At 66.3% G+C, this 113,933-nt stretch carries 103 protein-coding genes and 2 pseudogenes (2 of these 105 cut by a window edge); 65 read left to right on the forward strand and 40 right to left on the reverse strand.

Going from position 1 to position 113,933, the window contains the following annotated elements:
• Together blaPEN-bcc and DID96_RS09870 are read left to right on the forward strand one after the other, a co-directional pair.
• Positions 1-608, forward strand: the 3' portion of a protein-coding gene (gene blaPEN-bcc, locus DID96_RS09865) for a PEN family class A beta-lactamase, Bcc-type (protein WP_124599171.1). 304 nt of this gene lie to the left of the window's left edge; the window shows 608 of its 912 coding nt (coding positions 305-912); its start codon lies beyond the left edge, outside the window; its stop codon occupies positions 606-608.
• A 148-nt stretch (positions 609-756) separates the two neighbouring features.
• Positions 757-1,005, forward strand: coding sequence for a hypothetical protein (locus DID96_RS09870; RefSeq protein ID WP_124599172.1), 249 nt, complete (start codon positions 757-759; stop codon positions 1,003-1,005).
• A gap of 333 nt (positions 1,006-1,338) precedes the next feature.
• On the opposite strand, the gene DID96_RS09875 is transcribed toward DID96_RS09870, so the two are convergent.
• Both DID96_RS09875 and DID96_RS09880 read right to left on the reverse strand, forming a co-directional pair.
• On the reverse strand, positions 1,339-2,709 hold the full coding sequence (locus DID96_RS09875) for a cell wall metabolism sensor histidine kinase WalK (protein ID WP_124599173.1): 1,371 nt from the start codon (positions 2,707-2,709) through the stop codon (positions 1,339-1,341).
• Positions 2,706-3,371, reverse strand: coding sequence for a response regulator (locus DID96_RS09880; protein WP_124599174.1), 666 nt, complete (start codon positions 3,369-3,371; stop codon positions 2,706-2,708). Before DID96_RS09880 ends, DID96_RS09875 begins: the two co-directional genes overlap by 4 nt.
• Positions 3,372-3,531: 160 nt before the next feature.
• Here DID96_RS09880 and DID96_RS09885 point away from each other — a divergent pair, with 160 nt between their 5' ends.
• The 3 genes from DID96_RS09885 to DID96_RS09895 all read left to right on the forward strand — a co-directional run bounded on the left by DID96_RS09885 (position 3,532) and on the right by DID96_RS09895 (position 5,966).
• Positions 3,532-4,392: a MurR/RpiR family transcriptional regulator gene (locus tag DID96_RS09885; protein ID WP_124599175.1), complete on the forward strand. Its 861-nt coding sequence runs from the start codon at positions 3,532-3,534 to the stop codon at positions 4,390-4,392.
• Positions 4,393-4,506: 114 nt separating this feature from the next.
• Positions 4,507-5,367, forward strand: a complete 861-nt coding sequence (locus DID96_RS09890) for an isocitrate lyase/phosphoenolpyruvate mutase family protein (RefSeq protein WP_124599176.1) — start codon at positions 4,507-4,509, stop codon at positions 5,365-5,367.
• A gap of 332 nt (positions 5,368-5,699) precedes the next feature.
• Positions 5,700-5,966, forward strand: a complete 267-nt coding sequence (locus DID96_RS09895; protein WP_124599177.1) for a YodC family protein — start codon at positions 5,700-5,702, stop codon at positions 5,964-5,966.
• 107 nt (positions 5,967-6,073) lie between these two features.
• Here DID96_RS09895 and DID96_RS09900 read toward each other — a convergent pair whose 3' ends face one another.
• A complete protein-coding gene (locus DID96_RS09900; RefSeq protein WP_124599178.1) occupies positions 6,074-6,400 on the reverse strand; it encodes a superinfection immunity protein in 327 nt (108 codons plus the stop codon).
• A gap of 90 nt (positions 6,401-6,490) precedes the next feature.
• A complete protein-coding gene (locus DID96_RS09905; RefSeq protein WP_124599179.1) occupies positions 6,491-6,910 on the reverse strand; it encodes a rhodanese-like domain-containing protein in 420 nt (139 codons plus the stop codon).
• Positions 6,911-7,042: 132 nt separating this feature from the next.
• Here DID96_RS09905 and ftrA point away from each other — a divergent pair, with 132 nt between their 5' ends.
• Positions 7,043-8,017, forward strand: coding sequence for a transcriptional regulator FtrA (gene ftrA / locus DID96_RS09910; RefSeq protein ID WP_124599180.1), 975 nt, complete (start codon positions 7,043-7,045; stop codon positions 8,015-8,017).
• Between the two features lie 114 nt (positions 8,018-8,131).
• On the opposite strand, the gene DID96_RS09915 is transcribed toward ftrA, so the two are convergent.
• Entirely contained in the window at positions 8,132-10,471 is a 2,340-nt protein-coding gene (locus tag DID96_RS09915; RefSeq protein WP_124599181.1) for an Orn/Lys/Arg decarboxylase N-terminal domain-containing protein, read from the reverse strand.
• Positions 10,468-12,006, reverse strand: coding sequence for an arginine/agmatine antiporter (gene adiC / locus DID96_RS09920; protein WP_124599182.1), 1,539 nt, complete (start codon positions 12,004-12,006; stop codon positions 10,468-10,470). Before adiC ends, DID96_RS09915 begins: the two co-directional genes overlap by 4 nt.
• Positions 12,007-12,451: 445 nt before the next feature.
• Here adiC and DID96_RS09925 point away from each other — a divergent pair, with 445 nt between their 5' ends.
• From DID96_RS09925 to DID96_RS09935, 3 genes are all read left to right on the forward strand, one after another.
• Positions 12,452-13,522 (forward strand): nitronate monooxygenase family protein, encoded by a 1,071-nt coding sequence (locus DID96_RS09925; RefSeq protein ID WP_124599183.1) that lies wholly within the window; start codon positions 12,452-12,454, stop codon positions 13,520-13,522.
• A gap of 79 nt (positions 13,523-13,601) precedes the next feature.
• On the forward strand, positions 13,602-15,056 hold the full coding sequence (locus DID96_RS09930) for a M20 family metallopeptidase (protein WP_124599184.1): 1,455 nt from the start codon (positions 13,602-13,604) through the stop codon (positions 15,054-15,056).
• 191 nt (positions 15,057-15,247) lie between these two features.
• A complete protein-coding gene (locus DID96_RS09935; protein ID WP_124599185.1) occupies positions 15,248-15,826 on the forward strand; it encodes an NnrU family protein in 579 nt (192 codons plus the stop codon).
• 41 nt (positions 15,827-15,867) lie between these two features.
• On the opposite strand, the gene DID96_RS09940 is transcribed toward DID96_RS09935, so the two are convergent.
• From DID96_RS09940 to DID96_RS09965, 6 genes are all read right to left on the reverse strand, one after another.
• Entirely contained in the window at positions 15,868-16,605 is a 738-nt protein-coding gene (locus DID96_RS09940; protein ID WP_124599186.1) for a sulfite exporter TauE/SafE family protein, read from the reverse strand.
• Positions 16,606-16,726: 121 nt separating this feature from the next.
• Entirely contained in the window at positions 16,727-17,347 is a 621-nt protein-coding gene (locus DID96_RS09945; RefSeq protein ID WP_124599187.1) for a DUF488 family protein, read from the reverse strand.
• Positions 17,344-17,571 carry a DUF2945 domain-containing protein gene (locus DID96_RS09950; RefSeq protein WP_124599188.1) on the reverse strand — a complete coding sequence of 76 codons (228 nt, stop codon included), beginning with the start codon at positions 17,569-17,571 and terminating at the stop codon, positions 17,344-17,346. Before DID96_RS09950 ends, DID96_RS09945 begins: the two co-directional genes overlap by 4 nt.
• Positions 17,572-17,602: 31 nt before the next feature.
• Positions 17,603-19,132 (reverse strand): FAD-dependent oxidoreductase, encoded by a 1,530-nt coding sequence (locus DID96_RS09955; RefSeq protein ID WP_124599189.1) that lies wholly within the window; start codon positions 19,130-19,132, stop codon positions 17,603-17,605.
• 178 nt (positions 19,133-19,310) lie between these two features.
• Positions 19,311-21,452, reverse strand: coding sequence for a hypothetical protein (locus tag DID96_RS09960; RefSeq protein WP_260463835.1), 2,142 nt, complete (start codon positions 21,450-21,452; stop codon positions 19,311-19,313).
• Between the two features lie 73 nt (positions 21,453-21,525).
• Positions 21,526-21,780, reverse strand: a complete 255-nt coding sequence (locus DID96_RS09965) for a hypothetical protein (RefSeq protein WP_260463836.1) — start codon at positions 21,778-21,780, stop codon at positions 21,526-21,528.
• 1,062 nt (positions 21,781-22,842) lie between these two features.
• On the opposite strand from DID96_RS09965, the gene DID96_RS09970 reads away from it, so the two are divergent.
• From DID96_RS09970 to DID96_RS10095, 26 genes and pseudogenes are all read left to right on the forward strand, one after another.
• Positions 22,843-23,544, forward strand: coding sequence for an energy transducer TonB (locus tag DID96_RS09970; RefSeq protein WP_124599190.1), 702 nt, complete (start codon positions 22,843-22,845; stop codon positions 23,542-23,544).
• A gap of 88 nt (positions 23,545-23,632) precedes the next feature.
• Positions 23,633-24,553 carry a MotA/TolQ/ExbB proton channel family protein gene (locus DID96_RS09975; RefSeq protein WP_124599191.1) on the forward strand — a complete coding sequence of 307 codons (921 nt, stop codon included), beginning with the start codon at positions 23,633-23,635 and terminating at the stop codon, positions 24,551-24,553.
• 19 nt (positions 24,554-24,572) lie between these two features.
• A complete protein-coding gene (locus DID96_RS09980; RefSeq protein ID WP_124599192.1) occupies positions 24,573-24,995 on the forward strand; it encodes a biopolymer transporter ExbD in 423 nt (140 codons plus the stop codon).
• Positions 24,996-25,004: 9 nt separating this feature from the next.
• On the forward strand, positions 25,005-25,433 hold the full coding sequence (locus DID96_RS09985) for a biopolymer transporter ExbD (RefSeq protein WP_124599193.1): 429 nt from the start codon (positions 25,005-25,007) through the stop codon (positions 25,431-25,433).
• 14 nt (positions 25,434-25,447) lie between these two features.
• Positions 25,448-26,638 carry a tetratricopeptide repeat protein gene (locus tag DID96_RS09990; protein WP_124599194.1) on the forward strand — a complete coding sequence of 397 codons (1,191 nt, stop codon included), beginning with the start codon at positions 25,448-25,450 and terminating at the stop codon, positions 26,636-26,638.
• Positions 26,639-26,644: 6 nt separating this feature from the next.
• Positions 26,645-27,220 carry a helix-turn-helix domain-containing protein gene (locus DID96_RS09995; RefSeq protein WP_124599195.1) on the forward strand — a complete coding sequence of 192 codons (576 nt, stop codon included), beginning with the start codon at positions 26,645-26,647 and terminating at the stop codon, positions 27,218-27,220.
• A gap of 265 nt (positions 27,221-27,485) precedes the next feature.
• Positions 27,486-30,284 carry a TonB-dependent receptor gene (locus DID96_RS10000; protein ID WP_124599196.1) on the forward strand — a complete coding sequence of 933 codons (2,799 nt, stop codon included), beginning with the start codon at positions 27,486-27,488 and terminating at the stop codon, positions 30,282-30,284.
• A gap of 168 nt (positions 30,285-30,452) precedes the next feature.
• Positions 30,453-32,393, forward strand: a complete 1,941-nt coding sequence (locus DID96_RS10005; RefSeq protein ID WP_260463837.1) for an extracellular solute-binding protein — start codon at positions 30,453-30,455, stop codon at positions 32,391-32,393.
• 12 nt (positions 32,394-32,405) lie between these two features.
• A complete protein-coding gene (locus DID96_RS10010; protein ID WP_124599197.1) occupies positions 32,406-33,458 on the forward strand; it encodes a microcin C ABC transporter permease YejB in 1,053 nt (350 codons plus the stop codon).
• The gene (locus DID96_RS10015; protein WP_124599198.1) at positions 33,412-34,524 is read left to right on the forward strand and encodes an ABC transporter permease; all 1,113 of its coding nucleotides are present in this window, start codon (positions 33,412-33,414) and stop codon (positions 34,522-34,524) included. The genes DID96_RS10010 and DID96_RS10015 overlap by 47 nt, the downstream gene beginning before the upstream one ends.
• Positions 34,524-36,140 carry an ABC transporter ATP-binding protein gene (locus DID96_RS10020; RefSeq protein ID WP_124599199.1) on the forward strand — a complete coding sequence of 539 codons (1,617 nt, stop codon included), beginning with the start codon at positions 34,524-34,526 and terminating at the stop codon, positions 36,138-36,140. The genes DID96_RS10015 and DID96_RS10020 overlap by 1 nt, the downstream gene beginning before the upstream one ends.
• Positions 36,141-36,147: 7 nt before the next feature.
• Positions 36,148-39,396, forward strand: a complete 3,249-nt coding sequence (locus DID96_RS10025; RefSeq protein WP_124599200.1) for a multidrug efflux RND transporter permease subunit — start codon at positions 36,148-36,150, stop codon at positions 39,394-39,396.
• A gap of 211 nt (positions 39,397-39,607) precedes the next feature.
• Positions 39,608-40,153, forward strand: coding sequence for a GNAT family N-acetyltransferase (locus DID96_RS10030; protein WP_124599201.1), 546 nt, complete (start codon positions 39,608-39,610; stop codon positions 40,151-40,153).
• A 4-nt stretch (positions 40,154-40,157) separates the two neighbouring features.
• Positions 40,158-41,696, forward strand: a complete 1,539-nt coding sequence (locus DID96_RS10035) for an MFS transporter (RefSeq protein WP_124599202.1) — start codon at positions 40,158-40,160, stop codon at positions 41,694-41,696.
• 169 nt (positions 41,697-41,865) lie between these two features.
• Complete coding sequence (locus tag DID96_RS10040; protein ID WP_124599203.1) at positions 41,866-42,807, forward strand: ABC transporter substrate-binding protein; 942 nt, start codon at positions 41,866-41,868, stop codon at positions 42,805-42,807.
• Positions 42,808-42,925: 118 nt separating this feature from the next.
• Positions 42,926-45,421: a TonB-dependent siderophore receptor gene (locus DID96_RS10045; RefSeq protein WP_124599204.1), complete on the forward strand. Its 2,496-nt coding sequence runs from the start codon at positions 42,926-42,928 to the stop codon at positions 45,419-45,421.
• A 150-nt stretch (positions 45,422-45,571) separates the two neighbouring features.
• On the forward strand, positions 45,572-46,573 hold the full coding sequence (locus DID96_RS10050; protein ID WP_124599205.1) for an LLM class flavin-dependent oxidoreductase: 1,002 nt from the start codon (positions 45,572-45,574) through the stop codon (positions 46,571-46,573).
• Positions 46,574-46,596: 23 nt separating this feature from the next.
• Positions 46,597-48,390: an amino acid ABC transporter permease/ATP-binding protein gene (locus DID96_RS39380; RefSeq protein ID WP_124599206.1), complete on the forward strand. Its 1,794-nt coding sequence runs from the start codon at positions 46,597-46,599 to the stop codon at positions 48,388-48,390.
• A 90-nt stretch (positions 48,391-48,480) separates the two neighbouring features.
• The gene (locus tag DID96_RS10060; protein ID WP_124599207.1) at positions 48,481-49,521 is read left to right on the forward strand and encodes an LLM class flavin-dependent oxidoreductase; all 1,041 of its coding nucleotides are present in this window, start codon (positions 48,481-48,483) and stop codon (positions 49,519-49,521) included.
• Positions 49,522-49,620: 99 nt separating this feature from the next.
• Positions 49,621-49,965, forward strand: coding sequence for a DUF3088 domain-containing protein (locus DID96_RS10065; protein ID WP_124599208.1), 345 nt, complete (start codon positions 49,621-49,623; stop codon positions 49,963-49,965).
• Between the two features lie 36 nt (positions 49,966-50,001).
• Positions 50,002-50,739 (forward strand): energy transducer TonB, encoded by a 738-nt coding sequence (locus tag DID96_RS10070; RefSeq protein WP_124599209.1) that lies wholly within the window; start codon positions 50,002-50,004, stop codon positions 50,737-50,739.
• 67 nt (positions 50,740-50,806) lie between these two features.
• Positions 50,807-51,748: a MotA/TolQ/ExbB proton channel family protein gene (locus tag DID96_RS10075; RefSeq protein WP_124599210.1), complete on the forward strand. Its 942-nt coding sequence runs from the start codon at positions 50,807-50,809 to the stop codon at positions 51,746-51,748.
• Between the two features lie 12 nt (positions 51,749-51,760).
• Entirely contained in the window at positions 51,761-52,183 is a 423-nt protein-coding gene (locus DID96_RS10080) for a biopolymer transporter ExbD (RefSeq protein WP_124599211.1), read from the forward strand.
• An 11-nt stretch (positions 52,184-52,194) separates the two neighbouring features.
• Entirely contained in the window at positions 52,195-52,626 is a 432-nt protein-coding gene (locus DID96_RS10085; protein WP_124599212.1) for a biopolymer transporter ExbD, read from the forward strand.
• A gap of 20 nt (positions 52,627-52,646) precedes the next feature.
• Positions 52,647-52,778, forward strand: a pseudogene (locus tag DID96_RS10090) (DOPA 4,5-dioxygenase family protein); the annotation flags it as partial.
• Between the two features lie 81 nt (positions 52,779-52,859).
• Positions 52,860-54,203, forward strand: a pseudogene (locus tag DID96_RS10095) (LLM class flavin-dependent oxidoreductase).
• A 31-nt stretch (positions 54,204-54,234) separates the two neighbouring features.
• Here DID96_RS10095 and asd read toward each other — a convergent pair.
• Positions 54,235-55,074: an archaetidylserine decarboxylase gene (asd, locus tag DID96_RS10100; RefSeq protein WP_124599295.1), complete on the reverse strand. Its 840-nt coding sequence runs from the start codon at positions 55,072-55,074 to the stop codon at positions 54,235-54,237.
• A 210-nt stretch (positions 55,075-55,284) separates the two neighbouring features.
• Here asd and DID96_RS10105 point away from each other — a divergent pair, with 210 nt between their 5' ends.
• The 3 genes from DID96_RS10105 to DID96_RS10115 all read left to right on the forward strand — a co-directional run bounded on the left by DID96_RS10105 (position 55,285) and on the right by DID96_RS10115 (position 58,652).
• Complete coding sequence (locus DID96_RS10105) at positions 55,285-56,574, forward strand: FAD-binding oxidoreductase (RefSeq protein ID WP_124599213.1); 1,290 nt, start codon at positions 55,285-55,287, stop codon at positions 56,572-56,574.
• Positions 56,575-56,600: 26 nt separating this feature from the next.
• Positions 56,601-57,158 carry a helix-turn-helix domain-containing protein gene (locus DID96_RS10110; protein ID WP_124599214.1) on the forward strand — a complete coding sequence of 186 codons (558 nt, stop codon included), beginning with the start codon at positions 56,601-56,603 and terminating at the stop codon, positions 57,156-57,158.
• A 147-nt stretch (positions 57,159-57,305) separates the two neighbouring features.
• Complete coding sequence (locus DID96_RS10115; RefSeq protein ID WP_124599215.1) at positions 57,306-58,652, forward strand: glutamine synthetase family protein; 1,347 nt, start codon at positions 57,306-57,308, stop codon at positions 58,650-58,652.
• Positions 58,653-58,669: 17 nt separating this feature from the next.
• Here the strand turns inward: DID96_RS10115 and DID96_RS10120 are convergent, their stop codons facing one another.
• Positions 58,670-59,263: a TetR/AcrR family transcriptional regulator gene (locus DID96_RS10120; protein WP_124599216.1), complete on the reverse strand. Its 594-nt coding sequence runs from the start codon at positions 59,261-59,263 to the stop codon at positions 58,670-58,672.
• Positions 59,264-59,616: 353 nt separating this feature from the next.
• On the opposite strand from DID96_RS10120, the gene DID96_RS10125 reads away from it, so the two are divergent.
• Genes DID96_RS10125 through DID96_RS10140 form a run of 4 tightly spaced genes read left to right on the forward strand, consistent with a single transcriptional unit; the run spans position 59,617 to position 63,778 of the window.
• Positions 59,617-60,444: a hypothetical protein gene (locus DID96_RS10125; protein ID WP_124599217.1), complete on the forward strand. Its 828-nt coding sequence runs from the start codon at positions 59,617-59,619 to the stop codon at positions 60,442-60,444.
• A gap of 33 nt (positions 60,445-60,477) precedes the next feature.
• A complete protein-coding gene (locus tag DID96_RS10130) occupies positions 60,478-61,248 on the forward strand; it encodes a Tat pathway signal protein (protein ID WP_124599218.1) in 771 nt (256 codons plus the stop codon).
• Positions 61,249-61,292: 44 nt separating this feature from the next.
• Positions 61,293-62,519, forward strand: a complete 1,227-nt coding sequence (locus tag DID96_RS10135) for an alkaline phosphatase family protein (RefSeq protein WP_124599219.1) — start codon at positions 61,293-61,295, stop codon at positions 62,517-62,519.
• Between the two features lie 11 nt (positions 62,520-62,530).
• Positions 62,531-63,778 (forward strand): cytochrome-c peroxidase, encoded by a 1,248-nt coding sequence (locus tag DID96_RS10140; protein ID WP_124599220.1) that lies wholly within the window; start codon positions 62,531-62,533, stop codon positions 63,776-63,778.
• Positions 63,779-63,839: 61 nt separating this feature from the next.
• Here the strand turns inward: DID96_RS10140 and DID96_RS10145 are convergent, their stop codons facing one another.
• Positions 63,840-64,229: a lysozyme inhibitor LprI family protein gene (locus tag DID96_RS10145; RefSeq protein ID WP_124599221.1), complete on the reverse strand. Its 390-nt coding sequence runs from the start codon at positions 64,227-64,229 to the stop codon at positions 63,840-63,842.
• Positions 64,230-64,278: 49 nt separating this feature from the next.
• A complete protein-coding gene (locus DID96_RS10150; protein ID WP_124599222.1) occupies positions 64,279-65,061 on the reverse strand; it encodes an N-acetylmuramoyl-L-alanine amidase in 783 nt (260 codons plus the stop codon).
• Between the two features lie 320 nt (positions 65,062-65,381).
• Here DID96_RS10150 and DID96_RS10155 point away from each other — a divergent pair, with 320 nt between their 5' ends.
• Both DID96_RS10155 and DID96_RS10160 read left to right on the forward strand, forming a co-directional pair.
• Positions 65,382-66,422 carry a bifunctional nicotinamide-nucleotide adenylyltransferase/Nudix hydroxylase gene (locus tag DID96_RS10155; RefSeq protein ID WP_124599223.1) on the forward strand — a complete coding sequence of 347 codons (1,041 nt, stop codon included), beginning with the start codon at positions 65,382-65,384 and terminating at the stop codon, positions 66,420-66,422.
• A 72-nt stretch (positions 66,423-66,494) separates the two neighbouring features.
• A complete protein-coding gene (locus DID96_RS10160; protein WP_124599224.1) occupies positions 66,495-67,931 on the forward strand; it encodes a nicotinate phosphoribosyltransferase in 1,437 nt (478 codons plus the stop codon).
• On the opposite strand, the gene DID96_RS10165 is transcribed toward DID96_RS10160, so the two are convergent.
• Entirely contained in the window at positions 67,926-69,401 is a 1,476-nt protein-coding gene (locus DID96_RS10165) for a PLP-dependent aminotransferase family protein (protein WP_124599225.1), read from the reverse strand. The two genes, DID96_RS10160 and DID96_RS10165, sit on opposite strands and share 6 nt — an antisense overlap.
• Before the next feature lie 125 nt (positions 69,402-69,526).
• Between DID96_RS10165 and DID96_RS10170 the strand changes: the two genes are divergently transcribed.
• On the forward strand, positions 69,527-70,414 hold the full coding sequence (locus DID96_RS10170) for a DMT family transporter (RefSeq protein WP_124599226.1): 888 nt from the start codon (positions 69,527-69,529) through the stop codon (positions 70,412-70,414).
• A gap of 99 nt (positions 70,415-70,513) precedes the next feature.
• Here the strand turns inward: DID96_RS10170 and DID96_RS10175 are convergent, their stop codons facing one another.
• The 5 genes from DID96_RS10175 to DID96_RS10195 all read right to left on the reverse strand — a co-directional run bounded on the left by DID96_RS10175 (position 70,514) and on the right by DID96_RS10195 (position 74,548).
• Positions 70,514-70,858, reverse strand: a complete 345-nt coding sequence (locus DID96_RS10175) for a DUF3088 domain-containing protein (protein ID WP_124599227.1) — start codon at positions 70,856-70,858, stop codon at positions 70,514-70,516.
• A 97-nt stretch (positions 70,859-70,955) separates the two neighbouring features.
• Entirely contained in the window at positions 70,956-72,137 is a 1,182-nt protein-coding gene (metC, locus tag DID96_RS10180; protein ID WP_124599228.1) for a cystathionine beta-lyase, read from the reverse strand.
• 101 nt (positions 72,138-72,238) lie between these two features.
• Complete coding sequence (locus DID96_RS10185) at positions 72,239-72,964, reverse strand: amino acid ABC transporter ATP-binding protein (RefSeq protein ID WP_124599229.1); 726 nt, start codon at positions 72,962-72,964, stop codon at positions 72,239-72,241.
• A gap of 41 nt (positions 72,965-73,005) precedes the next feature.
• Positions 73,006-73,665, reverse strand: coding sequence for an amino acid ABC transporter permease (locus tag DID96_RS10190; RefSeq protein ID WP_124599230.1), 660 nt, complete (start codon positions 73,663-73,665; stop codon positions 73,006-73,008).
• Between the two features lie 82 nt (positions 73,666-73,747).
• Positions 73,748-74,548, reverse strand: coding sequence for a transporter substrate-binding domain-containing protein (locus tag DID96_RS10195; RefSeq protein ID WP_124599231.1), 801 nt, complete (start codon positions 74,546-74,548; stop codon positions 73,748-73,750).
• On the opposite strand from DID96_RS10195, the gene DID96_RS10200 reads away from it, so the two are divergent.
• The gene (locus tag DID96_RS10200; protein WP_124599232.1) at positions 74,547-74,897 is read left to right on the forward strand and encodes a hypothetical protein; all 351 of its coding nucleotides are present in this window, start codon (positions 74,547-74,549) and stop codon (positions 74,895-74,897) included. The genes DID96_RS10195 and DID96_RS10200 overlap by 2 nt on opposite strands.
• A 180-nt stretch (positions 74,898-75,077) precedes the next feature.
• On the opposite strand, the gene DID96_RS10205 is transcribed toward DID96_RS10200, so the two are convergent.
• Both DID96_RS10205 and DID96_RS10210 read right to left on the reverse strand, forming a co-directional pair.
• The gene (locus tag DID96_RS10205) at positions 75,078-75,569 is read right to left on the reverse strand and encodes a hypothetical protein (RefSeq protein WP_409333768.1); all 492 of its coding nucleotides are present in this window, start codon (positions 75,567-75,569) and stop codon (positions 75,078-75,080) included.
• A 131-nt stretch (positions 75,570-75,700) separates the two neighbouring features.
• Complete coding sequence (locus DID96_RS10210; protein WP_409333769.1) at positions 75,701-75,925, reverse strand: VOC family protein; 225 nt, start codon at positions 75,923-75,925, stop codon at positions 75,701-75,703.
• A 5-nt stretch (positions 75,926-75,930) separates the two neighbouring features.
• Here DID96_RS10210 and DID96_RS10215 point away from each other — a divergent pair, with 5 nt between their 5' ends.
• Positions 75,931-76,302 (forward strand): YafY family protein, encoded by a 372-nt coding sequence (locus tag DID96_RS10215; RefSeq protein WP_124599233.1) that lies wholly within the window; start codon positions 75,931-75,933, stop codon positions 76,300-76,302.
• A 268-nt stretch (positions 76,303-76,570) separates the two neighbouring features.
• Here DID96_RS10215 and lysA read toward each other — a convergent pair whose 3' ends face one another.
• Complete coding sequence (lysA, locus tag DID96_RS10225) at positions 76,571-77,824, reverse strand: diaminopimelate decarboxylase (protein ID WP_124599234.1); 1,254 nt, start codon at positions 77,822-77,824, stop codon at positions 76,571-76,573.
• Positions 77,825-77,927: 103 nt separating this feature from the next.
• Between lysA and DID96_RS10230 the strand changes: the two genes are divergently transcribed.
• Together DID96_RS10230 and DID96_RS10235 are read left to right on the forward strand one after the other, a co-directional pair.
• Positions 77,928-78,848, forward strand: a complete 921-nt coding sequence (locus DID96_RS10230) for a LysR family transcriptional regulator (protein ID WP_124599235.1) — start codon at positions 77,928-77,930, stop codon at positions 78,846-78,848.
• Positions 78,849-78,916: 68 nt separating this feature from the next.
• Positions 78,917-79,516 (forward strand): GNAT family N-acetyltransferase, encoded by a 600-nt coding sequence (locus DID96_RS10235; RefSeq protein ID WP_124599236.1) that lies wholly within the window; start codon positions 78,917-78,919, stop codon positions 79,514-79,516.
• A 111-nt stretch (positions 79,517-79,627) separates the two neighbouring features.
• Here the strand turns inward: DID96_RS10235 and DID96_RS10240 are convergent, their stop codons facing one another.
• Complete coding sequence (locus DID96_RS10240) at positions 79,628-80,200, reverse strand: DUF4142 domain-containing protein (protein WP_124599237.1); 573 nt, start codon at positions 80,198-80,200, stop codon at positions 79,628-79,630.
• A gap of 335 nt (positions 80,201-80,535) precedes the next feature.
• The gene (locus tag DID96_RS10245) at positions 80,536-81,159 is read right to left on the reverse strand and encodes an HAD hydrolase-like protein (RefSeq protein WP_124599238.1); all 624 of its coding nucleotides are present in this window, start codon (positions 81,157-81,159) and stop codon (positions 80,536-80,538) included.
• A 190-nt stretch (positions 81,160-81,349) separates the two neighbouring features.
• Between DID96_RS10245 and DID96_RS10250 the strand changes: the two genes are divergently transcribed.
• Positions 81,350-82,282 carry a LysR family transcriptional regulator gene (locus tag DID96_RS10250; RefSeq protein WP_124599239.1) on the forward strand — a complete coding sequence of 311 codons (933 nt, stop codon included), beginning with the start codon at positions 81,350-81,352 and terminating at the stop codon, positions 82,280-82,282.
• Positions 82,279-83,598, forward strand: a complete 1,320-nt coding sequence (gene dctA / locus DID96_RS10255; protein WP_124599240.1) for a C4-dicarboxylate transporter DctA — start codon at positions 82,279-82,281, stop codon at positions 83,596-83,598. Before DID96_RS10250 ends, dctA begins: the two co-directional genes overlap by 4 nt.
• Before the next feature lie 90 nt (positions 83,599-83,688).
• On the opposite strand, the gene DID96_RS10260 is transcribed toward dctA, so the two are convergent.
• Positions 83,689-84,480 (reverse strand): substrate-binding domain-containing protein, encoded by a 792-nt coding sequence (locus DID96_RS10260; protein WP_124599241.1) that lies wholly within the window; start codon positions 84,478-84,480, stop codon positions 83,689-83,691.
• 70 nt (positions 84,481-84,550) lie between these two features.
• A complete protein-coding gene (locus tag DID96_RS10265) occupies positions 84,551-85,840 on the reverse strand; it encodes an MFS transporter (protein WP_124599242.1) in 1,290 nt (429 codons plus the stop codon).
• A 113-nt stretch (positions 85,841-85,953) separates the two neighbouring features.
• Between DID96_RS10265 and DID96_RS10270 the strand changes: the two genes are divergently transcribed.
• The 3 genes from DID96_RS10270 to DID96_RS10280 all read left to right on the forward strand — a co-directional run bounded on the left by DID96_RS10270 (position 85,954) and on the right by DID96_RS10280 (position 87,653).
• On the forward strand, positions 85,954-86,949 hold the full coding sequence (locus DID96_RS10270) for a Fic family protein (protein WP_260463839.1): 996 nt from the start codon (positions 85,954-85,956) through the stop codon (positions 86,947-86,949).
• A complete protein-coding gene (locus tag DID96_RS10275) occupies positions 86,922-87,365 on the forward strand; it encodes a GNAT family N-acetyltransferase (RefSeq protein WP_124599243.1) in 444 nt (147 codons plus the stop codon). The genes DID96_RS10270 and DID96_RS10275 overlap by 28 nt, the downstream gene beginning before the upstream one ends.
• Positions 87,366-87,434: 69 nt before the next feature.
• Positions 87,435-87,653: a DUF1653 domain-containing protein gene (locus tag DID96_RS10280; protein WP_124599244.1), complete on the forward strand. Its 219-nt coding sequence runs from the start codon at positions 87,435-87,437 to the stop codon at positions 87,651-87,653.
• 64 nt (positions 87,654-87,717) lie between these two features.
• Here DID96_RS10280 and atpC read toward each other — a convergent pair whose 3' ends face one another.
• The gene (atpC, locus tag DID96_RS10285) at positions 87,718-88,182 is read right to left on the reverse strand and encodes an ATP synthase F1 subunit epsilon (RefSeq protein WP_124599245.1); all 465 of its coding nucleotides are present in this window, start codon (positions 88,180-88,182) and stop codon (positions 87,718-87,720) included.
• A gap of 11 nt (positions 88,183-88,193) precedes the next feature.
• A complete protein-coding gene (gene atpG / locus DID96_RS10290) occupies positions 88,194-89,063 on the reverse strand; it encodes an ATP synthase F1 subunit gamma (RefSeq protein WP_124599246.1) in 870 nt (289 codons plus the stop codon).
• Positions 89,064-89,621: 558 nt separating this feature from the next.
• Between atpG and DID96_RS10295 the strand changes: the two genes are divergently transcribed.
• Positions 89,622-90,710, forward strand: coding sequence for an alpha/beta fold hydrolase (locus tag DID96_RS10295; protein WP_409333770.1), 1,089 nt, complete (start codon positions 89,622-89,624; stop codon positions 90,708-90,710).
• 41 nt (positions 90,711-90,751) lie between these two features.
• Here the strand turns inward: DID96_RS10295 and DID96_RS10300 are convergent, their stop codons facing one another.
• Together DID96_RS10300 and DID96_RS10305 are read right to left on the reverse strand one after the other, a co-directional pair.
• A complete protein-coding gene (locus DID96_RS10300; protein WP_124599248.1) occupies positions 90,752-91,963 on the reverse strand; it encodes a winged helix-turn-helix domain-containing protein in 1,212 nt (403 codons plus the stop codon).
• A gap of 360 nt (positions 91,964-92,323) precedes the next feature.
• Positions 92,324-93,709 (reverse strand): MFS transporter, encoded by a 1,386-nt coding sequence (locus DID96_RS10305; protein ID WP_124599249.1) that lies wholly within the window; start codon positions 93,707-93,709, stop codon positions 92,324-92,326.
• Between the two features lie 323 nt (positions 93,710-94,032).
• On the opposite strand from DID96_RS10305, the gene treA reads away from it, so the two are divergent.
• Positions 94,033-95,799, forward strand: a complete 1,767-nt coding sequence (gene treA / locus DID96_RS10310; protein ID WP_124599250.1) for an alpha,alpha-trehalase TreA — start codon at positions 94,033-94,035, stop codon at positions 95,797-95,799.
• A gap of 106 nt (positions 95,800-95,905) precedes the next feature.
• Here the strand turns inward: treA and DID96_RS10315 are convergent, their stop codons facing one another.
• Positions 95,906-97,402: a carbohydrate porin gene (locus DID96_RS10315; RefSeq protein WP_124599251.1), complete on the reverse strand. Its 1,497-nt coding sequence runs from the start codon at positions 97,400-97,402 to the stop codon at positions 95,906-95,908.
• 112 nt (positions 97,403-97,514) lie between these two features.
• Complete coding sequence (locus DID96_RS10320) at positions 97,515-97,784, reverse strand: hypothetical protein (RefSeq protein WP_124599252.1); 270 nt, start codon at positions 97,782-97,784, stop codon at positions 97,515-97,517.
• Positions 97,785-98,842: 1,058 nt separating this feature from the next.
• Here DID96_RS10320 and DID96_RS38250 point away from each other — a divergent pair.
• Both DID96_RS38250 and DID96_RS10325 read left to right on the forward strand, forming a co-directional pair.
• A complete protein-coding gene (locus DID96_RS38250; protein ID WP_185732213.1) occupies positions 98,843-98,980 on the forward strand; it encodes a hypothetical protein in 138 nt (45 codons plus the stop codon).
• 108 nt (positions 98,981-99,088) lie between these two features.
• The gene (locus DID96_RS10325; RefSeq protein WP_124599253.1) at positions 99,089-100,735 is read left to right on the forward strand and encodes an NRAMP family divalent metal transporter; all 1,647 of its coding nucleotides are present in this window, start codon (positions 99,089-99,091) and stop codon (positions 100,733-100,735) included.
• Positions 100,736-100,858: 123 nt separating this feature from the next.
• On the opposite strand, the gene DID96_RS10330 is transcribed toward DID96_RS10325, so the two are convergent.
• Positions 100,859-101,782 carry a LuxR family transcriptional regulator gene (locus tag DID96_RS10330; protein ID WP_124599254.1) on the reverse strand — a complete coding sequence of 308 codons (924 nt, stop codon included), beginning with the start codon at positions 101,780-101,782 and terminating at the stop codon, positions 100,859-100,861.
• A gap of 288 nt (positions 101,783-102,070) precedes the next feature.
• Here DID96_RS10330 and DID96_RS10335 point away from each other — a divergent pair, with 288 nt between their 5' ends.
• Both DID96_RS10335 and asnB read left to right on the forward strand, forming a co-directional pair.
• Complete coding sequence (locus DID96_RS10335; RefSeq protein WP_124599255.1) at positions 102,071-102,898, forward strand: autoinducer binding domain-containing protein; 828 nt, start codon at positions 102,071-102,073, stop codon at positions 102,896-102,898.
• A gap of 275 nt (positions 102,899-103,173) precedes the next feature.
• Positions 103,174-105,186 (forward strand): asparagine synthase (glutamine-hydrolyzing), encoded by a 2,013-nt coding sequence (asnB, locus tag DID96_RS10340; RefSeq protein WP_124599297.1) that lies wholly within the window; start codon positions 103,174-103,176, stop codon positions 105,184-105,186.
• 46 nt (positions 105,187-105,232) lie between these two features.
• Here asnB and DID96_RS10345 read toward each other — a convergent pair whose 3' ends face one another.
• A complete protein-coding gene (locus DID96_RS10345; RefSeq protein WP_124599256.1) occupies positions 105,233-105,631 on the reverse strand; it encodes a winged helix-turn-helix domain-containing protein in 399 nt (132 codons plus the stop codon).
• A 414-nt stretch (positions 105,632-106,045) separates the two neighbouring features.
• On the opposite strand from DID96_RS10345, the gene DID96_RS10350 reads away from it, so the two are divergent.
• Positions 106,046-107,248: a Fic family protein gene (locus tag DID96_RS10350; RefSeq protein ID WP_124599257.1), complete on the forward strand. Its 1,203-nt coding sequence runs from the start codon at positions 106,046-106,048 to the stop codon at positions 107,246-107,248.
• A 144-nt stretch (positions 107,249-107,392) separates the two neighbouring features.
• On the opposite strand, the gene DID96_RS10355 is transcribed toward DID96_RS10350, so the two are convergent.
• Positions 107,393-109,600 (reverse strand): xanthine dehydrogenase family protein molybdopterin-binding subunit, encoded by a 2,208-nt coding sequence (locus DID96_RS10355; RefSeq protein ID WP_124599258.1) that lies wholly within the window; start codon positions 109,598-109,600, stop codon positions 107,393-107,395.
• A 2-nt stretch (positions 109,601-109,602) separates the two neighbouring features.
• Complete coding sequence (locus DID96_RS10360; protein ID WP_124599259.1) at positions 109,603-110,064, reverse strand: (2Fe-2S)-binding protein; 462 nt, start codon at positions 110,062-110,064, stop codon at positions 109,603-109,605.
• Positions 110,065-110,248: 184 nt separating this feature from the next.
• On the opposite strand from DID96_RS10360, the gene DID96_RS10365 reads away from it, so the two are divergent.
• The 4 genes from DID96_RS10365 (at position 110,249) to DID96_RS10380 (ending at position 113,485) form a co-directional block, all read left to right on the forward strand.
• Positions 110,249-111,172, forward strand: a complete 924-nt coding sequence (locus DID96_RS10365) for an AraC family transcriptional regulator (RefSeq protein ID WP_124599260.1) — start codon at positions 110,249-110,251, stop codon at positions 111,170-111,172.
• Positions 111,173-111,394: 222 nt separating this feature from the next.
• Positions 111,395-111,901: a hypothetical protein gene (locus DID96_RS10370; RefSeq protein ID WP_124599261.1), complete on the forward strand. Its 507-nt coding sequence runs from the start codon at positions 111,395-111,397 to the stop codon at positions 111,899-111,901.
• A gap of 112 nt (positions 111,902-112,013) precedes the next feature.
• A complete protein-coding gene (locus DID96_RS10375) occupies positions 112,014-113,153 on the forward strand; it encodes a patatin-like phospholipase family protein (RefSeq protein WP_124599262.1) in 1,140 nt (379 codons plus the stop codon).
• An 80-nt stretch (positions 113,154-113,233) separates the two neighbouring features.
• A complete protein-coding gene (locus DID96_RS10380; RefSeq protein WP_124599298.1) occupies positions 113,234-113,485 on the forward strand; it encodes a hypothetical protein in 252 nt (83 codons plus the stop codon).
• A gap of 227 nt (positions 113,486-113,712) precedes the next feature.
• Here the strand turns inward: DID96_RS10380 and DID96_RS10385 are convergent, their stop codons facing one another.
• Positions 113,713-113,933, reverse strand: partial view of an NrsF family protein gene (locus DID96_RS10385; protein WP_124599263.1) — the 3' end only. The gene runs 439 nt beyond the window's last position; 221 of the gene's 660 nt are visible here — the last part of the coding sequence; the start codon falls outside the window, past its right edge; the stop codon is at positions 113,713-113,715.

Raw genomic sequence — 113,933 nt, forward strand, 5'->3', positions numbered from 1 at the left:
CGGCGTTGCTGCAGCAGCGCGTCGCGTATCGGCAGGCCGATCTCGTCCGCTATTCGCCGGTGACGGAGCGGCACGTCGGCGCGGGGATGACGGTTGCGGAGCTGTGCGCGGCCGCGGTCCAGTACAGCGACAACTCGGCCGCGAACCTGCTGCTGAAGCTGATCGGCGGGCCGGCCGCGCTGACCGCGTTCGCGCGCTCGATCGGCGACGATGCGTTCCGCCTCGATCGTTGGGAAACCGAGCTGAACACCGCGCTGCCCGGCGACCCGCGCGACACGACGACGCCGGCCGCGATGTCGGCAAGCCTGCGCGTGCTCGCGCTCGGCGACGCGTTGCCCGCGTCGCAGCGTGCGCAGCTCGCCGACTGGTTGCGCGGCAACCGCACCGGGGACAAACGGATTCGCGCGGGCGTGCCGGCAGGATGGCAGGTCGGCGACAAGACCGGGACCGGCGACTACGGGACGACCAACGACGCCGGCGTGCTGTGGCCGCCCGCACGCGGGCCGGTCGTGCTGACGGTGTACTACACGCAGGCGCAGGCCGACGCGAAGGCGAAGGACGACGTGATCGCGTCGGCGACCCGCATCGCGATCGCTGCGCTCGGTTGAGCGACGCATGACGCGACGCGCGCAGCGGGTGGCGGGAGGGCGCAGCATCGCGTGCGTTGCATCGGGCAACGCCGTGCCGCAAACCTGATGCGCGCGACGAAACGTTGTGCGTTCAACCACTTACGTCGCGCATGCTCAGGATATCCACATGCTTGCCAACAAAATCTGTGGAAAAGAGGCGGGTGGTTTCCTGAGCACGCGACGCGCGACGTGGATCGGCGGCGGGCGACACCCGATCGGCATGCTGCATGCCTCATTCGCGACGACGCAAGGAAAGTCTTTCCGATCAAGTGCTTGGTGGCGCTATGCGCAGGCTATCCACATGCTTGCCAACAAAAACTGTGGACAAGCCTGGACGGATGCGCGCGTGGATCGGGCCGATCCATACGCCGTTTGACTCATTCGTGACGGCACGAGGAAAGCCTTTGCGATCAAATGCTTGGTGGCGCTATGCGCAGGCTGTCCACAAGCTTGCCAACAAAATCTGTGGGTAAGTGGCGATGCATCGCCGAGCGAGCAGGCGAAAAGCGGCGACGGGCGCATCGCCAACGCAGCGCGGCTCGGGAGGCGTCGCGGCTGCGCGTGCCGGAGTGGAATCTCGTGCGGCAACTGCATCACGCATGCCAAAGCCCGTCGGATCAAGGACTTGGCGCGATGATGCTCAGGATATCCACAAGCTTGCCAACAAAATCTGTGGACAAATGCCTGACCGCGCCTGACCGCGCCTGGCTTACACCGCTGCATCGAAGCGCAGCGTCACGGTGAGGCCGTGGCCGCCTTCGGTCGTGCCGAGTGTTACCGTCGCGCGATGCTGTTCGGCGATCCGCTTGACGATCGACAGGCCGAGCCCGCTGCCCGACGACGTCGCCGTTTGCGCACCGGCGCCACGGTAGAACCGTTCCCACACGTTCACGCGCTCCGCTTCCGGAATGCCGGGGCCGGTGTCCGCGACCTCCAGCACCGCGGTCCCGCCTTCGACGCGCGCGCTCACGTCGACGCGCGCGCCGTCGCCGGCATAGCGGATCGCGTTGTCGACGAGATTGTTCAGCAGCACGCGCAGCGTGTCGGCGTTGCCGGCCACGTTGACGGGCGTCGTGACGATTGCGCCGAGATCGACGCGATGCGCATCGGCGACGCGCGCACGGTCCGCGACCACCGAGCGGCACAGCGCCGCGAGATCGACCGGCGCGAGCGCGGCCGTCTGCGCGTCGGGCTCGAGGCGCGCGAGCGTCAGCAACTGCTCGGCGAGGTGGCCGAGCCGCGTCGTGCCGGCGTGGATCTGCGCGAGGATGCGCTCGCGTTCGTCGGGCGTCGCCGCGCGCCGCAGCAGCTGCGACTGGATCGACAGGCCCATGATCGGCGTGCGCAGCTCATGCGCGGCATCGGCGATGAAGTGCCGCTGCAGCGTAAACGAGCGGTCGAGCCGCGCGAGCAGGTCGTTGATTGCTTCGGCGAGCGGCCGCACTTCGTTCGGCATCGACGCGACGTCGACCGGTTCGAGATTGTTCGCATTGCGGCGCTTCAGGCCGGCGGCGATCCCGGCGAGCGGCCGCAGCCCCGCGCCGATCCCGAACCACAGGCCGATCGCGAGCACGGGCAGCATCGAGAACACCGGCCACAGCAGATGCACGGCGATGCCGGCGATCGCTTCCCAGCGCGCGCGGCGCGCCTGCGCGAGACGGATCGTCGTGCCGCCGCTGTGGGTCACGTAGGTGCGCCACGGCGTGCCGTCGACGTCGACGCTCGCGATGCCGGCCTGCGCCGGTGGCGGCAGGGCCGAATCGCGGTCGGTCGAGTAGACGAGCTTGCCTTTGCGCCAGACCTGCAGCAATACTGCATCGGGATCGTCGACCTTGAAGCCGTGCTCGCCCGCCGCATGGCTCTTGAACGACAGCTCGCCGTTCGGGCCGACGACGATCTGCTTCGACATGCTGCGCATCTGGTCGTCGAGCAGATCGTCGAGTTCGCGCAGCGCGCCCCAGTAGGTGCCCGCGCTCGCGAGCAGCCCGATCACGCACGCGGCCGGCATCAGCCACAGCAGCAGCCGGCGCCGCAGCGACACGCCGCGCCAGCGCGAGACCGCGCGCTGCAGGCCCGTCATGCGCCGTCACCGATCCGGTAGCCGACGCCGCGCACCGTGCGGATCATGTCGTGGCCGAGCTTCTTGCGCAGGTTGTGGATATGCACCTGCACCGCGTTGCTCTCGACTTCCTCGCCCCAGCTGTAGAGTCGTTCCTCGAACTGCTCGCGGGAGATCACCGCGCCCGGCTCGCGCATCAGTTCGTGCAGCAGCACGAACTCTTTCGGCGACAACGGCACTTCGTCGTCGTTGAGCCAGACCTGGTGCTTGACGGGATCGAGCCGCAGCGGGCCGATCGCGAGCGTCGTCTGCGCGCGGCCCGCATGACGGCGGTTGACCGCGCGGATGCGGGCGAGCAGTTCCTCGAGCGCGAACGGCTTCACGAGGTAGTCGTCCGCGCCGCTGTCGAGGCCGGCGATACGGTCGGACAGGCCGTCGCGCGCGGTGATCACGATCGCCGGCAGGTTCTCGTCGCGGCGGCGCAGCGCGGCGAGCACCGACAGCCCGTCGCGGTTCGGCAGCCCGAGATCGAGCAGCAGCAGGCCGTAGCCGGTCGCCGTGCGCAGCGCGAGCGACGCGGCCTCGCCGTCCGTGACCCAGTCGACCGCGAAGCCTTCCTGTTTCAGACCCTGTTCGAGCCCGCTGCCGATCAGCGGATCGTCCTCGACGAGCAGTACGCGCATGTGTTCGTGTTTCTCCGTGGAGGCGCCGTTCGGGCGCCCGGTCCACCTATGATAAGCGCGTGTGTCTTAGCGGGAGCTTAAGTGCCGTCCGACGTGCTGCGCTGACCGGCGCGCGCGGGGCCGGTGATACCATGAGCGACCGGTTTCCGTTCCCATCAAGATGGCCGCCAATTTCGACGAACTCGCGTCCCGGATCCGGACGCAATTTTCCGAGCTGAGCCCGCAATTCCAGGCGGGCGCGGCGTTCCTGCTCGATCATCCCGACGAAGTCGCGGTGTCGTCGATGCGCAAGGTCGCACAGCGCGCGCAGGTCCAGCCCGCATCGCTCGTGCGGCTCGCACAGTTGCTGGGGTTTCCCGGCTGGAACGAACTGCGCGACCTGTGCGTCGCGCGCGTGCGCACGCGTCCCGAGCCGCTCACGCAACGCGCGCGCTCGCTCGTGCGGCCAGATGCGAAGGCGACGCTCGCGCACGACCTGCTCGCCGCGCAGCAGCACAATCTTGCCGCGACCGCCGCGCACACCGCGCAGGCGCTTGCCGAAGCCGCGAAACTGATCCGCAAGGCCTCGCACGTGCACGTCGCGGGGTTCCGCTCGTGCTATCCGGTCGCGTTCGGGCTCGTGTACGGCTACCGGCTGTTCCGGCCGACCGTGTCGCTGCTGACGGGCGTCGCCGGATCGCTCGAAATGGAGCTGCGCACGATCGCGAAGCACAGCGCGACCGTGATCGTCAGCTTCGCACCCTATTCGGCCGAGGCGACGCGCGTCGCGCAGGCCGCGAAGGCGCAGGGTAGCCGGATCGTCGCGATCACCGACAGCGCGGTGTCGCCGATCGCGCTGCATGCCGATGCGCAACTGATCTTCACGCACGACAGCCCGTCGTTCTTCCCGTCGCTCGTGGCCGCGCATGCGCTTGCGGAGGCGCTCGTCGCGCAGCTGCTCGCACTCGAAGGCAGCGATGCGATCACCGCGCTCGAACGCGCGGAAGCCGAGCTGCACGCGAAAGGCGCGTACGTGGTTTGACGAGGCCGGGTGGCTGGCCGGCGCGACGCGGTGCATCGATATTTCGGCACACACTGAAACGTCGTTGCGCCGTATCCGCGTATGCTTGGGCTTCCCATTCCGACGGAGCCAATAATGACCCATTCCGACCTTCAGGCCAGCCACGCACACGCGTTCCGCGCACTGCACGCACAACCGATCGCATTCATCCTGCCCAACCCGTGGGACGCGGGTTCGGCGCGGCTGCTCGCGATGGCCGGCTTCCGCGCGCTGGCGACGACGAGCGCCGGCTTCGCGTATTCGCGCGGCCGTCCGGACAACGCGATCGACCGCGACACGATGCTCGAGCATATTGCCGATCTCGTCGCGGCGGGCGGCCTGCCGGTGAGCGCCGATCTCGAGAACGGATTCGGCGATGCGCCTGAGACGGTCGCCGAAACGATCCGGCTCGCGGCCGAGGCCGGCGCGGTCGGCGGCTCGATCGAGGACGCGACGGGCCGGCCCGATGCGCCGATCTATCCGCACGATGCGGCGGTCGAGCGCGTGGCGGCGGCCGTCGACGCGGCACGCGCGCTGCCGTTCCCGTTCACGCTGACCGCGCGTTGCGAAAACTATCTGCACGGCCGCCGCGATCTCGACGACACGATCGCGCGCCTCGTCGCGTATCGCGCCGCGGGCGCCGACGTGCTGTACGCGCCAGGCTTGACCGATCCCCGCGAGATCGAGGCGGTCACGCGCGCGGTCGACGCGCCGGTCAACGTGCTGATGGGGCTGCAGGGCGGGACGCTCAGCCTCGATGCGCTCGCGGCGCTCGGGGTGAAGCGCGTGAGCGTCGGCGCCGCGCTGGCGCGGGCCGCGCTCGGCGCGTTCCTGCGCGGCGCGACGGAAATGGCGCGCGACGGCACGTTCTCGTTCGCCGAAGCGGCGGTGCCGGGGCGCCTGCTCGACCAATGGTTCGCCGCGGAGAACAATCCGCCCGTGTCGTTCGGTAATTGACGCGGAATGCGGGTGGGATCGATTCCAGCCTGATAATCGATTGACTTGAATCAATGCAGGTTGCTTTCGATTAAATAACGGCTGAATTGGCGGGATGCGTGACACGTTCATGGCATCCCGCTTTTTTATTGCGGATTTCTCAGGGCTTCATGTCGATTCCCTTGATGGATCCTGACAGAATGCCTTTCTGTCGGGCGTTTCCCGCATTTTTTCAGAAGCTTTCCACGCTTGGGAGTTGCCGGTTTATTTTGTGATTGATAATCTTCGATCCGTCTGAAAAATGCCGACACGCGGAATGTCGGGAAAATCAATATAAAAGTTCTGAGAGAGCCATGACGATCCGAGATTTGCTCCGTACCCGGTTTCGTGTCGGCGATGTCGTCACGTTGAAAACCGGCGGGCCGCGCATGACGGTCACCTACGCCGGGCCGGTCGTCTTCGATGAAGCGGACTGGCTGATCTGCCAATGGTTCGACGACAGCGGCCACTTCCGCCAGGAAATGTTCCATCACGAAACGGTCGTGCCGGAGCCGCGCGCGATCTCGGCCGGGCGTGCGCGCATGCGCATGCTGGCGCAGCGCTTCCGGTCGGCGGCATGACGGGCGGCATCGCGCCCGTCGGGTGTTGCCGCGCGTCGATCAACGTCAGGATGCCAAAGTTCGATGCGGCAGCACGTTGACGAACGCGTTGAAAAAGGGGAGGGGGATCAGCGGCAGCCTTGCTTCTGCGCCCACTGCTCCTGGGCGGCAACGCGGCGCTGCACGCGTTCGACGAGACCGGCGGAGAAGGTCCGCATGCTGATGCCGCGGCGCTTCGCGAGGATGTCCTGCGCGACGTCGGCTTGCGGATTCGGCTGGCAGGCCCAGTACAGCGTCATCAGCCAGCCGATGCCCGTCCACGCGAACAGTGCGTTGAACAGCGCGATCGTCAGCTTGTCCTGACGGCGGCGCCGGTCGGCGACGATGGCGGGCAGAAAGTAGAGCGCGATCGCGGCGACTGAACCGGCGACTTGAATCAGGACTTCGGTCTGCATGTTGCTGCTCCATCCGGACTGCAATGTGACCGATTGTCGCGCGATTTGCGTTTTCGTGCTGACAATTGATTGTTGCGCTTTTGATGACGATCAGCGCGCCGTGGTCGCGTCGCCGCCCGCATCGTTGCTCAATGCGAAACCCTCGTCGCGCCAGCCGGTGACGCCGCCGATCATCAGCTTGACCGGCCGCCCGAGCCGGGCGAGGCGGATCGCGGCGCGGGCGGCGCCGTTGCAGTGCGGGCCCGCGCAGTAGACGACGAACAGCGTGTCGGCCGGGTCGTCGGCGAGCTTGCCCGCGACGATCTTGCGGTGCGGCAGGTTGCGTGCGCCGGGCACGTGGCCGGCGGCGAACAGGTCGGGGCCGCGGACGTCGAGCAGCACGAAATCGGGCGTGCCCGACGCGAGCGCGTCGTGGACGTCCCAGCAGTCGGTCTCGAAGCGCAGCGACGCTTCGAAATGCGCGAGGGCGGCGGGGCTGCCGGCGGCTTGGACGTCGGTGACATAGGACATGCGCAGGTTCTCCTGAAGGGGTGCAAAGCACGATGACTGATGCGATGAAGAGCGATGAAGACGGGGCCAGTATCGCGGTTCGCCGCGCCGCGCGGCAGTGGCGTGATCGACAAGTTCCGGTAACATCGCGCCATGCATGATCATCTCGTCGTCGCGCTCGCCTACGATCGCCTCTGCACTTTCGAATTCGGCTGCGTGGTCGAACTGTTCGCGCTCGACCGCCCCGAACTGGGCGTCGACTGGTATCGCTTCGCGGTCTGCGCGAGCGAGCCGGGCCCCGTGCGCGCGGCGGGCGGCATCACGGTTGCCGTGCCGTACCGGCTCGCGATGCTCGATCGCGCGGATACGATCGTGATTCCCGGCTGGCGCGATCCGGACGAACTGCCGCCCGAGCCGCTGCTGAAGAAGCTGCGGGCCGCGCACCGGCGCGGCGCGCGGCTGTGCTCGGTCTGCTCGGGCGTGTTCGTGCTCGCGGCGGCGGGCGTGCTGGACGGCCTCACCGTCACGACCCACTGGCGCTACGCGGATCGCCTGCAGGCGCGCTATCCGGCGCTGCGCGTGAATCCGGACGCGCTGTACGTCGACGAAGGGCAGATCATCACGTCGGCCGGCTCGGCGGCCGGGCTCGACATGCTGTTGCACATCGTGCGCCGCGATCACGGCGGTGCGATCGCAAACCGCGTCGCGCAGCGCCTCGTGCTGCCGCCGCATCGCGACGGCGGGCAGGCGCAGTTTGTGCCGCGCCCGGTCGCACCGGGCGGCAGCGACCGGCTCGCGAAGCTGATCGACTGGATGCGCGCGCACGCGGCCGAGCCGCACACGCTCGTGTCGCTCGCCGCACAGGCGGCGATGAGCCCGCGCACGCTGCAGCGGCAGTTCGCGGATGCGACGGGCCTGTCGCCGGTCGCGTGGCTGATCCGCGAACGCGTGAACGTCGCGAAGGACATGCTCGAGGCCAATCCGTCGCTGCCGCTCGCGCAGGTTGCGGCGCGCGCGGGGTTCGGATCGGAGGAGTCGCTGCGCCGGCATTTCCGGCGGATCGCGGCGACGAGTCCGGCCGCGTACCGGAAGGGGATGGATCGGGGCGTAAGATCGGCGGGCGCGTAAGCGCGCATCGGGGCGCGTGATCGCGCAACCATCGCGCAACCTCGCGCATCCGGTCAGCCGCAGTATCGCGACGCCCCGTCGCAAGAACGCAGGGGCGTCGCTCGTCATGCGCAATCAGCGCGTGTTGGTATCGCTGGCCTTCTTCTTGATGCACGCGATCCGGTACACACCATCCTCGACCTCGACGCCGTGCGTATCGTGCGTGAAGCCCGGGAAGCGCAGGTCGTACTGCTCGAGCGCCTTCAGGTAGCCGAGCAGCGGCCCGTCGGACGGCCCCGCGTTCTCGCCCGGCATCAACAGCGGAATGCCCGGCGGATACGGCACGACGCCCGTCGCGACGGTGCGGCCTTCCATCTCCGCCAGCTCGAGCATCTCGATGTCGTTCTGCACGAGATGCTCGAACGCCTCCGCCGGGCTGTAGTCGGGCTTCGGCAGCGTCGAGAAGCCGCGCGACATCATCTCGGTCGTCTTCAGGTCGCTCATCGCGTTGAACATCAGGTCGCACAGGTCACGCAGGCCGAGCTTGCCGTAGCGGTCCGGGTAGCGTGCGACGAGATCGGGCAACACCTGTTCGAGCGGCGCATTCGCGTCGTAGTCGCGCTTGAAGTCGAGCAGCGTGTTGACGAGCGTGCCCCACTTGCCCTTCGTCACGCCGAGCGAGAACAGGAACAGGATCGTGAAGTCGGTCGTCTTCTCGACGACGATCCCGTGGCGATCGAGATAGGCGGTCACGACCGACGCCGGGATGCCGACCGGCATCAGCCCGCCGTTCGGCGATACGCCCGGCGTGACGATCGATACCTTGATCGGGTCGAGCATGCAGTAGTCGTCCTCGATCTCGCCGAAGCCGTGCCACGCGTCGCCCGGATGCAGCACCCAGCACGACGGGTCGGTTACGAGCAGCGTCTCGTCCGCTTCATGGAAACGCACGCGCCGGCCCGTCTTGCGGTCGACCACCGTGTCCGGCTGCCAGCCGTCGAAGAACCAGTCGTTGTTTTCCTCGCATTCGGCATGCAGGCGGCCGAGCATCTGCCGGAACGCGACCGCCTCGCGGATCGCGTCGGTCGTCAGCGCGTCGCCGCCGGGGCCGTCCATCATCGCGGCGCTCACGTCGTTCGACGCGATGATCGCGTAGTTCGGCGACGTCGACGCATGCATCATGTACGCCTCGTTGAAGCGCGCATGCTCGATCGGATTGCGGCCGTCGCGGATGTGGATGAACGATGCCTGCGACAGCGCGGCGAGCAGCTTGTGCGTCGATTGCGTCGCGAACACGGTCGGCTTGCTCGCATCGTGCTGCGCGGGGTCGCCATGCATCGCGTGGCGGTCGCGGTAGATCGGGTTGAAGCGCGCGTAGCCGTACCACGCCTCGTCGAAATGCAAGCGGTCGACGCTCTGGCCGAGCAGCGCCTCGACGCGCGCGACGTTGTAGCAGAGGCCGTCGTACGTCGAGTTCGTGATCAGCGCATGCACGGGCGTCGGGTCGATGCCGTCGCGGCCCTTCACGAGCGGGTTGTGCTCGATCGACAGCCGCACCGCGGCGGCCGTCAGGCGCTCGGGCATGATCGGCCCGATGATCCCGTAATGGTTGCGCGACGGCACGAGGTAGGTCGGGATCGCGCCCGACATCGTCATCGCGTGCTCGGCCGACTTGTGGCAGTTGCGATCGCACAGCGCGACCTGGTTGCGCGTGACGCTCGCCATCAGGATCACGCGGTTCGACATCGACGAGCCGTTCGTCACGTGATACGTGCGGTGCGCGCCAAACACGCGCGCCGCATAGCGCTCGCTTTCGCCGATCGGGCCCGAGTGATCGAGCAGCGAGCCGAGCTCGCCGACCGAGATCGACAGGTCGGAGCGGAACAGCGCCTCGCCGAAGAATTCGAAATACGCGCGGCCGACCGGCGACTTCAGGAACGCGGTGCCGCCCGTGTGGCCCGGCGTGTGCCACGAATATTCGTAGACGCGCGAGAACTTCGCGAGCGCGCGGAACATCGGCGGCAGCACGGTTTCGCGGTAGCGCTCGATCGCGGCGACGATCCGGCCGCCGATGAATGCCGTCGTATCTTCGAGCATCCAGATGAAGTCGTCGGCCTTGCGCATCGCGTCGACCGGCACCGCGGCCGCGCTCGCGCGGCTCGCGAGCAGGAACACGGGCACGGTCGCATTGCGCGCGCGCATCGCGTCGAGCACCGATTGCGCGGCCGCGTGCGTTGCGTCGCCGGCGAGTTCCCAGTTCAGCAGCAGGCACTGGATCGCCGGATCGGCATTGACGACCGCGCGCGCATCGTCGGCGGACGTCGCGATCACGACGTCGACGAGCCGCTCGCGCAGTTCGTCGGCGAGCGCCGTCGCGGCGCGTCCGGTCGCGGTGCGTTCGTCGATGTCGTGCTGCACGAGCAGCGCCTTCATGCCGAGACGGCGGAACGCCTGTTGGGTCAAGGAAGCGGTCATCTGTTATTCCCCGGTTGCTGGGTGGCTTGGGCGCCCGCCGTGGCGATCGGCGAGCGGGCGTGGAGTATGTCGACCTCGTGGCGGCCCACGGAGATCCAGAACGTCGCGACGAGCGCCGCGATGGTGACGGCGAGCGCGAGATAGCGCACCCAGCGCGGCGAGCGGCCGCCCGGATGCACGTGGGTTTCCTCGATCTCGCGCTGGCGGTTGATCGACAGCTCGTAGAACACGATCGTCGCGACGACGAAGATCAGCGACCAGCGCGTCTGCTGGCCGTCGGACCCGACCATCGCCCACAGCGCATAGACGGCGCCGATCAGGCCGACGATCGTATAGAACGTGAACTGGTGCGACGGCATCTTGCCGTAGCCGAGCACCTTGATCGCGATGCACGAATAGATGTACGGCAGCAGCGTCATGATCACGGCGATCGACGCGATCTTGCCGAACTGCTCGCTCGCGCTCGGCGACATCGTCGCGAGCACCTGCACGGACATGATCGTCGCGACGATCGCGAGCCCGGCCGACGGCACGTTCTTCGAATTGACGCGCGCGAACACGCCGGCGAACAGGCCGTCGTCGGCGGCGGCCTTCGCGGTCTGGCCGACGAGCAGCGTCCAGCCGGCGAGCGAGCCGAGGCAGCCGAGCGCCGCGCAGATCGCCACCGCGTTCGCGGCGGTGTTGCCGAGCGCAAGGCGCGCGGCATCCGCGAACGGTGCGCTCGATGCAAGCAGCGCCTTGTTCGGGATCATCCCCATGATCGCGGTCGAGCTGAGCACGTAGCAGACCGCCGCGAGCACGACGCCGCCGACGGTCGCGATCGGCACGTTGCGCGACGGGTTCTCGACGACGCCGGCCGACACCGATGCGCTCTCGACGCCGATGAACGCCCACAGCGTGAAGTTCAGCGTCGCGCCGATCGCGCCGAAGCTGCTCGTGCCGGACACGTTCCAGCCCGCGAAGTAGACGTCCTTGCTGAACCAGAACCAGCCGAACACGGCCATCCCGAGGATCGGCACCAGCGCGAAGATCGTCGTGACCGACTGCACGCGGCCGACGACGTTCGGCCCGAGGATGTTCGCGTACGTGAACAGCCAGATCACGAAGATCTGCGCGAGCGCGAACACGAGCGGATCCTTCAGCATCGGGAAGAAGTGCGTCAGGTAGCCGAGGCCCGCGACCGCGAGGCCGACGTTGCCGAGCACGTTCGCGAGCCAGTAGATCAGGTTGGTCTGGTAGCCCATGTACGGGCCGAACGACTTGCGCGCATACGCGTACGGGCCGCCCGCGGCGGGATCGATCGCGGCGAGCTTCGCGAACACGAGCGCGAGCGACACCGCGCCGACAACCGTGATCAGCCAGCCGAAGATCGCGATGCCGCCGGTCGCGGCGAGGTTCGCGGGCAGCATGAAGACGCCGGAGCCCATCATGTTGCCGGCGACCATCAGCGTGGCGGGGATCACGCCGATCTTCGGCGCGGACGACGCGGCCGCTGGCGCGGCGGCGGCTTTGGAGGACGAGCTGGCATCGGACATGCGAGGCTCCTTGAGCGTACGTGATGCGATTGAGGTGGCGAGGCCTGTCGCCGGACGACGATTCCTGAATGGATCGCCGATTTATTGGTCGTCTGAATGTTATCTCTCAATTGGAATTTGATTAGGGTAAACGCCGCCATTTAATAGCTTGAGTTTTGATGGAAATCATTGAATTGGATGAATCGGCGTGAGCGGATGGCGTGCGGCGGGCTTTGGCGCGGCGCGGGCTGGCCGACGGGCGGGCGTTTTGCGGCGAGGCAAACCCCGGGTGACGATGGCCGGTTCGGTGTGAGTGAAATGAATGGCTGATTATTGCCGAACTGGTTAATTCATTTAATGAATGGGGCGACTCCGAAATCATGTATCGGATTTGTCGGTTATTATCGAACACCGAAAGGGCACCGCCGGCGCCCGCAATCTTGCTGTTTTTTACGAGGTGATGCCGATGACGACGCTGCCTTCCCGCCTGCCGCTGATCCAGGCCCCGATGGTCGGTTCCCTGAGCCCGCTCGCGATTGCCGTCTGCGAAGCGGGCGGCCTCGGCTCGCTCGCGTGCGCGGCGCTCGGCCCGCAGCAGGTGCGTGACGAGATCGCGGCGATCCGCGCACGCACGCAGGCGCCGTTCAACGTTAACTTCTTCTGCCACACGCCGCCCGCGCCCGATGCCGCGGCGGACGCGCGCTGGCGCGCGGCGCTCGCCGGCTACTACGCGGAGGCCGGGCTCGATCCGTCGGACGTGCGGGGCGGCCCGGGCCGCGCACCGTTCGACGATGCGATGTGCGCGGTCGTCGAGGACCTGCGGCCGGCGGTCGTGAGCTTCCACTTCGGCTTGCCGGACGACGCGCTGCTCGAACGCGTACGGCGCACGGGGGCGCGCGTCGTGTCGTCCGCGACCACGGTCGAGGAGGCGCGCTGGCTCGACGCGCGCGGCATTGACGCGATCGTCGCGCAAGGCGGCGAGGCCGGCGGCCATCGCGGCATGTTCCTGACCGACGACATCCATGCGCAGCCGGGGCTGTTCGCGCTGCTGCCGCAGATCGTCGACGCGGTGCGCGCGCCGGTGATCGCGGCGGGCGCGATCGCCGACGGCCGTGGCATCGCGGCCGCATTCGCGCTCGGCGCGCGCGCGGTGCAGATCGGCACCGGCTACCTGCTGACACCGCAAGCCGGCCGCTCGCCGCAGCATCGCGCGGCGGTGCGCGCCGCACGCGACGACGGCACGCGCGTGACCAACCTGTATACGGGCCGCCCCGCGCGCGGCCTGATGACGCGCTTCATGCGCGAGCAAGGGCCGATGAGCGCGCTCGCCCCCGCGTTTCCACTTGCGACGGCCGCGGTCGATCCGCTGCGCGGCGCGTTCGAGCGGCAGGGCCGCGACGATTTCTCGTTGCTGTGGTCGGGCGAGGCCGCGGCGCTCGCGCGCGAGGAGGACGCAGGGGCGCTGACGCGCCGCCTGTGGGACGACGCGCTGGCCTGCGCGGCGGGGCTGCGCGCGGCGTTTCCGCAAACCGTCTGAGCGGCCGCGGAAAGCGGCGCCGGCAGGGTGTCAACGGCGTATCATCTCGGTTTTCATCAGCCCGATCCAGGCACCCGCCATGACCTCCGTCGACACTACCCCCGTCCTCGACCATGACAAGCTCGTTACCTTCGTCGAGCGCAAGTGGAACGATGAAATCCTCCATGCACTGACCGACTACATCGCGATTCCCGCGAAGAGCCCCGCGTTCGACCCTGACTGGGCGGCGCGCGGCTACCTCGAGCGGGTCGTCACCGACGCCGCGCAATGGGCCGAGCGCCAGCCCGTCAAGGGCCTGAAGCTCGAGATCGTGCGACTGCCGGGCCGCACGCCGGTGATCTTCTTCGAGACGCCCGCGACGCGCTCGGGCAGCACCGACACGATCCTGCTGTACGGCCACCTCGACAAGCAGCCCGAATTCGACGGCTGGCGCGCGGACCTCGGCCCGTGGACGCCAAAGCTCGAGAACGGCAAGCTGTACGGCCGCGGCGGCGCGGACGACGGCTATGCGATCTACGCGAGCCTCGCCGCGCTCGGCGCGCTCGACGAGCAGGGCGTCGAACGGCCGCGCTGTGTCGGCCTGATCGAGACCTGCGAGGAGTCGGGCAGCTACGACCTGCTGCCGTATGTCGATGCGCTGCGCGAGCGGCTCGGCCAGGTGTCGCTCGTCGTGTGCCTCGATTCGGGCGCAGGCAACTACGACCAGATGTGGCTGACGACGTCGCTGCGCGGGCTCGTGTCCGGCGACCTGCAGGTCGAGGTGCTCGAAGAGGGCGTGCATTCGGGCGTGTTCGGCGGCATCGCGCCGTCGAGCTTCCGCGTGATGCGCCAGCTGTTCGAACGGCTCGAGGACGCGAACAACGGCAACCTGCTGCCCGGCGCGTTCCATTGCGAGATTCCGGCGAGCCGCCTGCGCGAAGCGGAGGCGACCGCCGCGATTCTCGGCGACATGGTGTGGAAGGGGCTGCCGTGGGCGTGCGGCGCGGACGGCAAGCCGGTGCTGCCGACCACGACCGATCCGCGCGAGGCGCTGCTGAACTCGACGTGGCGGCCATCGCTGTCGGTCACGGGCGCGGCCGGCATGCCGCCGCTCGCGGACGCGGGCAACGTGCTGCGTCCGCGCACCGCGTTCAAGCTGTCGCTGCGCCTGCCGCCGCTCGTCGATGCTGCGCAGGCCGTGCAGCAGTTGAAGGAGCTGCTCGAAGTCGATCCGCCGTACAACGCGAAGGTCACGTTCAAGCCCGACGCGGGCGCGGCGACCGGCTGGGCGGCGCCCGATGTCGCGCCGTGGCTCGCGTCGTCGCTCGACGCTGCGTCGCGCCGCCACTTCGGCGCGGACTGCGCATACATGGGCCTCGGCGGCACGATCCCGCTGATGAACGTGCTGCAGGCAGGCTTCCCGGCCGCGCAGTTCATGGTGTGCGGCGTGCTCGGGCCGAAGTCGAACGCGCACGGGCCGAACGAATTCCTGCACGTGCCGTATGCGAAGAAGCTGACCGCGGCCGTTGCCGACGTGATCGCGTCCGCACGCTGAACGCCGACGCCGGCCGCGCCGAGACGCGCCGGTGAGTGAACCGTCGATGCCCCGTACCGAACCGCTGCGCGTGCGTGCCGAGCCGCCGCGCGCGCTTCACAATGGCCGGTCGGGCGTTTATGATCGGCGCGGACGGTGCACGGAACGCCGCGCGGCACGCATCCCCACTCATATCCAGACGGAGACAGCCTATGCTCGTCCTGATTCTCGGTTTAGTGATCTTTCTCGGTGTGCATTCGATTCGTATCTTCGCGGACGACTGGCGGTCCGCACAGATCGCCCGGCTCGGCGAAAATCGCTGGAAAGGGGTTTATTCGATCTCGTCGATCGTCGGGTTCGTGCTGATCATCTGGGGTTACGGACTCTCGCGCGCCGGTGCAACCATGTTGTGGGTGTCGCCGGCCGGCGTGCGGCACCTGACGGGGATGCTGACCGCGATCGCCTTCGTGCTGATCGCGGCGTCGTACGTGCCGGCCAACCGCATCAAGCCGCTCGTCGGCCATCCGATGCTGGCCGGCGTGATGGTGTGGGCGATCGCACACCTGCTCGCGAACGGCATGCTGCACGCGGTCGTGCTGTTCGGCGCGTTCTTCGTGTGGTCGCTCGTCGATTTCGTCGCGTCGCGTGCGCGCGATCGCCGCAACGGCGTGCGCTATCCGGCTGGCCGGACGCCGGCCGACGTCGTGACGGTCGTGGCCGGCCTCGTCGTGTGGGCGGTCTTCGCGCTATTCCTGCACGGCTGGCTGATCGGCGTGCGGCCGCTGGCCTGAGCGCAACGGGTCGAACGCGCGCGACAACGCTGGAGCGCGCATTAAAGCGGCCTGACGAACAGGCCGACGGTCAGCGCGGCGCCGATGCACACGATCGCGATCCGCAGGATGCGTTCGTTCACACGGTGCAGCGCCCACGAGCCGCACAGGCCGCCGACGACCGCGCCGCCGCCGAGCGCGAGCGCGGCGGGCCAATGCAGGTGCGGCGAGGTCAGGAACAGCACAACTGCCGACGCGTTCATCACGCCCGCGAGCGCGTTCTTCGTCGATGCCGCGTGGCGCGGCGACAGGCCCGCCATCGTCAGCGCGGCCATCATCAGGAAGCCGATTCCCCCGCCGAAGTAGCCGCCATAGATCGCGATCGCGAACTGCGCGACGCCGGTCGTGACGGGGCCCAGATGGACCGTCTCTTCGCTTGGCTTGCGCAAGAAGCTGCCCCATGCGAACACGACCGTCGCGAACAGCACGAGCCACGGCACGAGCTGCGAGAAGATCGACGATGGGGTCTTCAGCAACAGCAGGCCGCCGAGCGCGCCGCCGACGATGCTGATCAGGAACAGCGTGCGAAACGGCAGCGTGCCGGCGCCGCGCACCATATGGCGGCTCGCCCAGCCGGTCGTGACCTGGGCGGGAAACAGCGCGACCGTCGACGTGATGTTGGCGGACAGCGGCGACATGCCGGACACGATCAGCGCGGGCAGCGTGACGAACGAGCCGCCGCCTGCGAGGGAGTTTTGCAGGCCGGCCCAGAGGCCGGCGAGGATGACGAGCGTGAGCATCGATGCGGGAGCGGAAGGTTGGCCGGGCCGGGGCGCCGCTGCGATGCAGAGCGGGCAGCGCGCCGGCAGCCGCGGCGGACGCAAGATGGTAATGCAGGATCGCGGACGCCGGAAGTCGTAATCAATCGGGCGCGTGGGAGGACGGGGCCGGGTGGTCGGGGTGGTCCGGGTGGTCCGGGTGGTCCGATGCATCGGCTTCGGCGTTGGCCTCACCGCGCGGATACACGATCGTTCCGTCGGGCTGAACGACGGCGCCCGGGGTGAGGCGCGCGGGTTCGAGGCGGTTCAGCCCCATGATATGGAAGACCGTCTCGCCGCGCGCGATCAGGTAATCGGTGACGATGCGCCGATGACAGCGCCACCACACAGCTTCCGCGCACATCACCGCACAGCGCTGCCGATGCCCTTGCGCGATCAGATGGTCGAGGCCCGCGCGAAATTCCGCGGACAGCGCATAGTCCGCATAGCGATGGAAGCTGTCGTTCGTCCAGAAGCCGTTGACGTCGTCGGGCACGCTTCGGGCCTTGCCGCGCAGGCCGCCGAGCGCAGCGACGTGTTCGTAGCCGATGTCGAACGCGGCCAGTGCGACCGGCAGCGTCGTTTCGTTGAACTGCGGATTGGTTCGCGATCTCGGCATCTTCCTGACATCCGCGAGCATGCCGATGTCCGCATCGTTCAGCAGGCCGATGAAATCGTCGAGCGTGCGGTCGGAATGACCGATCGTGAAGAACGGCAGCTTCACGCTTCACCCTCGCCGGAAACGAGTGCGAGTACGCGGCCCCGATGCGCGGCGACGTGATCGGTCTTGTCGCTGCGGATCTCGTACTGCGGATCGTCCGGCGACGCATGATGCCGATAGCCCTTGTAATCGAAGTCCTGCGTATGGATCGCGATGATCGTGCCCGTCACGTGCCCGGCTTCGGAATTCCACCGGACCCGGTCCCCCAGCTTGAACTTCGTCGTCATCGTGAGGATCCTCCTGTCGTGCTGCATCGTGTCAAGCCGGCGTCGCCTGCTCGAACGCGGCCTCCGCTCGCAGGCTCGCGAGGTCGCGACCGACGGTCGCAACGGCGAGCTGCTTGCCGTCGCGCCAGTAAGTGACCATGCAGTCGTGCGCGGCCGGATCGCCGTCGACGTCGATGCGATCCCAGCGTTCCGCATGGCCGACATAGTTGATCGCCACATCGTAGTGCTGACTCCAGAAGAACGGGACCTCCGCGAAGCGCTGCTGCTGGCCGAGGATGTTCTGCGCGGCCGCCGCGCCCTGGCGCTCGGCAACCACCCAGTGTTCGACGCGGATGCGCTCGCCGGTTCTCGGGTCCGGCCAGCGTGCGATGTCGCCCGCCGCATAGATGCCCGCCGCGCTCGTCTGCAGGAATGCGTCGACCGTCACGCCGCGATCGATCGCGAGGCCGGCATCCTGCGCGAGCGCGACGTCCGGGCGCACGCCGATCCCGGTCACGACCATCGCGGCGGGCAGCACGACGCCGGTCGACAAGGTCACGCGATCCGCTTCGATCGCGGCGACCGTCGCACCCAGATGGAACGCGACGCCGTGCGCTTCATGCAGCGCCCTGACCATGTCGCCGAGCGCTGCACCGAGGATCCGCTCCATCGGACGCGCTTCGGGCGCGACCACATGCACGTCGAGCCCGCGGGTTCGCAACGCGGCCGCGACCTCGAGCCCGATGAAGCTCGCGCCCACGACGACGCACTGGCGTGCGGTGCCGGCACGCGCGATCAACGCGTCGCTGTCGGCCAGCGTGCGCAGCACGGCGACATGCGGCAGCGTCGCGCCGGGCACCGTGAGCCGCACCGGTTCGGCGCCGGTGGCGAGCAACAGCGCGCCGTATGCGAGCTGGCTGCCGTCGGACAACGTGACGGTCTTCCCGGCGGGATCGAGCCGGGTCGCACGAACGTCGCAGCGGACGTCGACGCCGTGATCCGCGTAGAAAGCGGGAGGATGAAGCGGCAGCCAGTCGGCCTGCGCGGTGCCGGCGAGATAGTCTTTCGACAGGTTCGGCCGGTCATAGGGCAATGCGCGATCGGCGCTCAGCAGCGTAATGGGGCCCTGATATCCATGCCGCCGCAACGAGTCCGCCGCCGCGTTGCCGGCTGCACCGCCGCCGACGATCACCACCGATTCGGGGTGCGGCGCGGCCGATGGGGCCGGCGCCTTCGCGGCGGGCAGCGCTTCACGCACGAATACCTTGCCGTCCTGTTCGTCGACGCGCCAGCATTTCAGATCGGTCAGCGCCGGCGCGCCGAGCACCTCGCCGGTACGCACGCTGAAGCACGCGTGATGCCACGGGCAGCGGATCGTGTCGCCGACCAGCAGGCCGTCGGCAAGCGGCGCGCCGTAATGCGTGCAGGTTGCGCCGACCGCATGGAACGTGCCAGCGCGGCGCACGAGCAGGACCGCTTCGTCGCCGACATGGCCGCCCACCATGCCGTCTTCGGGTATATCGGCCGACGCTACGCCCTGGGCGAGATCGGGGTCGACGAGTGACGGAGCATGGTTGGTCATGGCGCTCTCCTCGCTGGCGGGAACAGCGACATTATCGGCCTCGATTTCGTCGAGGGAAAGGTACAGTCGGCGCATCGCCCGGTCACAGTGAAACGCCCGCCTTGCGGCGGGCGTCCGTGATGTCCATGCTGCAGCGCGATCCCGGTCGATTCCGGGCGCGCGCTCGCAGGCGGGCAGGCTACTGCCAGGCAGGCGCCGGCGTGATCTGCGTCGTATAGGCCGTCGCCGGCAGCAACGTGAGGCGGGAGATGCTCTGGCCGCCGTAGGTCTCGGTCGAAGTTCCGAACTTGACGCCCGTCACCGGCACGACGACCGACTGCCCGTCGGTACGCGATGCGCTGACAACGATCGACTTGCCGGGTGTGAATGTCGCCGCGACGTTCGACGTGTCGTACACCATCCGCTGGTTCGCAAGCGTGCCGATCGTCGACAGGTACGGGCTCTGGATCGGCAGGTTCCTGTAGTACGTGTTGTACTTCGTGAACGTCGCGTTCAGCAGGTCGCCGAGCAGCGTGCTCGTGCCGCTGTACGCGCGCAGGTTCGACTGGTGGAACATCATCGGCCGGTTGTCGTACGTGAGCAGGTACACGACGAGCTGGTCGGACACCTTGTCGATCACCTGCGCGTAGGTCAGGTCATAGCCCCAGCGGGTCGGGTCGATCCCGTTCGCGCCGTAGAAGTAGTTGTATTCGGCCACCCATTCCGACGGCTGCGACACGTTGTAGAACAGCGCGGTCGCATAGCGCGGCACTTCGAAGATGCGCTGGTTCACGCAGTTGGTCTTGCCTGCGTTGAACGCCGGCAGCGGCCACGCGACGCCGTTGTTGTTCGTCGGGCAGCCGGACGTGCCGGCGGGCGGCGTCGGCTTCGAGCTGTCGGACACGAGCACCTGCGTGCCGAACGATGCGAGCGCGCCCAGTGTCGTCGCGTTGTACAGCCCCGAGATTTCCGGGGTCACGAGCGTGCTCGTGCTGAAGGTCCTGAACCGGAACCGGTTCGCGACCTTCAGGTTGTTCTGCATTTCGGTCGTGACTTGCGCGGCGGTCGTCGTGTACGGCGGATCCAGCAGCTCGTGGTCGTACGTGTGGCTGATCCATTTGAAGTTGTACTGCAGCAATCCGGTCTGCTGCGACAGCGAATCGGTGCCGCTCGGCGGGTAGAGGCCCTGGCCGTCGTACCCCTTGCTGTAGCCTTCGCCGTTGAACGCCAGCGTCAGCTTGACCGCGGACGCGTTCGCCGTCGACAGGTTCACCTGCGACTGCCACGCGACGATGTTGTCGAAGTCCGCGCCGGTGGTCCGGTATTCGCACGCGGTGAGGCCGGTCGCCGGGTTCGTCGAGCCGACCGGGCTGCCGAGCGGGCATTCGCCGGGCGGGCTCGTGCTGGTCGTCGCGCCGGTCCTGACGTCGTACCACAGGCCTGTGGCGTCGGATTGCGCGTACGGGTAGATCTCGTCGGGGATGCCATTGTCGTCCACTTGCGGATCGATGTACACGTGACGGCTGCCGAGGAACAGGCCGCGCGTCAGCCAGTTCGCAATCCCGTAGGACAGCGTGATCGAGTGCATCAGGTACTGGTTGTTGTCGAACATCAGCGACATCGTCTCGCGCGATGCGCTGTCGCCCGTGAGCGGCGTCGTGTTCGCGAACAGGCAGGTCGCGCCGATCGAGTACGTCGTGTTGCCTGGGGCCGTGGCCTGCACGATCGGCGTGACGGTCGTGCCGGTCGGCAGCGGGCTCGCCGGCGACGCGAAATACGTCCACGCGTTCGAGATCGTGAGCGGGTTGAGCGTGGACGTGCCCGCGTTCATGTACGGGAACAGCGCTTGCCCGGTCGACGTCAGCAGCGACGAAAGCGGTGTCGCGGTCGTGTTCTGGTAGTTCACGTATTGCAGGCAGCCGCTGTCGCTCGGCCACGTGTAGAAGCTCGCGAGCCGCACGTTGTACTTGAACTGGTAGCGCGCGAGCGTTTGCGCCAGCGCGCCGCCGGCGAACGGGTTCATGTAGCGGTAGTCGCTGATCGGCAGGATGACGGCCTGGTACAGCGCGTGGTCGCCGTTTTCGAGCGGCGGCAGCGTCGGGTTGCTGGTGTCGTACGAGTAGATCGCGTAAGGGATGCCCACGCGATCGAGGATCGACTGGGCGGCTGCCAGCTCGGGCGTGCTGCCCGCCTGCTGGCTCGTGAGGATCAGGATCTTCAGGTCGATCTGCGCATCGCCCGGCACCGCATGGCTGACGCCGGCCGCCGCGAAGAGTCCCGACGCGACGACGCAGCGCGCCAGAAGCCCGAACTGGCGGGATAGTGTTCGCAAAGCACTCATGTCAAACCTCACGCAACGTGTCCGAAATTTCGGACGAGTCCCCCGGTATTCGGAAAAGGTGTGGCATACGAATTTATTGGTTCGTTATCCGATTTTTCATCGTCGGCTTGTTGACGGTGTCGTCCGGATGCGGGCCCGATGGCGGGTAGTGCGGCTTGCCCCAGGCTTCGTTGCCCGACGGCAGCGAGCCGTGACCGTGCGGCAGGAATTTTCCGCTCGCGAACACGGGCGGCGACACGATCGCGCTGACGGCGATCAGCGCCGAGCACATCCCGCAGAGCAGGGCGCCCGACCGGCGTGACGATGGTCTGGATCCGAGGGTTTGCATGGTGCCCTCCCGACGCGGCTGGCGTCATTCGGTGCGTTACAGAAATGAATCAAGCGACGACATCGACGGCCCGACGTAACGGGCCGGGCCGCCGTGAACGCCAGGGCAACTGTGCGTTCCTGATCAGGAACGCAAACAATGTGCCACTGAGCACAAGCATCTAATTTCCATGAAGTAATTTTGCGTAATGAAGGCGGGCGTGCAGGAAATGTTTCAGTGATGATCGATCGGGCCGGACCGCTGCCGACGCGCGTTTCGTCGTTGTGCCGAAGAAGTGTTGGGGGGAGCGTTCATACGGAAAACATTGCCATCCAGGGTTGTTCCACGGCAGCGGAATCCGGAGTCTTTAAATTTCGGAGTGCGTTTGATGAAAGCGGATTTGTCATCGTCGACGCGAAATGAATGGTGATCGAAACGGACAGCCTGTCGTGCGACACAGGCGGTCGGGATACCCGGGTGGCCAGCACGGCATGATCGAGTGGAACCGCCGCAGATCGCTGGCGCCGGACCGACGCACTCCCGGCCTGCGCATGTGCCGGAATTAGCTAATTTGGTGCAATGCACGATATATGTGCGCATTTTTAATAACCAAACTAATAATGTGCAAAAGCATACAAATAAATTACTCTAACCATCCTTTTTAATTAAAAATCGATTACTGATTCATTAATAGAATAAATCCTCCAAACTTTGTGTAGGGGCATCAAATAAAGTTTGACGCGTAAATTTTTTCCCTGATATCTTCTGCACCCAGATTCACGGCACGGCTGACATCACCCCGTAACGATCGACGCAGCTTCGTCGGAAAGCGCAATGCGCCAGACGACGAATGCGTGATCGAACGGAATTGCCGGCGCCGAACCTGCTGTCAGACGTGTGCATGGCGAGAAGCTTCTGCATTACCGGATAAATCGAAGTCAGGACGTGATTCATTTGCAAAGGACTGCAAATGAAAATGTAATCCTGACTCCGGGTTTACACGGCGCCGGATAAAAACCGGGCGCCGTGGCGAGGTGAAACCGTGAAACCGGGCGAATCCCGTCTGGGGGAATGAGGGTGGGTATGAAAGTCGAACAAGGTCTGGTCACGTCGAACAGCGGGCTGGCTACGCTGGGGCGCCCGCGGGAATTCGGCAAGAAGCAGCAGAATCCGGTCCGCCGATTCGGCGGCATCGCGGCCGTGCTGCTGCTGCATGTCGTGCTGATCTACGCATTGCTCAACGGCCTGGCGACGAAAGTCGTGCAGGTGATCCAGCATCCGATCGAAACCCGCATCATCGAACCGGTGAAGCCGCCGCCCCCGCCGCCGATGCCGGTCGTCAAGCTGCCGCCGCCCAAGTTCGCGCCGCCGCCGCCGCCGTTCGTCCCGCCGCCGGAAGTGGCGGTGCAGGCGCCGCCGCAGGCCACCATCACGCACCAGTCGGCGCCGGTGCCGTCCGCGCCGGCCGTGCAGGCGCCGGTGGCGGCGCCGCCCGCGCCGGCGGCAAAGCCGGTAAGCCACGACGTTGGCGTGGTCTGCCCGAATTCGGACACGATGCGCGCGGCGATGCAATACCCGAAGGAAGCACAGGAAAACAACATCACGGGTGACGTGACGATCGAGTTCGTCGTGGATGCGGAAGGGAACATCACGAACGAACGGGTCGCGCAGTCGGCGGACCCGGTGCTGGACCGTGCCGCGTACAACACCGTGAAGCGCTTCAAGTGCGTCGCGCAAGGGCAATCGGTAAGGGTGCAGGTGCCGTTCTCGTTCAATCTGAATTGAAGCAGGAGCCGGCCTGGCGAGACAGCCAGGCCGGAGCGGTTCGGGTCGATTCTTTTTGGTTAGGTAAACGAAATAATTGGAGTCGGGTATGACGAAGCGTTCTCTGGCCGCCATGGCGGCAAGCGTGTTGATCTCCGTTACTGCGGTGGACGGGCTCGTCGCACCGCAACTGGCGCTCGCGCAGGCGAGTGACGTGACGGCGTCGGCCGGTACGACGGCACAGGCGGCACCGGTGGCACCGGTGGCCGCGCCGGCGGCGCAGCCGTCCCCACCGCCCGCACCGGCGACGACGGAAGCAGTCGAGAACCCGTACGGCTTGGGCGCGCTGTGGAAAAACGGCGATTTCGTCGCGCGCTTCGTGCTGATCCTGCTGGTGATCATGTCGATGGGCAGCTGGTACATCATGGTCACGAAGTTCCTCGAGCAGCTCCGCGCGAACCGCCGCGCGAAGCTGGCGGATGCGCAGCTGTGGACGGCCCCGTCGCTGTCGGACGGCGCCAAGCTGCTGGACGACGCGTCGCCGTTCCGCTTCATCGCGGAGACGGCGATCGAGGCCGGCGAGCATCACGACGAGGCGCTGCTGGAGGCCGTGGATCGCAATACCTGGATCGACGTGTCGGTCGAGCGCGCGATCACGAACGTGTCGAACCGGATGCAGGACGGGCTGGCATTCCTCGCAACAGTCGGCTCGACCGCGCCGTTCGTCGGCCTGTTCGGCACCGTGTGGGGGATCTATCACGCACTGACGGCGATCGGCATCGCCGGACAGGCGTCGATCGACAAGGTTGCCGGCCCGGTGGGCGAGGCGCTGATCATGACGGCGATCGGTCTGGCCGTGGCCGTGCCGGCCGTGCTGGGCTACAACTTCCTGGTCCGCCGCAACAAGTCGGTGATGGAACGCGTGCGCAACTTCGGCGCGCAGTTGCACACAGTGCTGCTGGCCGGTAAACGGCGCCCGGCGCGCGCGTCGTCGTCGTCCGCGTCGCCGTCCGCGTCGCTGGTCAACTGACCGGCGGGGGAGACGCGCGATGGCCATGAACGTCGGGCAGGACGAGAACGACGAGGTGATCGCCAACATCAACACGACGCCGCTCGTCGACGTGATGCTGGTGCTGCTGATCATCTTCCTGATCACGATTCCCGTGGTGACGCACACGATCCAGCTGCAGTTGCCGAAGGAAACCGTGCAGCCGCTGCAGACCACGCCGAAGAGCGTCGAGATCGCGGTGAACCGCGATGGCGACTTCTTCTGGGGCGAACAGCTGGTGGATGGCCCGACGTTGCTGACGAAGCTGAAGGGCATCTCGGAGCAGCAGCCGCAGCCGAGCGTGCACGTGCGGGGCGACCAGAACACACGCTACGAGTTCATCGGCCGGGTGGTCACGATGTGCGAGCGCGCGGGGATCGCCAAGGTGTCATTCATTACAGAGCCGCCGGCGCGCGGCGGCTAGGAGGCGACGATGGGGATGAACGTATCTTCGGGCGGTGGCGGTGAACCGGACGTGATGGTGGACATCAACACCACGCCGTTGATCGACGTGATGCTGGTGCTGCTGATCATGCTGATCATCACGATCCCGATCCAGATGCACTCGGTGAAGATGGATCTGCCGGTGGGCAATCCGCCGCCACCCGCCACACCGCCGGAAGTCGTGCAGATCGACATCGATTTCGACGGCACGACGACGTGGAACGGCACGCCGGTGCCCGATCGCGCGGCGCTGGAGGCAAAGCTGACGCAGGTGGCCGCGGAGCCCGTGCAGGCCGAGATCCACCTGCGGCCGAACAAGCTCGCGCCGTACCACGATGTGGCGGCGGTGCTGGCATCGGCCCAGCGTGTCGGCGCGACGAAGATCGGCCTGATCGGCAACGAACAATACATGCAATGAGGAAGCGCGCGCCGATGAACCCGCAACCATGGAAACGCATCGCCGCATTGGCGGCGCTGAGCGCGGTGTGCACGCTCGCGCGGCCCGCGCTGGCCGCGGACGCGCTGCGTCCGGACGTCGCGAAGCCGCTGTCGGCGGCGCAGGACCTGTACCGCGCGCACAAGTATCGCGACGCGCTCGGCAAGATCGCGCAGGCGTCGGCCGTGCCGAACAAGTCGCCGTACGAGACGTACATGATCGAGCAGATGCGCGGCGCGGCGGCGATCGCGGCCGGCGATCCGGGCACGGCGGCGCAGGCATACGAGAGCGTGCTGGGCTCGGGCCGGCTGTCGGCCGATGACGAGCGGCGCACGACGGCCGCGCTGGCGGGGATCTACTTCGAGCAGAAGAACTACCCGCAGGCGATCCGGGTCGCGCAGCGCTACGTGAAGGCAGGCGGAATCGATCCGGAGATGCGCACGCTGCTCACGCAGTCGTACTACCTGTCGAACGACTGCGGTCAGGTCGTGAGCCAGCTCAAGGCAAGCACCGATGCACAGGCGAAGGCCGGCCACGCGCCAGACGAAGCGCAGTTGCAGATGCTCGCGACGTGCGCGCAGAAAGCGAAGGACGGCGCCGCGTATCGCGGCGCGCTCGGGCTGCTGGTCGCATACCACCCGAGCGCCGCCTACTGGGATGAGCTGGTGCCGGCAATTCGCGGCAACCGCGGTTATCTGTCGTCGCTGGATCTCGACATCTACCGGCTGCGCCGGGCGACCGGGGCGCCGATGACCGCGGACGCGTATATGGAAATGACGCAACTCGCGCTGGTGGCCGGCTCCACGGCGGAAGGCAGGCAGGTGATCGACCAGGGTTTCGCGTCGGGCATCCTGGGCAAGGGCGCGCAGGCCGATCGCGAGAAGCGGCTGCAGGCGCTGGCGGTGAAGCGCGTGCAGTCGGGCGCAGATGCGGCGAACCCGGTCGCGCCGATCGATGCCGGAATGAACCTGGTGTTCGCCGGTCAGGCGAAGCAGGGGCTGTCGATGATGGAGCAGGCGATCGCGAAGGGCGGGCTCGAGCACCCCGACGCGGCACAGTTGCGGCTCGGCGAGGCGTATTACGTGGCAGGCGAGAAGGCGCGCGCGGTACAGGCGCTTCGGACAGTGAAGGGAACCGACGGTTCGGCGGATCTGGCGAAGCTCTGGTCGATTGTCGCTGCGAGGTAGCCCGGCATGGCTTTTCCACCCGATGAACCGGTGCTCGTCGCCGTCTCGCTCGGAAGCAAGATCAGGGCATTGCGACAGAGGCTGGAGCTCACGCTCGACGATGTGGCCGCGACGGCGGGCATGTCGAAGCCGTTCCTGTCGCAGGTCGAGCGCGGGCGCGCGACGCCGTCGATCACGTCGCTCGTGCGGATCGCCGCGGCGCTCGGCGTGACGGTCCAGTATTTCGTCGACACGCCGACGGAAGCGCGCTCGGTACGCCGTGCCGACATGCTGCAGTACTTCCGGTTCGCGGATTCGGCGAGCTCGTTCGCGCGGCTGACGAACCTGGTGGACGGCAGGAAGCTGGAAGCGATTCTCGTGCGCATGCCGGCCGGGCAGCCGCCGTCGGAGGTCACGACGCACGCGGGCGAGGAGTTCCTGTACGTGATGCGGGGCAGCGTCGCGCTGACGCTCGAGGCCAGCACCTTCACGCTGAACGCCGGCGATACCGCGCATTATGAATCGACGATGCCGCACGCGTGGCGAAACACGGCCGACGAGGAAGCCGTGATCGTATGGGTCGGCACACCGAGGCTGTTCTAGAAGAATCGAACCACGTTCGGCCAATCCGGCGAATGAAAAAGAAAGCAAAGCAAGCGCTCAGAATACTAATTTAGTAAGCCTAAGTTAAGGTCGGGTCCGACCGGCAGGCCGACATCCATGTCGGGGGCCGGTCCGTGGCGAGCAGGGCGATTGGCGGGTTGGCAATGACGGGTTCCGGAACACGGATGCCCTGGACGCGCGGCGGGTTCCACGAGGCCCGCGCGCGCAGCGGATGGGGTCTTACTGACGAGCGAGAGGGGGAAAGATGAAACAGAGCGTGTTGGCGTTGGCGATCAAGAGGATCATCTGGGCGGAACTGGCGTTGACGGCGACGCTGGCGGGGCCGGTGTTTGCGCAGAGCCAGCCGGGGCCGGGCGCGGCCGCGATCGCGGATGCCGTTGCGAAGCAGGCGCCCGTGACGGTCGCGCAGGCGAGCGGCACGAGCGGCACGACAGCAGGCGAAAATGCTGCGGCGCCCGACGCCGCATCCGGCGCGGCGGCGCCTGCGGGCGAGAAGGCGACTGCCGTGCCAGCGGCGGACGGGCAGGGCAAGGTCGCGCAGATCAAGCGATTCGAAGTGACGGGCTCGCTGATCCGCAGCTCGGACAAAGTCGGCTTCAATCAGGTGCAGACGATCACGCCGAAGGAAATCACGAGCAGCGGCGCGGTGACCGTGGCCGACTTCCTGCGCGATGCCGCGGCCAACTCGGCGAACAGCTGGGGCGAAGGCCAGTCCGGCAACTTCGCGGCCGGCGCGGCCGGGATCGCGCTGCGCGGCCTGTCCGAGAAATACACGCTCGTGATGGTCGACGGGCAGCGCGTCGCGCCGTTCGCATTCTTCTCGAACAGCGTCGACTCGTTCTTCGACCTCAATACGTTGCCGCTCAACGCCATCGAGCGCATCGAGATCGTGAAGACCGGTGCGGTGTCGCAATACGGCTCGGACGCGATCGGCGGCGTGGTGAACATCATCACGAAACACAATTTCCGCGGGCTGCAGCTCGACGGCAGCCTCGGCAGCGCAATCAACGCGGGCAACGGCGACGGCACGACCAAGTTCGGCGTGCTCGGCGGCTTCGGCGACCTGAACGCCGATCGCTTCAACGTCACGGTGGCGGCCAGCTACTACAAGTCCAACGGCTTCACGCTGGCCGATCGCGATTCGACCCGCAACCAGGACTTCACGGGCAAGCCGGGCGGCTTCTCGCTGCTCGCGCCGTCGTACTGGAACATGCCCGACGGCAGCGCGCAGGCGCTGAACGGCTGCCCGTTCGGCGGGGCGGTCCGCCCGGCCGCGCCGAACTCGCTGTCGGCCGGCCTGCCGGGCACGATCTGCTCGTACAACACGGCGGAAAGCACGTCGATCCTGCCGATGACCGAGCGCCTGAACGCGAAGCTGCATGCCGACTTCAAGATCAACGATACGACGACGGCATTCGCGGACTTCCTCGAGAGCTACAACACCACCACGACCAACGACGGCCTGTGGAACAACGTCATCGGCAACCCGCAGAACCCGGCACTCGTCTGGAATCCGCAGACGCAACTGCTGTCGCCGTTCAACACGGTCGTGCCGGTGACCAACCCGTACAACACGACGGGCGCGGCAACGCCGCTGACCTACGCGTTCCCGAACACGGTCGCGGAGAAGACGTGGGCCAACTACTGGCGCGCGGCCACCGGCGTGAAAGGCTCGTTCACGCTGCCGAACGGCGACTGGGACTGGGCAACGTCCGTCAGCCATTCGCAGAGCACGGTGTCGAACGTGTTCACGAACCAGCTCAACGTGAACGTGCTGAACAACATCTACCAGAACGGCACGCTGAACTTCGCGAACCCGAGCGCCACGCCCAACGCGTTCAACGGCCTGTACCAGGAGGCGAACACCCTCGGCATCTCGAAGCTCGACACGATCGATGCGACGCTGTCGACGCCGACGCTGTTCCACCTGCCGACGGGTGACGTCGGCTTCGGCCTCGGCGCGCAGTTCACGCACCAGAGCGAAATGCTCACGCCGGGTTCGGAATACCTGCAGGGCACCGTAGTCACGCCGAACCTGCAGACGGTGGACGGCGAGCGCAACGTCGCGGCGATCTACTATCAGATCAACATCCCGATCCTGCAGAACCTGACGTTCAGCCAGTCGGGCCGCTACGACCACTACACGGACGTGGGCGGCGCGTTCTCGCCGCGCTTCGCGTTGCGCTACCAGCCGATCCAGGCCCTCACGCTGTATACGTCGTACAACCGCGGCTTCCGCGCGCCGACCTTCGTCGAGGACAGCAAGTCGCAGACGCTCGGCATCCAGATCGACCCCGCCACCGGCCAGAACTACACGTCGATCACCGTCGGCAACCCGAATCTCGCGCCCGAGCGCACGCGCAACCTGAACATCGGCTTCCAGCTGTCGCCGAGCCGCTACACGGACTTCGGCTTCGACTGGTACAAGATCCGCATCGACAACGTGATCGGCCAGGGCAAGCCGTCGCAGATCGTGACCGACCCGGTGACGGGGCAGCTGCTGTACAAGGTGATCCCGTACCAGAACCTCGGCTACCTCGATACGAACGGCTTTGAAACGACGTTCCGCCAGTCCGTGCCGGTCAAGGGCGCGGGCACGTTCACGCTGTCGGGCGACTGGGCGTACGTCAAGGACTACAAGATCGGCTTCCCGGGCGCGGCACCGATCAACGGCGCGGGCAACAACTACACGATCACGCAGCCGTTCGGCGGCAGCTTCCCGCGCTGGCGCGGCAACACGACGCTGGACTGGAACTACCACGGCTTCGATACGGCGCTGACGTGGCAGTTCACGGGCCCGTACGCGCAGAACCTGATGGCGGCGCCGAGCAAGGTGGGTTCGTACAGCCAGTTCAACCTGATGATGACCTACACGGGCTTCAAGAACTGGACGATCTACGGCGGCATCGACAACATCTTCAACCGCACGCCGCCGTATGACCCGATCTTCGCAAACGGCACGCTGAGCCAGAGCGGCTACGACACGTCGCTGTACACGTACATCGGCCGCTTCGCGCAGGTCGGCGCGACGTACAAGTTCTGATGACGATCGTGCAGACCTGACAGGCTTTCGACGGGCCGCTCCATATCCCTGTGATACCCACCCCTTGGGAGCGGCCTCTTTTTGCCTGGCAGTGTTACGGTATGCAGGTGCATCGAAACAATCCACCTCGCGCGGGTCACGCCCGCTGCGATTGCGAGCAGGCGAACGATGAGCGTGTTCAGATGGCGCAGGTCGGGCGGGACCGGCCCGATCGGGCAGGGGCTGACGGTCGTGAAGAACGGCGTGCAGAACGGCGTGCAGATAGCGGTGCTCGTGTGCGCCGCGCTCGCCGCCTGTGTCGCGGCGCCGCGCGCGGCGTTCGCGGTGTCGGCGATCGCGCAGTACGGTCAGCCGAAGTATCCGGCGGATTTCACGCATTTCGCCTATGCCGATCCGGACGCGCCGGACGACGGCACGCTCAATTTCGAAAACTACAACGAGGCGCAGAGCTACGACTCGCTCAATCCGTTTCTCGTGCGCGGATCGCCGGCGCCGGACATCCAGAACCTGATGTTCGATACGTTGATGCAGCGCAGCTGGGACGAACTCGCGTCCGAATACGCGCTGATCGCGGACGACGTGACGGTGGCGCCCGACAGGAATTCCGCGACGTTCCACGTCAATCCGGCCGCGCGCTTTTCGAACGGCGACCCGATCACCGCGGCCGACGTCAAGTATTCGTTCGACACGCTGACGAGCCCGCAGGCGTCGCCGCTCTTCAATGCACAGTTTTCGGTGATCCGGCGCGCGGTGATGGTCGACGAACACACGATCCGCTTCGAATTCAAGCACCCTGAGCGCGACGCCGCGCTGATTGCGGGCGACCTGCCCGTGTTCTCGCCGAAGTGGGGACGACGCGCGGACGGCACGCGGCCGCCGTTCGACCAGATCGCGAACGTGCCGCCGATCGCGAGCGGGCCGTACCTGATCGAGCAGCGCAGGAACGACAGGCAGATCGCCTACGTGCGCAATCCGCACTACTGGGCCGCGAACCTGCCATCCCGGCGCGGGATGTTCCGGTTTGCGCGCGTGTCGTTCAAGCTGTATCTGGACCAGTACACCGAGCTCGAGGCATTCAAGGCCGGCGACGTCGACGCGCGGATGGAGTACAGCTCGACCCAATGGGCGCGCAAGTACGTCGGCAAGAATTTCCGCAACGGGATGCTGAAGAAGGGCGAATTCCCGGACGGCCCCGCGCAGATGCAGGGTTTCCTGATGAACCTGCGCAAGCCGATGTTCGCGGACGTGCGGGTGCGGCATGCGCTCGCGCTGGCGTTCGATTACGACTGGATGAACCGGATGATGTTCTACGGGCAGTATCGCCGCACCAACAGCTTCTGGGAGGCGAGCCCGTTCGCGGCGTCAGGGATGCCGAGCGAAAAGGAGCTCGCGCTGCTCGAGCCGTACCGGTCCATGCTGCCGCGCGAAGTATTCGGCCCGATGGTCAGGCAACCGTCGACGGTGCCGCCCAACTCGCTGCGCGACAACCTGAAGGCGGCCCGCGACCTGCTCGCACAAGCGGGCTGGCGCTATCGCGACGGCGCGCTGCGCGACGCGAACGGCACGCCGATGACGATCGAGATCATCGACGACCAGCCGGGCATGGATCGCCTGATCCTGCCGTACATCCAGGCGCTCGCGACGCTCGGCATCCATGCGTACATGCACGAGATCGACAGCGCGTTGTACCAGAAGCGGCTCGACAGCTTCCAGTACGACATGACGACGTTCATCTATCCGCCGGTGACGATTCCCGGCGCCGAACTGACGCGCCGCTTCGGCAGCGCGGCGGCGTCGCAGCCCGGCTCCGAAAACTATCCGGGCGTGCAGTCGAAGGCGGTCGATGCGCTGATCCGCGCGGCGCTCGCGGCCGACACACTCGACGATCTCGAGACGGCCACGCACGCGCTCGACCGCGTGCTGATCAACCTGTACGTGCTCGTGCCGCAGTACTACCTGCCGAACGCGCGGATTGCGTACAAGGCGACGCTCGGCCATCCTTCGATCGTGCCGGACTCCTATCTGTACGAGGACTGGATCGTCGACTACTGGTACGTGAAGCAAGCGGCCGGCGGTGCGTCGGCGCATAAGCCCGGTCCGGGCGCATGACGGGGAGATGCGATGCTGACTTACATTATCAGACGCCTGTTGCTGATGATCCCGACGCTGATCGGCGTCGTGACGATCACGTTCGTGGTCACGCAGTTCGTGCCGGGCGGGCCGGTCGAGCAGGTGCTGATGCAGTTGCGTCACGGCGGCTCGCGCGGCGGCGAGGCGAGCGGCGGCGGTGGCGGCTATCACGGCAGCCAGGGCGTCGATCCGCAGCAGATCGAGCAGATCAGGAAGCAGTTCGGCTTCGACAAGCCGCCGCTCGCGCGCTACGTGTTGATGCTGAAGCGCTATGCGACGTTCGACCTCGGGCAGTCGTACTTCGCGCACCGGAGCGTGTGGGACGTGATTCGCTCGAAGCTGCCGGTGTCGATCACGCTCGGCTTGTGGACGGTGATCCTGACGTATCTCGTGTCGGTGCCGCTCGGCATCGCGAAGGCGGTGCGCAACGGCTCGCGGTTCGACACCGTGACGAGCGTGCTGGTGCTGGCCGGCTACGCGATTCCCGGCTTCGTGCTGGGCGTGCTGCTGCTGATGCTGTTCGGCGGCGGCACGTTCTGGCAGGTGTTTCCGATGCGCGGCCTGACCTCGGACAACTTCGACGAACTGACGCTCGTCGGCAAGGTGCTCGACTACCTGTGGCACGTCGCGATGCCGGTGACGGCGTCGGTCGTCGGCAACTTCGCGATCGTCACGATCCTGACGAAAAACACCTTCCTCGAGGAGATCGGCCGCCAGTACGTGCTGACCGCGCGAGCGAAGGGCGCGCCGGAGCGCGACGTCCTGTGGAAACACGTGCTGCGCAACGCGGCGATTCCGCTGCTCACGGGGCTGCCGGCCGCGTTCGTCGGCGCGTTCCTGAACGGCAACCTGCTGATCGAGACGCTGTTCTCGCTCGATGGCATGGGACAGCTGTCGTATGACTCGGTGATCCGCCGCGACTACCCGGTCGTGCTCGGCTCGCTGTTCCTGTTCACGCTGATCGGCCTCCTGACCAAACTCATCGCTGACGTCTGCTATGTCCTCGTCGACCCCCGCATCCAGTTCAACCGCCTGGACCACTGATCCCGCGAGCGTCGCGTGCGCGACGTCGCCGTCGCCGTGGCGGCGCACGTGGCTGAGGTTTCGCGCGCAACGGCTCGGCTACTGGAGCCTCGTGATTTTCGCGGCGCTGTTCGCGATCAGCCTGTGTGCCGGCGTGCTGTCGAACGATCGGCCGCTCGTGGTGCGCTACGCGGGGCATTACTTCTTCCCGATCGTGAAGGACTACCCGGAAACGCAGTTCGGCGGCGACTTCCCGGCGAAGACCAACTACCTCGATCCGTATATCCGCGCGAAGCTCGAAGCGAACGGCAACTTCGCGATCTACCCGCCGAACCGTTACCGCTACGACACGATCGACTATTTCGCATCGCGTCCGTATCCGGCGCCGCCGTCGGCGAACAACTGGCTCGGCACCGACCAGTTCGGCCGCGATGTACTGTCGCGGCTGCTGTACGGATTCCGGCTGTCGGTGCTGATGGCGCTCGCGCTGACGGTGTCGGGTGTCGCGCTCGGGGGGCTGGCGGGCGCCGTGCAGGGCTTCTACGGCGGCCGCACGGACCTGATCGGGCAGCGGCTGATCGAAGTCTGGAGCGCGCTGCCCGACCTGTACCTGCTGATCATCTTCGCATCGATCTTCGAGCCGTCGCTGTGGCTGCTGTTCATCCTGCTGTCGATGTTCGGCTGGCTCGCGCTGTCCGACTACGTGCGTGCGGAGTTCCTGCGCAACCGCGCGCTCGACTACGTGAAGGCGGCCCGCACGATGGGGCTGTCGAACTGGCAGATCATGTGGCGGCACGTGCTGCCGAACAGCCTGACGCCCGTGATCACGTTCCTGCCGTTCCGGATGAGCGCGGCGATCCTGTCGCTGACGAGCCTGGACTTCCTCGGCCTCGGCGTGCAGCCGCCGACGCCGAGCCTTGGCGAGCTGCTGCAGGAGGGCAAGAACAACCTCGACGCGTGGTGGATCTCGATTTCGGCGTTCGCGGCGCTGGTGGCGACGCTGCTGCTGCTGACGTTCATGGGTGATGCGCTGCGCAATGCGCTCGACACGCGCGCGCGCGGTTCGGCTTACGGTGGGGAACAGTGATGGCGAACGCGTTGCTGGAGATCGAGCGGTTCTCCGTGCACTTTGGCACGAAGATGGCCGTGCAGGACCTCAGCCTGTCGATCGGCCGCGGCGAGCGGGTCGCGCTCGTCGGCGAGTCGGGTTCGGGCAAGAGCGTGACGGCACTGTCGATCCTGCGGCTGGTGCGGCACGCGACGCTCGCCGGCCGCATCCTGTTCGACGGCGAGGACCTGTTCGCGAAAACGGAGCAGCAGATGCGCGGGATCCGCGGCGCGGACATCGCGATGGTGTTCCAGGAGCCGATGACCGCACTGAATCCGTTGTACACGGTAGGCAGGCAGATCGCGGAAAGCCTGCGGCTGCACGAAGGGTTGCGGCAGTCGGACGCGCGCGAACGCGGCATCGAGCTGCTGCGCCGCACCGGGATTCCGGAGCCGGAGCGGCGGATCGACAGTTACCCGCACCAGTTGTCGGGCGGGCAGCGGCAGCGGGCGATGATCGCGATGGCGCTCGCCTGCCGGCCGCGGCTGTTGCTTGCGGACGAGCCGACCACGGCGCTCGACGTGACGGTCCGGCAGCAGATCGTGGACCTGCTGATCGAACTGCAGGAGCAGGAAGCGGCCGCACGCGGGATGGCCGTGATGCTGATCACGCACGACCTGAACCTCGTGCGGCGCTTCGCGCAGCGGGTCGCGGTAATGCAGCAGGGCGTGCTGGTGGAGACGAATACGACCGACGCGCTGTTTGCGGATCCGCGGCACCCGTACACGCAGCGGCTGCTGGACAGCGCGCCGCGGCGGGCGATCGGGCCCGTCGCGGCCGATGCGGCACGCCTGCTCGACGTGAAGGATCTCGCCGTCGACTACCGGATGTCTGCGAAGGGTTGGCGCGCGGTGTTCGGAACCACCGCGTTCCGCGCGGTGCACGACGTGAAGCTGAGCCTGAGGCGCGGCGAGACGCTCGGCATCGTCGGCGAGTCGGGATCGGGGAAATCGACGCTGGCGTCCGCCGTGCTCGGGCTGCAGCGGCCGGCGGCGGGCGGGATCGACATCGACGGCCTGCCGCTCGCGTCGCTGCGCACGGCGCGCGGCCGGCGCGCGCTCTACGGCCGGATGCAGGTGGTGTTCCAGGATCCGTTCGGCTCGCTGTCGCCGCGCATGACGGTGGAGCAGATCGTCGGCGAGGGGCTGGCCGTGCACCAGCCGCAGATGGCCCACGACGCGCGGCGCGCGCGGATCGCCGCGTTGCTGAACGAGGTCGGCTTGCCGGCGGAAGCGATGCTGCGGTATCCGCACGAATTCTCCGGCGGTCAGCGTCAGCGGATCGCCATCGCGCGCGCGCTGGCGGTCGAGCCGGAACTGCTGGTGCTGGACGAGCCGACGAGCGCGCTCGACGTGTCGATTCAGCAGCAGGTGCTGAGCCTGCTGACGAATCTGCAGAAGAAGTACCAGCTGAGCTATCTGTTCATCACGCACGATCTCGCGGTGATGCGCGCGATGGCGCATCGCGTGATCGTGATGAAGGCGGGGCGCGTGGTCGAGGAGGGCGACACGCTCGACGTGCTGAATGCGCCGTCGCATCCGTATACGCGTGCGCTGCTCGCGTCGTCGATGCTGACGCCGGAGCGGGCCGGGTAGCGCGCCGATGCCGTCGTTCTTCATCGACCGCCCGGTATTTGCATGGATCGTCGCGCTCGCGATCGTCGTCGCGGGCGTGCTCGCGGTCCCGCAACTGCCGATCTCGCAGTATCCGCGCCTCGCGCCGCCGCGCGTCGTGATTACCGCGACGTATCCGGGCGCGTCGACCGAAACGGTCGACGGCAACGTCGGCAGCATCATCGAAGAGAGTCTCGATGGCGCCGACGGATTGCTCTACTACGAGACCAGCAGCGACGGCCACGGCAACCTCGAGATCGACGTGACGTTCTCGCCCGGCACCGATCCGGACCTCGCGGTCGTCGACGTGCAGAACCGCCTGAAGCAGGTCGAACCTCGGCTGCCGCAGCAGGTCGTGCAGCAGGGGATCGGCGTGTTCAAGGCCGCGAACACGTTCCTGATGCTCGTCACGCTGACGTCGGCCGACGGCACGCGCGATTCCGCGCAGCTCGGCGAATACCTGAACCGCTATCTGCTGCGCGAACTCAAGCGGGCGCCGGGTGTCGGCTCAGCCGAGCTGTGGGATGCCGGCGAGGCGTTGCGGGTCTGGCTCGATCCCGTGAAGCTTCGCGAGTACGCACTCGGCGCCGACGACGTGATCGCGGCGATCGGCGCGCAGAACGCGACGGTGACGGCCGGCGCGGTCGGCGACGCGCCGTTCGCGCGCGGCCAGCAACTGACGGCATCGGTGATCGTCAAGGGACAGCTCGCGTCGCCTGACGAGTTCGGCCGGATCGTGCTCAAGTCGAAGCCGGACGGCTCGACGGTGCGCGTGGCCGACGTCGCGCGGGTCGAGATCGGCCGTGACGATTATTCGTTCTACTCGCGACTCAACGGCAAGCCCGCGGCGACCGTCGGCATCCAGCTCGGCCCGCGCGGCAATGCGCTCGAAACGTCGAACGCGATCCGCGCGCGCGTCGCCGAGCTGTCGAAAGCGCTGCCGCCCGGCGTTCGCATCGAGATCCCGTTCGACGGTGCGCATTTCGTGACGCTCGCGATCCGGGAAGTCGTGCTGACGCTCGTCGAGGCCGTCGTGCTGGTGTTCTGCGTGATGTGGCTGTTCCTGCGCGACCTGCGGTACACGCTGGTGCCGACGGTCGTGATTCCGGTGACGCTGATGGGGGCGTTCGTCGCGATGTGGGCGTTCGGGCTGTCGATCAACGTGTTCACGATGTTCGGGCTGGTGCTCGCGATCGGCATCCTGGTCGACGACGCGATCGTCGTCGTCGAGAGCGTGCATCGCGCGATGGAAGAGGAGCACGCGTCGCCGCGCGACGCGACGCGCCGCGCGATGGGGCGGATCGGCGGTGCAATCGTCGGCGTGACCGCGGTGCTGACGGCGGTGTTCGTGCCGACGGCGTTCTTTCCGGGCAGCGTGGGCGGGATCTACCGGCAGTTCGCGGTGTCGATGATCGCGTCGATGCTCGTCTCGTCGTTCATGGCGCTGTCGCTGACGCCCGCGCTGTGTGCGAACCTGCTGAAGCCCTTGCCGCACGATGCGCACGACCCGCAAGCGGGCAAGCTCGGCCGGCGCCGCGATCGCACGGGTTTTGGCGCGCGGCTGTCGTCGCGTTTCAAGGCGCGCTTCACGGCGACCTTCTCGGTGGCCTTGGCATCGGCTTTCACAACTGCCTTCGCGCGGGCCGAGGCCGGCTATCGCCGCATCGTCGTGCGCGCGGTGCGGCGCGTCGGTATCGCCGTTGCCGTCTACGTCGCGCTCGTGGCCGCGTGCGGGTTGCTGTACTGGACGATGCCTGGCGGCTTCCTGCCGGTGGAGGACCAGGGTGAGCTGCAGGTGATGATCCAGTTGCCGGCCGGCGCCACGCAGACGCGCACGCTTGCGGTGGTCGAGCGCGTCGAGGCCGCGCTGCACGCCGAACCGGCGGTTGCGAACGTAACGAGCGTGATCGGCTGGAGCTTCGCCGGCAGCGGGCAGAACGTCGGGATGGCGTTCGTCGAGTTGCAGGACTGGGCGAAGCGCGACATCGACGCGATCGCGCTGCGCGACCGGCTCAACGCCGCGTTCGGCACGATCCTCGACGGCGAGGTCGACGTGTCGCTGCCGCCGTCGGTGCGCGGCATCGGGCACGCGGACGGTTTCACGTTCCGGCTCGAAGACCGCGGCGGCGTCGGGATGGAGGCGTTGCGCGCGGCGCGCGACGCGCTGTCCGAGCGCGCGAAGGCGGACCCCGCGCTCGCATCCGTGCATTCCGAAGACCTGCCGGACGGACCGCGCATCGAACTCGACGTCGACCGCGCGAAGGCCTACGCGCTCGGCGTGCCGTTCGAGCGGATCGCAGGCCTGCTCGGCGGCACGTTCGGTTCGATCTACGTGGACGATTTCCCGGCGTCGGGCCGGATGCGCCGCGTGATCGTCGAAGCGGACCCGGCCGCGCGCGCGACCGATGCGCAACTGATGACGCTGATGGTGCCGAACCGGACCGGCGACATGGTGCCGCTGTCGGCGCTTGCCGCGCCGCACTGGACGACCGGCCCCGTGATGCTGAGCCGCTACAACGGCTATCCGTCGCTCGACATCACCGGGCGGGCGGCGAGCGGCCACAGCTCGGGCGCGGCGATGGCGGAACTCGAGCGGCTCGCCGCGACGCTGCCGGTCGGCGTCGGCTATGACTGGGTCGATGCCGCACGCGAGGAGCAGGCCACCGCGCGGCAGACGCCGCTGCTCGTCGGGCTGTCGGTGCTCGCGGTGTTCATGGCGCTCGCCGCGCTGTACGAAAGCTGGACGGTCCCGCTGTCGGTGCTGACGATCGTGCCGCTCGGCGTGATCGGCGCGGTCGCGGCTGCGCTGCTGCGCGGGATGCCGAACGATATCTATTTCAAGGTCGGGATGATCACGGTGATCGGGCTGTCCGCGAAGAACGCGATCCTGATCGTGCAGTTTGCGCGCGACCGGGTCCGGCACGGCGTCGCGCCGAGGCAGGCGGCCGTCGACGCGGCGGCCGCGCGCTTGCGCCCGATCGTGATGACGTCGATGGCGTTCCTGCTGGGCGTCGTGCCGCTCGTGCTCGCGACCGGAGCGGGCGCCGAGAGCCGGCGCTCGATCGGGACGGGTGCGTTCGGCGGTGTGCTGACGGCGACCGTGTTCGGGCTCGTGTTTGCGCCGGTCGCGTTCCGGATCGTCGCGTCGTTCGGGCAGCGAAGGCGGGGCATGCGGCGCAGCGCGCGAGTTGCGGAGCCCGGTGTCGACGCGTGCGAGGCCGAGGCGGTGGGGAAGTAGGCGGGCTGCGCGTCACGCAGCGCTTCCCTTATCCGGAATTCTCATATTGTTCTGCGTATTTGTTGGTGGCAGCCCAACTCGTGAATTTTCATAATCCTGGTTTCATACGGCGGGATAAGTCGCGGGTAGCCACGTTGGTTTCAGATGTCTACCGTACTTGATCGAAACTGCCGTCTCTGAATTTTGATCAAGGTTCATGAGGAGGCGGTTGATGTCTGAAGTCGCACCTTCGCCGGAGCAGGGCGATCGTTTTGTCTATGTATCTGCAAAGGACCCGCTGGCTCAGCCTCTGTTCGATGAGCTGAAGTACGAATACAGCAGCCGGTACGCTGCATATATTCCTGAAGAAGAGCTTGGCAAGGAGCTCGTACGCTATCCAGCCGAGGCCTTTTCCCCACCGCAGGGTGCCTTTCTGCTTCTGTTGAGAGACGGGGTGGCAATCGCAGGTGGCGCCTTCATGCGTCATCACACGCCCGGCACTGCCGAATTCAAGCGCATATGGGCCAGTCGCGCTCATCGTCGTCAAGGCCTCGCGCGGCGCGTATTGGCCGAGCTCGAAGCGCAGGCCGCACGGCAAGGCTACACACGCATCCATCTGGGAACCGGCCCGCGCCAGCCCGAAGCCGTAGGGCTTTACCAGTCTTCGGGCTACACGCTGCTGTCGTCGCATGACTTTGGTGAAGACCAGCCTCCCGGCGTGCTGTTCGAAAAATACCTGCTGCCCGTTCCGCTTGCGCATTCGAGCGATCGGGATTGAGCCGATGACTCGCGAGGGAGTGCGCGAATCAGCACGGGATGATGTTGCAGGGCCCATTGCCGGGGCGCGACCTTCCGGCCCGATCGCAAAGCGGGCTCGACGGCGATACGCCCGCGATCTCCCGGATGACGCGAACGTCAATGCGAACATCGTGCTGGGCATTTGCGTCGCGATGGGCTTCACCACGCTGCTCGATCAGGCGATTTTTACACTTGCCGTGCCGAGGCTGAGGGATGGGCTGCATGCGTCGACCTCCGAAATCCAGCTGATCACATCGGTTTATTCCATCGCGTTTGGTGTTGCGCTCGTTCCTGCCGGTCGTCTTGGCGACGCGATCGGGCGACGCCTGCTGTTTCTGATCGGGCTCGCGATGTTTACGGGTTTCAGCGTCCTGGGCGGGCTGGCAGACGGTGCGCAGACGGTGATTGTCGCGCGCGTGCTGCAGGGGCTCGGCGCGGGGATCATCAATACCCAGATACTGGGCATGATCCAGGATCTGTTCAAGGGGACGGCGCAAGCCAGGGCGCTCGGACGCTATGCGTCGGCAGGCGGATTGGCGGGGCTCGTCGGGCCGATGCTCGGTGGGCTGGTTCTTGCCTCCGCGCCGCCGGATATCGGTTGGCGATTGCTGTTTCTGGTCAATGCCCCGTTTGGCATTGCCGTGTTTTATCTGGCTCTACGGCATCTGCCGCGCAACCGGCTATCGGACGCCCGATTCTCGATCGATCTGGGCGGGTTGCTCCTGCTTTCCACCATCGCGCTCGCGCTGATGCTCGCGACACTGGTCGGGGGCGCCGGGTTGCCACGACAGAGCACATGCGTCGTCGTGGCGATTGCCGGGTTGCCGCTATTGGCTGTCTGGGAAACGTGGTACCAGCGTCGCGGCGGCACGCCGATCCTGGCGCGCGGTCTGGTCCGTTCGCGCGGGTACGTGCTGGGGACGCTCGTCGCGATGTGCCAGTTCGCTGCGGGCGTCACCCTTGGGATGGTCAGTGCATTGTTCTTTCTCGATGGCTTGCAGGTCAGCCCCCTGCTTTTTGCCGCACTGTCGATTTCGTCAGCGTTGGGTTCGGTCGTATCAGCCGCGTGGAGCTGGCGTTTCGTCGAGCGATTCGGTCGTGCCGGAATCGTGATCGCAATCGGCATCTATGCGACTGCTGTCGCCGCGCAGGGTATCGCGATAGCGTACTTTCCGGCTCGCTGGATCGTGCTTTCCTTTCCGGTGACCGGATTGTTGCAGGGGCTTGCCGGTGGGCTGATTCATGCGCCGAATCAGGCGATGACGCTTGCGGAGATCGGGCGGGACGAAGGGCGCGGGCTTGCCGCAGGGCTTCTGCAGTTGTCGCAGCGCCTCGCCTGTTCGATCGGGATGTCCTGGGGGATCGGCGTATTCCTCGCAAAGGCATCGTCGTCGGCGACGCTGGACGCATACCGGGATGCGTTTGCCGATGTGTTGATGCTGGTATTGCCGCTGGTCGGCGGCGCATTGGCGGCGGCATGGTTCGACTGGATACGCAGGCGGGCACGGCATCCCGTATCGTGATCTTTGCAATATGTAATCCGAATTGTTTGATGTTTTCGGGAATAACGATCTGGGAATAACTTGGTTTTCGCGTGAATGGCTCTCCGGCACTATTTGAAACCGGATCGGTCGTTGGGTCGTCCGTTCGGGGCACAACGATCGGATGAACACTTTTACGGGGTATCGAGAGATGAATCGTCGTCGCAGGATCAGTCTGGCATTGGCAGGGACATTTGCAGTGGTGGCGATCGGAGCCGCCGGAATCGCGCAATCGGCGACGTCATTGAACCTGAGCCCCGATCAGCACGACCGACCCCGTGCAACGCCCGATGCAGCGGCGATCAAGCTGATTCCGGGAAATTTCCGGTTTGTCGAAAAGGGTGTGCTGACGGTCGGCATTGCGGTGGGAAATCCGCCGCTCAGTGCGTACGCGACGGATGCGAAGACGGTCGTCGGGGCGGATCCGGATCTCGCGCAACTGGTTGCGGATGAACTCGGTCTGACGCTCAAGCTCGTTCCGCTTGCGTGGGAGGATTGGCCGCTTGCCGTCGCATCCGGCAAGGTGGACGCGGTGCTGTCGAATGTTACCGTGACCGAGGCGCGCAAGCAGAAATTCGACTTCTCGACCTATCGGCGTGACGTGGTGGGCTTTTACGTCGCGCAGAGCAGCCCCATCAAGCAGATTCGCGAGCCGAAGGACATCGCGGGGCTGCGCGTCATTGGCGACTCCGGAACCAACCAGGAGAAGATTCTGCTGGCGTGGGACAAGGACAATGTCGCGCATGGCCTGAAGCCGGTCCACGTGCAGTATTACGACGACCCGTCGGTGCGCATGCTGGCCTTGGTATCGGGGCGTGCCGATGCGATTTTCAGTGTCAACGCCACGCTGGCTTATCAGCTGAGCCAGGGCGCGAAGATCAAGCCGGTCGGAACGGTGAGTGGCGGTTGGCCTCGTACGGCCGAATTGGCCGTCACGACCCGCAAGGGCAGTGGGTTCGCTACCGCCATTACCTATGTGATCAATGACCTGATCCAGGACGGCAAGTACCGCCAGGTGCTGGACCGCTGGAATCTCGGCAGCGAGGCAATCGACAAGGCCTCGACCAATCCTCCGGGGCTGCCGGATCTCTGATTCGGCTGACTGCCTGGAGGTGAACCCGAACACGGGTCCATCTCCATCAAACAATATGCACTGCGAATAGTCTGGCCATCTTCCGGATGGACAGCCATTGATAACGAGCGGAGAAATCATGCAGCACACGCGGGGTGAAGGGGTTTCGCTGAAAACGCGCAGGACAGTGATATCGGTTGCGGTCGCAGCAGGCGTATTCCATGGAACGGCTTGGGCACAGGAAGGGAGCGACGGCGCTGCTGCCGCGGCGACGCCCGCGAGCAGTTCGGCGGTGCCGGCATCGCCTGCTCGGCAAGCGACGAACGGAGCGAAGGAGGGAGCGCCGGAGGGCGCGGTGAGAGTTCAGGATCGCGTGGTGATCACGGGTTCGCGCACGGAGACCCGTGCGAGCAAAAGCCTGACGCCGATCGACGTGGTCACGGGTGAGCAATTGCGAGCGACGGGGCAGGCCAACCTGCGCGATGCACTGGTGACACTGTCGCCGTCGATTACCAAGACCACGTATTCGGGCGATACCGGCGTGCTGACGGACACGCTGTCATTGCATGGCCTCACGCCTGACCATGTGCTGGTACTGGTGAACGGCAAGCGCCGCCATACGACCGCGAACATCACGCTCGATCCGGGGTTGAACCAGGGGGCGACGGGCGCGGACATCGACACCATCCCGGTTGGTCTGATCGACCATATCGAGGTGCTGCGTGACGGAGCTTCCGCGCAGTACGGCTCCGATGCAATCGCTGGCGTGATCAACATCATCCTGAAGCGCAACGCTCACGGTGGCGAACTCGACACGACCAACGGGCAGACCTACTCCGGCGACGGTTTCAAGACGAGCAATTCCGCAACGATCGGCCTGAATCTTGCCGACAACGGATTCATCGACCTGAGTGCCGGATTTGATCGGCAGAACCATACGATCCGGACCGGGCCGGACGATTATTTCGGCCGGTTCCCGCAGGGGCAAGGCTATTACAACCCTATCCTCGGTGATCCGGCGAGTTCGCGCGAGACGGTCGGCTTCAATGCCGGCTATTACCTCGGCGACGACGTGGAGCTTTATGGTTTCGGTACCTATGCGCACCGAAACGGCGAGGCGTACCAGAACTTTCGTCCGCCTTCGGTACTTCCTCGTGTGTACCCGAACGGGTTCGTGCCCGTGGAAACGATCAACGAGAACGATTACTCGATCTCGGCAGGGATCAAGGGAAAGAACCTGTTCGGCTGGGCGTGGGATCTGAGCACGACCTACGGCGGGGATTACGAAGTGTTCGGGATGCGCGATTCCGCCAATGCGGGACTGTATGCGGCAACAGGATATACGCCACGCAAGTTCCATCTGTCGACCGTCAGCAATACGCAGCTGACGAATAACCTCGATCTGTCGCGGGCATTCAATGTCCCGCTGTTGCCGGCACCGCTGAACGTCGCGGTAGGCGTCGAGCAACGTCGCGAAACCTATACGATCCGGGATGGCGACCAGTCTTCATGGATCGATGGCGGCTCGGCCGCATTGCCGGGGCTGGCGCCGGTGAGTGCGAGCGATGTCTCGCGCAATGTGGTCGGTACGTATATCGATCTGTCGACCTACCTGACGCCGAAATGGCAGGTGGATCTCGCCGGTCGTTACGAGCACTACAACGACGTCGGCGATACCACCAACGGCAAGGTCTCCACCCGTTATCAGTTCTCGCCGGCCATTGCTGTTCGCGGCAGCGTGAGTACAGGCTTTCGTGCACCGTCGCTGGCGGAGGAATCCTATACCAGCGTGACCACCTCGCCCGCATCGGTGGGCGGTATCCTGGCCACGACGTCACCGGGGGCGCGCCTGATCGGCGCCCAGGCACTGAAGCCCGAACAATCGACCAGCTACAACTTCGGGCTGGTGCTGAATCCCGTTCGCAACCTGCAGGTGACGATCGATGCCTACCAGATCAATATCCGCAACCGGATCGTTCTGGGTGGAACCGCATCCGGTGCCGGGGCGATCGCCGCGCTCCAGGGCGCGGGGCTGACGGTTCCGGGGACGGTGCCGGCGTCGGCGGTCAGTGCGAGCTACTTCACGAATGGCGCCGATACGCGGACCCGAGGGATCGACCTGGCGGCCACCTACCACACCAGTTTCGGTCGGTATGGTCAGGTGGACTGGGATCTCGGGGTGAACCTGAATACCACGTCGGTCACGCACGTGGCGAATGGATCGAACGGCAAGCCGTCGCTGAACGGTCAACAGATCGCGTCGCTGTCTACCACGACGCCGAAGAACAAGATCATCGTCGGCGGGACCTGGCGTCTCGACAAGTGGGCGGTCACGCTGCACGAAACGCGCTACGGAAAGACCTCGAATGAGGAGACCTTCATTGTCGGTCCAAACGCGTTCTCGACCTCACAGTTCATTCACTTCGAGAATGCCGCGCGGTATATCACGGATGTCGAAGTGCGTTATGACGTGACCAAGAAGTTCGAGATTGCGGCCGGTGCGCAGAACCTGTTCGATGTTCGTCCGAACAAGCTGCCGTATGAAGCGCAGCTGGAAGGCAGTCAGTATGACGGCGGCAGCACGATCGGTATCAATGGTGGATTTTATTATCTTCGGGCGCGCTATCTGTTCTGATTCGTCGCTCATATCCAAAGCAGAAATGACCGTAACGGATGCATCAGGTGTTCTCCATAATTGAAGACCTGTACCTGATTTTTGCTCCATTGGCATCCGTCGGCGGTTTTCTGAATCCGGTATGTCTGCCTACCTTCAAGGTTGAGTCTCATGTCTTATTCCCTTTCGATTCTCGATAAAAGCCCGATCGCAGAAGGGGCGACTGCGCACGACGCGCTGAGTTTCACGATCAGGCTGGCGAAGCGTGCCGAAGCACTTGGCTACAAGCGCTACTGGATTGCAGAACACCATGGTGCGCCGGGGCTTGCCAGTTCGGCACCGGAAATTCTCATCTCGCATCTGCTCGCCCATACATCGCGGATTCGCGTGGGTTCGGGCGGCGTGATGCTTCAGCACTACAGTCCGTTCAAGGTCGCCGAATCGTTCCGGGTGCTCGCTTCGCTCGCGCCGGGCAGGGTCGATCTCGGAGTGGGCAAGGCGCCCGGTGGCTTGCCGCTCACGACGCGAGCGCTGCAGTGGTTTCACGACAAGGCGAAGAAGCCGGACTTCGCCGGTCAACTCGCCGAGCTCGATGCGTTTCTCGGAGACGGGGTAGCCGACGATCATCCGCTCGCCGGCGCTGTAGCATTGCCCGCGCCACCGGAATCGCCGCAGCGCATCCTGCTGGGCGGCAGCCCGGAAAGCGCCGAACTGGCTGCGCAGCACGGCTGGCAATTCTGCTATGCAGGTCACTTCAACGGCGATATCGCCAACATCGAACGTTCGATCGACGTCTATCGCAACGCTACCGGGCATGTGCCGTTGCTGGCGCTCTTTGCGGTGGCGTCGCAATCGGCGGAAGACGCTAAACGCCAGGTCGGCGCGCTGCGCATCTTCAAGCTGAGACTCGGTAACGGTCAGAGCGTCAACCTGCAGAGCCCGGAGGCCGCGGCGGAGTTTGCCCGCCAGGTGGGTGTCACCGACTACCAGATCGATGAACTGCATCCGCAGGTGATCGCCGGGACGCCGGAAGATGTGCGCCGGGAACTCGATGCGCTGCATGAGCGCTTCGGGATCGACGAGTTCGTCATCGATAACCCTGTTGCGGATTACGCGTCGCGCCTCGCATCGATCGAAGCGCTGGCGGGTGTCGAGCAGACTGTTGGCGTGTAACGGCCATGCACGAAGGCAGCGTGATGAACGATATCTCCCCGATTGCCGGTCATGTGCGGTTCGTGCCGGAAGGCACACCGTCGGCCCCTGACCCTGTCCATTACCGGATCGTTGCCGCCCGATATCCGGCGAGGACGATTGGCACGATTCTCGCGATCGTACTGATCGTTGCCGTGCTCTATTCGGCGCTCGACAATCCGCACTGGGGCTGGAACGTCTTTGCGCAGTGGTTTTTCTCGGAGGCCGTACTGGCAGGGCTGGGGCAGACCTTGCTGCTGACGGCGCTGGGTGCGATTCTCGGATTCGCGCTGGCGATTCCACTCGCGCTGGCACGGCTTTCACGCTCGCCATTGCTGTCTGCGTGCTCGTGGGCCTACATCTGGTTGTTCCGGTCGATTCCGACGATCGTGCTGCTGCTGTTGCTGAACAATCTTGGCTATCTGTACGACACGGTCAGGCTCGGTATCCCGTTCACGGACATCGTGCTGTTGCGCGGCCCGACCACGGATCTGATCACGCCGTTCATGGCGGCGATCCTGGGGCTCACGCTGACCCAGGCCGCCTTTACAGCGGAGGCGATCCGCGGCGGGATTCTGTCGGTCGATCATGGGCAACGCGAGGCTGCGGCCGCGCTCGGGCTGCCGCGCGCCAGACAAACCTGGCGCATCGTGTTGCCGCAGGCGATGCGCGCGATCCTGCCTGCAGCGTTCAACGATGTGATCGGCCTGGCGAAGGGGACGGCGGTTGTCTATATCCTTGCGATGCCGGATCTCTTTTACACGGTTCAGATCATTTACCACCGCAATCTGGAAGTGATTCCGTTGCTGATGGTTGCAACGGTCTGGTATCTGATCATTCTGACCGTGTTGTCTGCAATCCAGGTGCATATCGAGCGCTACTATGCACGCGGCGCAACCCGTGACCATGTCGCCGTGTCGCCATTGTCAGCATTCCTGCGCAAAGGTCGCCGGGCGGGCGAGACACTGCTTCCCCGCGCGTCGGGTGTTCGTCTCGGAGTGTCAGGTGCAGAGGCAACGGGCTGGGCGCAGCAGCGGATCGGGGCGGCCGTCGGCATTCATCGCATATCGAAAAGCTTCGGGACGCTGAAGGTGCTCGATAACGTGTCGCTGTCCGTCCCGTCCGGAAGCGTGACCGTGATTCTGGGCCAGTCGGGTTCCGGCAAGTCGACCCTGCTGCGCACCGTCAATCATCTCGAACGGGTCGACGATGGCTTCATCGACATCGATGGTGAACTCGTCGGTTACCGCCGTGAAGGACGCACGCTCTACGAACTCAAGGAAAAGGATGTCCTGAAGCGTCGTGCAAAAGTCGGCATGGTGTTCCAGAGTTTCAACCTGTTTCCGCACCTGACCGTTCTCGAAAACATTATCGAGGCGCCGCTTGCCGCTGGTTTGCCACGTGCACAGGCCGAAGAGGAGGCACGCGCGTTGCTCGCCCGTGTTGGATTGGCGGGCAAGGCCGATGCGTGGCCCCGTCAACTGTCGGGCGGGCAGCAGCAACGCGTAGCGATTGCGCGCGCGCTTGCGCTCAAGCCCCAGGTGCTGCTGTTCGACGAGCCGACTTCCGCGCTCGATCCTGAACTCGTCAATGAAGTACTCGACGTGATTCGTCAGCTCGCGCGTTCCGGAACCACGCTGATCATCGTCACGCATGAGATCGGTTTTGCGCGGGAGGTGGCGGATACGGTCGTCTTTATGGATGGCGGACGCATCGTCGAGGCGGGGCCGCCGTCCGCCGTGCTCGCGGCACCTTCGCATCCGCGGACGCGCGAGTTCCTGTCCAAGGTGCTGTCATAGGCGGATCCTGATCGAACGAAGCGGAAAAAATGTAGCGGCGGCTCTCAAGCCAACCGAGATTCAGTCCTAAATTAATGAGGGGCGCGAAAGATGAGTAGCGTGAGTATTGATCATATTGCCTTCCTGACACCCGGAAACTATCCGGACGAGAGCGCAGCTGCGGGATTTGAGCGGACGCTCGAACTGTTCCGCACGGGCGAGGCACTCGGTTACGACAGTGCCTGGGTGCGGCAGCGCCATCTCGAGCGTGCGGTGTCGTCGGCAGCGACCTTTCTTGCCGCGGCAAGCCAGCGCACCACGCGGATCGGACTGGGTACGGCGGTGATCCAGATGGGGTACGAGAATCCGTTCCGGCTGGCTGAGGATCTCGCGACCGTGGACGTGCTCTCGAAGGGCCGGCTCAATGTCGGACTCAGTGCGGGTGCACCGAATCATGGCGAGCTGCTGGGCGAACGTTTTTTCGATACCGATCCGGATCTCGTCGACTTCTCGCATGCGCGTGTTGCCCGCCTGCGCCGCAATCTCGCCGGCGACTGGCTCGGTAACGAAGACACGTTCGTGGAGTCGGCCGCGGGCCGGGTCCGGCCGCGCGTGAGTCCCTATGCGCCCGGGCTGACTGGCCGGCTCTGGTATGGCGGCGGCTCACGCCGATCGATCGAGTGGGCGGGCCGTAACGGCTTCAACCTGCTGATCGGCAATCTGACGACGGGCGAGGGAACCGACAGCTATATCGAGGCCCAGTTGCGGCAACTGGATCTGTACCGCTCCCACTGGAATGAAGCCCAGGCGCCCCGTATCGCCCTGGGGCGTGTGATCGTACCGACCGATGGCGCCAGTTTCCAGGACCGCGAACGCTATCGGGCCTTTGCGGAAGGGCGTCATGCACGCACACTCGCGCCGCAGGGCGAACGACGCACGCTGTTCGCGCCGGATCTTGTCGGCACCTCGGATGAGATCGTGGAGCGATTGCTGGCCGATCCCGTTGTCGGGCAGGTGAGGGAACTGCGTCTCGAATTGCCTTACGACCTGCCGTTCGAGAATTATCAGCAGATTCTCGAGGATTTCATCACGCGTATCGCGCCGGCACTCGGCCGGCGTCCGGTCGATCAGCGGGAATCGGTTGCGGCCTGACAGACAGGAATGCGAAGTCAATTAACGAAACCAGGTCGAATGGAGCGGCAGAAGCCGGATCCAGTCCGATCCAACCTTTAATGAAATACGGTGGTGACCATGAGTCGTGATCTGTTGCTGTTGCTTGAACCCGGATTTACCGATCCCGCCCACCCGGGAGAGCGCTTCGTCTGCCCCCACGGTATCCCGATCGAAGGGCTGCTGGCGGCCGACCCGTTGCGGGCTGAACGGCTCGATGTGAAACGGGTGCCGTTTGCCCGGCCGAGACCGGACGTCATCGCCGCGCTCGACGACGCGCACCAGGGGTTGCCAGTGCTGGTGCTCGGGGACGAGCACCCGGTGCCCGACGACGCACAGGCGCTGGGCGACAAGCATTTCGTGACCGACACGAAACGCATCCTGGCCCTGCTGGCTGAGCGGCACGGATACCCCAAAGTGCATTAAGGCTATTCATTTCATTATCTTTTGGTGAAATTCGCGATGTCGTCACTGGATACATCTGCCACACACCTGGGCGAGAGACTGACCGGCTCTCGATCCCGACTCGCGGCAATGGGCCGCCCGCGCGAGTTCGGCAGGAAGCAGACCAACCCTGTACGTCGCTTTGGTGGTGTCGCCATTGCCGTCGTCCTGCATGTCATCCTGATATGGGCGCTCGTGAACGGCCTGGCGACGCGGGTCGTTCAGATCGTCCAGCAGCCGATCGAGACCCGCATCATCGTGCCGGTGAAGCCGCCACCACCGCCGCCTCCACCGCCGAAGCCGGTTGAAAGGATCGTGTCGAAGCCGCGCGTCGCACCGCCGCCGCCGCCGTTCGTCCCGCCGCCGGAAGTGCACGTACAGGCTCCTCCGCAAGCGACCATTACGCACCAGAGTGCGCCTGCACCCACTGCGCCCGTGCACGAGGCGCCACCTGCGCCGGCGCCCGTACCGGAAGCCAAGCCGGTGAACCACGAGATTGGTGTGGTCTGCCCGAATTCGGATGAGATCCGCTCGTCGATCGTTTATCCGCAGGAGGCGCAGGACAACAACATCACCGGCGATTTGACGATCGAGTTTACGGTGGATCCGGACGGCCACGTGACGAACGTGCGAGTCGCGAAGTCGGCTGATCCGGTGCTCGATCGTGCGGCGCTCAAGGCTGTCAAGCGCTTCCACTGCATCGCCCAGGGGCAGTCCGTGCGTGTGCAGGTACCGTTTTCCTTTAACCTGAACTGAGGCGGATCACGGGAAACCGTTTGATCTGGCCAGCCTCCGAATCGATAGTGACGTATATGGAGTCCTTATGAAAAAGCGTTTTCGCGCCGCACTCGCGGCAGGTTTGATGATCACTGCCGGTGCCGGGGGCACGCTGGCTGTATCGCAGGCCGCGTTTGCCCAGGCCGGGGCTGCATCCGCCCCGGTTCAGGTAGCGTCCGGCGCCGCGCCGGCCGTGACGACACCCGCTGCGGCAAGCGTGGCCGACCAGGCCGTGCCGCCGCCCGAGCCGGCATCGTCGGCGACCGTCGAGAATCCTTATGGTCTGGGCGCGCTGTGGGCAAACGGCGACTTCGTTGCCCGTTTCGTGCTTGCGTTGCTCGTGATCATGTCGCTCGGCAGCTGGTACATCATGGTGACCAAGTTTCTCGAGCAAGCCCGCGCGAACAGCCGCGCGAAGTCGGCCGACGAACAGGTCTGGAATGCACCGACGCTCGCCCTGGGCGCTGCCCAGCTCGATGAATCGTCGCCGTTCCGTTTCATCGCCGAGAATGCGATCGACGCAGGCGAGCACCACGACACGGCGCTGCTCGATTCGGTCGACCGCAATACCTGGATCGACCTGAACATCGAGCGCTCGATCACCAACGTCTCGAATCGCCTGCAGGACGGCCTCGCGTTCCTCGGCACGGTGGGGTCGACCGCGCCATTCGTCGGCCTGTTTGGTACGGTGTGGGGCATCTATCACGCGCTGACGGCCATCGGCATCGCCGGGCAGGCGTCGATCGACAAGGTCGCGGGTCCGGTCGGCGAGGCACTGATCATGACCGCGATCGGGCTGGCGGTGGCCGTGCCGGCCGTGCTGGGCTACAACTTCCTCGTGCGCCGGAACAAGGCCGTGATGGAGCGCGTGCGCAACTTCGGCGCAGAGCTGCACACGGTGTTGCTTGCGGGCGGAAAACGGGCGGCTGGCAGTGTCGCGGCGAAAGCAGTGCAGCCATCGCGGGCGCTTCATGCGCTCCAGCCGTAAGCGGAGTCGGTCATGGCAATCAGTGTTGGCAGTGACGACAACGACGAGGTCATCTCGGCAATCAACACGACGCCGCTCGTGGACGTGATGCTGGTGTTGCTGATCATCTTTCTGATCACGATCCCGGTGGTGACGCACACGATCCAGGTGCAGTTGCCGCATGAGCGGATACAGCCGCTGCAGACGCAGCCGAAAAGCATCGAGGTCGCGGTGAACCGGCAGGGCGACATTTTCTGGGGCACGGAACACGTGGATCTGCCGACGCTGGTGTCGCGGTTGAAGGAGACCTCGACGCAGACGCCGCAACCGGACGTGCATGTGCGCGGCGATCAGGCCACGCCCTATCAGTACATCGGCAAGGTCGTGACGGCGTGCGAGCGAGCGGGGATCGTCAAGGTTGCGTTCATCACGGAGCCGCCCGCTCGCGGGGGCTAGGAGTTCGAAAGATGGGTATGAATGTAGGTTCCGGGGGAAGCCGGGACGAGCCGGACGTGATGGTGGACATCAACACCACGCCGCTGATCGACGTGATGCTGGTGCTGCTGATCATGTTGATCATCACGATCCCGATCCAGATGCATTCGGTGAAGATGAACCTGCCGGTGGGGAACCCGCCGCCGCCGCCGCATCTGCCGCAGGTGGTGCAGATCGATATCGGCGCGGATGGCGCGATCAACTGGAACGGCACAGCGGTGGGCGGGGCAGCGGGGCTGCAGGCGAAGTTCCGCCAGGTGGCCGCCGAGGCCGACCAGGACGAGATCCGGCTGCGCCCGGACAAGGCCGCGCCTTACCGGGCGGTGGCCGAAGTTTTGGCTGCCGCCCAGCGCGAAGGCGCGACGAAGATCGGGTTGATCGGCAACGAGCAGTACATGCAGTGAGGACTCGCAAAATCCCATGACTCGATATCTTGCTTCATCCGAATACCGATGATGCGCTACGCGACCATCGCGATTCTGCGGTATGGATCGGGCGGGCTTATGCGCTGAATCTGTCTGCCTTGGAAAACGGGTCGATTCCTGCTCCCACTTGACTGGAGCGCCGTGGGCGAGCTGATTGACGACAGGACGGAATCGATATTCTTCAATTCAGGATAACGTAGGAATATTCAATCATGAGCGAAGCAAGTACGTTGCAACCGACGGAGCGTTCCAGGCAGATTCACCTCGGTGCGACGATCCACGGACCTGGTGGTCACTACGCCGGGTGGCGTCACCCGGACGCGGTCATCGACGCGAGCATCAACCCGGACTTCGTCAAGAGCGTCGCCCGTCAGGCCGAGGCGGGGAAATTCGATTTCGTGTTCGTCGCGGACGGCCTTCATATCAATGCGAAATCGATTCCGCACTTCCTGAACCGGTTCGAGCCGCTCACGCTGCTGTCCGCACTGTCGGCGCTCACTGAACGGGTGGGGCTGGTCGGCACGTTGTCGACGTCGTACAGCGAGCCGTTCACGGTTGCCCGGCAGTTTGCGAGCCTGGACCATCTGAGCCAGGGGCGCGCGGGCTGGAATGTGGTGACCTCGCCGCTCGAAGGATCCGCAAGGAATTTTTCGCGTACGGAGCACCCGGAACATGACGAGCGCTACCGGATCGCCGACGAATACCTCGAGGTCACGAAGGGCCTCTGGGATTCGTGGGAGGACGATGCGTTCGTACGCGATCGCGCGAGCGGGGTGTTCTTCGATCCGGCCAAACTCCATACCCTCAACCACAAGGGCAAGTATTTCTCGGTCGAGGGGCCGCTGAACGTCGGCCGCACGCCGCAGGGCCGCCCGATTCTGTTTCAGGCCGGCGCGTCCGACGCGGGCAAGCAGCTTGCGGCGAAGCAGGCGGATGCAGTCTTTACGCATCACGATACGCTGGCCCAGGCGCGCGAGTTCTATGCCGATCTCAAGCAGCATGTGATCGCGCAAGGGCGCCACCCTGACGACCTGAAGATCTTCCAGGGGATCGGCGTGATCCTGGGCAGTTCGGCCGACGAGGCCGAGCAGCGCTACTAGGAGAGTCTGAAGCTGATCACGATCGGGAGCGCGCTTGACCACCTCGGCCGGTTTTTCGAGCATCACGACTTCAGCCAGTACCCGCTTGACGAGCCGTTCCCGGATATTGGCGATCTCGGCAGCAACAGTTTCCGCAGCGGGACGGACGAAATCAAGCGCAATGCGCGAGAGCGCGGCCTGACCTTGCGCCAGGTGGCGCTCGAATCGGCCGCGCCGCGCCCGGGTTTCATCGGTACGCCCGAGCGTATTGCGGACGCGCTGCAGGAATGGTTCGAATCCCGCGCCGCGGACGGTTTCATCGTCGGGGGCGGGACGCCTACGGCATTCGCCGAGTTCGTCGAGCACGTGGTGCCGATCCTCCAGCAACGCGGCCTGTTCCGCACCGAGTATCGGGGAACGACATTGCGTGACCATCTCGATGTGCCATATCCGCACAATCGTCACGCGGCGGCGTAACGATGCGCGTGGTGCTGACCGTTGCCTGGACTCAGTCGGCCATCGCCTCACCCAGGCACACCGCGCGTGTCGGCGCCCAGTCGCGATTGAACTGGAGTGGTCCCCGCGGGAACAGGAGGACCACGGTTGAACCTAGCAGGAATCGCCCCATCTCGTCGCCCTGCTTCAGGTTGATGCTCCGGTCGCGGTAATCCCAGTGGCGCGCGCTGGGGCTGCGTGGCGGGTTGACTACGCCGTGCCACACGGTCGCTATGCTGCCGACGATGGTGGCGCCCACCAGCACTAGCGCGAACGGGCCGTGTGGCGAGTCGAAGTGGCACACTACGCGCTCGTTGCGCGCGAACAGCGCGTCGACGCCTCGCGCGGTGGCCGGGTTCACTGAGTACAACTCGCCTGGTACATAGCTCATTGACAGCAGGCGGCCGTCGCACGGCATGTGGATGCGGTGGTAGTCACGCGGGCTGAGATAGAGGGTGGCGAACAGGCCGTCATCGAACTGGCGTGCAAGTTCCTCATTGCCAGCCAGCAAGGCACTGCTGCTGAAGGATTTGCCCTTGGCCTGGAAGATCTGGTCGCACTCGATGCGACCGAACTGGCTGATCGCGCCGTCCACCGGACAAACGAGTCGCGCTGTCGCCAGAGGGCGCGCGCCGGGCCGCAACGCTCGGGTGAAAAAGTCGTTGAAGGTGGCATAGGCGCCTGGGTCACTCTGCACGGCTTCCGCCAGGTTGACGTTGTAGCGGGCGATGAAGCGACGTATCGCCCATCGCGTCAAGGCACCGGCGCGCTGGCGCGCGAGAAAGCCGAGCAGGCGTGTGATGAGGAGCTTTGGCAGCAGATGCTGCAATTGGACGAATAGGCGCTCGGACACAAGTGGTTTTCCCAGGTTCGGACAAAACCAAAAGTATCGCTCATTCGACAGGTCGCCAGCTTGAACGCCCTTAGGCAGCGGACAAGGTGATCGATGTAGTTCGTCGGACTCAAGCGGCGCGAGCCGGATTTTTGTCCCGCGCTTGCCGCCGTGAAATTGTCGTGCTAATTTTTCATGAAATTTATCGACGATAATTTCACGGGAGTCCGCATGTTCGTGCAGTCGGATCGCCACGTCGCAAGCTATTACGCCGGCACCCATCCGGTGCCGATCCCGCATCGTCCCGCGCTGGACGAGCGCGTCGACGTCGACGTGCTGGTCGTCGGCGCGGGCTTCAGCGGGCTGCATACGGCGCTGCGTCTCGCGCTGGCCGGCAAGCGGGTTGCGGTGCTCGAGGCGAGCCGCGTCGCGTGGGCGGCGTCGGGCCGCAATGGCGGGCAGGCGCTGCTCGGCTGGTCGTGCGACATGCCGCCGATCGAGGATTCGCTTGGCCGCGACGGCGCGCGCGCACTGTGGGACAGCATGCGCTGGGCGGCAGCCGAAGTGCGTGAACTGCCCGCGCGGCACGGCTTCGACATCGACTACCGGCCCGGCAGCCTGTGGGCGGCCGTGCGGCCGCGCCGCGTTGCGATGCTCGTGCAGGCGCGCGACGAGGCGGCCGAGCGCTGGGGCTACGAGCGGCTGCGCGTGATTCCGCACGCCGAGATGGGCGACTGGATCGGCAGCGCGCGCTATCTCGCCGCGCTCTACGATCCCGAGGCCGGCCATCTGAATCCGCTGAAACTCGCGCTCGGCGTCGCGCAGACGATCGAGCGCGCCGGCGGCCGGATCTTCGAGCAGAGCCGCGTGCTCGACTATCGCGAGACGCCCGGCGGCTACGTCGCGCGCACGGCCGGCGGCGAGGTGCGCGCGGACGTGCTGGTGCTCGCGTGCAACGCGTACGTCGACCGGCTCGATCCGCACCTCGCGCGCCGGCTGCTGCCGGTCGGCACCTACCAGGTCGCGACCGCGCCGCTCGATCCGGAGGTCGCGCGCGCGCTGCTGCCGCAGAACAGCTGCGTGATCGACAACCAGTTCGTGCCCGACTACTTCCGCGTGAGCCCCGACAACCGGCTGTTGTTCGGCGGCGGCTGCACGTATCTCGGCGGCATTCCGGCAGACATCGCGGCGGCGACGCGGCCGCCGCTCGAACGCGTGTTCCCGCAATTGCGCGGCGTGCCGCTCGACTATGCGTGGGGCGGGCACATCGACATCAGCATGCGCCGCACGCCGGACGTCGGCCGCCACGGGCAGCGCTACTGGCTGCAGGGGTTTTCGGGCCACGGCGTGCTGCCGACGCTCGCGGCCGCGCGCGCCGTCGCGGACGCGGTGCTTGGCGACGACCGGCTGCTGACGCTGTACCAGCGGATCCGCAACCCGCGCTTCCCGGGCGGCGACCGGCTCGCCGCGCCGCTGGAAGCGATCGGCAAGGCCTGGTACCGTTTGCGCGATACCGTCTGACACGCAACCCACCTCTGGACAGCACCATGAACGAACAGGAAGAGATCGAGAGCCTGGCGATCCTGATCCGCGATCTGCGCAAGCACCGCAAAGTCACGCTGAACGATCTGGCGGACAGGATCGGCCGCTCGGTCGGCTTCCTGTCGCAGGTGGAGCGCGGACTGTCGCGGCCGACCGTCGCGGACCTGACCGCGATCGGCGAGGCGCTCGGCGTGCCGACCACGTATTTCTACAGCCTGAGCAAGCCGCGCTCCGTGCCATGGGTCACGCGGCCCGACGAGCGGCGCACCGTGTACTACGCGGCGGGCATCACCGACATACTCGTGTCGCCGAGCATGCGCGCACGCTTCTCGATCCTCGAGAGCCATCTCGCGCCGGGCGCGAGCAGCGGCGATCGGCCCGTCGACGACAGCGACGAGCAGGGCGGCTTCGTGCTCGAGGGCGAGCTGACGATCTGGCTCGACGGCGACGACACGCCAGTGACGCTTGGCCCGAACGATGCATTCCAGCTCCCCGCGCACCGGCGGTTCCGCTATGCGAACCTGACGGAAGCGCCGACGAGGGTTATCTGGGTATTTACCTGAGGTTCCATTGCGGTTGACGCGCGGGCCGCGCCCGCGTCCGCTGCATGTTGTCTGCAGTACTGATCGACGGGATCGCATGACGGCGCAGGCCGTCCGTTCCGGTTCGCCGCAATGCGGCATCGTCACACTCGAAAAGAAGGATGAAACATGGCTGACGTCGTATCCGCGCTGGTCGATGAAGTCCGGGCATTTCGCCAGACGCACCCCGAGATCCGTTATGTCGACCTGATCTGCCTGGATCTGCCCGGTCATTTCTACGGCAAGCGCTATCCGATCGACGCGCTCGAGAAGGTCGCGTCCGGGTCGCTGCTGAAGCTGCCGCAGAACTGCGTGCTGCTCGGCACGCAAGGCGGCCTCTACAAGATCGGCGACTACTGTTTCAACGACGGCGATCCGGATGCGCCGCGCCGGCTGATTCCCGGCACGCTGAAGCCCGTGCGCTGGGAAAGCCAGCCGCTCGCGCAGATGCTGATCAGCTCCGACGGCACCGACGCGCCGATCGAGTTCGAGCCGCGCGAGGTGCTCGCGCGCGTGCTGCAGCGGCTCGCGCGGCGCGGGATCCGCCCGGTCGTCGCGTTCGAGCTCGAGTTCTACCTGTTCGGCGCGCAGCTCGACGGCGGCCTGCCGCAGTATCCGCGCGACCGCCTGAGCGACGACCGCGACGATCAGCCGAACATGCATATCGAGCGCCTGTCGCGGTTTTCCGACGTGCTGCACGAGATGGTCGAAGCCGCGTGCGAGCAGGGCGTCGATGCGACGGTGATCACCGCCGAACTCGGGCCCGGCCAGTTCGAGATCAACTTCGGCCACACCGACGACGGGCTGCGCGCGGCCGACTGGTCGGCGCTGTTCTGCCGCAGCACGCGCGGCGTCGCGCTCAGGCACGGCTATCGCGCGAGCTTCATGGGCAAGCCGTACCTGCATGCGCCGGGCAGCGGGATGCACGTGCACGTGAGCCTGTACGACGAAGCGGGGCGCAACCTGCTCGCGGCGGACGGGCAGCGCCCGCTGCGCCATGCGGTCGCGGGCTGCCTCGCGCTGCTGCCGCACTGCATGCCGGTGTTCGCGCCGAACCACAACGCGTTCCGGCGCTACGGGTCGATGGTGAACGCGGCGAGCCGCGCGAGCTGGGGCTTCGAGGATCGCGACGCGTGCATCCGGATTCCCGAATCGGATGCGCGCAACCTGCGGATCGAGCATCGTCTCGCGAGCGCGGACGCGAATCCGTATCTCGTGCTGGCCGCGATCCTGACGGGGATGGAATACGGACTCGATGCGGGCAAGGAACCGATCGCGCCGCTCAACGACGATCGCGGCAGCGGCATCAATTTCCCGAAGGACATGCTGTCGGCGGTCGCCGCGATGCAGGATCATCCGGCCGTGCGCGAAGGGCTCGGCAGCGAATTCGTGATGGTCTACTGCGAGAACAAGCGGCAGGAGCAGCTCGACTTCATGAACGAGATCGGGGCGCGGGAGTATCGGTGGTTTCTGTGAAGCGTCCGGCGCGTGGTTTATAGAGACTCGATACGCACCAGCAACTCAGGGAGTTCCTCAGGCGGCGTCAATTTGTTCAACAGGCACTCCACCGCCCTGGCCGCCTGGTCGCGATCATAGTGAGCCCCGGAACATTGGACCGCCAGGCCCTGAAGCAACAGCTGCAAAGCCAGGAGTTCAGGGTTGGTGTGATCGTGAGGCTCCATGCCATATATGCGCTTTGGCACGGTGGCGAGCAGCGGGTCGATGCCTTCGCTCAAGCGGGCATCGCTGCGCGCCGCCATCCAGATTTCGAACATTGCCAGAGGCGGGTGGCGCCGGCCGCGCCGCAGCACGGCGTGCAGCAACAAGTGAAACCGGACCGTGGCCGACATGGGTCCGAGCGCTTCCAGCCACGTCGCTTCGTAGTCGATCAGATACGCCACCACGGCGGGAAGCAAGTCGTAGCGCCCACCCGGAAAGTGATAACGCAGCGCGCCCCGGCTGATACCCGCCAGTTCACATACCCGAGCTTCTCCAAAGGCTGTGTAGCCTTGCTCGTTCAGCAGCGCAACGGCTGCCTTGATCAGCAGCTCCCTTGTGGACGTACTTCGCTCGGCTTGTGTTCGCATGGGCGTGATTGTACGTGAACTATGCACGCGCGGACCCAGCGCCACGGCGACCGCATCGCATGTCATAAATTAAACATACATGTTTGTTTAAATCTTGCCCGCGCAGGCTGGCTGTCTGCCACGTGCGTCGTCGGCGGCACGGCGATAGGCCGTGGCCGCGTGCGACCGTGGCCACGACGGCAGTCCCGGGCAGGGTTCGAGCGTCTTTTCGTAAGCGGGTTGAAGGCTGACGCCATCAGCGCGTTCTTGCTTTCGAAATGACGAGGCCGATGTCGCCCGGCAGGCCGCCCACTTGGCGGGCTCGACGTTGACGCGCCACACACCTTCAATCCGGATTTAATTTTGCACTGCTAATGAATAGAAATTCACCCGCTCTCCCGCGCAGAAATTTTCTTGCTACAGGCTCGGCGATGGCAGCCGCGTCGGTACTGAGCGCCTGCGGTGGGGACGACATTGCCGCGACCCCGGTTCCGGTCAGCGACGCCGAACTCCAGGCGCAAATGGTCGCAAAGTTGACCGCGCAACTCGGTGATGCCGCGACCGCCAACGCGATCGAACCCGCGATGATGGACGTCGGATTCACCTGGGATTACCCGCTCATTCCGGCGGCCCAGATCAACGCGATCGTCGCGTACAGCTTCGGCAACCGCCCGAACGCGGCAAGCGGAAACACGTCCAGCACGGGCGTCAATCAGGCAGCGTTGCCGGACCCCGGCCCCATCAATGAGGCACTGGCCGATGCTGTTTACAAGACCTATCGGCTGAAGCCTGTCCGGGTTTTTGCGCAGTGGGAGATCGCCCGCTTTCTGGTGTCGAAGTATCAGATGGGTTCCGGCGTGCTGACCTCGATCGAGCCGGAAATCGCAAGCGACGGCACCATTGTTTACCTGAGCACCGCTGGCGTGGCAGGCGCGGCACTTGCTCGGGCGGGCGGCGCGGCGGCAATGGGTAACGTGTCGGTGGTAGCACACCGCGACCATGTGAAGCGCTGCATCGAGATATCGCAGATGGTCGGCATGAAGGCCTTCGGCGCCAAGAAGGTCCCGCTCCCGACGCTCTACGATTCGCAGTCTGGCCAGCCCTGGACGCGCAACCGCAGCCTCTATCTCGTGCACGACATGTACTCGCAGATGATCATGAAATCGATGATTCTCACGAGCCAGGCCTATCCGCACGGCTGATGCAGCCTGCCCAAACCCACGCGACTCACCATCATGCAAACACGCCGCCATTTTCTGGCATCCGTACCCGCATTCGCAGCCCTGGGCGCCTTGAGTACGCCCGCTTTCGCCGATACCGTTCCTGCTTCGGATGCCGAGCTTCGACACCAGATGCTGGGCAAGCTGACCACGGAGCTGAACGACCCGTCGATCGCGAACACGGATACAGGCTATCTGTTCAACGTGTTCTTCTCGTGGACTCCGCCGTCCGTCGACGTCGGCCAGATCCGCGCGATCGTGGCTTACAGCTTCGGCAACGCAGCGTCATCTGCGGGTGCAGGCGCGATGCCGGCCCCAGGCCCCGTGAACGAACAGATTGCCGACACGGTTTTCCAGCTTCACCAAAAGACGTCCGCTCCGATTTATGCGCAGTGGGAAGTTGCCAGCGTGCTGGCGTCGAAATATCGATTGAGCGCTGCTGTCACTTCGGTAGCGCCGCCCGTCGTGGCCGCCAACGGCACGGTCACCGTGCCGACGCCGGATGTCGTTGCGGCCGCCATCGTCAAGCAGGCCGGCTCTGCTGCCGCGCTGGGCACCGTGGGCGTCGTGACCCATCGCGACCAGGCCTCGCTCGCGGTTCAGCTGTCGAACGCAGCCGGCATGAATTCGGCTGTGCCCGCGGGTCTGGCGTTGCCGTCGCTTTACGACGCCACGGCGCTGCAACCGGCCAACCGCCGGCGTGACCTCTACTTGCTGAGCAATCTGTCGGCCCAGTTGGCCGCGCTCCGCCTCACCCTCATCAATCAGCAGTATCCGAACGGGTAAGCCCCTTCGGGTCGTTCCATTCCACCATCAGGTTCGGGAGTTTTATGTCTCGTCGTTACTGGATGCGCGCGGCGTTTGTTGCGGCGCTGGGTTCACTTTTGGCGTTCATCGTCGCCGGGTGCGGTTCGTCGTCCGTGCAGGCGACCGGTCTGCAGCAGGTGCGCCATGTCTTTGTCATCACGCTCGAAAACGAAAACTACGCGACCACGTTTGGCGCGAACACTAAGGCGCCGTATCTGGCGAACACGCTCACGTCGCAAGGGGCGTTCGTGCAGCAGTATTACGGAACGGGCCACGTGAGCCTCGACAACTACATCGCGATGATCAGCGGGCAGTCGCCGACGAAGGAAACGGACAACGACTGCCCGACCTACTCGGATTTCAAGCTGAGCGGCATGACGCCCGACGGTCAGGCGATCGGCGCGGGCTGCGTGTATCCGGCGAGCGTGAAGACGCTGCCGGACCAGTTGAAGGCAGCCGGCTTCACGTGGAAGGGTTACGAGGAGGACATGGGCAACGATCCGTCGCGCGAGGCGGGAACCTGCGGCCACCCGACGCTGAACACGACCGATCTCACGCAGATCGCGCAGGCGCCGAGCGCCATGGTGCCGGCGGGGGATCAGTACGCGACGCGCCACAATCCGTTCATGTACTTCCATTCGATCATCGATTCGCCCGATTGCGGGAAGAACGTCGTCAATCTGAATAATCTGGCGAACGATCTGAAATCGATCGATACCACCGCGAATTTCAATCTGATCACGCCGAACCTGTGCAATGACGGTCACGACGCGCCGTGCGTGAACGGTCAGCCTGGTGGTCTGACGAGCGCCAATGCGTTCCTGCAGAAGTGGGTGCCGATGATTACCGCGTCGCCTGCGTTCCAGCAGGACGGCCTGCTGATCATCAACTTCGACGAAAGCAGTTATGCGACCGTTTCGCAGCCGTCACCCGGCGTCACGGATCTCACGTTCGCGGGCACGACCTGCTGCAGCCAGCAACCGGGGCCGAATCTCGCACCGTTCCCGCAAACGTCGTCGCTCACCTACAAGGGCATGACGATCAATCTGGCCAAGCAGAGTTACGGCGGCGATCAGACCGGAGCGGTGATGATCTCGAAGTTCATCAAGCCGGGCACGGTGTCGACGGTCGCGTACAACCATTATTCGCTGCTGAAGAGTGTCGAGGATATCTTTGGACTCGATCATCTCGGCTATGCGGGGCAGGCGGGCCTGCAGAGCTTCGGCTCGGATATCTTCACCAGTCTGTAGGCTGATCGACGATGACCCGCTTTACATTGCGGCGGACGGTTCGCGGCGCGCTCGCCGCGGCCGTCACGGTCTGGCTCGGCATCGCATCCGGCCAAGCGCAGACCGGCGCGGCCACCGAGAGCGACGCGGCCGCGCTCGGCAAGCTGATCTTTTTCGATCCGTCCTTGTCGGCGTCAGGCAAGATGTCGTGCGCAACGTGCCACAGCCCGTCGCATGCGTACGGGCCGCCGAACGGCCTCGCCGCGCAGCTGGGCGGTGCCGACCTGAAGCATCAGGGCACCCGCGCAGTGCCCAGCCTGCGCTACGTATTGAACAGGACACCGATCTGGTCGCATCCGGTGGCCGCGAGTCAGGCGGAGCGCTTGACGGACGCCGACAACGCACCGGCGGGCGGGTTCGGCTGGGACGGGCGCTTCAACCATTTGCAGGACCAGGCGTCGTTCCCGCTGCTCAATCCGAACGAAATGGCGAACAAGAGCCCCGAGGATGTGGTGGCCAAACTGCGGCGCGCGCCGTATGCCGCGCGTTTCCGGGCCGTGTTCGGCGTGCACGTGTTCGACGATCCGAAGCAGGCGTTCGCGCAGGCGATGGTCGCAATCGAGCGCTTCGAACTCGACGATCCGGGCTTTCATCCGTACTCGAGCAAATTCGACGCGTACCTCGACGGCAAGGCCACGCTGACCGCGCAGGAATTGCGCGGAAAACGGCTATTCGACGATCCCGCGCGCGGCAACTGCGCGTCGTGTCACATCGACCAGCCAGGGGCGAACGGTGCCCATCCACTGCTGACGGACTTCACGTTCGAGGCGCTGGGCGTGCCACGCAACCGCGAACTGCGCGTCAATGCGGATCCGGACTACTTCGACATGGGATTATGCGGCCCGCTCCGGACGGATCAGTCCACCGACAAGACCAATTGCGGACTCTTCAAGACGCCGTCGTTGCGCAATGTCGCGACGCGTCGGGTGTTCTTCCACAACGGGCGTTTCCATACGCTGAAGAGCGCGCTGCGGTTCTACGTGCAGCGCGATACGAACCCGGAGAAGTGGTATTCGTCCGATGCGCATCGGCATGTCGTCAAGTTCGACGATTTGTCCGCGAACCTGCGAAGCAACGTCGATACGACCGACGAGCCTCTGACACGCAAGCGTGGCGAGCGGCCGGTCTGGAGCGACGTGGACATTGCCGACGTAGCGGCGTTTCTTTCGACGCTCAGTGATGGCTATGCATCGGAGCATCCGGCAACTCGTGGCCGTTGAGTGCCTGCCGCACGGATGACGGGCTGTGCGCGAGGACGGATGCCGCCGCGCTTGCGTGCGATTACTGGCCCATCTTCGACGACACGCAACCCGTGCTCGAGCACTCGCGATCGCGCTCGCGCAGGAACGACAGGCGCGACTGCGTCATGTCGATCGCGCACTCGAGGTTTACGTAGTACCCGTCGTCGCGCGTATAGCTGCACTTGTCGTCGCGCTGCTTCAGCCACGCGAGCTGGCCCGTCTTCAGCGACGCCTGCTGGTCGCCGCTCAACTGCTTGCGCAGGCGGCCGTACTGGTCGTTCAGCTCGCGGTCGATCTGCGAGAACTGCGTGCTGCTGCAGTACACCTGGTCGAATGCGCTGCGCGGCTTCGCGCAGCCTGCCGCGTGCGCGGCGAAAGGAACGGCAAGCGCGAACAGTGCGCAGGATGCGGCGAGCAGATTCTTTTTCATTTGATGCTCCTGGCTGGGTAAAAACCGGTGATGCGGGTGCGCCGCGTCGTCATTCGGACGCGGTGCACGCTTCGATGCCGCCCGCGATCGCGGCGGACAGGCGCTGGATCGTCTCGGGCTGCGCGAGCCGCTTCTCTTCGTCGGGATTGACGATCACGCCGGCTTCGACGAGCACGGCCGGAATCGGCGCGGTGCGCAGCACGACGAGATCGTCGAAGCGGTGGATGCCGAGGTGCGCGTCGATCAGCGGACGGTTTTCTCCGCGGATTGGCTGCGCGTGATAGAGCGACGGCGTCTCGCCTGCCGCGATGAGCTTCGCGGCGATCGCCTTCGCGCAGCGCAGGCTCTGTTCGTAATGCGGATTGCGCTCCGACACGAACACCGCGAAACCATGGAATTCGCGCTGCCGGCCGGCGTCGATGAATTGCTGCTGCATCGAATCGTGATGGATCGACACGAACAGGTCGGCATCGGGCGCCTGCGTCGATCGCTGGTCGAGCTTGATCTCGCGGCCGTCCGCGGACGTGCGCAGCACGCGGTCGCCGTCGTCGGCGAGCCGTTTGGCGATCGCGCCCGACAGATCGAGGTTGTACAGGTATTCGACGCGGCCGCTCGCGCCGGTCGAGCCCGGGTGGGCCGGCGTGTGGCCGGTGTCGACCACGATGTACGGGGCATGCGCGCTTGCGACATGCGCGCTGGCGACGTGCGCGTTGCCGGCCGGCGCGGTGTCTGCTGCGCGCAGCGCGAGCGGTGCGCCGAGCAGCGCCGCGCAGGCGATTGCGCGCGCGGCGGCGCCTGCGAACGGGCGAAGGCGTTGGACGGTTCGGTTCATTCTTGTTGTCATTGGGTTGCGGCTGCGTTCGACAAATCGGCGCGGTGCCGTCGGCCTGCATCCAGCAGTCGGAATGTGCGGGCGATTATAGCGGCAGCCGGCGACCCCGCAATGACAAAAACGCACGCGTCGAATCGGGTGAAGGCGGCGTGTAAAAGACGCGGCGGCGCCGTTCAGGCGAGTACGTGCTGCGCGACGCACTTCGTCAGCCATCGTCAAGTGGCGCGTGCGCTCGATTGACGCATCTCGAAAATTCTTCTACGATCCATTCCATGCCTTCGGGACAGACCCGAAGCGTTTCTATCTCTTGAGGGAGCCTCATGAGTACGCAACACACCATGCGCTTCGACGCGCTTGTCTTCATTGGTCGTTTCCAGCCTCCGCATCGTGGTCACCTGAACGTGCTGAAGTTGGCACTGAGCCGGGCCGAGCGCGTCTGCGTGCTGATCGGGTCGACCGACAAGCCCCGCACCATCAAGGATCCGTTCTCGTTCGACGAGCGCCGCCAGATGCTGGCATCGCTGCTCGACGCGTCCGAGCGTGACCGCTTGACGATCGTGCCCGTGCAGGACTCGACGTACAACGACGGTGACTGGGTGCGCTGGGTGCAGGATGCCGTCGCGTCCGCGCTCGGCGACGTCCCGCAGAAGAAGATCGGACTGATCGGCCACGAGAAGGACGCTACGTCGTATTACCTGCGGATGTTCCCGCAATGGGAACTGGTCGAGGCCGATGCGACGGAAGACATCTCCGCCACCGAAATCCGCGACCAGTATTTCGCGGAACGCCCGAACAGCTTCGTGCAATGGGCGGTGCCCGAACCCGTGTTCGGCTGGCTCGAACGCTTCCGCACGCAGCCGGAATTCGCGCAGCTGAAGGCGGAGGCCGAGTTTATCGCCGCGTATCGCAAGGCGTGGGCCGCCGCGCCGTATCCGGTCACGTTCGTGACCGTCGATGCAGTCGTCGTGCACTCGGGCCATATCCTGCTCGTGCGCCGGCGCAGCGAACCGGGCCGCGGCCTGTGGGCGCTGCCGGGCGGCTTCGTGAACCAGGACGAACGGCTCGACACCGCGTGCATCCGCGAGCTGCGCGAGGAAACCGGCCTGAAGCTGCCGGAGCCCGTGCTGCGCGGCTCGATCAAGGATCGCCAGGTGTTCGATCATCCGACCCGCTCGCTGCGCGGCCGCACGATCACGCATGCGTGCCTGTTCAGTTTCCCGACCGGCGAACTGCCGCGCGTGAAAGGCAGCGACGACGCCGACAAGGCGCGCTGGGTGCCGCTCAACGAATTCGCGCAGATGCGCAGCATGATGTTCGAGGATCACTTCGACATCGCCTATCACTTCCTGGGGAAACTCTGATCCTCTGATTCCCCGCATTCCGCCGTCGCGACAGACGCGACGGTTGTCCAACGGCCTAGAGGAGCTCTAGCCATGCAAAACGATCTCGGCGGCTTTGCCGCGGTACTCGCCAACCCGATCCTTAACACGGATTCATACAAGGCATCCCACTTCCTGCAATATCCGGCCGACGCGACCGCGATGTTCTCGTACGTCGAATCGCGCGGCGGCCGCTACGACCGCACGGTGTTCTTCGGCCTGCAGATGCTGCTGAAGGAATATCTGTGCAAGCCGGTCACGCACGCGATGATCGACGACGCGCGCGACTTTTTCGCTGTGCACGGCGAGCCGTTCAACGAAGCGGGCTGGCGCTATATCGTGGAGCGCTACGACGGCTACCTGCCGGTGAAGATCCGCGCGGTGCCCGAAGGCTCGGTCGTGCCGACGCACAACGTGCTGATGACCGTCGAATGCGATGACCCGCAGGTGTTCTGGCTCGCGTCGTACCTGGAGACGATGCTGCTGCGCGTGTGGTATCCGGTGACGGTTGCGACGCAGAGCTGGCACCTGCGGCAAACGATCCGCCGCTTCCTCGAGAAGACCGACGACGATCTCGCGCAATTGCCGTTCAAGCTGCACGACTTCGGCGCGCGCGGCGTGTCGAGCGCGGAATCGGCGGCGATCGGCGGCGCGGCGCACCTCGTCAGCTTCATGGGTTCGGACACGGTGCTCGGCGTGCTCGCCGCGAACCGCTTCTATCGCGAGCCGATGGCCGCGTATTCGGTGCCGGCGGCCGAGCACAGCACGATCACGTCGTGGGGGCGCGACGGCGAAGCCGATGCGTACCGCAACATGTTGCGCCGCTTCGGCCTGCCGGGCGCGATCGTCTCGGTCGTATCGGATTCCTACGATCTGTTCGCGGCGCTCGACATGTGGGGCGGCGAGTTGAAGCAGGCCGTGATCGACTCCGGCGCGACGCTCGTCGTGCGGCCCGATTCCGGCGACCCGGTGACGATCGTGCTGCAGACCGTGCGTGCGCTCGACGCGTCGTTTGGCTCGACGCTGAACGGCAAGGGCCGGCGTGTACTGAAGCATGTGCGCGTGATCCAGGGCGATGGCGTCGACGCGACGTCGATCGAAGCGATCCTGTCCTCGCTCGACGACGCGGGCTACGCGGCCGGCAACGTCGTGTTCGGGATGGGGGGCGCGCTGCTGCAGCGGGTGAACCGCGACACGCAGCGCTTCGCGATGAAGTGCTCGGCCATCCGCCGCGCGGGCGTGTGGCACGACGTCTGCAAGGATCCCGTCACCGACGCAGGCAAGCGCTCGAAGAAGGGGCGCCTGACGCTGCTGCGCAACCGCCGCACCGGCGAATACCGGACCGCGACGCTGCCGGTGGCGTGGGACGACCGCGCGGTCGAAAGCGAATGGGACGACGCGCTCGAGACGGTGTTCGATACGGGGCGGCTGCGGGTCGACGTGTCGTTGGCCGAGGTGCGGGCACGGGCGCACGCGGGCGAGGTGTCATAAGCCCCGCGCCGGCGCACGCGCGTCGGCTGGCGCCGCCGTTGCGCGTTCGTCGCGCCGCGCGGCGTCCATCGCCCGCGCCAGTGCGTCGAACACCGCCGGACCCTTGCAACGCGACACGTTGAAACGCAGGAACGACGTCGCACTGTGCGATGCGCTGAACACGTTGCCCGGCGCGAACACGACATCTTCGTCCAGCGCGTGACGCGCGACCCGTGCGGCGTCGAGCCGGTCCGGCAATTCCGCCCATACGAACAGCCCGCCGCGCGGCTCCGTCCAGATCCCGAGCCCGGTGCGCGTCAGCCGCCGGATCGTCTCGCCCATCGCGTCCGCGAGCCGCGCGCGCAAGCCGTCCATGTGTCTGCGGTACGTCCCGTCGATCAGCAGGCGATGCACGACGTTCGCCGTGAGCTGCGCATTGCCGAACGACGTCGCGAGCTTAAGATCGACCAGCGGTTCGATCCACTCCGCACGTGCGGCGATGTAGCCGCAGCGCATCGCCGCCGACAGCGTCTTCGAGAAACTGCCGATCGACAGCACGCGCGCGAGCCCGTCGAACGCCGCGAGGCGCGGCGCGGGCGTGCTCTCGAAGTCCGCGAAGATGTCGTCCTCGACGATCAGCAGGCCGTGTTCCGCCGCGAGCGTCAGCAGCCGGTGCGCGACGGGCGGCGCGAGCGTCGCGCCGGTCGGGTTGTGCAGCGCCGCGTTGGTGATGTAGAGGCGCGGTCGATGCTCGATCAGCGTCCGCTCGAAGCGCGCGAGGTCGGGGCCGTTCGGCGTGTACGGGACGCTGACGATCCGCGCCCGGTGTGCGCGCAGCAGCGCCTGGAAATTGAAGTAGCACGGATCGTCGAGCACGACCGTGTCGCCGGGCTCCAGCAACAGGCGGCACACGAGATCGAGCGCGTGCGTGCCGCCGTCGGTCAGCACGATCTGCGCAGGATCCGCCTGCACGCCATGCTGCGCAAGCCGCCACGCGAGCTGCTGGCGCAGCGCGGGCAGGCCGAGCGGCGTCGCATAGTCGGTGAGCACGTCGGATTCGTCGCGCGACACGGCGCGCAGCGCGCGGCGCAGGCTGTCGTCGGGCAGCCACGACGACGGCAGCCAGCCGCAACCCGGCTTCGCGGCGGCCGCGCCGGTTTCGAGCGACTGGCGCGTCAGCCACAGCGGATCGAGTTCGCGGTCGAGGCGCGGCGCGAGATCCGCGAGCACGAGCGGCGGCGCATGCCCCGACACGTAGTAGCCCGACCCGGGCCGCGCGACGACCACGCCTTCGCTCGCGAGCCGTTCGTACGCGTCGACGACGGTCGATTTCGACACCTGCAGCGCGTCGGCCATCATCCGGATCGACGGCACCCGCGCGCCGGGCATCAGCGCGCGGCTCGCGATTCGCGCGCGCAGCGTGTCCATCACGGTTTCCACGCGCGTACGCGACAGCGTGGGCGGAACGAGGTTCTGATCGGTGTGGGTCATCGCGAGGGTCCTGAACTGTACGGCCGTTTGTCCAGTACAGTTTGTCGGAATTGTATTGTGCTGTAGCTTACGCGCTTTCGGCCGGCGGCGGATCATCGGATATCCCCTTTCGATCTGGAATTCCGATGCAAAAAAACACCGACGGATGGCTCAGCGGGCTGCTGGGCGTGATCATCTTCAGCGGCTCGCTGCCCGCGACACGGGTCGCCGTGCAGGGCCTCGATCCGATGTTCGTGACGTTCGCACGCGCGACGATCGCCGGCGCGCTCGGCCTGCTGCTGCTCGTCGCGCTGAAGCAGCGCCGGCCGACGCGGGCGGAAGCCGTGTCGCTGGCGATCGTATCGCTCGGGGTCGTGGTCGGTTTTCCGTTGCTGACGGCGCTGGCGTTGAAGCACGTGACGTCCGCGCATGCGATCGTGTTCGTCGGGCTGCTGCCGCTCGCGACCGCGCTGTTCGGCGTGTGGCGCGGCGGCGAGCGGCCGCGGCTGCCGTTCTGGATCTTCTCGCTCGTCGGCAGCGGCGCGGTTGCCGCGTTTGCGTTGCGCAACGGCGGCGACGCGTCGCCGGTCGGCGATGGGCTGATGCTCGCGTCGATCGTCGCGTGCGGTCTCGGCTATGCGGAGGGCGCGCGCCTGTCGCGCCAGCTCGGCGGCTGGCAGGTGATTTCGTGGGCGCTGGTGCTGTCGCTGCCGGTGATGCTGCCGCTCGCGTTGGTCACGAAGCCCGTGTCGTTCGACGGCGTCGACGCCGCGGCGCTGTGGGGGCTCGCGTACGTGTCGCTGTTCAGCATGCTGATCGGCTTCGTGTTCTGGTATCGCGGGCTCGCGCTCGGCGGCATTGCGGGCGTCGGCCAGCTGCAGTTGCTGCAGCCGTTCTTCGGGCTCTTGCTGGCCGCCGTGCTGCTGCACGAGACGGTGCCGGCGTCGATGATCGTCGTGACCTTGGTCGTCGTCGGGTGCGTCGCGGGTGCGAAGTATTTTTCGCGCGGTGTGCCGGTGCGCAGAGCGGGGTGACGCCTGCGGCGCCCGGGATCGGACGAACGCCGCGGACCTCGCGATCCACGGCGTTCTTCACGGCGTTTCGCGGTCAGTCGCCGCTACGCACACACGCACTCACGCGACGTGTGCGACCCCATACTGCGACGACAGATACCGCCGGATATCGGCCGGCGAATCGATGAAGCGCCGGCCGTTGTGTTCGCGAAGCGCGATCGCGGCGTCGTTTGGCGTCTGCGTTTCGCCGAGCACGAGCACGGGCGCCGACTGGTTGTCCTCGCCGATCAGCGCGACGATTGGCGCGCGCGGCCGAGGCGCGTCGACGTATTCGACGTCGACCGCCTCGCGCAGCTGCGGATAGAAGCTCAGCAGCCCTTCGACGGACACGGAATCGCCGCAGTAGAACGGACCTTCGGTGTCCTTGAAAAATCCCGGGCGGAGGATGAACAGGGTGTCTTTCATGTTTGTCTCGCTATGGTTGAGGGTCGAACGTTGAATAAAGCGTGACGCGAGGTGGCCCGTGCGGCCCGTGCGGCTCGACGCGCCGCCTCGCCGAATATCAGGCTTCCGCGAGCGCGGCGGCGCGCATTCTCGCGAAGCCGGCATCGAGGTCGGCGATCATGTCGTCGGGATGCTCGAGGCCCGCATGAATCCGCAGCAGCGGGCCCTCGGCCGCCCAGCGCGTCGCGGTGCGGTAGCGCGACGGATTGGACGGGATGATCAGGCTTTCGAAGCCGCCCCAGCTGTAGCCCATGCCGAAGCACGTCATTCCGTCGAGCAGCGCGCGCACGGCGTCGTCGGGCTGCGGATGCAGCACCACACCGAACAGCCCGCACGCGCCCGTGAAATCGCGCTGCCACAGCGCGTGGCCGGCATCGCCCGGCCGTGCCGGATACAGGATTCGCGCGACCTCCGGCTGCTTCGCGAGCCATTCGGTCAGCGCGTGCGCATTGCGCTGGTGCCGCTCGAGCCGCACCGACAGCGTGCGCAGGCCGCGCAGCGCGAGATATGCATCGTCGCCGCTGACGGTCATCCCGAGCTGCCGGTAGAAGCGCGTGATTTTCGGCGCGAGCGCCTCGGTCGTCAGGATCGCGCCCATCAGCACGTCCGAATGCCCGGCGATGTATTTCGTTGCCGCATGGATCGATACGTCGACGCCATGCGCGAACGAACGGAAATTCAGCGGCGTGCCCCATGTGTTGTCGAGCAGCACGACCGCGCCGTGCCGGTGCGCGACGCGGCTGATCGCCGGGATGTCCTGCACCTCGAAGGTCAGCGAGCCTGGCGATTCGGTGAACACCGCGCGCGTGTTCGGCCGCATCAGCGCCGCGATGTCTTCACCGATCGACGGATCGTAATAGGTCGTCTCGATGCCGAGGCGTGCGAGCGTCTCTTGGCAGAACGAACGGGTCGGGTCATACGCGGAATCGGTCATCAGCAGATGATCGCCGGGGTTCAGCACCGCGAGCAGCGCGGTCGTGATCGCGCTGAGCCCGCTCGGCGTCAGCAGTGCCGCATGCGCGCCTTCGAGGCGGGCGAGCGCCTTCTCAAGCGCGCGCGTGGTCGGGCTGCCGTGGCGGCCGTACGCGAGCGGCGTGCCGCGCACGGCGTCGAGCGCGTCGGTGCCGTGAAACAGCAGCGTCGATTGCCGGTACACGGGCGGGTTCACGGGCGAGCCAGGCTGGCCGTGCGTGCGGCCTTCGTGGGCGAGAACGGTGTCGGTCGAATGCAGGAGAGTCAAGATGGCGTCCTTGGGTCGTCGGTCAATCGGTTCGAAGCGGCCTGAAGCGGCCTGAAGCGGCTTGAAGCGGCTTGAAGCGGCAGCGCGCGGCCGCTGCGCGGTCAGTGCAGGATCTTGTCGAGGAAGTCGCGTGCGCGTTCGGAGCGCGGCGCGGCGAAGAACGTGTCGCTGGCCGCGTCCTCGACAACCGCGCCCTGGTCCATGAAGATCACGCGGTGCGCGACCTTCCTCGCGAAGCCCATCTCGTGCGTGACGCACACCATCGTCATCCCGTCGCGCGCGAGTTCGACCATCACGTCGAGCACCTCGTTGATCATCTCGGGGTCGAGCGCGGAGGTCGGCTCGTCGAACAGCATCGCGACCGGATTCATCGACAGCGCGCGTGCAATCGCGACGCGCTGTTGCTGCCCGCCGGACAGCTGCCCCGGATACTTGTGCGCGTGGGATTTGAGGCCCACGCGGTCGAGCAGCTTCAGGCCGTTCTCCGTCGCCTCGTCCTTGCGGCGGCCGAGCACCTTGATCTGCGCGAGCGTCAGGTTCTCGGTGATCGACAGGTGCGGGAACAGCTCGAAGTGCTGGAACACCATGCCGACGCGGGCGCGCAATTGCGCGAGCTTCACGGACGGCTCGCCGAGCCGCGTGCCGTCGACGGTGATGCTGCCTTTCTGGAACGGCTCGAGGCCGTTGATCGTCTTGATCAGCGTCGACTTGCCGGAGCCCGACGGCCCGCACACGACGACCACTTCGCCCTTCGAGACGGCCGCGCTGCAATCCGCGAGGACCTGATGCTTGCCATACCACTTCGATACGTTGTCGAGCGTAATCATGTTCTGTCCATCGTCGATGTCGGGTTGAATGACGTGCACGTTCAATGCGCGCCCGGCAGTGCGAGCCGGGTCTCGACGCGGCCCTGCAGCCGCGTGAGCAGCGTGCTCAGCACCCAGTAGATCGCGGCGGCCGCGAGATAGAGCGGCAGCGGCTGGAACGTCGCGGCGATCACTTCCTGCGTCGAGCGCAGCAGCTCGGTGACGGTGATCACTGAGACGAGCGACGTGTCCTTGATCAGGCTGATCAGCGTGTTGCCGAGGCTCGGCACCGCGAGGCGCAGCGCCTGCGGGCAGACGACGTAGCGCAGCGTGTGCACGTGCGTGAGGCCGAGGCTGTGCGCGGCCGCCCATTGCCCGCGGCCGATGCCGAGAATCGCGCCGCGCATGCTTTCCGACAGATAGGCGGCCGCGTTGAGCGTCAGCGTGAAGATGCCGGCCGTCGTCGGATCGAGCGTGATGCCGAGATCGGGCAGCCCGTAATAGACGACGAACATCTGCACGAGCAGCGGCGTGCCGCGCATCACGCTCACATAGCCTTGCGCGAGGCCCGCCGCGAGCCGGTTGCTGCCGATGCGCATGATCGCGATCGCGAGCCCGACGACGAGGCCGAGCACCATCGACGCGACCGCGAACTTCAGCGTGATGACTGCGCCTTTCACCAGCACGGGCAGCGTGTGAACGACCAGATCGAATGCTTCCATCACGTGTCTCCTGATTGTTTGCCGGACGGGCCGCGCGATCGTGCGCGCGGGCCCGGGCGGATTGCGTTACTTCGTTCTTGCGTTATTGCGTCAGCGGCTTCGTCGTGTCCGTGCCGAACCACTGCATCGAGATCTTCTTCAGCGTGCCGTCCTGCTGCAGCGACGCGATCGCGTCGTCGATCGCCTTTGCGAATTTCGGATTGCCCTTGCGGAACGGGATGCCCATCTGGTCTTCGCCGCCCGCGAGCACGGAGCCGGGGCGCAGCGGCAGGTGCGAGTTTTTGATCAGGTAGTTGAGCATCAGGCGATCGTTGACCGCCGCGTCGATGCGGCCGGCCGCGAGGTCGCGCAGGTTTTCCGGCGTGCCCGGATACACCTGCAGGTCGACCGCGGGCACGCTCTTCACGAGATCGACGTAGTTGCTGCCCATCGTCACGCCGACCTTCTTGCCCTTCAGCTCGTCGAGCGATTTGAACGCGCGCGCATCGTTCTGCCGCTGCAGCAGCTGCGCGGACGAATACACGTACGGTTGGCTGAAGTCGAGCGCCTGCTTGCGTGACGGCGTGATCGCGACCTGGTTGACGATCACGTCGAACTTGCCGGCCTGCAGCCCGGCGAGAATCCCGCTCCATTCGGTCGTGACGAATTGCGGCTTCACGCCGAGACGCGCGGCGACGGCTTTCGCGACGTCGACGTCGAAGCCCTCGAGCTGGCCGTCCGCATTGCGGTAGTCGAACGGCGGGTAGGTGCCTTCGAGGGCGATCTTCAGCACGCCGGCCTGCTTGACGGTGTCGAGCAGGTCCGCCGCGTGCGACGTGGTGGCTGCCACGCAGAGCAGCGCGGCGGCGAATCCTTGCTTGAGCGTCGGGGTGAGGCGTTTCATGGTTGTCTCCGTGGTTGTCGTCGAAAAATTCAGGGTGTGCGCGTCCGCGGCGACGGGCGGCGTCGCCGTGGGCGGGAAGCGGGCTGCGGGTTATGCTGAGAGGGAAATCGGCGCGGCGAGCGGTGGCGCGGGCCCGGCGTCGATGCGAGGTGTAGAAGAGCAGGCAGCGATGGAAGCGGGTCGCGATGCGCGGCAAATGGAACTGCGCGTCGCGTTCGTGTCGAACGTGTGTCGATGCGCGGCGAAGAGTTCAAGCATGCTGTTCATGATTGCCCGTGCGGCTTGTGAGTGTTGTAGACCGGGCGCATCGTCGATGCGGATCCGGCGACCACGAATGCTGAACGACTGAGGGCAATCTTAGTTTTGTCAAAAGGGAAAGTGTTTCCAAAATCGCACGGACTTTCCGCGTTGCGTGGAAAGTTTTTCTCTGCTGAATGAAGGTGACACAAGCGATCTGCTGCGGTTGCACGTGGTGCGAAGCATCAGGTGCTACGCATGCGCGATGACGGTTTACCCGCGCGCACGCGGCTCACGGACGTGCGGCGCCGAGGCGCTGCACCATCTGCATCACGGCAGCCATCTGGGGCGCATCGTGGCGGTAGAAGCCCGGGTGAACCGGATTGGCACTCGTATAGCCCCAGTAGTCCCAGCAGCCAAGCGGATTGACCACCGATCTCGCAACCTGCGGATAGAGCACGATCAGTCGGTTGGTGTCGGCGATCTCGTTGTAGCCGACGCCGCGGATCATCCGTTCGCCGATCGTCGCGACGTTCTGCAGGCAGCCGTGGAAGACGACATGCACCGCGCACGACACGCGCTCGCATTCGGCGGGCACGTAGACGTAGCCCGTATCGTCGAGCGACGCGCGCCGCTGCGGATCGAACGCGCGCTGGTCGAACGCGAGCAGCCTGCCGCCGGCCTGCGCGGCTGGCGGGTTGAGCGGCTTGTCGGGCGTCGCGTAGATCCAGCTGACGATGTCGTTCGCCTGCTCGAAGCCGCAGTTGTCGAGCGGCCAGGCCAATCCGCTTCGTGTTCTGGTATCGCGGGTGTCGGCCAGCGGCAGCGGCTGCAGCCGTTGTTCGGCTGCATCGCGGGGCGAAGCATGTTTCGCGACGGATGCGGGTGTGTCAGGCGCGATGACGCAGAGGCCGCTCAGTCATCCGGCGTGCAGACGCGCAAGCGATGTCCGTCGGGATCGAGCGCGACGAAGGTCCGCCCGAACACGGCCGTGATCGGCGCCTGCTCGATCCGCACGTCGAGCGCCGTCCACGCTGCGTACAGCCGGTCGACCATCGCATTGCTGTCGACCATGAACGCGAGCTCGCTGCGATGTCCGGTGCCGTGCGAAACGAAATCCTGCGCGCTCGTCGACCACAGCCGCCGTGCTGCCGGCCGAACTGCGCCGCGACCTGGACAGCACCACGCTGCTCGTCGGTCCGCGCACGATCGCCGATCGGGAAACCGTCGACATGGACGACATCCGTCGCACGATCCGAACCGAGCGAAAGCTGCGCGTCACGTATGCCGACGCCCGGGGCCGACGCTCCGAGCGCACCGTCTGGCCGTTTGCGCTGGGCTACTTCGACGATGCGCGGATACTGGTGACATGGTGCGAGGTCAGGAACGATTTCCGGCATTTCCGGACTGACCGCATCGTCGCGATGGAACGTCTGGACGAGCGCTATCCGCGGCGACGCTCAGCCTTGCTGAAAGCATGGCGCGAAGCGGGCGCCGACGTGCGCGTTCCGGTTTAGGAGCGGCCGCCGGTTTGCCGTACATGTCGTACGAAGCGGCGCATGCATCCGCGCCGCGCCGACGTCCGCATTCTCGACGTCGTTCGTCATGCCGTGCGCGCTGCGCTTCCTGAGCGGCCTCGCGATGGGCCGCAAGTGGAGCGCCGGTGTCGCGCTGGAGTCCGAAACGTGGCCCGAGAACGCGCGCGCGAAAGACACCGGCTTCCTGCAGTCGCGCCCTGGCTGGGGCACGCTGCTTTTTGTATCGCGCGAACGTGCCGAACGTGTATCAAGCGAACGTTTCGAGCGCGAGCAGTTCGTCGATCGTCTGCCGGCGGCGGATCAGCCGCGGCTCGCCGCGATCGACCAGCACTTCCGGCGCGAGCGGCCGGCTGTTGTAGTTCGACGACATCGACGATCCATACGCGCCCGCGTCGTGCAGGAACAGCAGGTCGCCGATCTGCGGTTGCGGCAGATGCCGGTGCGTGACCACGCCGCCCGCGTCCTGCGTGAACACGTCGCCCGATTCGCACAGCGGCCCCGCAATCGCCATGTCGACGCGCGGCCGGCCCTCGGGCGCCGCGCCGTCATGTGTGTGCACCGTCACGCCGTGATAGCTGCCGTACATCGCCGGACGCATCAGGTCGTTGAAGCCCGCGTCGATCAGCACGAAGTCGTGCTTCGGCCGGCGGTTGACCGCCTGCACCTCGGTGACGAGCGTGCCCGCCTCGGCGACGAGGAAGCGGCCCGGCTCGATCTCGATGCGCATCGCGTGGCCGAGATGCTGCTCGATCCGCTTGCGCGCGGCATCCCACTGGCGGAAGTAGTGGTCGACGTCGACGCGCGGCTCGTCTTTCCGGTACGGGATCGACAACCCGCCGCCCGCCGAGATTGCCTCGATGTCGTGGCCGAGCGACGTGACGAGATCGACCATCGCGTCGCACACCTGCGACAGGTGGCCGTAGTCGACGCCCGAGCCGATGTGCATGTGGATGCCGACCAGCTCGAGTCCGTACTGGCGCACGAGTTCGATCGCGCGCGGCACATCGTCGATCCAGATTCCGTGCTTGCTTTGCGGGCCGCCGGTGTTGGTCTTGTTGCTGTGGCCGTGGCCGAAGCCGGGATTGATGCGCAGCCACACGCGATGGCCGGGGGCGGCTGCGCCGACACGCTCGAGCATGTCGAGCGAGCCCGCGTTCACCGTTACGCCGTGCTTCAGCACCGTCGCGAGCGTCGGACGGTCGATCAGGTCCGCGGTGAACACGACGCCTTCCGGCGCGCCGGTCGCGGGATCGCCATCGGGGCGGAAGCCCGCCGCGAGGCTGCGTTCGATTTCGCCGAGCGACACCGCGTCGACATGCACGCCTTCGTCACGCATCAGCTTCAGGATGTGGATGTTCGAACACGCCTTCTGCGCGTAGCGGATCGTGTCGAACTGGCGCAGTTGCGCGATGCGGTCGCGGATGACGTCGGCGTCGTACACCCAGAGCGGGGTGCCGTGTTGCTGCGCGAGCGCCGCGAGCTGGCGGGAATCGAGGGACATGATGAGCGGATCGGGTCGAATCAATGGATAGTCCGCATGATGCGCGCGATTGGCCATCCAGTAAAATGCCGGGTTATCAACATTCAATTCATTCTGGATATACATGGCTACGCTGACCCACCGCCATATCGAGGTGTTCCGCGCGTTGATGGTCACGGGCAGCGCGACCCGCGCGGCCGAGATGCTCTACACGTCGCAGCCGACGATCAGCCGCGAGCTCGCGCGGATGGAGCAGATCGTGGGTTTCGCGCTGTTCGAGCGCGCGCACGGACGGCTGCGGCCGACGATGGCCGCACTCACGCTGTACGACGACGTGCGGCTCTCGTATGTGGGGCTCGAGCGCGTCGCGGCGACCGCCGCGCGGCTGCGCGAGTTTCGCGACGGCCAGCTGTCGGTGATCGCGCTGCCCGCGTTCTCGCATGCGATCCTGCCGGGCGCGTGCCGGCGTTTTCATGCGGCGCACGCGGGCGTCAGCGTGTCGGTCGCGACGCAGGAGTCGCCGGTGCTCGAGGAGTGGCTCACCGCGCAGCGCTATGACCTCGGGCTCACCGAGCACGACGTCGCGCCGGCCGGCACCGTGCTCACGCCGCTGTTCGAGGCGGACGAGGTGTGCGTGCTGCCGGACGGCCATCCGCTGCTCGCGAAGGACGCGCTCGATCTCGAGGACCTTGCGGATCGCCCGTTCATCAGCCTGTCGTTGAACGACCCGTACCGGATCATGATCGACGACGCGTTTGCGCAGCTCGGCGTCGCGCCGCGCTCGGTCGTCGAGACGCCGTCGGCCGTGTCGGTGTGCGCGTTCGTGCGGCAGGGGCTCGGCGCGGCGATCGTCAATCCGCTGACCGCGCTCGATTTCGCGGGGCGCGACCTGCAGATCCGGCCGCTCACGCGCTCGTTTCCGTACCGGGTCAGCGTGATCGTGCCCGAGCACCGGCCGAAGAGTTTGCTGGTCGATGCGTTCGCCGCCGCGCTGCGGGACGAGGCGAAGGCGATTCGGCGCAGGCTTGCGGCGTATTTGGGCTGATGTGTGGCCCGGTGTGGCCTGGTGCGGCCCGTATGATGGTGGTATTGCCATCCTCAACGGACTCCGCCATGTCATCTTCCGTCGCGACGCTTGATCAACCGACCCTGACCGGGCCGCACGTCGAACTTCAGCCGCTGCAGGAATCGCATGCGCAGGCGCTGCTGGATGCCGCTGCCGACGGGCGGCTCTGGAATCTCAAGGTGACCGTCGTGCCGGGACCCGACACGATCGACGCGTATGTCGCCACCGCGTTGCATGGGCGCGCGACGGGCACCACGATGCCGTACGTGATCGTCGAGCGTGCGACGGGCCGGATCGTCGGTAGCACGCGCTTCTGGAAGATCGACCGCAAGAACCGCAAGCTCGAGATCGGCCATACGTGGTTGAGCGAATCGGTGCAGCGCTCGCGCGTGAATACCGAGGCGAAATGGCTGCTGCTCACGTATGCATTCGAGACACTGCATTGCGTGCGCGTGCAGTTCACGACCGACGAGCTCAACGAGAAGTCGCGCGACGCGATTCTGCGGCTCGGCGCGAAGCAGGAGGGGATCGTGCGCCACGAACGGATCATGCCGGACGGCCGCAAGCGCAACTCGGTGCGCTTCAGCATCATCGATGATGAGTGGCCCGATGTGAAGGCGCGGTTGCTGGAGAAGCTCGCGAAGTGAGCGTGGGTGTCATCAGCGCAACGGGCGCCCGACTCGCACGCCGCACCGCCGGGAGAGGGACCGGCGGCGCGGCGAGGGGCCGCGTCGCGCGATGCGCGACACGGCAGCGCGTTACTGCGCCGAAGCGAGGTGATGACGCTGCGCGAGCTTCTGCGCTTCCGCGTAATGCGCCTGCAGGATCGGCAGCGACTGGCGTGCGACTTCCTTCAGCTTCGTGTCGCGGCCTGACGCGATCTCGGCCTGGAACACCGAGATCGCCTTCTGTTCGCCGCTCAGCGCGACCTGCTCGAGGTACGCCTTGTCGAATTCGGCGCCGCGCAGGTTCTTGATGCTGTCGAGTGCGGTGGTGTCCGGATCGTTGTGCGGCACGTCGACGCCACGCGGGCTTGCGGCGCGCATGGCCTGGATGATCTTCTCGTCGTCGGTGACGATGCGTTGAGCGAACGCCTTGACCTGGCTGTCCGACGTACGCGAATCGGCAATTCTTGCTGCGTCGTGCTGCGTCGACACGACTTTCGTACCGTCCGCGATGAAGGCCTGGTCAGCCTCGTGAATACGCGTTTCGCCGGCCGCCGGCTTGGCCGGCTGGGTCGGTTGCGCGGTCTGCGCGTTGGCGGTCACGGCGGCCAGCAGAAGGCCGGCGGCAGACAGGGCAAGACGGGAAGCAGTGGAAAAACGGCTCATGGAACCTCCTTTCGATCGGGTTCGTTGAGGAACGGATAGGGTCATCCGTGGCTGTGCGAGAGACCGGGCGCAAGCCCGTGCCGGTCCGGTTGCCGTTCTGCCGCGGCGGCAACCGCAGGGGGAACCGGCCCGACCGATTCTAGGAGAGGGGGTGGCGTGCAGGTGATACGACGCTGTCGCTTGTGTAACGGTTGGTAAGACGATTGGACGCGCGATGGCGGGTGTCATCGTTTGTGCTGCAGGGGTGTCTGCGACACGTGTGATGCACGCGATGCGCTCGATGCGAGAGGCGTCGCACACGTCACGCCATCACGACACGCACTGCGTGCCGCGCATCACACGATGTCGAGCAATGCGTCGATGCGCGTCAGCAGCGGCGTCGCGCAATGCAACTGCAACGTGCCGGGCGCAGTGTAGCCCCACGTGACGCCCTGGAACGCGACGTTCGCGCGGCGCGCGGCATCCGCATCGCGGATCTCGTCGCCGACGTACAGCATCTCGCTGCTGCGCAGGCCTGCTTCTCGTGCGAGCGCGCGCAGCTGCCGTGACTTGCCAAACAGCGATATCCCGCATGCGAAGTGGGCGACGTGATCGCAGGCTTGCGCGCCGAGCCGGTCGCGCACGACCGCTTCGGCGTTCGACGTCGCGATCGCGATTTTCATGCCGCGCGCCGCGAGCGCGCGGAAGGTGTCGGCGACGCCCGGAAACAACGTCACGTCGGCAATGCGCCGCTGCATCAGGCGACGCATGTCGATCGTCACCTGCGGTACCTTCCATGGCGGCACTTCGAGCGCGCGAATGATGTCGCGCGCGGACAGGCCGCGCAGCGTCGCGATCAGCGCGTCGTCGACGTCGCGGAATCCGTGCAGGCGCGACGCTTCCGACAGCGCCGCAACGAAGCAGTCGAAGGAATCGGCGAGCGTGCCGTCGAAGTCGAACGCGATCAGTCGGTAGGTCATGAGAGGCGGGGTGAGCGTGGTCGCGATTGTAATCGGTTCGTCAACGTGCATCGCGTCGGATCGCGGATGAGCCCCGCGCGATCCGGCGTGCATTTGCAGCGCGAGCGCGCAGGCCCCAGAATAGCCGCACCAAGCGGCACAATCGGCATAATCGGCACAATCGGCAATCAGACCAGCATACGGGCAGCGCGTGGGCATCAATTTCGATCTCACCGACTTGCAGGCCTTCCGGGCGGTGGTTCAGCTCGGCAGCTTCCGCAAGGCGGCGGACGCCATCAACATTTCGCAGCCGGCGTTGAGCCGGCGCATCGAGAAGCTCGAGGCAGCGCTGGGCGTGCGGCTGTTCGAGCGGACGACGCGCAGCGTCACGCTGACGACGGTCGGACGCGTATTCGCGCCGAGCGCCGAGCAGGTGCTCGACGATCTCGACGCCGCGCTGCTCGGCATCCGCGACGTGTCGTCGAGCCGGCTCGGCCACGTGACGATCGCGTGCGTACCGTCGGTCGCGTATTACTTCCTGCCGAACTCGATCGCGCGTTTCCGCAGCCGCTATCCGAAGATCCGCATCAAGCTGATCGACGCAAGCGCGAACGAGGTGCTCGACACGGTGATGAGCGGCGAGGCCGACTTCGGGGTCGGCTTCATGGGTAGCCAGGAAGCGGACGTCGAATTCACGACGCTGCTCGAGGAGCGCTTCGTCGCCGCATGCCGGCGCGACCATCCGCTCGCCGCGAAAAAGCGCGTGACCTGGCGCGAGCTGTACGAATACGACTATGTGTCCGTCGACAAGACCTCCGGCAACCGGCTGCTGCTCGACCAGGCGCTCGCGGGCGTCGCGCCGCCTGCGCCGAGCGTATGCGAGACGCGGCACGTGACGACGATGCTCGGGCTCGTCGAGGCGGGCCTTGGCGTCGCGGCGGTGCCGTCGATGGCGATGCCGCTGTCGACGCATCCGATCCTGACGAGCGTGCCGCTCGTCGATCCGGTCGTCACGCGGCGCGTCGGCATCGTGCGGCGGCGCGGCCGCACGCTGACGCCGGCCGCGCAGGAATTCCTCCAGCACGTGGTCGATGACCACAAGCCGGCCGCGCGGCGCAAGCGCGCGGCAGGAGATCGCGCGTGAGCTTGCCGCGGCTGCTGCGTCCGCTCAGGCTGCTGTATGTGCAGGTGCTGATCGGAATGGCGCTCGGTGTCGCGGTCGGACATGTATTCCCGCACGCGGGCATCGCACTCAAGCCGCTCGGCGACGCGTTCGTCGCGCTCGTGCGGATGATGGTCGCGCCGATCGTGTTCTGCACGATCGTGACGGGCATCAATGCGGTCGGCGACGGCGCGCGCATCGGCCGCACGATCGTCAAGGCGCTCGCGCTGTTCTACGCGCTGACCGCGCTCGCGCTCGCCGTGGGGCTTGCGATCGCCTCGGCCGCGCGGCCGGGCGGCGGCCTGCATGTCGCGGCACGTCATCTCGATGCGTCGGCGCTCGCGTCGTTCACGGCACGCGCGCCGACGACGGGCATCGCGTCGTTCCTGCTGCAGGTCATCCCCGATACGCTCGTCGGCGCGTTCGCCACCGGCGACGTGCTGCCGGTGTTGCTGGTCGGGCTGCTGTTCGGCTTCGCGCTCGCCGCGACCGAAGGGCGCGACGGTATCGTGCATGCGGTCGTCGAGGGTGTCGCGCGCGTGCTGTTCCGGATCCTCGCGCTCGTGATGCGGCTCGCGCCGCTCGGCGCGTTCGGCGCGATCGCGTTCGCGGTCGGGCGCTTCGGCATCGATACGCTCGGCTCGCTCGGCAAGCTGATCGTTGCGATGTATCTCGCGTGTGCGCTGTTCGTGATGCTCGTGCTCGCGCCGCTCGCGCGCCTGCATGGTTTCTCGCTGTGGCGGCTGTTGCGCTATCTGCGCGAAGAGCTGGTGATCGTGCTCGCGACATCGTCGACGGAGCCGGTGCTGCCGCGTCTGCTCGTCAAGCTCGAGGCGCTCGGCTGCGACAAGGGCGTGGTCGGCATCGTGCTGCCCGCCGGGTATTCGTTCAATCTCGACGGCACAGCGATCTACCTGTCGCTCGCCGCGCTGTTCATCGCGCAGGCGTGCGACGTGCCGCTGTCCGCCGCGCAGGTTGCGACGCTGCTGGCGGTGATGCTGATCACGTCGAAGGGCGCGGCGGGCGTGTCGGGCAGCGGGCTCGCCGCACTGATCGCGACGCTGACGGTGGTGCCGGACCTGCCGGTCGCGGGCGTCGCGCTGCTGGTCGGTATCGACCGCTTCATGTCGGAGGCGCGCGCATTGACGAGCGTGATCAGCAATGCGTGCGCGGTCGTCGTCGTGTCGGTCTGGCAGCGGGGCTGCGATCGCGCGCGGATGCGCGACGTGCTCGATGCGGCGCAGCCGCCTGCGCGGCTTGCCGCATCCTGCCGGCCGCGGCGCACCGGACGCCAGTGACGCGCGCGATCGCACGTCGCAACGAAAGCCGGTGCAATACCGGGTGCAATGTCGGGTGCAATACGGGGCGCGTGCGCAGTGCCGGCGTCGTCAGCGCGTCGTCACCGAATCGAGCCCGGTCGCTCGCACGACCGGCTGCGCTTGCGGCGACGCGAGATAGTCGAGCAGCTTCTTCGCGTCATCCGCATGCGCGGCGCCGACCGGAATGCCGCCCGCGAAGCGCGTGACCGACTGCACCGATTCGGGCACCTTGCCGACGTACGTGACGCCCTGCACGGGCAGCAGTTCGCTGACCTGCTGGAAGCCGATCTCGTAGTCGCCGTTCGCGACGACCGACGCGACCGGAATCTTCGGCACCATCGACGCCTTCGGGCGAACCTGCTCGTCGATACCGAGCTTCCTGAACATTTCCTTCTCGATGTAGACGCCGCTCGCGCTGTCGGAGTATGCGACCGACTTCGCGCGCAGCAGCGCGTCCTTCAGCCCGTCGACGGTGCCGATGTCCGGCTTCGGCGCGCCCGCCCGCACGACCATGCCGATCCGCGAATCGGCGAGCTCGACGCGCGACGCGGGAATCACCTTGCCTTCCTGGATCAACTTGTCGAGCGCGTAGCCGACCATGATCACCACGTCAGCCTGCTCGCCGCGCGCGAGGCGGTTCGGAATCGCCTCCTTCGACTGGCCCATCGACGGGCCGCGGATCGTGTCGAGCGTGTCGCCGCTCGCGGCGGTGAAGCCGGGGCCGAGTTGCTGGTAGGCAGCCGTGAAGCCGCCGGAAATCATCACGCGCAGTTCGGCAGCGCGCGCGTAGAGCGCGACAGACGCGAGCGCGGCGGCGGCGAGCCAGATTGCCGCGCGGCGCGAGAGCGATCGGGTGTTCATCGTTCGGGTTCCGGAAGTCGGGAGAAAGCGCGGCGCACCGGCGCCGCGCGCGAGTGAGCCGCCGGGCCGATCACGCGGCGCGCAGCGCGTCGCGGCGGCGGCTGTACAGCAAGACCGTCGCGCCGAACGCGCACGCGGCGGCGAAACTCATCCAGAAACCGGGCGCGGCCTTGTCGCCGGTCGAGTGGATCAGCGCGGTCGAGATCGCCGGCGTGAAGCCGCCGAACACCGCGGTCGCGAGGCTGTATGCGAGCGAGAAGCCGGCGACGCGCACGTCGGCGGGCATCACCTCGGTCAGCGCGGCGACCATTGCGCCGTTGTAGATGCCATACATGAACGACAGCCACAGCAGCACCAGCAACATGTTGACGAAGCTCGGCGCATGGGCGAGCAGCGACAGCGCGGGGTACGCGGTCAGCACGTTCAGCGCGGTCATCGCGAGCAGCACCGGGCGGCGGCCGAAGCGGTCCGACAGCGTGCCGCCGATCGGCAACCAGACGAAGTTCGATACGGCGACGCACAGCGTCACGAGCAGGCTGTCCGCGGTGCTCAGGTGCAGCACGGTCTTGCCGAAGGTCGGCGCGTAGACGGTGATCAGGTAGAAGCTCGTCGTCGTCATCGCAACGAGCAGCATGCCGCCGAGCACGACGACCCAGTTGCGAGCAAGAGTCACGAACACCTCGCGCATCGCCGGGCGATGGCGGCGCTGCGCATATTCTTCGGTTTCCTGCAGATTGCGCCGCAGCATGAAGATCGCCGGCACGATCAGGCAGCCGACGAGGAACGGCACGCGCCAGCCCCATGCGGCGATCTGCGCGGCAGAGAGCCACTGGTTCAGCGCGAAGCCGAGTGCGGCCGCGACGACGATCGACACCTGCTGGCTCGCCGACTGCCAACTCGTGTAGAAGCCTTTGCGGCCGGGCGTCGCCATCTCCGCGAGATAGACGGATACGCCGCCCAGCTCCGCGCCGGCGGAGAAGCCCTGCAGCAGGCGGCCGGCGAGCACGGCGGCCGGCGCGAGCAGGCCGATCGATGCGTAACCGGGCACGAACGCGATCAGGATCGTGCCGCTCGCCATGATCGACAGCGTGACGATCAGGCCCTTTCGGCGGCCGACCTCGTCGATGTACGCGCCGAGTACGATCGCGCCGAGCGGGCGCATCAGGAAGCCCGCGCCGAATACCGCGAAGGTCATCATCAGCGACGCGAACTCGCTGCTCGACGGAAAGAACACCGACGCGATCTGCGTCGCATAGAAACCGAACAGGAAGAAGTCGAACTGCTCCAGGAAGTTGCCGGCGGTGACGCGGAATACGGCCGCGGCCCTGGACGGGGCGGGGGTGGCCACGGGATGTGACATCGGGTTGTCTCCGGATATTTCATTGGGCTGCGTCCGGGCGGGGCCGGAACGATGCGCACATGGTCACCCGGATCGGCGGCCGCGTGAAGTGCATTTTTTCGAAGGATTGATGCGTGCAGGTTATCAGTCGACGATCGCGGTGGCTGGCCATCGTCGAGCGGCCACACTTCGTCCGCTCCCGCCCGGATATATACTGGCCCACATCAATCGCGGTTCCGGAAAACCCGATGTCCAGTCAACCCGCCACGCTCCTGAAATCGATCGATGCCGCCAAGGCGACGCTCGATGCCGCGCGGCCGCTACCTCGGCAGGCGGTCTCGTCGCTGCACGAGAAACTGGCGCGGGAATGGGGCGGTCACGCGAGCGCGATCGACCGCCATGCCGCGACGCTCCGCGAGACGCGGATTGTGCTGGAACGTATCACGATAGACGGGAAGACCCTGCGCGAGCAGGTCGACGCGACGCATCATCGCGACGCAATCCGCTATGCCGAAGACATCGTGGCGAAGCACGAGGCGCTGTCCGAGCGGCAGATCCGCAACCTTCACCGACTGGTGCTGAACACGATCGGCGACGGCGAAGTGCGGCGCTACCGCCAGGAGAATGTCGAGATCGCGGGCGCGAGCACGATACCGCCCGGTTTCCTGGATTTGCCTGCCCAAATGGCGGCGCTGATCGACTGGTACCGCGAAGCCGACGCGCTGCACCCGATCGCGCGTGCGGCCGAACTGCATGCGCGGTTCCTGAAGATTCATCCGTTCGTCGATGGCAACGGCCGGACGGCGCGGCTGCTGCTCGATCTCGATCTGATGAAGGACGGCTATCCGCCAGCGGTCATTCGCGACGAGGACAGGCTCGCGTACTATGAAGCGCTGGACTGCGCATGCGCGAGCGCCGATTTCGCCGGCATCACGTGCCTGGTCGCGGAATCGGTGTTGCGCTCGCTGCGCGTGTATCTCGACGCGCTAGGGCTGCGCGATGCTACAGGGCCAGCGAGCGCGCGTTCCGGTGCCGAGGTCCCCGTTCCGGCCGGGAAGCGCGTCGCCGCTCATTTTTCCAATCATCCCGACGGAGCACCCACGTGTCCGCTGCCACGCCCGCCACGCTGAGATTTTCCACCGACAAGCGCGAACTCGATCTCGACGCGATCTACGACTTCCTGCATCGCGAAGCGTACTGGTCGATCGGCATTCCGCGCGACGTGTTCGACCGCTCGATCGACGGCTCGCTGTGCTTCGGCGCGTTCGTCGGCACGCGGCAGGTTGGCTTCGCGCGGCTCGTCACCGATCACGCGACCTTCGCGTACCTGTGCGACGTGTTCGTGCTGCCGGGGGAACGCAGCAACGGCTACGGCCGCGCGCTGATCGATCACGTGTTCGCGCAGGAGATGGTGCAGGGGCTGCGCCGCATCATGCTCGTCACGTCCGACGCGCACGACCTGTACCGGCCGGTCGGTTTCGCGCCGCCGTCGCATCCGGAACGGCTGATGGAAGTGCGGCGGCCCGACATCTACGCATCGCGCTGAGCGGCGGCGCGCGTCCCGCGCATACGCGCATACAATACGCGCTCTTTGCCACGCTGAAGGAAGCGCACCATGACCGAACAGGAAGCCGAACAACTCGCGACCCACCGCCACTACAAGGGCGGCCTCTACCGCGTGATCGGCGTCGCACGCCATTCCGAAACGGAAGAATCGCTCGTCGTGTACGAGCATCTGTGGCCGCATGCGCGCGGGCTGTGGGTGCGGCCGGAGGCGATGTTCAACGAAACCCTCGAAGACGGCACGCCGCGCTTTCGCAAGCTGCGCGACTGAGCGGCGGCCAGCCCCAACCGGGTTTTTTCGTTGCGGGAACGTGCGTCATGAGCATGAACCGGCGCTAGCCGCCCGCGCCACCCGGCTTGCCGCCGCCGGACGTGCTCGGCCGCATCGCCAGCGCGAAGAAGCGGCGGATCTCATCCATCAATTCCACGCGCGCCGACGCAAAGTCGAACGTGCGCCGGTTATCCCGCGCATAGCGCTGGCGCCAGTCCTCCGCCGCGTGCCGCGCTTCACGGGCGCGCAGCGTATCCAGCTCCGGCGTGCGCAGCGCATGATCGGCGATCAGCGTCACGCCTTCGCGGCTGACTTCCAGCACGCCGCCCGCGACCAGGATGCGGCGATGCTCGCCGCTCGCCGCATCGACGAGCGTCACGACGCCGGGCCGGATACGCGTGAGCAGCGGCGCATGCCGCGGATAGATCCCGAGTTCGCCGCTTTCGCCGGGCACGCTGACAAAGTGCGCGTCGCCGGAATACAGCACCTGCTCGATGCTGAGAATCGCGAGTTTCATCGACGTGTCCATCTGCGCCTCCTTCAGACGGCCGCCGCGCCCGCGACGATCTCGCACAGCTCGGTGGTGATCTGCGCTTGCCGGGTTTTCTGATACAGATGCCGCAGGCCGTGCAGCACGCGATCGGCGTTCTCCGTCGCAGTCTGCATGCTGAACATCCTCGCGCATTGCTCGCACGCATGGTTCTCGACGACGGCCTGATAGAGCATCGCCTCGACGTAGCGCAGCAGCAGCGTGTCCACCACCGGTTTCGGCCCGGGCTCGTACAGGTAGTCGGTCGATGTGCCGCCGTCGGCCGCCGCGTTGCCGTCGAGCCCCGCGACGGGCAGCACCGTATCGATCCGGGGATCGTAGGTGAGCGGGCTCGTCAGGCGGTTGTACGCGACATGCACTTCGTCGAGTTCGCCGTTGACGAAAGCGGTCAGCGGGACGAGCAGCGCACCGAGCAGCGCGTCGAACTGCGGCTCGCCGGCGAGGCTGCCCGAGCGCGCCGTGATGTTCGCGCCGTGGCGCGACAATGGCGCGACGCCGCGCGCGCCGATCACGCTCAGCTCGCATGCGATGCCGGCCTGATCCCAGCGTTCGAGCGCATCGATGCACTGGACGAGCAGCCGCGCATTGAGCGGGCCGCACAGCCCGCGATCGGTGCTGACGACGATCAGGCCGACACGACGCACCGGCTCGCGCCGCGCCATCAACGCCGACACATGATCGGGCCGGTCGCGCAGCACGCGTTCGACCATCGACTTGATGCTGGCCGCATACGGCCGGAAATCGCGCGCACGCCGCTGCGCGCTCGCCATCTTGGTGCGCGCCATCATTTCCATCGCCCGCGTGATCTTGCGCGTGGACGACGTGCTGGCGATTTTCGAGCGGATTTCACGAATGTGCATGACTTCCAGGCCGAGAAGGCGCCGGAGGTTGCCGGCGCGCGTTTGCGGGGCGACGCGCGCGCCGCCTGGTAACAGTGCTGCGACGGCTGACCGTCATGCCGTCATCGCGTAATCCATGCTATCGGGACTTCACCTGAAAAGATTGACCGGAATCAAACAATCGTCTGACGTATCGCACCAGAATCCGTTGCGTGCGGAACGTCAGGCGATGGCCGGTGCTCGTCGCCACGGCGACGTGCAGCACGATGCAGCACGCAACGGAAGCATATGACGGAAGCACACGACGATCGTCACGCGGGCGCTGGATGTCATGCGAGTGTCACATCCTGTCGCGCATCCTGATGGCCCGTGCACGTGACACTGCGGAGGTCTGCCCGATGTCCGAATCCCGTCAGCAGTAGCAACACGACGCATTGATTGCGCGGCACACGCGCCGCGTGCCGGACGGCGCGGCCCTTGCCACCCTCACCCTGCATCCCGCTACCTGAGAGACCCATGAAATCCCGCGAATCCAAACCTGCCGCGAAGCCGGCTCCCGCATTGCCGATCTTTTGGCCGATGGCAGCCGTCGCGACGATGTTCGAGATCGGCTCGGAAATGACCGCGCGCAATCTCCGCTTCCTCGCGGAAGAGGAGAAGCTGCACTTCGGGCTGCACCCCGCGCTCGCTTCCGCGAACCGGCCGCTGCTCGAACTGCGCACGATGACGTTCCGCGACTATTCGATCGCGCCGGTGCAAGGAAATGGAGAAGGGCACAGCCAGAAACAAGGACTGCCAACGATTGTCGATGCGCCATACGCGGGCCACAGCGCGATGATCGCCGACTACCTGCCGGGCCAGAGCCTGATCGAGACGCTGCGCGAGCACGGCGTGACGCGCGTCTTCCTGACCGACTGGCGATCCGCGACCGCCGACATGAAGGATCTCGAGATCGACCAGTATCTGGCCGAGCTGAACGTGTGCGTCGACGAGCTTGGCGGCAGGGTCAACCTCGTCGGGCTATGCCAGGGCGGCTGGATGTCGGCGATGTACGCGGCATGCTTCCCGCACAAGGTCGCGAGCCTCGTGCTCGCGGGGTCGCCGATCGACACGGACGCGGGCGATGGCCCGATCAGGGAGATGGTGCACACGTATCCGACGTCGTTCTACGAGGAACTCGTGGAAATGGGCGGCGGGCTGATGTGCGGCCGCTTCATGTTGCGGGGCTGGAAGAACATGCATCCGGACCAGCACTATCTCGCCGAGCACGTCGACCTGTACGAGCACCTCGACGATCCCGACTACCTGCACAAGCGCGAAGTGTTCGCCAGCTGGTACGAAAGCCCGCTCGACCTGCCGGGCCGCTGGTATCTGCAGGCGATCGTGCAGCTCTTCAAGGAGAACCGGCTGGCGAAGGGTACGTTCGTCGCACTCGGCCGCACGCTCGACCTGAAAGACATCACGTGCCCCGTCTACCTGCTCGCCGGCGAGGCGGACGACATCACGACGCCGGAGCAGGTGTTCAATGCGCGCGACCTCGTCGGCACGCCCGCTTCGCAGGTGACGAGCCGGCTCGTTCCCGGCGGCCACATTGGCCTGTTCATGGGGTCGCGCACGCTGAAGGACGCGTGGCCGGGAATCGCCGCGTGGATCGCGGCGCAGGCGTAGACGGCGGACGTCGGCGCTGCGTGGCCGCGCCGAATGCGGGCTCACGCGCCGGCCAGCGCAGCCTCGAGCGCCGGCGGCGCGTTCCCGGCCGTCACGTCCGGCGTGCCGTGCCACGCCGCGAGTTTCTTCACCGCCTTCGCGACGTCGTTCGCGAGCCCCGACCCGATCCGCACGCCCGGTTCGACGTGGACGGCCTTCAGTTCGAACGTGCCGAGCGTGCGATGCGCTTTCGCGTCGATCCGGCCGATCAGCCGCCCGCGATGCAGCACCGGCAGGCAGAAATAGCCGTAGCGCCGCTTGTGCGCGGGCGTATAGCACTCGATCGTGTAGTCGAAGTCGAACAGCGCGGACGCGCGCCGCCGGTCCCACACGACCGGGTCGAACGGCGACAGCAAGGTCGTGACCGTCGAGCGCAGCGTGTCGGCCTGCGCGTCGGGCAGCAGCGCGTCGAGCGAGCGGTGCACGTAGGCCGGTTCCTTCCAGCCGTCGACGGCGACCGGGATCAGCTCGCCCGCGTCCGCGAGCGCGTCCAGCTCCGCGCGGTACGAGCGGCGCGGCAGCCGGTAGTAATCGGCGACCCAGTCGGCGCGCACGATCCCGAGCGCACGGCACGTGTAGTCGAGCAGCGCCGGCAGCACGGCTTCGCGCGGCGGCAGGTCGCGCGCGTCGTCCCAGCCGGGCAGCACGCGTTCGCGCACGTCGTACACGCGCTGGAAATTGCGGCGCTCCGATACCATCAGGTCGCCGGTCGTGAACAGCACCTCCAGATGGCGCTTCTCCGGCTTCCGGTCCCACCAGCCGTTGCCTTTCGCGCCATCCTCGCGGGCGAAATCCGCTGAGCGCACCGGGCCTTCGGTGCGGATGCGCGCGAGCAACTGCGCGATGTCGTCGCGGTTTTCCGCGTGCCACTCAGCCGCGTATTTCCAGCCCATCCCCGACGGATCGAGCATCTTGTAGCGCATCAGCCCGAATTGCTCGACGGGCAGGAAGCACGCTTCGTGCGACCAGTATTCGAACAGGCGCGCTTCGGCGAGATGTTCGTCGAGCCACTGCGGCGCGAACGTGCCGAGGCGGCTGAACAGCACGAGATACGGGCTGCGCGCGACGACGTGAATCGTATCGATCTGCAACTGCGCCATGCGGCGGATCGTGTCGAGCACGTCGGCCTTGGTGGCCTTGCGGCGGGGCGGGGTCAGCAGGCCCTGCGCGGCGAGATGCAGCGCGCGGGCGGCGGCGGGCGAGAGCGTGAGCATCGGAGCGGTCGGAGCGGGTGTCGGTCGGGCACCACTTTAGCGCGATTACGGCGCGCGCGCTCGACGTGCGCCCGACGCGGGATTGCGCCGCATCTGACAATCGTTGACAGACGCGTCGTTCAAGATTCCCTATAGTGCACTCCATAGCGCGCGGCAACGTGCGCGCCGATTCCGCTTCCGACGCACGATATGTCCATGGCACGCAGGAAGCGAATCCGGGATTCTCAACCCCCAACGAGAGACCCGGAGCCCTGAGCGGACATCCACGCGGCTGAGCACAGGCCCCGTGTGGATGTCCGCTGATTTTTTTCCGTTTCAGTTTCCTTTACCGCATCCGCTTGTTTCGCCCGAACGTGTCCGTCAGCGCCGGCCGCGCGCGACTTCGTCACCGGCATTCGGCGGTAGCCGGCGCGTGATCGGAATCGACGCGAACGAGCACAGCCCGACCACGACGAACGCGGGCCAGAAGTCCGACCACACCATCGTCTGATGTCCCTGCGCCCAGTGCGACACGTGCAGCACGAGCCCCGCGACGGTCACGCCGAGCCCGAGCGACATCTGCTGGACGACGCTGCCGAGGCTCGTCGCGCGGCCGGCGTCGCGCGGCGAGATGTCCGCGTAGATCATGGAGTTCAGGCTCGTGAACTGCAGCGCGGGAAAGATCCCGCCGACCAGCACGATCAGCCAGATCGCCCACGTCGCCATGCCCGGATGGAACACGCCGTATGCGGCGATCGCGAGGCCCGCGAATGCCGCGTTGTAGATCAGCACCGTGCGAAAGCCGAAGCGGCGCAGCGTATGGGTGGCTGTCGAGCGGCTCACCGCGCCGCCGAGCGCGGACGCGCAGGTGATCAGCCCCGAATGGAACGCGGTCATCCCGAGGCCTTCCTGCAGCGCGAGCGGCAGCAGGAACGGCACCGCGCCGAGGCCGATGCGGAACAGCGAGCCGCCGACGACGCTCGCGTGATAGGTCGGAATGCGCAGGAAGCTGAGGTCGAGCACCGGCCGTTCCTTGCGGCGCGCGTACGGCACGTAGAGCGCGAGCAGCGCGCCGCCCGCGACGCACATCGTCAGCGCGTTGCTGCGCGTGGTCAGCGCGCCGTCGATCAGCGTGAGGCCCATCAGCAATAGCGCGGCGCCGCTCGCGGACAGCAGGAAGCCGAACCCGTCGAGCGGGCCCGGATCGGGCTCGTGCGTGTTCGCGATGTGCTTGCTCGCGAGATAGATGCCGTACAGGCCGATCGGCACGTTGATGAAGAAGATCATCCGCCAGTGCAGGTACGTCGTGATGAAGCCGCCGACGAGCGGCCCGAAGGTCGGGCCGAACAGCGCGGGAATCGCGAGGTAGTTCATTGCGCGCACGAGATCCGCGCGCGGCACTGCACGGAAGATGATGATGCGGCCGACCGGCACCATCATCGCGCCGCCGACGCCTTGCACGAAGCGCGCGAACGTCAGCAGGCCGAGCGAATTGGACGCGGCGCACAGCAGCGAGCCGGCGACGAAGATGCCGATCGCGGTGCGGAATACGGAGCGGGCGCTGAAGCGGTCGGCGAGCCAGCCGCAGATCGGGATGAATACGCCGAGCCCGACGACGTACGCGGTGATCGCGATGTTCAGCGTGACGGGGCTGTGCCCGAAGTCGCGCGCCATCGCGGGCAGGGCAGTGACGATGATGTTTGCGTCGACGCTTTCCATGAACAACGCACAGGCAACGATGAGCGGTGCAAGAAAGACGGGCGACATGGGCGGGGCGCGCGTAAAGCGGCCATTATGCACCGTTTGCTGCCGGTGCGTCACGCACGGCAACGGTTGTTCTGCATGTTGCAACAGTCGTTCTTTCTGGCGGCGACGCAGAAAGAACGACTGGCCGCGATGGCGTGCGGCTTTCTGCGCGAATCGCGCGACGCGAAACTTGCTTGATACGCACGTTTCGTGCGACAGTCGACCTCACTTGCGGAACATGACAACGCGCATCGGTCGGTGGCCATCGACACGTGCGCACCGCGCCTGCTGCGCGACCGGAGACCTCGTGCCGATCCACCACCATCGAAAGGAGGGGACACGTCATGACGTCACGTCGTGCCGCATCGACAGCATCGCCACTCGCGCCACTCGCGCCACTTGTGCCACTTGTGCCACTTGTGACATTCGCGCCGCCCGTGCAGCGCATCCGCCGGGCCGCCGCGCTCGCCGTCACGTGTGTTGTCGTCACGGGCTGCGCGGCGCCGACGGACAACGCGAGCCAGGTCGGGAACCAGGCGGCCACCGCAGCCGTCATGTCCGCGGCGAATCCGGTTGCGGCTGCGACTCCGACCGCACCCCCCGCCGCGAACGCGGTGCCGCCGCCGCCGAGCCAGCTCTACGGGGACCTGTTCGTCGCGGTGCAGGCCGCGCAAATCTACCCGGACCAGAAGACCTTCGTCGACACGACGCCGGACACCGATCCGGCCACGATCATCCAGTTGTATCAGCAACGAAAATCGCAGCCGGGCTTCGTGCTGAAGACGTTCGTCGACCAGCACTTCACGCCGCCCGTCGACCACGGCGTGACGCCGCCGCCGAAGCAGGCGCTGCGCGAGCATATCGACTGGCTGTGGCCGAAGCTCACGCGCACGAGCGCGACGGTGCCGCCGTACAGTTCGCTGATCCCGTTGCCGAAGCCTTACGTGGTGCCGGGCGGGCGGTTCCGCGAAGGCTACTACTGGGACACGTATTTCACGATGCTGGGCCTGCAGGCGTCGGGGCGCGAGGATCTCGTCGACGACATGCTCGACAACTTCGCATACCTGATCGACACGGTCGGCCACGTGCCGAACGGCAGCCGCACGTATTACGCGAGCCGCTCGCAGCCGCCGTTTTTCGCGTACATGGTCACGCTCGCCGTGCAGGCGGAGGGCGACAAGGTCTACCAGAAATACCTGCCTGCGCTGCGCAGCGAATACGCGTACTGGATGCAGGGCGAAAGCACGACGCCGCGCGGCGGCGCGACGCGCCATGTGGTCGCGATGCCCGACGGTGCGATCCTGAACCGCTACTGGGATGCAAGCGACACGCCGCGCGACGAGTCGTATCTCGAGGACGTGCAGACCGCGCGGGCAGCGTCCGGCCGTCCCGCGAACGACGTGTGGCGCGATCTGCGCGCGGGCGCCGAAAGCGGCTGGGACTACAGCTCGCGCTGGCTCGGCGACGGCAGGACGCTTGCGACGATCCGCACGACGTCGATCGTGCCGGTCGACCTGAACAGCCTGATGTTCCACCTCGAGACGACGATTCGCCGGGGCTGCGCGATCGTGCGCGACACCACATGCGTGGCCGACTTCACCGCGCGCGCGCAACGGCGCGCGGCGGCGATCAACCGCTATTTGTGGAACCGCCGCGGCTACTACGGCGATTACGACTGGCGGCGTGGCCAGCCGCGCGACGCGGTCACGGCGGCCGCGCTGTTCCCGCTGTTTGCGGGCGTCGCGTGGCCGGAGCGTGCGAAGGCGACCGCCCGCGAAGTGCGCCGCACGCTGCTGCAGCCGGGCGGACTCGCGACGACGACCGCGACGACGGGGCAGCAATGGGATGCGCCGAACGGCTGGGCGCCGCTGCAATGGATCGCGATCGACGGGCTGCGCCGCTACGGCGAGCCCGCGCTCGCGAAGGAGATCGGTACGCGCTTTCTGGCGAGCGTGAAGCACGTGTATGCGACCGAGGGCAAGCTCGTCGAGAAATACGTGGTCGAAGGCGCCGGCGCGGGTGGTGGGGGCGGCGGCGAGTATCCGCTGCAGGACGGTTTCGGCTGGACCAACGGTGTCACGCTGAAGCTGCTCGGGTTATACGGCGAGTGACGGACGGGGATGCCGCCGCAAGCGCGGCGCGGCTTCATGCTCGCCGCACCACGCGACCACGCGACCACGCGCGCCGCGGCAAGCTCACGAACGGCAATCCGGCAAATCAGAACGTGATCGCCGTCCGCACGCCGACCACCGTTTCGTCGCCGATACGCGCACCCGGCGCATTCGGGTTCGGGATACCGCCCGACGGACGGAAGAAGTGCTGCAGGTCGGCCTGCAACTGCCACCACGGCGTGACCTGGTACTGATAGGTCGCCTCGATCACCGTCTCCGAGCTGCGCACCGGGTAGCCGGGCGTCGTGTACGTGCCGACGTCGCCGTCGAGCGCGCGCGCATGCGAGCCGATCTTCGCGTAACCGACCGCGAGGCCCGCGACGTCGTTGTCGCGGCCCGCGAACGGCGCCTTGAGCGTGACGCCTGCATTGATCGCGAGGTCGACCACGTTGCGATCGCCCGGCGCGCCCATCACGCGCGCGAACACGCCGACCGAGCGCGGGCTGTCCGCCGCCGGGCGCCACACCATCTGGTCCGCGACCGCATAGAAGCCGTAGTTGCCGCGATGGTTCACCGGCGTCCCGTTGCTCGCCGGATTCGCGAGCGACAGGCCGTCCGTGCCGTCGCGCAGGTCGTCGAAATGCTGCGACTGGTACCAGACGCCGAGCTTGTACGTACCCGGCAGGCCGGCCGGCTGCGGCGCCTTCGGGTCGGCCGGCGGCGCATTCAGCGCGTACTGGACTTCGCCGATCACGAGCGCGCCGCTGCGCAGGTTGAAGTTCGTGCCGTGCGCGTTCAGCTGCTGCGGGTCGCCGTTCATGCGGCCCGCCGGGTTGCCGTCGAACACGCCGGCGAGCACCGTCCACGCGTCGGACGGCTTCACGCGCAGTCGCACGCCGAGCGACGACAGCGGATACGCGGGGCCGCCCGCGGGCAGGTCGGTCGACGGCAGCACGGGCCAGCCGAACGTCGCGTTCATGAACGACGCCGCGTACTGGCTCACCATGAATTCCTGGTCGAGGCTCTGCTGGCCGACCTTCACGTCGACCTTGCCGTCGAGCAGCGCCTGCTGATACCACAGCTCCCACAGGCGCGTGGTCGAGTTCGCCTCGATGCCGGTCGCGGTCTGCAGCGTCTGCAGATTGCGCTGCGTGAGGTTGGTGCCGTGAATCTGCAGCGCGGACACGTTGAAGGTGCCGCCCGGCAGCCCGATCGCCTTGCCCGTATCGACGTTGAAGCCGAATTGCGTGAGGCCCTGGTACGCGCCGCTACGCTTCGTGCCGCCCGACGTGTTGTACAGGTACTCGCTGGTTTCCTGCAGGTTCAGCGTGACGCCGTGATCGCCGAGCAGGTCGCGCAGGCCGCCCATGTTGCCGAGCAGGTTCGAGCGCTCCCAGAAACCGGTGGGCGCCGGCGCGGCAGCATCGGAGGCCGGCGCTTGCGCGGCGGCGGCATCGCTTGCACCGCCAGCCGGTTCGGCGGCGGGTGAGGCGGCGGGTGACGCGGATTGCGCGAACGCGGGCGCGGCCGCGAGCGACAGCAGCAGCGTCGCGCACGCGTGGAGGCGGGCCTTGCGCAATGTGGGTTCGAGGTTGTTCTTCATGCGTGTTCCGTTGACGGATTGATTAGTGTGACTAATGAAGCGGGAAAGCGGTGATGCAAACGGGTGTGCGCGGACGGCGCCCGACAGGCGGTCCGTCCGCGCGGCGCGGCGCTTACGGCAGCCAGGCGCCGACGCGCCACACGTGCGCAAAACCGACGCGCGACGCGGCCGCGCACAGCAGCGCGACGAGCCCGACGGCGGCAGCCATCGCGCCGAGCACCGCGCAGTCGAGCGCGCGGGGCGGGATCAGCGCATGCGCGAGCGCCGTGCCGCGCCAGTTGCTGACGGTGTGCGCGAGCGGCGACAGCGCCGACACGAGCGAGCGGCTGCAAGCGACGTGCACGTACCGCTTGAGTCTGACCGCGAACGATTGAAGAAACATGACGTAGCCTCCGTCCGCCCCGGCGGCGAAGCCGGACGACGTGATGGACCCCAGGTGCGCGCGGTGCGGCCTGCGATCGGCGTTTGAAACGTAACGGAGCGTGCGACGGACGAACCGGCAATGGCCGGTCCGGAAGGAAGCGCGCTAACCCGACGAATGCGAGTTAGCGGCGAAGGACATGCCCTGGGCTGCTGCTATCTCGCGATGGCTTGGCCGGCCTGGACCGGCATCGAACTGCAACTAGAGCATGTGTCCACGAAGGGATTCCTGTGTTGGATTGCGGCGGATTGTAGTCGTGACATTTGCTGCGGTGCAAGTAAAAACCGCATAAAAAGTTCGCATGTTGCGCAAGTGTCCAATCGAGGGTGATCACGACGCGCGTTGTCTGATGAAGCGGGGTCGCCCCGTTGCGTTCGCGCACCTTGCGATGCGCGCCGACACCCGTGCTGAAAGGTTCGGGCACGTGTTTTGGGGAGCAAATCTTTCAGCGCCCGAGCGCCGGGAAAAATATCTCGAAAATGGGGTTTCAAGGGGTTGACTTAGCTTCCGGGCGGTCCATAAAATCCGCCATCTTCACTTTTGGGGCGACCGCCTTGGACGCTTGCAGTAGTCGATCTTCGAACGAATTTTCCGCCTGAGCGACTGACGTCCGCGCCTTCCAACGCCGCCGTTTGTCACCCAGGCAAACGGTGCGCGCAGCAGTATTCCGCAGTAACCCCCTACGTGCACCCTGATTCGCGCCAGATACGCGTGATGCCATCGCGCATGCGCTCTCTGGTTTCGCCGCCGCCCGGCATGCGGCCGCGTTCGCGCACGCCTTTCGCAGGCTTGCGCACGTGGTTTCCTGCATGCAGGTCGGCGGTCAACCGTGTTCTTCCGGAACACCGAACAGGAGCCGCCATGAACGACAGTGACAGTTGTCCCTTATGCCGCCAGACCCTATTCAACCCGGGTCGCAGGGACAATCCGGCCGACTAGCCTGACCTCGATCAGGCCCCGGACTGGCCCCCGCGCCCACGACGCGGCGAGCCTCTGCTGCCGCCGCACGGAGCCAGATCATGAACTTCGGCCTTCTGCTGTCGCAACTCCCGCAGGTGACGGAATCGCGCCCCCACTACGACGCGATGCTGTCGCTCGATAACCGTCAGCCGGTGCTCGTCCGCCTGCTGAACAAGCTTAAATCGTTCATCCACTAAAGCGCCGCGCGCGCCTCGGCATGCGCACGCGCCGCCGCCATGCGGCCGCGCGTGCCCATCCCAAGGTCACACGCTCGTCAGATAACCATTAGCCGTACGGAACACATCATGTCCACGCCATCCAACGTTTCTCCACCAATCGCCGCCGAACGCAACGCCGTGCTCGACGAAGCCCATCTGGGCGACATCCGAGGTGCGTTCGGGACGATCTCGCATCATGACACCGGAAAGCGCGGCACGTGGTGGGCACGCGTGCGCACGCTGCTCGCGATCCTCGGGCCGGGCCTGATCGTGATGGTCGGCGACAACGACGCCGGTGCGTTCGGCACCTACACGCAAGCGGGCCAGAATTACGGCACGACGCTGATGTGGACGCTGCTGCTGCTCGTTCCCGTGCTGTACGTGAACCAGGAGATGGTGCTGCGTCTCGGCGCGGTGACGGGCGTCGGCCATGCGCGCCTGATCTTCGAACGCTTCGGCAAGTTCTGGGGCGCGTTCAGCGTGATCGACCTGTTCCTGCTCAACGCGCTGACGATCGTCACCGAATTCATCGGCATCACGTTCGTGCTCGATTTCTTCGGGCTGCCGAAGGTCGCGGGCGTATGCGTGGCCGCGGCATTGACGATGGCGGCGGTGAGTACCGGAGACTTCAGGCGCTTCGAGCGCTTCGCGGTGGTGCTCTGCGTGCTGAGCCTGCTGCTCGTGCCGGTGCTCGTGTCGATCCATCCGCCGGTTGCGCAGATGACGCGTGACTTCTTCGTGCCGAACTGGCCCGTGCACGCGAAGCTGTCGGACGTGATGCTGCTCGTGATCGGCATCGTCGGCACGACGGTCGCGCCTTGGCAGCTGTTTTTCCAGCAGAGCTACGTGATCGACAAGCGCATCACGCCGCGCTTCATCAAGTACGAGAAGGTCGACCTGTGGATCGGCATCGCGGTCGTGCTGATCGGCGCGGTCGCGATGATCGGCTTCAGCTCGGCGCTGTTCGGCGGCCATCCGGAGTCCGGCAACTTCACGGACGCGGGCGGCATCATCGCGGGCCTCGAGAAGTATGCGGGCCGCACGAGCGCGACACTGTTCGCGGTTGCGCTGCTGGACGCGTGCATCATCGGCGCCGCCGCCGTGTCGCTGTCGACCGCGTATGCAATCGGCGACGTGTTCAAGATCCGTCACTCGCTGCATCGCGGCGTGACGGACGCGAAGGGCTTCTACCTCGTCTACTTCGGCATCGTGGCCACCGCCGCGACGATCGTGCTGATTCCGGGCAGCCCGCTCGGCCTGCTGACGGAAGCGGTGCAGACGCTCGCGGGCGTGCTGCTGCCGAGCGCGACCGTGTTCCTGCTGCTGCTCTGCAACGACAAGCAGGTGCTCGGGCCGTGGGTGAACTCGACGAAGCTCAACGTGTTCACGGGCGCGGTGGTCTGGGTGCTCGTGCTGCTGTCGATCATCCTGACCGCGTCGGTGATGTATCCGGACATCAGCGGCGAGGCGATCCTCGACGTGCTGATCGGCGGCACCGTGTTCGCGATCGTCGGCTATCTCGCGACGGTGCTCGTCCGCCGCAACAAGCGCGTGATCGAGCCGGGCGTCGACCGCTCGCTGCGCGATACGTGGCGCATGCCGCCGCTCGACACGCTCGAACCGCAGGTGATGACGCTGTCGACGCGGATCTGGATGGGCGTGATGCGCGGCTATCTCGTGATCGCGGTCGGTCTCGTGATCGTCAAGGTCGTGCAGCTGATGCTGCTCAAGTAACACCGTCTGATGGACGCGGCGCCGGACCCGGCACCGCGCCGCTTCCCGTGCATGCCGGCCCTCGAGGCCGGCATGCGCGTTTACCGCGTGCAATCCCCACGCTCGGCACGTTCGGCACCCGGATCAGATCAGCTCGAGCTTCGACGTCAGGTAGGTGAGCTGGATCCGGTTTGCGACGCCGAAGCGCTTGCGCAGCTTGCGCAGGTGATAGTCGACGTTGTGCGCGCTGGTGTCGAGGCGCCGGCCGATCTCCTTGTCCGACGCGCCTTCGGCGATGCCGAGCAGCAACTCCTGCTCGAACGGCGTAAGGCCGTTCACCGCGCGCTCGCGCGAGGTTGCGATCAGCTGCGGCGACGCGAACTTGTGGACCGACAGGCCGATCGACAGCGCCTGCTCGACAGTGGCCTGCGTGATCCACTCGCGCGTGCGGCGCGGCGCGGTGAAGCTCATGAACGCATGCAGCCGCGTGCCGGGCACCGCCATCGAATACATGATCCCGCTGCACATCCCGTCGTCCTGCATCGTCTGCAGGAACCCGTCGAGCGCGGCGGGCGGCACGCAGACGCCGTCATCGTGCTGCTGCTGGTGCTGCTGGCGCAGCTGCTGCAGATCCCAGACGACCGGCATGTTGCACGCGCGCGCGCCGAGCGTGCGCGGATCGACGTCGTGATGACGGTGGCGCACGTAGTCGCCGCGATAGGTCGACGGCGTGAACGCTTCGTGAAGATAGAGACTCTCGACACGCTCTTGCGCGAATTCGAGCGCGAAGTACGCGAACGTCGAGAAGCCCGTCAGGTGCAGCAGGCTCGTGACGATGCGGCTGCGCTCGGCGGTGCTCTGCGCGTGTGCGAGCGTGTCGGCGACGCCGAGCCGCGGCGCGTGCGGCTGCTCGACGTCAGCGCGCTTCACGTCACCGCGCTTCACGTCGTCGCACCAGACGACCTGCACGGGGCGCGCGCGCAGCGCGTCGGCGCGGCTCGTCACGTCGCGTGACGTCAATTGAGCGCTTGTCGCGGCTGCTGCTTCATGCAAGGCAATATCGGACATGAGCCATCCCTCGGAACCGACGCGCAGCGCCGCGCGTGCCCCGTTTTGAGTACGGCAGCGCGCAGCGTTACGATCGAGCATCGTTCTTGATATGCGCGGATCGTCATCCTGACGAAACGCGGGGGCATTGTACAAAAATGCCGGCGTGCGCGTAATATGCCGTAATACTAATTGCGCCGAATGCTTCATGCAGCAGCGCGAATTCCATTCCAATCAGAAACCATAAAGAAAAGACCCGGTCGTGACGGGGCTGCGGCATTCAAATACTGGAGGAGGGGCGGGTTCCTTATGACACACGCTGACGGCACGCCACTCGTCGAGTGGTTCTCGCAGGCCGATATCGCGGCCGCTGCCGCTTATTCGACCGACTATCACGCGGCGAATAAGGACGTTTTTACCGTGATTCAAAATGCGGCAGGTAAATCCGACCTGGACGCACTCGATTTTTCGCAATGCCATGCGCGTTTGCGGCAAATCGGTTTCAGCACGCTCGGTTATGGCGGCTATGAAATGATCGGACGGCGGATTCTGTGCGCGCATTTGCTGCGCGATCTCGCGCCGGCGACTTTCATGCAGCCGTATATCGAACACATGCTCTACGAATGCGACCCGCGTTTCGCACAGGCGCGGCAAAGCGGCTTTCCGGTCGCGTGGCGGCTCGACGAGATCGAGGCGGCCGCGCAGCGAAGCGGCGATCGCAAGGTGCTCGCGCTCGCGGGGCATCTGCGTGCGCATGCGATGAACAGCGGCGTGATCTTCAGCCTGTCGGCGCCACGGCTCGAGCTGCGGGTCGCGGTGAACGTGACGTCGGAGACGCACGGCACCGACTGGATCGACGACCGCGTGATCGGCGGTGCGCTGTCGGTGAGCCTTGCCGTGCATCGGGTCGCGCTGCCGTTCCTCGAGGCGCGCATCGCGCGCACGCGCGGCTTCGCGCTCGGCGACGAGCAGCAGCAGGTGCTCGAGCGGCTCGTGCACGGGCTGTCCGACCAGGAAATCGCGAGCGCGCTGCGCACGTCGCTGCACAAGGTCGGCCATCACATCCGCTCGCTCGAGAAACTCTTCAACGTGCAGAACCGCGCACAACTCGCGTATCTCGCCGCGCGGCGGCTGTAGTCGTGGCGGGAGCGGTTCCGGCGGCGCATGCCGAAACGCCGGCCGAAACGGGCGAGGGGCCGGTTGATTGCCGCACCTCCGTCAGCCGATATGGCCCTTTCTCCTGTCATCTGCGCGCACCGCTTGACGGCGCTTTTTTTTCCGTCTTCCGAAAAGATTCACTAATGAATTATTGCTGATTATTTTATTCGTATCATGGCCCGACCGTCGCGCTGGACGGCGTGCCGCAAGGCGTCGCGACGCGCGACGGGATCGGTCAACAAGCGGGCAACAATATGTGCGGAATCGACGGCTTTCTGAATAGCGTCGCCTTCGATGAGGAGACAGCGCGCGGGACCCTCGCGCGGATGACGGCAAGCCTCGCGCATCGCGGACCGGACGGACAGGGCCTGTGGCTCGATCCGGAAGCCGGCATCGCGCTCGGCCACCGGCGGCTCGCGATCGTCGATCTGTCGGTGCATGGCCGGCAGCCGATCGCGTCGGCGTGTGGCCGCTACGTCATGGTCTTCAACGGCGAAATCTACAACCATCGCGAATTGCGCACGGAACTGGAGCGCGCGGGGCGCGCGCCCGCGTGGCGCGGTCACTCGGACAGCGAAGTGCTGATCGCGGCGCTCGTCGCGTGGGGTGTCGAAGCAACACTGCGGCGCGCGACCGGCATGTTCGCGTTCGCGCTCTGGAATCGCGCGTCGCGCACGCTGACGCTCGCGCGCGACCGGATCGGCGAGAAGCCGCTGTATTACGGCCGGATCGGCGACGCGCTCGTGTTCGCGTCGGAGCTGAAGGCGCTGCGCCACTATCCGGGCTTCGACGGCAGCATCGATCGCGATGCGCTGTGCCTGTACCTGCGCCAGTCGAGCGTGCCCGCGCCATACACGATCTATCGCGGCATCCGCAAGCTGCCGCCCGGCACCTACGTCCAGTTCGAGCATGCGCGCGACACGCCGCGCGTGCGCGCGTACTGGACGCTCGAGCAGGCGATCGAGACGGGCCGCGAGCAGCCGTTCGACGGCAGCATGCAGGAAGCCGTCGGCCAGCTCGACACGATTCTGCACCAGGCCGTCGCGCGGCAGATGGAAGCCGACGTGCCGCTCGGTGCGTTCCTGTCCGGCGGTATCGATTCGTCGGCGATCGTCGCGCTGATGCAGGCGCAGTCGACGAGCCCGGTCGACACGTTCACGATCGGCTTCCACGAGGCCGGCTACGACGAAGCCGGCTATGCGAAAGCGGTCGCGCGCCACCTCGGCACGCGGCATACCGAGCTGTACGTGACCGCCGACCATGCGCTCGCGGTCGTGCCGAAGCTGCCGTCGATCTACGACGAACCGTTTTCCGACGCGTCGCAGATCCCGACCTTCCTCGTCTCCGAGCTGACGCGCCGGCATGTGAAAGTGAGCCTGTCCGGCGACGGCGGCGACGAGCTGTTCGGCGGCTACACGCGCTATTTCCTGACACCGCGCCTGTGGCGCAAGCTGCATCGCGTGCCGGCCGCCGTGCGCGCACGGATCGCCGCCGCGCTGCATGCGTTGCGGCCCGATCACGCGGACCAGCTCGCGTCGATCGTGCAGGGCCCGTGGGGCAATACGGACTCGCGCGAGTCGCCGACGCGCATCGGCGACCGGCTGCACAAGCTCGGTCACGTGATGACCGCCGAGAGCCGCATTGGCCTGTACCGGCTGCTGATGTCGTCGGTCCATCATCCGGAGCGCCTTGCGCTCACGGGGCAGGAGCCGCCGACGGCGCTCGACACCGCGAGCGCGTGGCCCGCGCACCTGAGCTTCGCCGAGCAGGCGATGGCGATCGACACGCTCACGTACCTGCCGACCGACATTCTCGCGAAGGTCGACCGCGCGGCGATGGCGGTCAGCCTCGAGACGCGGATGCCGTTTCTCGATCATCACGTCGTCGAGTTCGCGTGGCGCCTTCCGGCATCGGTGCGGCTGCCGGAGGGTGGCCCGTCGAAGGTGCTGCTGCGCCGGCTGCTCGACCAGTATGTGCCGACGGCGCTGATCGACCGGCCTAAGCAGGGCTTTTGTGCGCCGGTCGATCACTGGCTGCGCGGCTCGCTGCGCGACTGGGCGCACGAGCTGCTACGTCCCGCACGGCTGCGCGACGAGGGTTTCTTCGATGCGGCGGCGGTCGACCGCCTGTGGCAGCAGCACCAGAGCGGGCGTTTGAACTGGCAGCATCAGCTGTGGACGGTGCTGATGTTCCAGGCCTGGCTCGAGACGCAGCGGGCGAGCAGCAGCGCGGCGGGTGCGGTGCAGGAGCGGCTGTCGCTGGCGTGACGGCGGGCGGCCGGCGATCGGTCGCCGCGCCGGGGCCTGCCAGACGTCACGCGTAATCGGCCACCATCGCATGGAGCGGCGCGGTGCGCAGGAGCGGCGCCGCGTCGTGGCGCTCGACGTGGGTCGTCGCCGCGCCGAACAGCACGAGCCGGTAGCCGACCGCGTAGATCGGGATGATCCGCAGGTTCTTGTCCTCGTCGAGGCGCAGCTTCGAACGGATGCGCGAGATGTGCGTGTCGAGCGTGCGCGACGACACCGCGAGCTCGCGGCCCCACACGGCCTCCTGGATTGCCTGGCGCGTCACGATCTTGTTCATGTTGTCGAGCAGGAATTCGACGACGTCGAATTCGCGCGGCGTGACGTCGACCGTCTTGTCATCGATCTCGATCGTGCGGCGCACGAAGTTGATCTTTATGGTGTCGATGTACAGGTATTTGCAATCCATGGTGGCCCTCGCATGTCCGTTAAGGAGTGTTTGCAACGGGATTACTGCAAGTTCCGGGCCATGATTGAGGCGGGCTGCGGCGCGTTGGGTGCGGGCAAGCGGAAACGCACGCTGGCGTTGAATCTAAAAGAATATTTAACGCGGCTTGGCCGGACAGGGTCGGACCGGTATTGAAGGATTGTTACGTAGCATCCGCGGGGGATGTTACGGGCGTTACGTCGGACGTAACGCGTGGAGAACCGAGCCTGGATGAGGGGCTGCGGGCACTCGGGATTTCCGCCAGCAGGGTGGGAAACAACCCGACATGGAACCCTACATCGAACTCTACCGTGTTTTTGAAAAATCAATATAAATCAATGTATTGGATCGTATAATTGCAAACATCGAACTCTACATGAAACCAAACAGGGCCGCATGACGACAATCGTTTCGTTCGAACCGCTGTTTCCCGAGGATCGCGTGCTCGACCCGCTACTCGAGTGCGCGGCCGAACTTGTCAATTCGTCGCAGCAGTTGCTTGTCGCGCGAGAAACACCGCTCGCCGCCGCGCTTGTGCCGCAGTTGCGTGCGATGAATTCGTATTACACAAACAAGATCGAAGGTCAGCACACCACACCGGCCAGGATCGAGGCTGCGCTCAAGCGGGATTACTCGGCCGATGTCGTCGAGCGCAAGAAACAACGGTTCGCGATTGCGCACATTGCGGCGGAATCTGCGCTCGAGGAAGAGTGGGGCGCGCTCCCGGTGGCGGACCTGTTCGATCCTGCACGCATCTCGATCCTTCATGATCGATTCTTTTCCTATTTGCCGATCGACGAGCGATTCACCCCTGAAGGTGCGCAAATCGTGCCGGACGAGTTTCGCAAGGCGGACGTCACGGTCGGGCGCCATTTGGCGCCGGAGCCCGAGATGATCGCGCCGCTGCTCGGTGCGTGGGCCACACGATACGCCAGAATCAGGGCCAAGGAATATCAGCTGATCGGCATCGCCTGCTCGCATCACCGGCTGACCTGGATTCACCCGTTCATGGACGGGAATGGCCGGGTCGCGCGCTTGCACTCCCATCTCGGATTGCATGCCGCCGGTTTGACTCATGGTTTGTGGTCACCGCTCCGGGGTCTGGCGCGCGAGCATGAGCAATACTACGCAAAGCTGGGCGCGGCCGATCTGACTCGCCGCAATGACCTGGATGGCCGAGGCAATCTCTCGCAGGAGGGACTGGTGCAGTTTGCCCGGTTCTACCTCGACTGCTGCCTCGACCAGGTCAGCTTCATGGTCCGCATGACCGAGTTCGACGGAATTGCCAATCGCTTGCTGGATCTGTTGCGGTACCTGGACTCCAATCCCTGGATGATCGGTTCGGAGAAATCGGTCATCAAGCCGGAGGCGTCAGCGCTGGCCATGGAATTCGTCGCATTGCGGCGATCCGTTACGCGAGCAGAGTTCACCCAGATGCTGGGCATCAGCGACGTTTTGGCGCGCCGGGTCGTACGCTCGCTGCTCGATTTCGGCTTGCTGAATTCGCAATCGCATCGAGGCGACCTTTCTTTCGGCTTGCCGCTACACAGCCTTCGATTTCTGTTCCCGCGCCTTTGGCCCGAGGTCGATCAGCAGTAAGCGCAACCGGGCGGCGACATCGGATGCTGCAACGGTGGCGTGGATGGCGTTCTCGAACGGGCCGCGGTTATCCCGATCAGCGCGCCAAAAGCCAAAGCGCCGACCGCGAGGCACCTTCCGCCCCCGCAGCCGGCGCTTCCGCCATCACGCCTTCGCCGTGCCGGCCGAATCGAACGGCAGCGTGTAATGCCGCTTGCCCGTCGCCGCGAAGATCGCGTTCGCGACGGCCGGCCCGACCGGCGCGACGCCGGGCTCGCCGACGCCGGTCGGCGCCTCGGCCGACGGCACGATATGCACCTCGACCTTCGGCATCTCGGCGATCCGCAGCACCTGGTAGGTGTCGAAGTTGCGCTGCTCGACCTCGCCGTCCTTCAGCGTGATCGCGCTGTGCAGCACCGCGCCGAGCCCGAAGCCCATGCCGCCTTCCATCTGCGCGGCGACGATGTCGGGGTTGATCGCGATCCCGCAATCGACCGCGCAGACGAGACGATCCACCTTCACCTTGCCGTCCGCGTCGACCGACACTTCTGCGACCTGCGCGACATAGCTCTTGAACGCCTCGGCGACCGCGATCCCGCGCCCGCGGCCTTTCGGCAACGGCTTCGCCGGATCCCAGCCGGCCTTCGCGGCGGCGAGTTCGAGCACGCCGCGCAGGCGCGGCTCCTTCGCGAGCAGGTCGCGGCGGAACAGGTACGGATCCTTGCCCGCCGTGTGCGCGGCCTCGTCGATGAATGCCTCGACCGCGTACGCGGTGTGCGAACTGCCGACCACGCGCCACCACAGCACCGGCACGCCCGCCTTCGTGGTGGTCAGCTCGACCGACACGTTCGGCACCGCGTACGGCAGGTTTGCGGCGCCCTCGACCGACGTCGCATCGACGCCATTCTTCACCATCACCGGTTCGAACGGCGTGCCGGCGAGGATCGACTGGCCGACGATCCGGTGCCGCCAGCCGACCAGCTTGCCGTCCGCGGTCAGGCCCGCGTCGAGCTTGTGGAAGTACATCGGGCGATAGAGGCCGCCCGTGACGTCGTCCTCGCGCGTCCACTGCAGCTTGACCGGCTTGCCGTTCGCGCCGAGCGCCTTCGCGATCGACACGGCCTCGACCACGTAGTCCGACCACACGTTTGCGCGCCGGCCGAAGCTGCCGCCTGCGTACATCGTGTGGATCTTCACCTGCTCGGGCTTGAGCCCCGCGACCTGCGCGGCGTTGCCCTGGTCGATCGTCTGGAACTGGTCGCCGGCCCAGATCTCGCAACTGTCGGGCGTCAGCCTGACGACCGCGTCGAGCGGCTCCATCGGCGCGTGCGCGAGATACGGGAATTCGTACGACGCGCTGATCTTGCGCGTGGCGCCGGCGATTGCCGCATCCGCGTCGCCGTCCTTGCGGGCCGATACGCCGGGCTTGTCGGCGAGCTGCCGGTATTCGCGCATGATCTCGGCCGAGCTGCGCTTCTCGGCGCCGGTTTCGTCCCATTCGACCTTCAGCGCATCGCGGCCCTGTTTCGCGGCCCAGAAGCCCGTCGCGACGACCGCGACGCCGCGCGGCACCTGCACGACCGACACGACGCCCGGCACCGCCTTCGCGGCCGTCGCGTCGAACGACTTGACCGTCCCGCCGAAACGCGGCGGACGCTGCATCAGCGCGACCAGCATCCCGGGGAGCGACACGTCGAGCGTGAACTGCGCGGTGCCGTTCGACTTGGCCGATGCATCGACGCGCGGGATCTTGTGGCCGATCAGCCGGAATTCGGCCGGCTGCTTCAGCGTGACCTTGTCCGGCACGGGCAGCGCCGCGGCTTCCGCGACGAGCGCGCCGTAGCTCGCCTGCTTGCCGCTCTTCGCGTGCGTGACGAAACCGTCCCGGGTCGTCAGCTCCGCGGCCGGCACGTTCCAGCGCGCGGCGGCGGCCGATACGAGCATCGCGCGGGCCTTGCCGCCGGCTTCGCGCAGTTGCTGCCACGAGTTCGCCATCGCCGAGCTGCCGCCCGTGCCCTGGATCTTGCCGAACGCGAGGTTCGCGTAGCGCGTCGCGTCGGCGGGCGCGCTTTCGACGCGCACGCTCGACCAGTCGGCGTCGAGCTCTTCGGCGACGATCGTCGCTATGCCCGTGTACGCGCCCTGGCCGAGCTCGACGTGTTTCGCGATCACCGTGACGATGCCGTCCGGCGTGACGCGCAGGAATGCGTTCGGCGCGAACTCGGCGGCGGGCGCCGTCGCGGCGAGCGCGCGGCGGCCTGCGCCGATCCATTCGAAGCCGATCGTGAGGCTGACCGCGGCGGCGCCGGCGGCCTTGAGGAACGTGCGGCGCCCGGAGCGGACCGCATTCGGGGTATCGAGTTCGGTCGTCATGGTCAGGCCTTCAGTGTGGCAGCGGCGTCATGGATCGCGGCGCGGATCCGCGCATAGGTCGCGCAGCGGCAGAGGTTGCCGTTCATCGCGGCGTCGATGTCGGCGTCGGTCGGCTTCGGGTTCTGTTCGAGGAGTGCCGTTGCGGACATGATCTGTCCGGACTGACAATAGCCGCATTGCGGCACTTGCAGCTTGACCCACGCGGCCTGCACGGCCTGGGCCGGCTTGCTCTGCAGGCCTTCGATCGTCGTGACGTGCTTGCCGGCGATGCCGGCGAGCGGCAGCACGCACGAGCGCACGGCCTGGCCTTCGAGATGGATCGTGCACGCGCCGCACTGCGCCATTCCGCAGCCGAATTTCGTGCCGGTGAGGCCCGTGTGCTCGCGGATCGCCCAAAGGACGGGCATCGACGGATCGACATCGAGCGTGACGTTCTTGCCGTTGAGGACAAACGAGGTGGGCATGGACTGTCTCCGTGGGGGAAACCCGGTGCGAAACCGGGATACGCGGGAGTGTGCGCGACCGCGGGCGATTTGCGCTTACACGATCCTGCAAATTTCTTGAATAATCCTGCAAATCCCCGGCGCACGGCCGGCGGCTTCGCTATGCTCCCGCCGCATGGGGAACTGGACGAATCGAGGCATCCTGATGGACATGATCGATCTTGCCGCGTCGCGCGAATCCGGGCGGCGCGAGCTGGCGGCGCTGATCAGCCGCTTTGCGCCGGTCGACGGCTCGCATCCGACGGCCATTCCGGCGCTGGCATTCCACAAGCATACGCGTCCGGTCGATCTCGGCTGCGGCGTGTCGCGGGCGGCGTTCGTGCTCGCCGCGCAGGGCGCGAAGCGCGTGGTGGTCGCCGGTCACGCTTACGAGTACGACGCGCAGCATTGCCTGATTACGTCGATCGACTTGCCGATCCTGTCGCGGGTCACGAAGGCGTCGCCGGACGCGCCGTACCTGTGCATGTCGTTCATGCTCGATCCGCAGCGGATCATCGAGCTCGCCGCGGAGATGCGCCTGCCGGAGCCCGGTGCGGGGCCGGAGGGCGAGGGGATTGCGCTCGCGCAACTGACGCCGCCGCTGTTCGACGTCGCGCTACGGCTCGTGCGGCTGCTCGATACGCCGGCCGACATCCCGGTGATGGCGCCGCTGCTCGAGAAGGAACTGCTCTACCGGCTGATGACGAGCGAGCAGGGCACGCGGCTGCGGCACATGGCGGTGGCGGGGAGCCAGACGCACCGGATTTCGCGGGCGATCGAGTGGATCCGCGATCACTTCGCGGAGCCGATGCGGGTGGAGGCGCTCGCGCAGGTCGTGAACATGAGCGTGTCGTCGCTGCACCATCATTTCAAGAACGTGACGACGCTGAGCCCGCTGCAGTATCAGAAGCAATTGCGGCTGCACGAGGCCAGGCGACTGTTGCTGGGGCAGGGCGGGGACGTCGGGTCGATTGCGGCGAGCGTCGGGTACGAGAGCGCTTCCCAGTTCAGCCGCGAGTACAGCCGCTTGTTCGGCGCGCCGCCGTTGCGGGATGTCGTGCAGTTGCGGCGCAAGGAATTTCTCGGGTGACCGGCGGGCGATCGGGGCCCGCTTGTCTGCCCGCGTGTCCGAGCTGATTCCGCACTGTCATTCGTCTGTCATTAAAAGTTCGCTTAAGACCGCACATGTGCTGCCGTTAATGCACCCGTTGATCCAGTTTCGTGGTGTGTCAAGGATCGATCCGCCGACTGGCAAGCGCGCGCGCCGGCGGATCGAACACGCGTTCACCCCACACAGGCATCCGGGGGTAACGTGGCAGAGTGCAGCAATTGCGGCAAGACATTCTTTTTCGGCGGTCGACCGGTCGACGGCAACCGCTATTGCGGCGCGGAGTGCGCGCAACGGCACCCGGTGCTCGTTGCCGCCGAGCGGCTGCCCGCAGTCAGGGTGCAGCATTACGTCGACGACTGCCGCTACGGGCCGTGTCCGATCTGCAAGCGCGAGGACGGCCCCGTCGACGTGCATGCCGACCATCGCGTGGTGTCGCTGATCGTCGTCACGCAATGGACGACGCGGCGTCATGTCTGCTGCAGTCGATGCGGCCGGAAGAAGCAGGCGATCGCGCTGCTCACGTCCGCGGTGTGCGGATGGTGGGGGCTGCCGTGGGGCGTCGTCGTGACGCCAATCCAGATCGTGCGCAACCTGCTCGGGCTCGCGAGACGCGAACCGGCGACGCCGACGCAGCAATTCGAGCAGACCGTGCGCCGCAAGGTGGCTGCGTATCAACTGCAGCGCATGCGGAACGTCGTCGACGCTTGACGCGGTGCAGCGCGCGCTGCCGGTCGGCACGCGAGCGGAATCGTGTGCCGATCGCCTACACTTCATCGATATATTGAGGTCCGACCCAGTCCCAGACTTCGCGAGGCACAGCATGAACGCGAGCCAGCCAGCCCGAATGGAATTGCCGGGGCAAGTCGTTCTCGTCTTTCAGGGCGGCGGCGCGTTGGGGGCCTTCCAGCTCGGCGTCTATCAGGCGATGGACGAATCCGGCATCGAGCCCGACTGGGTGATCGGCACCTCGATCGGCGCGATCAATGCGGCGCTGATCGCCGGGAATCCGCCGGAGCACCGCGCCCGGCGCCTGGACGAGTTCTGGAGCCGCGTGACCGAGCGCACCCGCCTGCACGCGCCCGCGTTCCTGCCGGGCTGGGACAAGACCTTTGCAGAACTGATGATTATCGGCGGCGGCATCGCGGGGTTCTTCCGGCCCAATCCGGCGTCGTGGCTCGGGCCGCTGGCCCGCCTGGGCGTCGATCGCGCGTCGTATTACATGATCGCCCCGCTGCGCGAGACGCTCGTGTCGCTGATCGACTTCGATCTGCTGAATGCGGGCCGGCCGCGCGTGACCGTCGGTGCGGTGAACGCCTGCACGGGCGCGATGCGCTATTTCGATTCGCGCGACCAGCGCCTCACCGTCGAGCACATCATGAGTTCGGGCGCGCTGCCGCCCGCTTTCCCCGCAGTGCGGATCGATGGCGAGCCGTACTGGGACGGCGGCGTCTATTCGAATACGCCGGTCGAGGTGGTGCTGGACGACAAGCCGCGCAGGAGTTCGGTGATCTTCTCCGCGCAGATGTGGAATCCGGTCGGCCCCGAGCCGGAAAGCATCTGGCAGGTATCGGAACGTCAGAAGGATATCCAGTACGCGAGCCGCACCGACAGTCATATCGCACGGCAACAGCAGATCCACGGCTTGCGCCATGTGATTCGCGAACTGGTCAAGCACGTGCCGGAGGCCGAGCGCGCGACGACCGAAGTCCAGGCGCTGGCCGCGTGGGGTTGCCAGACCACGATGCGCGTGATCAAGCTCGCCGCACCCCGGCTCGACGGGGACAACCAGTTGAAGGACATCGATTTCACGCCGGCCGGTATTGCCGCCCGCCGGCAAGCCGGCTACGACGCCGCGATGCGCGCAATTGCGGCACGCCCGTGGGACGCGCCGATGGATCCGATCGAAGGGCTGACCGTGTTCAGCGCGGACGACGCGGCTTCTGCTCAACCACGCGCGTGACGCGGTCGGGACATTGACGGGCCGGGCGCACGGGCAAAGCTGGTATGCTGGCCAACGTGACATCCATTCAGGAGGACGCCATGGCTGTGAAGCAAGTCTCGAAGAAAAAGTATCTGAAGATCCTGAACAAGCGCCTGCGTGCCGAGCCGGATGCCCCGCAGAGCGCATCGTTCGTCTTCTACCCGCCGGGCGCGAAGGCAAAAGAAGCGACCGGCGTCGGGTCCAGCGAGCCGGGCAGCAAGCGCGAACTGGCGGTCATGGCCGCGATCCATCGCAAGTCGGCCGAAGAGTTCGTCGTGACCGTCAAGGGAACGAAAGTCGGCAACGTCTGAGGTTTCGACGCGCGTCGGCGGTCAGCCCGGGAATCCCGGTCGGCGCGCCGCGCACGATCGGGCTCACGCGCCGGCAGATCGTCTCGCCGAGGTAAAAGCCGAGCGCGTGAGCGAGCGGATATCCGGACGTCGTCGTGTCCGGCGCGTTGGCGATACCGATTGCCGCCAGCCCGGTCGCCCGAACAGCCCGACAACCGGACCCATCAGCCATTCGACCGCCCGAGCCGTCACCGGACGGGCGACGTCACCCATCCGAACAATCGCTGCGCGTACCGCGCGCCGAGCGTCGACAGAACCGCCGCGACGCCGAAATTCCACAGCAGGATCATCACCGTTGCGTCGAGCGCGTGAAACAGCGACAGCGCGACGGTCGTCAGCGCGGACACGGCAAGGCTGCCCGTCATCACGACCGGCGTTGGCGCGAGCCGGGCCACGTGGCGCAGCATGA

The organism is Burkholderia sp. Bp8963, assembly GCF_003854275.1.
Lineage (GTDB): Bacteria > Pseudomonadota > Gammaproteobacteria > Burkholderiales > Burkholderiaceae > Burkholderia.

What these genes read in the sequence shown, in the direction of transcription:
- DID96_RS09870 (WP_124599172.1), top strand. Translation starts at nt 757, where the DNA reads ATGCTTGCCAACAAAATCTGTGGAAAAGAGGCGGGTGGTTTCCTGAGC.
- DID96_RS09875 (WP_124599173.1), bottom strand. Translation starts at nt 2,709, where the DNA reads ATGACGGGCCTGCAGCGCGCGGTCTCGCGCTGGCGCGGCGTGTCGCTG.
- DID96_RS09880 (WP_124599174.1), bottom strand. Translation starts at nt 3,371, where the DNA reads ATGCGCGTACTGCTCGTCGAGGACGATCCGCTGATCGGCAGCGGGCTC.
- DID96_RS09885 (WP_124599175.1), top strand. Translation starts at nt 3,532, where the DNA reads ATGGCCGCCAATTTCGACGAACTCGCGTCCCGGATCCGGACGCAATTT.
- DID96_RS09890 (WP_124599176.1), top strand. Translation starts at nt 4,507, where the DNA reads ATGACCCATTCCGACCTTCAGGCCAGCCACGCACACGCGTTCCGCGCA.
- DID96_RS09895 (WP_124599177.1), top strand. Translation starts at nt 5,700, where the DNA reads ATGACGATCCGAGATTTGCTCCGTACCCGGTTTCGTGTCGGCGATGTC.
- DID96_RS09900 (WP_124599178.1), bottom strand. Translation starts at nt 6,400, where the DNA reads ATGCAGACCGAAGTCCTGATTCAAGTCGCCGGTTCAGTCGCCGCGATC.
- DID96_RS09905 (WP_124599179.1), bottom strand. Translation starts at nt 6,910, where the DNA reads ATGTCCTATGTCACCGACGTCCAAGCCGCCGGCAGCCCCGCCGCCCTC.
- ftrA (WP_124599180.1), top strand. Translation starts at nt 7,043, where the DNA reads ATGCATGATCATCTCGTCGTCGCGCTCGCCTACGATCGCCTCTGCACT.
- DID96_RS09915 (WP_124599181.1), bottom strand. Translation starts at nt 10,471, where the DNA reads ATGACCGCTTCCTTGACCCAACAGGCGTTCCGCCGTCTCGGCATGAAG.
- adiC (WP_124599182.1), bottom strand. Translation starts at nt 12,006, where the DNA reads ATGTCCGATGCCAGCTCGTCCTCCAAAGCCGCCGCCGCGCCAGCGGCC.
- DID96_RS09925 (WP_124599183.1), top strand. Translation starts at nt 12,452, where the DNA reads ATGACGACGCTGCCTTCCCGCCTGCCGCTGATCCAGGCCCCGATGGTC.
- DID96_RS09930 (WP_124599184.1), top strand. Translation starts at nt 13,602, where the DNA reads ATGACCTCCGTCGACACTACCCCCGTCCTCGACCATGACAAGCTCGTT.
- DID96_RS09935 (WP_124599185.1), top strand. Translation starts at nt 15,248, where the DNA reads ATGCTCGTCCTGATTCTCGGTTTAGTGATCTTTCTCGGTGTGCATTCG.
- DID96_RS09940 (WP_124599186.1), bottom strand. Translation starts at nt 16,605, where the DNA reads ATGCTCACGCTCGTCATCCTCGCCGGCCTCTGGGCCGGCCTGCAAAAC.
- DID96_RS09950 (WP_124599188.1), bottom strand. Translation starts at nt 17,571, where the DNA reads ATGACGACGAAGTTCAAGCTGGGGGACCGGGTCCGGTGGAATTCCGAA.
- DID96_RS09955 (WP_124599189.1), bottom strand. Translation starts at nt 19,132, where the DNA reads ATGACCAACCATGCTCCGTCACTCGTCGACCCCGATCTCGCCCAGGGC.
- DID96_RS09960 (WP_260463835.1), bottom strand. Translation starts at nt 21,452, where the DNA reads ATGAGTGCTTTGCGAACACTATCCCGCCAGTTCGGGCTTCTGGCGCGC.
- DID96_RS09965 (WP_260463836.1), bottom strand. Translation starts at nt 21,780, where the DNA reads ATGCAAACCCTCGGATCCAGACCATCGTCACGCCGGTCGGGCGCCCTG.
- DID96_RS09970 (WP_124599190.1), top strand. Translation starts at nt 22,843, where the DNA reads ATGAAAGTCGAACAAGGTCTGGTCACGTCGAACAGCGGGCTGGCTACG.
- DID96_RS09975 (WP_124599191.1), top strand. Translation starts at nt 23,633, where the DNA reads ATGACGAAGCGTTCTCTGGCCGCCATGGCGGCAAGCGTGTTGATCTCC.
- DID96_RS09980 (WP_124599192.1), top strand. Translation starts at nt 24,573, where the DNA reads ATGGCCATGAACGTCGGGCAGGACGAGAACGACGAGGTGATCGCCAAC.
- DID96_RS09985 (WP_124599193.1), top strand. Translation starts at nt 25,005, where the DNA reads ATGGGGATGAACGTATCTTCGGGCGGTGGCGGTGAACCGGACGTGATG.
- DID96_RS09990 (WP_124599194.1), top strand. Translation starts at nt 25,448, where the DNA reads ATGAACCCGCAACCATGGAAACGCATCGCCGCATTGGCGGCGCTGAGC.
- DID96_RS09995 (WP_124599195.1), top strand. Translation starts at nt 26,645, where the DNA reads ATGGCTTTTCCACCCGATGAACCGGTGCTCGTCGCCGTCTCGCTCGGA.
- DID96_RS10000 (WP_124599196.1), top strand. Translation starts at nt 27,486, where the DNA reads ATGAAACAGAGCGTGTTGGCGTTGGCGATCAAGAGGATCATCTGGGCG.
- DID96_RS10005 (WP_260463837.1), top strand. Translation starts at nt 30,453, where the DNA reads ATGAGCGTGTTCAGATGGCGCAGGTCGGGCGGGACCGGCCCGATCGGG.
- DID96_RS10010 (WP_124599197.1), top strand. Translation starts at nt 32,406, where the DNA reads ATGCTGACTTACATTATCAGACGCCTGTTGCTGATGATCCCGACGCTG.
- DID96_RS10015 (WP_124599198.1), top strand. Translation starts at nt 33,412, where the DNA reads ATGTCCTCGTCGACCCCCGCATCCAGTTCAACCGCCTGGACCACTGAT.
- DID96_RS10020 (WP_124599199.1), top strand. Translation starts at nt 34,524, where the DNA reads ATGGCGAACGCGTTGCTGGAGATCGAGCGGTTCTCCGTGCACTTTGGC.
- DID96_RS10025 (WP_124599200.1), top strand. Translation starts at nt 36,148, where the DNA reads ATGCCGTCGTTCTTCATCGACCGCCCGGTATTTGCATGGATCGTCGCG.
- DID96_RS10030 (WP_124599201.1), top strand. Translation starts at nt 39,608, where the DNA reads ATGTCTGAAGTCGCACCTTCGCCGGAGCAGGGCGATCGTTTTGTCTAT.
- DID96_RS10035 (WP_124599202.1), top strand. Translation starts at nt 40,158, where the DNA reads ATGACTCGCGAGGGAGTGCGCGAATCAGCACGGGATGATGTTGCAGGG.
- DID96_RS10040 (WP_124599203.1), top strand. Translation starts at nt 41,866, where the DNA reads ATGAATCGTCGTCGCAGGATCAGTCTGGCATTGGCAGGGACATTTGCA.
- DID96_RS10045 (WP_124599204.1), top strand. Translation starts at nt 42,926, where the DNA reads ATGCAGCACACGCGGGGTGAAGGGGTTTCGCTGAAAACGCGCAGGACA.
- DID96_RS10050 (WP_124599205.1), top strand. Translation starts at nt 45,572, where the DNA reads ATGTCTTATTCCCTTTCGATTCTCGATAAAAGCCCGATCGCAGAAGGG.
- DID96_RS39380 (WP_124599206.1), top strand. Translation starts at nt 46,597, where the DNA reads ATGAACGATATCTCCCCGATTGCCGGTCATGTGCGGTTCGTGCCGGAA.
- DID96_RS10060 (WP_124599207.1), top strand. Translation starts at nt 48,481, where the DNA reads ATGAGTAGCGTGAGTATTGATCATATTGCCTTCCTGACACCCGGAAAC.
- DID96_RS10065 (WP_124599208.1), top strand. Translation starts at nt 49,621, where the DNA reads ATGAGTCGTGATCTGTTGCTGTTGCTTGAACCCGGATTTACCGATCCC.
- DID96_RS10070 (WP_124599209.1), top strand. Translation starts at nt 50,002, where the DNA reads ATGTCGTCACTGGATACATCTGCCACACACCTGGGCGAGAGACTGACC.
- DID96_RS10075 (WP_124599210.1), top strand. Translation starts at nt 50,807, where the DNA reads ATGAAAAAGCGTTTTCGCGCCGCACTCGCGGCAGGTTTGATGATCACT.
- DID96_RS10080 (WP_124599211.1), top strand. Translation starts at nt 51,761, where the DNA reads ATGGCAATCAGTGTTGGCAGTGACGACAACGACGAGGTCATCTCGGCA.
- DID96_RS10085 (WP_124599212.1), top strand. Translation starts at nt 52,195, where the DNA reads ATGGGTATGAATGTAGGTTCCGGGGGAAGCCGGGACGAGCCGGACGTG.
- DID96_RS10105 (WP_124599213.1), top strand. Translation starts at nt 55,285, where the DNA reads ATGTTCGTGCAGTCGGATCGCCACGTCGCAAGCTATTACGCCGGCACC.
- DID96_RS10110 (WP_124599214.1), top strand. Translation starts at nt 56,601, where the DNA reads ATGAACGAACAGGAAGAGATCGAGAGCCTGGCGATCCTGATCCGCGAT.
- DID96_RS10115 (WP_124599215.1), top strand. Translation starts at nt 57,306, where the DNA reads ATGGCTGACGTCGTATCCGCGCTGGTCGATGAAGTCCGGGCATTTCGC.
- DID96_RS10120 (WP_124599216.1), bottom strand. Translation starts at nt 59,263, where the DNA reads ATGCGAACACAAGCCGAGCGAAGTACGTCCACAAGGGAGCTGCTGATC.
- DID96_RS10125 (WP_124599217.1), top strand. Translation starts at nt 59,617, where the DNA reads ATGAATAGAAATTCACCCGCTCTCCCGCGCAGAAATTTTCTTGCTACA.
- DID96_RS10130 (WP_124599218.1), top strand. Translation starts at nt 60,478, where the DNA reads ATGCAAACACGCCGCCATTTTCTGGCATCCGTACCCGCATTCGCAGCC.
- DID96_RS10135 (WP_124599219.1), top strand. Translation starts at nt 61,293, where the DNA reads ATGTCTCGTCGTTACTGGATGCGCGCGGCGTTTGTTGCGGCGCTGGGT.
- DID96_RS10140 (WP_124599220.1), top strand. Translation starts at nt 62,531, where the DNA reads ATGACCCGCTTTACATTGCGGCGGACGGTTCGCGGCGCGCTCGCCGCG.
- DID96_RS10145 (WP_124599221.1), bottom strand. Translation starts at nt 64,229, where the DNA reads ATGAAAAAGAATCTGCTCGCCGCATCCTGCGCACTGTTCGCGCTTGCC.
- DID96_RS10150 (WP_124599222.1), bottom strand. Translation starts at nt 65,061, where the DNA reads ATGAACCGAACCGTCCAACGCCTTCGCCCGTTCGCAGGCGCCGCCGCG.
- DID96_RS10155 (WP_124599223.1), top strand. Translation starts at nt 65,382, where the DNA reads ATGAGTACGCAACACACCATGCGCTTCGACGCGCTTGTCTTCATTGGT.
- DID96_RS10160 (WP_124599224.1), top strand. Translation starts at nt 66,495, where the DNA reads ATGCAAAACGATCTCGGCGGCTTTGCCGCGGTACTCGCCAACCCGATC.
- DID96_RS10165 (WP_124599225.1), bottom strand. Translation starts at nt 69,401, where the DNA reads ATGACCCACACCGATCAGAACCTCGTTCCGCCCACGCTGTCGCGTACG.
- DID96_RS10170 (WP_124599226.1), top strand. Translation starts at nt 69,527, where the DNA reads ATGCAAAAAAACACCGACGGATGGCTCAGCGGGCTGCTGGGCGTGATC.
- DID96_RS10175 (WP_124599227.1), bottom strand. Translation starts at nt 70,858, where the DNA reads ATGAAAGACACCCTGTTCATCCTCCGCCCGGGATTTTTCAAGGACACC.
- DID96_RS10185 (WP_124599229.1), bottom strand. Translation starts at nt 72,964, where the DNA reads ATGATTACGCTCGACAACGTATCGAAGTGGTATGGCAAGCATCAGGTC.
- DID96_RS10190 (WP_124599230.1), bottom strand. Translation starts at nt 73,665, where the DNA reads ATGGAAGCATTCGATCTGGTCGTTCACACGCTGCCCGTGCTGGTGAAA.
- DID96_RS10200 (WP_124599232.1), top strand. Translation starts at nt 74,547, where the DNA reads ATGGTTGTCTCCGTGGTTGTCGTCGAAAAATTCAGGGTGTGCGCGTCC.
- DID96_RS10195 (WP_124599231.1), bottom strand. Translation starts at nt 74,548, where the DNA reads ATGAAACGCCTCACCCCGACGCTCAAGCAAGGATTCGCCGCCGCGCTG.
- lysA (WP_124599234.1), bottom strand. Translation starts at nt 77,824, where the DNA reads ATGTCCCTCGATTCCCGCCAGCTCGCGGCGCTCGCGCAGCAACACGGC.
- DID96_RS10230 (WP_124599235.1), top strand. Translation starts at nt 77,928, where the DNA reads ATGGCTACGCTGACCCACCGCCATATCGAGGTGTTCCGCGCGTTGATG.
- DID96_RS10235 (WP_124599236.1), top strand. Translation starts at nt 78,917, where the DNA reads ATGTCATCTTCCGTCGCGACGCTTGATCAACCGACCCTGACCGGGCCG.
- DID96_RS10240 (WP_124599237.1), bottom strand. Translation starts at nt 80,200, where the DNA reads ATGAGCCGTTTTTCCACTGCTTCCCGTCTTGCCCTGTCTGCCGCCGGC.
- DID96_RS10245 (WP_124599238.1), bottom strand. Translation starts at nt 81,159, where the DNA reads ATGACCTACCGACTGATCGCGTTCGACTTCGACGGCACGCTCGCCGAT.
- DID96_RS10260 (WP_124599241.1), bottom strand. Translation starts at nt 84,480, where the DNA reads ATGAACACCCGATCGCTCTCGCGCCGCGCGGCAATCTGGCTCGCCGCC.
- DID96_RS10265 (WP_124599242.1), bottom strand. Translation starts at nt 85,840, where the DNA reads ATGTCACATCCCGTGGCCACCCCCGCCCCGTCCAGGGCCGCGGCCGTA.
- DID96_RS10280 (WP_124599244.1), top strand. Translation starts at nt 87,435, where the DNA reads ATGACCGAACAGGAAGCCGAACAACTCGCGACCCACCGCCACTACAAG.
- atpC (WP_124599245.1), bottom strand. Translation starts at nt 88,182, where the DNA reads ATGGACACGTCGATGAAACTCGCGATTCTCAGCATCGAGCAGGTGCTG.
- atpG (WP_124599246.1), bottom strand. Translation starts at nt 89,063, where the DNA reads ATGCACATTCGTGAAATCCGCTCGAAAATCGCCAGCACGTCGTCCACG.
- DID96_RS10295 (WP_409333770.1), top strand. Translation starts at nt 89,622, where the DNA reads ATGGCAGCCGTCGCGACGATGTTCGAGATCGGCTCGGAAATGACCGCG.
- DID96_RS10300 (WP_124599248.1), bottom strand. Translation starts at nt 91,963, where the DNA reads ATGCTCACGCTCTCGCCCGCCGCCGCCCGCGCGCTGCATCTCGCCGCG.
- DID96_RS10305 (WP_124599249.1), bottom strand. Translation starts at nt 93,709, where the DNA reads ATGTCGCCCGTCTTTCTTGCACCGCTCATCGTTGCCTGTGCGTTGTTC.
- treA (WP_124599250.1), top strand. Translation starts at nt 94,033, where the DNA reads ATGACGTCACGTCGTGCCGCATCGACAGCATCGCCACTCGCGCCACTC.
- DID96_RS10315 (WP_124599251.1), bottom strand. Translation starts at nt 97,402, where the DNA reads ATGAAGAACAACCTCGAACCCACATTGCGCAAGGCCCGCCTCCACGCG.
- DID96_RS10320 (WP_124599252.1), bottom strand. Translation starts at nt 97,784, where the DNA reads ATGTTTCTTCAATCGTTCGCGGTCAGACTCAAGCGGTACGTGCACGTC.
- DID96_RS38250 (WP_185732213.1), top strand. Translation starts at nt 98,843, where the DNA reads ATGAACTTCGGCCTTCTGCTGTCGCAACTCCCGCAGGTGACGGAATCG.
- DID96_RS10325 (WP_124599253.1), top strand. Translation starts at nt 99,089, where the DNA reads ATGTCCACGCCATCCAACGTTTCTCCACCAATCGCCGCCGAACGCAAC.
- DID96_RS10330 (WP_124599254.1), bottom strand. Translation starts at nt 101,782, where the DNA reads ATGTCCGATATTGCCTTGCATGAAGCAGCAGCCGCGACAAGCGCTCAA.
- DID96_RS10335 (WP_124599255.1), top strand. Translation starts at nt 102,071, where the DNA reads ATGACACACGCTGACGGCACGCCACTCGTCGAGTGGTTCTCGCAGGCC.
- asnB (WP_124599297.1), top strand. Translation starts at nt 103,174, where the DNA reads ATGTGCGGAATCGACGGCTTTCTGAATAGCGTCGCCTTCGATGAGGAG.
- DID96_RS10345 (WP_124599256.1), bottom strand. Translation starts at nt 105,631, where the DNA reads ATGGATTGCAAATACCTGTACATCGACACCATAAAGATCAACTTCGTG.
- DID96_RS10350 (WP_124599257.1), top strand. Translation starts at nt 106,046, where the DNA reads ATGACGACAATCGTTTCGTTCGAACCGCTGTTTCCCGAGGATCGCGTG.
- DID96_RS10355 (WP_124599258.1), bottom strand. Translation starts at nt 109,600, where the DNA reads ATGACGACCGAACTCGATACCCCGAATGCGGTCCGCTCCGGGCGCCGC.
- DID96_RS10360 (WP_124599259.1), bottom strand. Translation starts at nt 110,064, where the DNA reads ATGCCCACCTCGTTTGTCCTCAACGGCAAGAACGTCACGCTCGATGTC.
- DID96_RS10365 (WP_124599260.1), top strand. Translation starts at nt 110,249, where the DNA reads ATGGACATGATCGATCTTGCCGCGTCGCGCGAATCCGGGCGGCGCGAG.
- DID96_RS10375 (WP_124599262.1), top strand. Translation starts at nt 112,014, where the DNA reads ATGAACGCGAGCCAGCCAGCCCGAATGGAATTGCCGGGGCAAGTCGTT.
- DID96_RS10380 (WP_124599298.1), top strand. Translation starts at nt 113,234, where the DNA reads ATGGCTGTGAAGCAAGTCTCGAAGAAAAAGTATCTGAAGATCCTGAAC.